113 protein-coding genes and 3 pseudogenes (3 of these 116 running past the window's edge) are annotated in these 112,263 nt (G+C 72.4%); 69 read left to right on the forward strand and 47 right to left on the reverse strand.

What is annotated here, in order from left to right:
• The 4 genes in view from Val02_RS05695 to Val02_RS05710 are tightly spaced (at most 49 nt apart) and all read left to right on the forward strand, a layout consistent with a single transcriptional unit that may run on beyond the window.
• On the forward strand, positions 1–160 hold the final stretch of the coding sequence (locus Val02_RS05695) for an ATP-binding cassette domain-containing protein (protein ID WP_203897817.1). It extends 1,628 nt beyond the left edge of the window; only the last 160 of its 1,788 coding nucleotides appear in the window; its start codon lies off the left edge, out of view; the stop codon is at positions 158–160.
• Positions 161–175: 15 nt separating this feature from the next.
• Positions 176–403 carry an MbtH family protein gene (locus tag Val02_RS05700; protein WP_203897818.1) on the forward strand — a complete coding sequence of 76 codons (228 nt, stop codon included), beginning with the start codon at positions 176–178 and terminating at the stop codon, positions 401–403.
• A 40-nt stretch (positions 404–443) separates the two neighbouring features.
• The gene (locus Val02_RS05705) at positions 444–917 is read left to right on the forward strand and encodes a PaaI family thioesterase (RefSeq protein WP_239152438.1); all 474 of its coding nucleotides are present in this window, start codon (positions 444–446) and stop codon (positions 915–917) included.
• Positions 918–966: 49 nt separating this feature from the next.
• Entirely contained in the window at positions 967–1,953 is a 987-nt protein-coding gene (locus Val02_RS05710) for a TauD/TfdA family dioxygenase (protein WP_203897819.1), read from the forward strand.
• 130 nt (positions 1,954–2,083) lie between these two features.
• On the opposite strand, the gene Val02_RS05715 is transcribed toward Val02_RS05710, so the two are convergent.
• From Val02_RS05715 to Val02_RS05730, 4 genes are read right to left on the reverse strand one after another with little or no spacing between them, the layout of a single operon-like run.
• Complete coding sequence (locus Val02_RS05715) at positions 2,084–2,689, reverse strand: response regulator transcription factor (RefSeq protein ID WP_203897820.1); 606 nt, start codon at positions 2,687–2,689, stop codon at positions 2,084–2,086.
• Positions 2,686–3,837 (reverse strand): sensor histidine kinase, encoded by a 1,152-nt coding sequence (locus Val02_RS05720; RefSeq protein WP_203897821.1) that lies wholly within the window; start codon positions 3,835–3,837, stop codon positions 2,686–2,688. The genes Val02_RS05715 and Val02_RS05720 overlap by 4 nt, the downstream gene beginning before the upstream one ends.
• A 32-nt stretch (positions 3,838–3,869) precedes the next feature.
• The gene (locus Val02_RS05725; RefSeq protein WP_239152440.1) at positions 3,870–4,745 is read right to left on the reverse strand and encodes an ABC transporter permease; all 876 of its coding nucleotides are present in this window, start codon (positions 4,743–4,745) and stop codon (positions 3,870–3,872) included.
• On the reverse strand, positions 4,742–5,656 hold the full coding sequence (locus Val02_RS05730; RefSeq protein WP_203897822.1) for an ABC transporter ATP-binding protein: 915 nt from the start codon (positions 5,654–5,656) through the stop codon (positions 4,742–4,744). Before Val02_RS05730 ends, Val02_RS05725 begins: the two co-directional genes overlap by 4 nt.
• 120 nt (positions 5,657–5,776) lie before the next feature.
• Here Val02_RS05730 and Val02_RS05735 point away from each other — a divergent pair, with 120 nt between their 5' ends.
• Positions 5,777–5,959, forward strand: a complete 183-nt coding sequence (locus Val02_RS05735) for a hypothetical protein (protein ID WP_203898006.1) — start codon at positions 5,777–5,779, stop codon at positions 5,957–5,959.
• Positions 5,956–6,330, forward strand: coding sequence for a hypothetical protein (locus Val02_RS05740; RefSeq protein WP_203897823.1), 375 nt, complete (start codon positions 5,956–5,958; stop codon positions 6,328–6,330). Before Val02_RS05735 ends, Val02_RS05740 begins: the two co-directional genes overlap by 4 nt.
• On the opposite strand, the gene Val02_RS05745 is transcribed toward Val02_RS05740, so the two are convergent.
• The 3 genes from Val02_RS05745 to Val02_RS05755 all read right to left on the reverse strand — a co-directional run bounded on the left by Val02_RS05745 (position 6,317) and on the right by Val02_RS05755 (position 9,898).
• Complete coding sequence (locus Val02_RS05745) at positions 6,317–7,078, reverse strand: class I SAM-dependent methyltransferase (protein ID WP_239152442.1); 762 nt, start codon at positions 7,076–7,078, stop codon at positions 6,317–6,319. The two genes, Val02_RS05740 and Val02_RS05745, sit on opposite strands and share 14 nt — an antisense overlap.
• A gap of 63 nt (positions 7,079–7,141) precedes the next feature.
• Positions 7,142–8,830 (reverse strand): hypothetical protein, encoded by a 1,689-nt coding sequence (locus Val02_RS05750; protein ID WP_203897825.1) that lies wholly within the window; start codon positions 8,828–8,830, stop codon positions 7,142–7,144.
• 69 nt (positions 8,831–8,899) lie between these two features.
• The gene (locus Val02_RS05755) at positions 8,900–9,898 is read right to left on the reverse strand and encodes a S41 family peptidase (RefSeq protein WP_203897826.1); all 999 of its coding nucleotides are present in this window, start codon (positions 9,896–9,898) and stop codon (positions 8,900–8,902) included.
• Between the two features lie 78 nt (positions 9,899–9,976).
• On the opposite strand from Val02_RS05755, the gene Val02_RS05760 reads away from it, so the two are divergent.
• Genes Val02_RS05760 through Val02_RS05775 form a run of 4 tightly spaced genes read left to right on the forward strand, consistent with a single transcriptional unit; the run spans position 9,977 to position 12,282 of the window.
• A complete protein-coding gene (locus Val02_RS05760; protein ID WP_203897827.1) occupies positions 9,977–10,417 on the forward strand; it encodes a DUF2975 domain-containing protein in 441 nt (146 codons plus the stop codon).
• Positions 10,417–10,671, forward strand: a complete 255-nt coding sequence (locus Val02_RS05765; RefSeq protein ID WP_203897828.1) for a helix-turn-helix domain-containing protein — start codon at positions 10,417–10,419, stop codon at positions 10,669–10,671. The genes Val02_RS05760 and Val02_RS05765 overlap by 1 nt, the downstream gene beginning before the upstream one ends.
• Before the next feature lie 13 nt (positions 10,672–10,684).
• The gene (locus tag Val02_RS05770; protein ID WP_203897829.1) at positions 10,685–11,254 is read left to right on the forward strand and encodes a P-loop NTPase family protein; all 570 of its coding nucleotides are present in this window, start codon (positions 10,685–10,687) and stop codon (positions 11,252–11,254) included.
• Positions 11,251–12,282 carry a hypothetical protein gene (locus Val02_RS05775; RefSeq protein WP_203897830.1) on the forward strand — a complete coding sequence of 344 codons (1,032 nt, stop codon included), beginning with the start codon at positions 11,251–11,253 and terminating at the stop codon, positions 12,280–12,282. The genes Val02_RS05770 and Val02_RS05775 overlap by 4 nt, the downstream gene beginning before the upstream one ends.
• Here the strand turns inward: Val02_RS05775 and Val02_RS05780 are convergent.
• Entirely contained in the window at positions 12,275–13,273 is a 999-nt protein-coding gene (locus tag Val02_RS05780) for a glycoside hydrolase family protein (RefSeq protein ID WP_203897831.1), read from the reverse strand. The two genes, Val02_RS05775 and Val02_RS05780, sit on opposite strands and share 8 nt — an antisense overlap.
• A gap of 70 nt (positions 13,274–13,343) precedes the next feature.
• Here Val02_RS05780 and Val02_RS05785 point away from each other — a divergent pair, with 70 nt between their 5' ends.
• Together Val02_RS05785 and Val02_RS05790 are read left to right on the forward strand one after the other, a co-directional pair.
• A complete protein-coding gene (locus Val02_RS05785) occupies positions 13,344–14,198 on the forward strand; it encodes an LLM class flavin-dependent oxidoreductase (RefSeq protein WP_203897832.1) in 855 nt (284 codons plus the stop codon).
• Positions 14,199–14,245: 47 nt separating this feature from the next.
• A complete protein-coding gene (locus tag Val02_RS05790; RefSeq protein ID WP_203897833.1) occupies positions 14,246–14,668 on the forward strand; it encodes a nitroreductase family deazaflavin-dependent oxidoreductase in 423 nt (140 codons plus the stop codon).
• A 3-nt stretch (positions 14,669–14,671) separates the two neighbouring features.
• Here the strand turns inward: Val02_RS05790 and Val02_RS05795 are convergent, their stop codons facing one another.
• A complete protein-coding gene (locus Val02_RS05795; protein WP_203897834.1) occupies positions 14,672–15,202 on the reverse strand; it encodes a GNAT family N-acetyltransferase in 531 nt (176 codons plus the stop codon).
• Complete coding sequence (locus Val02_RS05800) at positions 15,195–15,551, reverse strand: DUF427 domain-containing protein (RefSeq protein WP_203897835.1); 357 nt, start codon at positions 15,549–15,551, stop codon at positions 15,195–15,197. The genes Val02_RS05795 and Val02_RS05800 overlap by 8 nt, the downstream gene beginning before the upstream one ends.
• A gap of 119 nt (positions 15,552–15,670) precedes the next feature.
• Here Val02_RS05800 and Val02_RS05805 point away from each other — a divergent pair, with 119 nt between their 5' ends.
• The 4 genes and pseudogenes from Val02_RS05805 to Val02_RS48640 form a co-directional block, all read left to right on the forward strand.
• Positions 15,671–16,423, forward strand: a complete 753-nt coding sequence (locus Val02_RS05805; protein ID WP_239152444.1) for an ABC transporter permease — start codon at positions 15,671–15,673, stop codon at positions 16,421–16,423.
• Positions 16,424–16,674: 251 nt separating this feature from the next.
• A complete protein-coding gene (locus Val02_RS05810; protein WP_203897836.1) occupies positions 16,675–17,904 on the forward strand; it encodes an MFS transporter in 1,230 nt (409 codons plus the stop codon).
• A gap of 74 nt (positions 17,905–17,978) precedes the next feature.
• On the forward strand, positions 17,979–19,265 hold the full coding sequence (locus Val02_RS05815) for an HNH endonuclease signature motif containing protein (protein WP_203897837.1): 1,287 nt from the start codon (positions 17,979–17,981) through the stop codon (positions 19,263–19,265).
• 96 nt (positions 19,266–19,361) lie between these two features.
• Positions 19,362–19,661: pseudogene (locus Val02_RS48640) on the forward strand (nuclease-related domain-containing protein); the annotation flags it as partial.
• A 57-nt stretch (positions 19,662–19,718) separates the two neighbouring features.
• On the opposite strand, the gene Val02_RS47155 reads toward Val02_RS48640, so the two are convergent.
• The 3 genes from Val02_RS47155 to Val02_RS05830 all read right to left on the reverse strand — a co-directional run bounded on the left by Val02_RS47155 (position 19,719) and on the right by Val02_RS05830 (position 21,939).
• A complete protein-coding gene (locus tag Val02_RS47155) occupies positions 19,719–19,868 on the reverse strand; it encodes a hypothetical protein (protein WP_239152446.1) in 150 nt (49 codons plus the stop codon).
• Positions 19,869–20,179: 311 nt separating this feature from the next.
• Entirely contained in the window at positions 20,180–21,574 is a 1,395-nt protein-coding gene (locus Val02_RS05825; RefSeq protein ID WP_203897838.1) for a permease prefix domain 1-containing protein, read from the reverse strand.
• A complete protein-coding gene (locus tag Val02_RS05830) occupies positions 21,571–21,939 on the reverse strand; it encodes a PadR family transcriptional regulator (RefSeq protein WP_203897839.1) in 369 nt (122 codons plus the stop codon). Before Val02_RS05830 ends, Val02_RS05825 begins: the two co-directional genes overlap by 4 nt.
• A gap of 72 nt (positions 21,940–22,011) precedes the next feature.
• Here Val02_RS05830 and Val02_RS05835 point away from each other — a divergent pair, with 72 nt between their 5' ends.
• Together Val02_RS05835 and Val02_RS05840 are read left to right on the forward strand one after the other, a co-directional pair.
• Positions 22,012–23,256, forward strand: coding sequence for an Hsp70 family protein (locus Val02_RS05835; RefSeq protein WP_239152448.1), 1,245 nt, complete (start codon positions 22,012–22,014; stop codon positions 23,254–23,256).
• 10 nt (positions 23,257–23,266) lie between these two features.
• Entirely contained in the window at positions 23,267–23,779 is a 513-nt protein-coding gene (locus Val02_RS05840; protein ID WP_203897841.1) for a hypothetical protein, read from the forward strand.
• Here Val02_RS05840 and Val02_RS05845 read toward each other — a convergent pair whose 3' ends face one another.
• Both Val02_RS05845 and Val02_RS05850 read right to left on the reverse strand, forming a co-directional pair.
• Positions 23,780–24,433, reverse strand: a complete 654-nt coding sequence (locus tag Val02_RS05845) for a class I SAM-dependent methyltransferase (RefSeq protein WP_203897842.1) — start codon at positions 24,431–24,433, stop codon at positions 23,780–23,782.
• Positions 24,430–24,855: a DUF1801 domain-containing protein gene (locus Val02_RS05850; protein ID WP_239152450.1), complete on the reverse strand. Its 426-nt coding sequence runs from the start codon at positions 24,853–24,855 to the stop codon at positions 24,430–24,432. Before Val02_RS05850 ends, Val02_RS05845 begins: the two co-directional genes overlap by 4 nt.
• A gap of 107 nt (positions 24,856–24,962) precedes the next feature.
• On the opposite strand from Val02_RS05850, the gene Val02_RS05855 reads away from it, so the two are divergent.
• On the forward strand, positions 24,963–25,388 hold the full coding sequence (locus Val02_RS05855; protein WP_203897843.1) for a nuclear transport factor 2 family protein: 426 nt from the start codon (positions 24,963–24,965) through the stop codon (positions 25,386–25,388).
• Here Val02_RS05855 and Val02_RS05860 read toward each other — a convergent pair.
• Together Val02_RS05860 and Val02_RS05865 are read right to left on the reverse strand one after the other, a co-directional pair.
• Positions 25,385–27,286, reverse strand: coding sequence for a penicillin acylase family protein (locus Val02_RS05860; RefSeq protein WP_373317858.1), 1,902 nt, complete (start codon positions 27,284–27,286; stop codon positions 25,385–25,387). The two genes, Val02_RS05855 and Val02_RS05860, sit on opposite strands and share 4 nt — an antisense overlap.
• A 93-nt stretch (positions 27,287–27,379) precedes the next feature.
• Positions 27,380–30,508, reverse strand: a pseudogene (locus Val02_RS05865) (efflux RND transporter permease subunit); the annotation flags it as partial.
• 140 nt (positions 30,509–30,648) lie between these two features.
• Here Val02_RS05865 and Val02_RS05870 point away from each other — a divergent pair.
• From Val02_RS05870 to Val02_RS05880, 3 genes are all read left to right on the forward strand, one after another.
• Positions 30,649–31,116 carry a MarR family winged helix-turn-helix transcriptional regulator gene (locus tag Val02_RS05870; protein ID WP_203897845.1) on the forward strand — a complete coding sequence of 156 codons (468 nt, stop codon included), beginning with the start codon at positions 30,649–30,651 and terminating at the stop codon, positions 31,114–31,116.
• Positions 31,117–31,138: 22 nt separating this feature from the next.
• The gene (locus tag Val02_RS05875; RefSeq protein ID WP_203897846.1) at positions 31,139–31,405 is read left to right on the forward strand and encodes a hypothetical protein; all 267 of its coding nucleotides are present in this window, start codon (positions 31,139–31,141) and stop codon (positions 31,403–31,405) included.
• Between the two features lie 102 nt (positions 31,406–31,507).
• Positions 31,508–31,831 carry a hypothetical protein gene (locus tag Val02_RS05880; RefSeq protein ID WP_203897847.1) on the forward strand — a complete coding sequence of 108 codons (324 nt, stop codon included), beginning with the start codon at positions 31,508–31,510 and terminating at the stop codon, positions 31,829–31,831.
• Here Val02_RS05880 and Val02_RS05885 read toward each other — a convergent pair.
• A complete protein-coding gene (locus Val02_RS05885; RefSeq protein WP_203897848.1) occupies positions 31,801–32,712 on the reverse strand; it encodes an alpha/beta fold hydrolase in 912 nt (303 codons plus the stop codon). The two genes, Val02_RS05880 and Val02_RS05885, sit on opposite strands and share 31 nt — an antisense overlap.
• 20 nt (positions 32,713–32,732) lie before the next feature.
• Positions 32,733–34,133: an MFS transporter gene (locus tag Val02_RS05890; protein ID WP_203897849.1), complete on the reverse strand. Its 1,401-nt coding sequence runs from the start codon at positions 34,131–34,133 to the stop codon at positions 32,733–32,735.
• Positions 34,134–34,218: 85 nt separating this feature from the next.
• Here Val02_RS05890 and Val02_RS05895 point away from each other — a divergent pair, with 85 nt between their 5' ends.
• Positions 34,219–35,199: an Lrp/AsnC family transcriptional regulator gene (locus Val02_RS05895; protein WP_203897850.1), complete on the forward strand. Its 981-nt coding sequence runs from the start codon at positions 34,219–34,221 to the stop codon at positions 35,197–35,199.
• 22 nt (positions 35,200–35,221) lie between these two features.
• Here Val02_RS05895 and Val02_RS05900 read toward each other — a convergent pair whose 3' ends face one another.
• Entirely contained in the window at positions 35,222–35,767 is a 546-nt protein-coding gene (locus Val02_RS05900; protein WP_203897851.1) for a hypothetical protein, read from the reverse strand.
• 57 nt (positions 35,768–35,824) lie between these two features.
• Positions 35,825–37,000 (reverse strand): FAD-dependent monooxygenase, encoded by a 1,176-nt coding sequence (locus Val02_RS05905; RefSeq protein WP_203897852.1) that lies wholly within the window; start codon positions 36,998–37,000, stop codon positions 35,825–35,827.
• Positions 37,001–37,093: 93 nt separating this feature from the next.
• On the opposite strand from Val02_RS05905, the gene Val02_RS05910 reads away from it, so the two are divergent.
• Positions 37,094–37,690 carry a TetR/AcrR family transcriptional regulator gene (locus tag Val02_RS05910; RefSeq protein ID WP_203897853.1) on the forward strand — a complete coding sequence of 199 codons (597 nt, stop codon included), beginning with the start codon at positions 37,094–37,096 and terminating at the stop codon, positions 37,688–37,690.
• Between the two features lie 112 nt (positions 37,691–37,802).
• On the opposite strand, the gene Val02_RS05915 is transcribed toward Val02_RS05910, so the two are convergent.
• On the reverse strand, positions 37,803–38,546 hold the full coding sequence (locus Val02_RS05915) for a sulfite exporter TauE/SafE family protein (RefSeq protein WP_203897854.1): 744 nt from the start codon (positions 38,544–38,546) through the stop codon (positions 37,803–37,805).
• A gap of 50 nt (positions 38,547–38,596) precedes the next feature.
• Between Val02_RS05915 and Val02_RS05920 the strand changes: the two genes are divergently transcribed.
• From Val02_RS05920 to Val02_RS05940, 5 genes are all read left to right on the forward strand, one after another.
• On the forward strand, positions 38,597–39,208 hold the full coding sequence (locus tag Val02_RS05920; RefSeq protein ID WP_203897855.1) for a phosphatase PAP2 family protein: 612 nt from the start codon (positions 38,597–38,599) through the stop codon (positions 39,206–39,208).
• 1,639 nt (positions 39,209–40,847) lie between these two features.
• Positions 40,848–41,228, forward strand: coding sequence for a hypothetical protein (locus Val02_RS05925; RefSeq protein ID WP_203897856.1), 381 nt, complete (start codon positions 40,848–40,850; stop codon positions 41,226–41,228).
• Positions 41,229–41,843: 615 nt separating this feature from the next.
• On the forward strand, positions 41,844–42,899 hold the full coding sequence (locus Val02_RS05930; RefSeq protein ID WP_203897857.1) for an aminotransferase class V-fold PLP-dependent enzyme: 1,056 nt from the start codon (positions 41,844–41,846) through the stop codon (positions 42,897–42,899).
• 256 nt (positions 42,900–43,155) lie between these two features.
• Complete coding sequence (locus Val02_RS05935; RefSeq protein WP_203897858.1) at positions 43,156–43,581, forward strand: exonuclease domain-containing protein; 426 nt, start codon at positions 43,156–43,158, stop codon at positions 43,579–43,581.
• Positions 43,582–44,320: 739 nt separating this feature from the next.
• Positions 44,321–45,178, forward strand: a complete 858-nt coding sequence (locus tag Val02_RS05940; RefSeq protein WP_203897859.1) for a hypothetical protein — start codon at positions 44,321–44,323, stop codon at positions 45,176–45,178.
• A 271-nt stretch (positions 45,179–45,449) separates the two neighbouring features.
• On the opposite strand, the gene Val02_RS05945 is transcribed toward Val02_RS05940, so the two are convergent.
• The 3 genes from Val02_RS05945 to Val02_RS05955 are packed head-to-tail and all read right to left on the reverse strand — an operon-like array spanning position 45,450 to position 47,793.
• Positions 45,450–46,469, reverse strand: coding sequence for an ABC-2 membrane transporter-related protein (locus tag Val02_RS05945; protein WP_203897860.1), 1,020 nt, complete (start codon positions 46,467–46,469; stop codon positions 45,450–45,452).
• Positions 46,466–47,389, reverse strand: a complete 924-nt coding sequence (locus Val02_RS05950; RefSeq protein WP_203897861.1) for an ABC transporter ATP-binding protein — start codon at positions 47,387–47,389, stop codon at positions 46,466–46,468. The genes Val02_RS05945 and Val02_RS05950 overlap by 4 nt, the downstream gene beginning before the upstream one ends.
• On the reverse strand, positions 47,386–47,793 hold the full coding sequence (locus Val02_RS05955; protein WP_203897862.1) for a GntR family transcriptional regulator: 408 nt from the start codon (positions 47,791–47,793) through the stop codon (positions 47,386–47,388). Before Val02_RS05955 ends, Val02_RS05950 begins: the two co-directional genes overlap by 4 nt.
• A 72-nt stretch (positions 47,794–47,865) precedes the next feature.
• On the opposite strand from Val02_RS05955, the gene Val02_RS05960 reads away from it, so the two are divergent.
• The 6 genes from Val02_RS05960 (at position 47,866) to Val02_RS05980 (ending at position 51,987) form a co-directional block, all read left to right on the forward strand.
• Positions 47,866–48,342 carry a macro domain-containing protein gene (locus Val02_RS05960; RefSeq protein WP_203897863.1) on the forward strand — a complete coding sequence of 159 codons (477 nt, stop codon included), beginning with the start codon at positions 47,866–47,868 and terminating at the stop codon, positions 48,340–48,342.
• Positions 48,343–48,366: 24 nt separating this feature from the next.
• Positions 48,367–48,654 carry a DUF2277 domain-containing protein gene (locus Val02_RS05965; protein WP_203897995.1) on the forward strand — a complete coding sequence of 96 codons (288 nt, stop codon included), beginning with the start codon at positions 48,367–48,369 and terminating at the stop codon, positions 48,652–48,654.
• A 140-nt stretch (positions 48,655–48,794) separates the two neighbouring features.
• On the forward strand, positions 48,795–49,610 hold the full coding sequence (locus Val02_RS05970) for a S1 family peptidase (protein ID WP_203897864.1): 816 nt from the start codon (positions 48,795–48,797) through the stop codon (positions 49,608–49,610).
• A gap of 191 nt (positions 49,611–49,801) precedes the next feature.
• Positions 49,802–51,202 (forward strand): OFA family MFS transporter, encoded by a 1,401-nt coding sequence (locus Val02_RS05975; protein WP_203897996.1) that lies wholly within the window; start codon positions 49,802–49,804, stop codon positions 51,200–51,202.
• A complete protein-coding gene (locus tag Val02_RS48135; protein WP_275415549.1) occupies positions 51,199–51,321 on the forward strand; it encodes an MFS transporter small subunit in 123 nt (40 codons plus the stop codon). Before Val02_RS05975 ends, Val02_RS48135 begins: the two co-directional genes overlap by 4 nt.
• Positions 51,322–51,357: 36 nt before the next feature.
• Positions 51,358–51,987: an SMI1/KNR4 family protein gene (locus Val02_RS05980; RefSeq protein WP_203897865.1), complete on the forward strand. Its 630-nt coding sequence runs from the start codon at positions 51,358–51,360 to the stop codon at positions 51,985–51,987.
• On the opposite strand, the gene Val02_RS05985 is transcribed toward Val02_RS05980, so the two are convergent.
• Positions 51,970–53,997 carry a prolyl oligopeptidase family serine peptidase gene (locus Val02_RS05985; protein WP_203897866.1) on the reverse strand — a complete coding sequence of 676 codons (2,028 nt, stop codon included), beginning with the start codon at positions 53,995–53,997 and terminating at the stop codon, positions 51,970–51,972. The two genes, Val02_RS05980 and Val02_RS05985, sit on opposite strands and share 18 nt — an antisense overlap.
• A 103-nt stretch (positions 53,998–54,100) precedes the next feature.
• Here Val02_RS05985 and Val02_RS05990 point away from each other — a divergent pair, with 103 nt between their 5' ends.
• The 5 genes from Val02_RS05990 to Val02_RS06010 all read left to right on the forward strand — a co-directional run bounded on the left by Val02_RS05990 (position 54,101) and on the right by Val02_RS06010 (position 58,381).
• A complete protein-coding gene (locus tag Val02_RS05990) occupies positions 54,101–55,918 on the forward strand; it encodes a fibronectin type III domain-containing protein (RefSeq protein WP_203897867.1) in 1,818 nt (605 codons plus the stop codon).
• 22 nt (positions 55,919–55,940) lie between these two features.
• Positions 55,941–56,726 carry a DUF3626 domain-containing protein gene (locus Val02_RS05995; RefSeq protein ID WP_203897868.1) on the forward strand — a complete coding sequence of 262 codons (786 nt, stop codon included), beginning with the start codon at positions 55,941–55,943 and terminating at the stop codon, positions 56,724–56,726.
• A gap of 76 nt (positions 56,727–56,802) precedes the next feature.
• Complete coding sequence (locus tag Val02_RS06000) at positions 56,803–57,153, forward strand: ArsR/SmtB family transcription factor (RefSeq protein ID WP_203897869.1); 351 nt, start codon at positions 56,803–56,805, stop codon at positions 57,151–57,153.
• Positions 57,153–57,434, forward strand: coding sequence for a hypothetical protein (locus Val02_RS06005; protein WP_203897870.1), 282 nt, complete (start codon positions 57,153–57,155; stop codon positions 57,432–57,434). Before Val02_RS06000 ends, Val02_RS06005 begins: the two co-directional genes overlap by 1 nt.
• Positions 57,434–58,381: an NAD(P)-dependent alcohol dehydrogenase gene (locus tag Val02_RS06010; RefSeq protein WP_203897871.1), complete on the forward strand. Its 948-nt coding sequence runs from the start codon at positions 57,434–57,436 to the stop codon at positions 58,379–58,381. Before Val02_RS06005 ends, Val02_RS06010 begins: the two co-directional genes overlap by 1 nt.
• Here the strand turns inward: Val02_RS06010 and Val02_RS06015 are convergent.
• Entirely contained in the window at positions 58,371–60,173 is a 1,803-nt protein-coding gene (locus tag Val02_RS06015) for a TerD family protein (RefSeq protein ID WP_203897872.1), read from the reverse strand. The two genes, Val02_RS06010 and Val02_RS06015, sit on opposite strands and share 11 nt — an antisense overlap.
• 120 nt (positions 60,174–60,293) lie before the next feature.
• Between Val02_RS06015 and Val02_RS06020 the strand changes: the two are divergent.
• Positions 60,294–60,581, forward strand: a pseudogene (locus tag Val02_RS06020) (helix-turn-helix domain-containing protein); the annotation flags it as partial.
• Between the two features lie 149 nt (positions 60,582–60,730).
• On the opposite strand, the gene Val02_RS06025 reads toward Val02_RS06020, so the two are convergent.
• From Val02_RS06025 to Val02_RS06035, 3 genes are all read right to left on the reverse strand, one after another.
• On the reverse strand, positions 60,731–61,348 hold the full coding sequence (locus Val02_RS06025; protein ID WP_203897874.1) for a ClpP family protease: 618 nt from the start codon (positions 61,346–61,348) through the stop codon (positions 60,731–60,733).
• A gap of 5 nt (positions 61,349–61,353) precedes the next feature.
• Positions 61,354–61,980, reverse strand: a complete 627-nt coding sequence (locus tag Val02_RS06030) for a ClpP family protease (protein ID WP_203897875.1) — start codon at positions 61,978–61,980, stop codon at positions 61,354–61,356.
• Positions 61,981–62,053: 73 nt separating this feature from the next.
• A complete protein-coding gene (locus tag Val02_RS06035; protein WP_203897876.1) occupies positions 62,054–63,130 on the reverse strand; it encodes a bifunctional NAD(P)H-dependent oxidoreductase/GNAT family N-acetyltransferase in 1,077 nt (358 codons plus the stop codon).
• A 31-nt stretch (positions 63,131–63,161) separates the two neighbouring features.
• On the opposite strand from Val02_RS06035, the gene Val02_RS06040 reads away from it, so the two are divergent.
• The 3 genes from Val02_RS06040 to Val02_RS06050 are packed head-to-tail and all read left to right on the forward strand — an operon-like array spanning position 63,162 to position 65,151.
• Positions 63,162–63,647 (forward strand): MarR family winged helix-turn-helix transcriptional regulator, encoded by a 486-nt coding sequence (locus Val02_RS06040; RefSeq protein WP_203897877.1) that lies wholly within the window; start codon positions 63,162–63,164, stop codon positions 63,645–63,647.
• Between the two features lie 9 nt (positions 63,648–63,656).
• The gene (locus Val02_RS06045; protein ID WP_203897878.1) at positions 63,657–64,451 is read left to right on the forward strand and encodes an isocitrate lyase/PEP mutase family protein; all 795 of its coding nucleotides are present in this window, start codon (positions 63,657–63,659) and stop codon (positions 64,449–64,451) included.
• 49 nt (positions 64,452–64,500) lie between these two features.
• The gene (locus Val02_RS06050) at positions 64,501–65,151 is read left to right on the forward strand and encodes a hypothetical protein (protein ID WP_203897879.1); all 651 of its coding nucleotides are present in this window, start codon (positions 64,501–64,503) and stop codon (positions 65,149–65,151) included.
• A gap of 39 nt (positions 65,152–65,190) precedes the next feature.
• Here Val02_RS06050 and Val02_RS06055 read toward each other — a convergent pair whose 3' ends face one another.
• Entirely contained in the window at positions 65,191–65,970 is a 780-nt protein-coding gene (locus tag Val02_RS06055) for a tRNA(His) guanylyltransferase Thg1 family protein (RefSeq protein ID WP_203897880.1), read from the reverse strand.
• Positions 65,971–66,058: 88 nt separating this feature from the next.
• On the opposite strand from Val02_RS06055, the gene Val02_RS06060 reads away from it, so the two are divergent.
• Complete coding sequence (locus tag Val02_RS06060; protein ID WP_203897881.1) at positions 66,059–67,312, forward strand: saccharopine dehydrogenase family protein; 1,254 nt, start codon at positions 66,059–66,061, stop codon at positions 67,310–67,312.
• On the opposite strand, the gene Val02_RS06065 is transcribed toward Val02_RS06060, so the two are convergent.
• Complete coding sequence (locus tag Val02_RS06065) at positions 67,309–68,142, reverse strand: YybH family protein (RefSeq protein WP_203897882.1); 834 nt, start codon at positions 68,140–68,142, stop codon at positions 67,309–67,311. The two genes, Val02_RS06060 and Val02_RS06065, sit on opposite strands and share 4 nt — an antisense overlap.
• A 4-nt stretch (positions 68,143–68,146) precedes the next feature.
• The gene (locus tag Val02_RS06070; RefSeq protein ID WP_203897883.1) at positions 68,147–69,082 is read right to left on the reverse strand and encodes a sigma-70 family RNA polymerase sigma factor; all 936 of its coding nucleotides are present in this window, start codon (positions 69,080–69,082) and stop codon (positions 68,147–68,149) included.
• 91 nt (positions 69,083–69,173) lie between these two features.
• Between Val02_RS06070 and Val02_RS06075 the strand changes: the two genes are divergently transcribed.
• Entirely contained in the window at positions 69,174–69,434 is a 261-nt protein-coding gene (locus tag Val02_RS06075; protein WP_203897884.1) for a hypothetical protein, read from the forward strand.
• Between the two features lie 87 nt (positions 69,435–69,521).
• Here Val02_RS06075 and Val02_RS06080 read toward each other — a convergent pair whose 3' ends face one another.
• The 3 genes from Val02_RS06080 to Val02_RS06090 form a co-directional block, all read right to left on the reverse strand.
• Positions 69,522–70,871 (reverse strand): hypothetical protein, encoded by a 1,350-nt coding sequence (locus Val02_RS06080; protein ID WP_203897885.1) that lies wholly within the window; start codon positions 70,869–70,871, stop codon positions 69,522–69,524.
• A 603-nt stretch (positions 70,872–71,474) separates the two neighbouring features.
• Positions 71,475–72,440, reverse strand: coding sequence for an SDR family NAD(P)-dependent oxidoreductase (locus Val02_RS06085; RefSeq protein WP_203897886.1), 966 nt, complete (start codon positions 72,438–72,440; stop codon positions 71,475–71,477).
• Positions 72,441–72,494: 54 nt separating this feature from the next.
• Complete coding sequence (locus Val02_RS06090; RefSeq protein WP_239152454.1) at positions 72,495–74,960, reverse strand: glycogen/starch/alpha-glucan phosphorylase; 2,466 nt, start codon at positions 74,958–74,960, stop codon at positions 72,495–72,497.
• 104 nt (positions 74,961–75,064) lie between these two features.
• On the opposite strand from Val02_RS06090, the gene Val02_RS06095 reads away from it, so the two are divergent.
• Both Val02_RS06095 and Val02_RS06100 read left to right on the forward strand, forming a co-directional pair.
• Positions 75,065–76,777, forward strand: coding sequence for a sensor histidine kinase (locus tag Val02_RS06095; protein WP_203897887.1), 1,713 nt, complete (start codon positions 75,065–75,067; stop codon positions 76,775–76,777).
• Between the two features lie 57 nt (positions 76,778–76,834).
• A complete protein-coding gene (locus Val02_RS06100) occupies positions 76,835–77,278 on the forward strand; it encodes a hypothetical protein (protein WP_203897888.1) in 444 nt (147 codons plus the stop codon).
• A 5-nt stretch (positions 77,279–77,283) separates the two neighbouring features.
• On the opposite strand, the gene Val02_RS06105 is transcribed toward Val02_RS06100, so the two are convergent.
• Positions 77,284–77,916 carry a response regulator gene (locus tag Val02_RS06105; RefSeq protein WP_203897889.1) on the reverse strand — a complete coding sequence of 211 codons (633 nt, stop codon included), beginning with the start codon at positions 77,914–77,916 and terminating at the stop codon, positions 77,284–77,286.
• A gap of 124 nt (positions 77,917–78,040) precedes the next feature.
• On the opposite strand from Val02_RS06105, the gene Val02_RS06110 reads away from it, so the two are divergent.
• Positions 78,041–80,455, forward strand: coding sequence for a phosphoketolase family protein (locus Val02_RS06110; RefSeq protein WP_203897890.1), 2,415 nt, complete (start codon positions 78,041–78,043; stop codon positions 80,453–80,455).
• A 30-nt stretch (positions 80,456–80,485) separates the two neighbouring features.
• Here Val02_RS06110 and Val02_RS06115 read toward each other — a convergent pair whose 3' ends face one another.
• Positions 80,486–81,217, reverse strand: coding sequence for a hypothetical protein (locus Val02_RS06115; RefSeq protein ID WP_203897891.1), 732 nt, complete (start codon positions 81,215–81,217; stop codon positions 80,486–80,488).
• Positions 81,218–81,457: 240 nt separating this feature from the next.
• Here Val02_RS06115 and Val02_RS06120 point away from each other — a divergent pair, with 240 nt between their 5' ends.
• Both Val02_RS06120 and Val02_RS06125 read left to right on the forward strand, forming a co-directional pair.
• Entirely contained in the window at positions 81,458–82,318 is an 861-nt protein-coding gene (locus Val02_RS06120; RefSeq protein ID WP_203897892.1) for a helix-turn-helix domain-containing protein, read from the forward strand.
• A 37-nt stretch (positions 82,319–82,355) separates the two neighbouring features.
• Positions 82,356–83,351 (forward strand): aldo/keto reductase, encoded by a 996-nt coding sequence (locus Val02_RS06125; protein ID WP_239152456.1) that lies wholly within the window; start codon positions 82,356–82,358, stop codon positions 83,349–83,351.
• A 12-nt stretch (positions 83,352–83,363) separates the two neighbouring features.
• On the opposite strand, the gene Val02_RS48140 is transcribed toward Val02_RS06125, so the two are convergent.
• Both Val02_RS48140 and Val02_RS06130 read right to left on the reverse strand, forming a co-directional pair.
• Entirely contained in the window at positions 83,364–83,495 is a 132-nt protein-coding gene (locus Val02_RS48140) for a hypothetical protein (protein ID WP_275415550.1), read from the reverse strand.
• On the reverse strand, positions 83,492–83,674 hold the full coding sequence (locus Val02_RS06130) for a hypothetical protein (protein WP_203897893.1): 183 nt from the start codon (positions 83,672–83,674) through the stop codon (positions 83,492–83,494). Before Val02_RS06130 ends, Val02_RS48140 begins: the two co-directional genes overlap by 4 nt.
• Positions 83,675–83,747: 73 nt before the next feature.
• Here Val02_RS06130 and Val02_RS06135 point away from each other — a divergent pair, with 73 nt between their 5' ends.
• Together Val02_RS06135 and Val02_RS06140 are read left to right on the forward strand one after the other, a co-directional pair.
• The gene (locus tag Val02_RS06135) at positions 83,748–84,368 is read left to right on the forward strand and encodes a TetR/AcrR family transcriptional regulator (protein WP_203897894.1); all 621 of its coding nucleotides are present in this window, start codon (positions 83,748–83,750) and stop codon (positions 84,366–84,368) included.
• Between the two features lie 45 nt (positions 84,369–84,413).
• Positions 84,414–85,544, forward strand: a complete 1,131-nt coding sequence (locus tag Val02_RS06140; RefSeq protein WP_203897895.1) for a zinc-binding dehydrogenase — start codon at positions 84,414–84,416, stop codon at positions 85,542–85,544.
• On the opposite strand, the gene Val02_RS06145 is transcribed toward Val02_RS06140, so the two are convergent.
• Together Val02_RS06145 and Val02_RS06150 are read right to left on the reverse strand one after the other, a co-directional pair.
• A complete protein-coding gene (locus Val02_RS06145) occupies positions 85,486–87,771 on the reverse strand; it encodes a glycoside hydrolase family 3 C-terminal domain-containing protein (protein ID WP_203897896.1) in 2,286 nt (761 codons plus the stop codon). The genes Val02_RS06140 and Val02_RS06145 overlap by 59 nt on opposite strands.
• A gap of 9 nt (positions 87,772–87,780) precedes the next feature.
• Positions 87,781–90,192: an ATP-binding protein gene (locus Val02_RS06150; RefSeq protein WP_203897897.1), complete on the reverse strand. Its 2,412-nt coding sequence runs from the start codon at positions 90,190–90,192 to the stop codon at positions 87,781–87,783.
• Between the two features lie 221 nt (positions 90,193–90,413).
• Between Val02_RS06150 and Val02_RS06155 the strand changes: the two genes are divergently transcribed.
• Entirely contained in the window at positions 90,414–92,237 is a 1,824-nt protein-coding gene (locus Val02_RS06155; protein ID WP_203897898.1) for an ATP-binding protein, read from the forward strand.
• Between the two features lie 32 nt (positions 92,238–92,269).
• Here Val02_RS06155 and Val02_RS06160 read toward each other — a convergent pair whose 3' ends face one another.
• Entirely contained in the window at positions 92,270–95,266 is a 2,997-nt protein-coding gene (locus Val02_RS06160; RefSeq protein ID WP_239152458.1) for a galactose oxidase family protein, read from the reverse strand.
• A gap of 330 nt (positions 95,267–95,596) precedes the next feature.
• On the opposite strand from Val02_RS06160, the gene Val02_RS06165 reads away from it, so the two are divergent.
• Together Val02_RS06165 and Val02_RS06170 are read left to right on the forward strand one after the other, a co-directional pair.
• Entirely contained in the window at positions 95,597–95,869 is a 273-nt protein-coding gene (locus Val02_RS06165; protein ID WP_203897899.1) for a hypothetical protein, read from the forward strand.
• Between the two features lie 10 nt (positions 95,870–95,879).
• Positions 95,880–96,617, forward strand: coding sequence for a tyrosine-protein phosphatase (locus Val02_RS06170; protein WP_203897900.1), 738 nt, complete (start codon positions 95,880–95,882; stop codon positions 96,615–96,617).
• 4 nt (positions 96,618–96,621) lie between these two features.
• Here the strand turns inward: Val02_RS06170 and Val02_RS06175 are convergent, their stop codons facing one another.
• Positions 96,622–98,337, reverse strand: coding sequence for an IlvD/Edd family dehydratase (locus Val02_RS06175; protein ID WP_203897901.1), 1,716 nt, complete (start codon positions 98,335–98,337; stop codon positions 96,622–96,624).
• 36 nt (positions 98,338–98,373) lie between these two features.
• On the opposite strand from Val02_RS06175, the gene Val02_RS06180 reads away from it, so the two are divergent.
• On the forward strand, positions 98,374–99,222 hold the full coding sequence (locus tag Val02_RS06180) for a fumarylacetoacetate hydrolase family protein (protein ID WP_203897902.1): 849 nt from the start codon (positions 98,374–98,376) through the stop codon (positions 99,220–99,222).
• Positions 99,219–100,253, forward strand: coding sequence for a zinc-dependent alcohol dehydrogenase (locus Val02_RS06185; RefSeq protein WP_203897903.1), 1,035 nt, complete (start codon positions 99,219–99,221; stop codon positions 100,251–100,253). The genes Val02_RS06180 and Val02_RS06185 overlap by 4 nt, the downstream gene beginning before the upstream one ends.
• Here Val02_RS06185 and Val02_RS06190 read toward each other — a convergent pair.
• Positions 100,237–101,364: an aminotransferase class V-fold PLP-dependent enzyme gene (locus Val02_RS06190; protein WP_203897904.1), complete on the reverse strand. Its 1,128-nt coding sequence runs from the start codon at positions 101,362–101,364 to the stop codon at positions 100,237–100,239. The genes Val02_RS06185 and Val02_RS06190 overlap by 17 nt on opposite strands.
• Positions 101,365–101,464: 100 nt before the next feature.
• On the opposite strand from Val02_RS06190, the gene Val02_RS06195 reads away from it, so the two are divergent.
• From Val02_RS06195 to Val02_RS06220, 6 genes are all read left to right on the forward strand, one after another.
• Positions 101,465–102,370 carry an ABC transporter ATP-binding protein gene (locus Val02_RS06195; protein ID WP_203897905.1) on the forward strand — a complete coding sequence of 302 codons (906 nt, stop codon included), beginning with the start codon at positions 101,465–101,467 and terminating at the stop codon, positions 102,368–102,370.
• Complete coding sequence (locus Val02_RS06200) at positions 102,367–103,098, forward strand: ABC transporter permease (protein WP_203897906.1); 732 nt, start codon at positions 102,367–102,369, stop codon at positions 103,096–103,098. The genes Val02_RS06195 and Val02_RS06200 overlap by 4 nt, the downstream gene beginning before the upstream one ends.
• Positions 103,099–103,109: 11 nt before the next feature.
• The gene (locus tag Val02_RS06205) at positions 103,110–104,288 is read left to right on the forward strand and encodes a sensor histidine kinase (protein WP_203897907.1); all 1,179 of its coding nucleotides are present in this window, start codon (positions 103,110–103,112) and stop codon (positions 104,286–104,288) included.
• Positions 104,285–104,905, forward strand: coding sequence for a response regulator (locus Val02_RS06210; RefSeq protein ID WP_203897908.1), 621 nt, complete (start codon positions 104,285–104,287; stop codon positions 104,903–104,905). The genes Val02_RS06205 and Val02_RS06210 overlap by 4 nt, the downstream gene beginning before the upstream one ends.
• A gap of 75 nt (positions 104,906–104,980) precedes the next feature.
• On the forward strand, positions 104,981–105,496 hold the full coding sequence (locus Val02_RS06215; RefSeq protein WP_203897909.1) for a sigma-70 family RNA polymerase sigma factor: 516 nt from the start codon (positions 104,981–104,983) through the stop codon (positions 105,494–105,496).
• A gap of 121 nt (positions 105,497–105,617) precedes the next feature.
• On the forward strand, positions 105,618–105,881 hold the full coding sequence (locus Val02_RS06220) for a PspC domain-containing protein (protein WP_203897910.1): 264 nt from the start codon (positions 105,618–105,620) through the stop codon (positions 105,879–105,881).
• A gap of 25 nt (positions 105,882–105,906) precedes the next feature.
• Here Val02_RS06220 and Val02_RS06225 read toward each other — a convergent pair whose 3' ends face one another.
• Positions 105,907–106,998 carry a sensor histidine kinase gene (locus tag Val02_RS06225; protein ID WP_203897911.1) on the reverse strand — a complete coding sequence of 364 codons (1,092 nt, stop codon included), beginning with the start codon at positions 106,996–106,998 and terminating at the stop codon, positions 105,907–105,909.
• Positions 106,995–107,657 carry a response regulator transcription factor gene (locus Val02_RS06230; RefSeq protein WP_203897912.1) on the reverse strand — a complete coding sequence of 221 codons (663 nt, stop codon included), beginning with the start codon at positions 107,655–107,657 and terminating at the stop codon, positions 106,995–106,997. The genes Val02_RS06225 and Val02_RS06230 overlap by 4 nt, the downstream gene beginning before the upstream one ends.
• 101 nt (positions 107,658–107,758) lie before the next feature.
• Here Val02_RS06230 and Val02_RS06235 point away from each other — a divergent pair, with 101 nt between their 5' ends.
• A complete protein-coding gene (locus Val02_RS06235) occupies positions 107,759–108,445 on the forward strand; it encodes an ABC transporter ATP-binding protein (RefSeq protein ID WP_239152460.1) in 687 nt (228 codons plus the stop codon).
• A complete protein-coding gene (locus tag Val02_RS06240; RefSeq protein ID WP_203897913.1) occupies positions 108,438–109,916 on the forward strand; it encodes a hypothetical protein in 1,479 nt (492 codons plus the stop codon). The genes Val02_RS06235 and Val02_RS06240 overlap by 8 nt, the downstream gene beginning before the upstream one ends.
• On the forward strand, positions 109,840–110,859 hold the full coding sequence (locus tag Val02_RS06245) for a WD40 repeat domain-containing protein (RefSeq protein ID WP_203897914.1): 1,020 nt from the start codon (positions 109,840–109,842) through the stop codon (positions 110,857–110,859). Before Val02_RS06240 ends, Val02_RS06245 begins: the two co-directional genes overlap by 77 nt.
• 59 nt (positions 110,860–110,918) lie before the next feature.
• A protein-coding gene (locus Val02_RS06250; RefSeq protein WP_239152462.1) for a type I glutamate--ammonia ligase crosses the window boundary here: on the forward strand, positions 110,919–112,263 show its 5' portion. 2 nt of this gene lie beyond the right edge of the window; 1,345 of the gene's 1,347 nt are visible here — the first part of the coding sequence; its start codon is at positions 110,919–110,921; only part of the stop codon is in view: it crosses the right edge, with 1 base visible at position 112,263.
• A protein-coding gene (locus Val02_RS06255) for an amidohydrolase family protein (protein WP_239152464.1) crosses the window boundary here: on the forward strand, positions 112,253–112,263 show its 5' portion. It continues 1,069 nt past the right edge of the window; only the first 11 of its 1,080 coding nucleotides appear in the window; it begins with the start codon at positions 112,253–112,255; its stop codon lies beyond the right edge, outside the window. The genes Val02_RS06250 and Val02_RS06255 overlap by 13 nt, the downstream gene beginning before the upstream one ends.

Below are 112,263 nucleotides of genomic sequence, written 5' to 3' on the forward strand. Positions count from 1 at the left end.
GCGGATCGCCTTCGAGCGGGCGAGCCACATCGTCGTCATGCACAACGGATCTGTGGAGGCCACGGGCACCTTCGACCAGTTGCGGCGCAACAGCCCGTCGTTGCAACGGATTCTGCACGGCGACGAGTCCCCGAACGAACAGCAGTCCCGCACGACATGAGGCAGGAGGCAGGAGATGCAGGATCTCGACGAGGACGACACGACCTACAAGGTGGTTGTCAACGCGGAGGAGCAGTACTCCATCTGGCCGAACGGTCGGGAGAACCCGCTGGGATGGTTCGACGTCGGACCGTCCGGGCCCAGGTCGGAGTGCCTGGCGTACATCGAGACCACGTGGACCGACATGCGTCCGTTGAGCGTGCGTCGACACATGGAACGTTCTGTCGCCGGCGAAGGTTCGTGAGGACGTCGTGCGAACGGTAGAGCGTGCGACGGACACCGCGGTGCTCGAGGAGGTGTTCGCGAAGATCGGTACCGACTTCCGGGGCACCCTGCAGGAGCGTATGCGGATCGAATTCTCCGAGGTGACGTCGCAGCGGGTTGTCGCCCGCATGCCCGTGGCGGGTAACGGGCGGTCGTTCGGGATGCTCCACGGCGGAGCGTCATGTGTGTTCGCTGAGACCATGGCGACGGTCGGGGCCGCGCTCCATGCTCCGCCCGGCCATCTGGCGATCGGAATCGAGATCAGCGCGACGCACCACCGCGCGGTGAAAGCCGGTCAGGTGACCGGCGTGGCGACAGCGGTCCACCTCGGCCGGACACTCGCGAGCTACGACGTGGTGATTTCTGACGAGCGGGAACGGCGGATCTGCACGGCGAGAGTCACGTGTCTCGTCCGGCCGGCGAAGAGCCTGCCGGTCGACGCCGTGGAGAAGTCCGACGGAGTGTCGCTCGACGCTCGGTCGGCGGACAGCTGACGTCCGCCCGCCGGGTCTGTTCCTGTCGTATCTACGGAAGGCCTTGACGATGCACACCCTCCCCGCTCCGGTGACCGTGGTGGACGTGCCGGCGGAATGGTCGGCTCGGATCCCGCGTCGGACGGAGTCGCCCTATCGCTCCGACGAGGAGTTCGAACAGTTGTGGCATCAGGCCGAGGCGCTCGGTCAGCGGCTTCCCGACCGGGTCAGGACGGCACTGAAGGAACTGCGTGATCGCCGCCTGCCGGACGGGACGCTGCTGTTGCGCGGCTTCGCCTTCGACGACGGGTCGCTCGGCCCGACACCGGACAACTGGCTGACACCCGTAGAGGAGGAACGCGGGTGGATTCCGGAGACGTGCCTTCTGGCGGTGGCCTCGGTGCTCGGCGAGGTATTCGCCTTCGCGCGACAGCACCGCGGGCGACTGATCCAGAACATGGTGCCGGTGCGCGCCGATGCCACCACGCAGAAGGGCACCGGCAGCCGCGTCTTCCTCGAGTGGCACAACGAGGACGCGTTCGACGAATTTCGGGCGGACTTCGTCGCACTGCTGTGTGTGCGGTCGGACCCCTCGGCGCGAACGGGAGTCGTCTGTGTCGACCACCTGAACCTGTCCGATCGGCACCTCGCCGTTCTCGCGCAGCCGCGCTTCGTGTTGGGCGTCGACGTGGCGAGCGGTGGCTCGGGCGGTGCGGCGGACGGGATCGTCGCGCCCATCATCGAACACGATCCGAACGGGGCCGTGACCATTCGCGTGGACACCGATCAGGTCTGGGCCGTCGACGGCGACGCGGAGGCGGCCGAGGCGTTGCGTGCCCTGATGGACGCGGTCCCCGCCGCCGCCCGCTACGTCGGGCTCCAGGCCGGCGAGGTGTTGATCATGGACAACCGTCGGACGCTGCACGGGCGTACCGCGTACGAACCCCGCTTCGACGGAACCGACAGATGGTTGCAACGCGTGAGCATCACCACCGATCTGCTTCGGTCGAGCGGACGGCGCCGGGGCTCCTCGCGGATCGTCGCGAACGCCGGCTGATCCGCGGCACGGCACACGGCTTCCGCTCTCCCGTCGGAAAGGGGCGGCCCCCGCCTGGGAGCCGCCCCGGTGTGCGAGCAGGCTCTCAGCGGGTGTGCCAGGGGGAACGCCCCAGCAGCCGGAATTCCGGTCAGATCCAGCCCAGGCGGCGGGCGATGCGGACCGCCTCGTGCCGGTTCGCCGCGCCGACCTTGCCCGCCGCCGAGGAGAGGTAGTTGCGGACCGTCCCCGGCGTCAGGGAGGCGCGCCGCGCGATCTCCTCCACCGGCGCGCCGTCGGCGGCCAGTTCGAGGACGTCGGCCTCGCGCGGGGTGAGCGGGCTGTCGCCGGCGCTGATCGCGTCCGCCGCCAGTTGCGGGTCGACGTAGCGGCCTCCACTGTGGACCGTTCGCACGACGTCGGCGAGCACCTGCGCGGAGACGGTCTTCGGCAGGAAACCCCGCACGCCGGCCGCGAGCGCGCGCTTCAGGTGCCCGGGGCGGCCGTGGCTGGTGACGATCATCGTGTGGCAGCCGGGGACGTCGGCGTGGATCGCCGTGGCCACCGCCACGCCGTCGATGTCCGGCAGTTGCAGGTCCAGCACCGCCACGTCGGGCCGCAGCGCCCGGGCCATCGACAGCGCCTCCGCGCCGGTCGCGGCCTGCGCCGTCACGTCGAGGTCCTCCTCGAGGCCGAGCAGCGCCGCCAGCGCGCCCCGGATCAGATGTTCGTCCTCCGCGAGCAGGATCTTGATCATTTGGAACGCCCCAACGGCAGCCGCGCCGTCAACCGGAAACGCTCGGGCGCCGGCCGTTCGGTGTGCACCGTGCCGCCGAGGGTCATGAGGCGTTCGGCCAGGCCGGCCAGGCCCGAGCCGTTCGCGCCGTCCACTGTGGACACGCCGTCGTTCTCCATCGTCAGGGTCACCCGGGCCGCCGCGCGTTCCAGCCGCACGGTGCAGGTCTTCGCCTCGCTGTGGCGCAGGACGTTGGTGCTGCCCTCGCGCACCACCCAGCCGAGCGCGGCCTGCACCGGCTCCGGCAGTCCGGTGCCGTCGTCGCCCTCGATCTCGCACTCCACCCCGGCGGCCGAGAGCACGGCGCGGGCACCCGCCAGTTCGCTGCGCAGGTCGGTCTCCCGGTAGCCGCGCACCACCTCGCGCATCTCCGTCAGCGAACGTTCCGCCAGGCGGCGGATCTCCTGGACCTCGGCCAGCGCGCCGTCGTGGCCGCGGCGGGTCAGCTCCGCGGCCAGTTCGCTCTTGATGGCGATCACGCTCAGGTCGCGGCCCACGACGTCGTGCAGATCCCGCGCGAAGCGAAGCCGCTCCTCCGCGACCGCCAGCCGGGCCTCGGTCCGCTTGGTGGCGTCGAGCCGGCGCACCGTCACCAGCATCCACAGCGACACCCGGAACGTCACCACCGTCAGCGAGAGCAGCAGGACGACCAGGAGCGCCGCGGCCATCGCCTCGTCCGGCCGCGCACCGAGCAGGAGCACGACCGCGCCCGTTCCCACGGAAAGAAGAGCGCCCGAAGCGACCACCGTGCGTAGCGGCAGACAGACCGACAGGGCGGTGACAAAGGCGCCGATCACCGACACCCCGACGAACACGGCGCTGTTCCCGTCCGGCGCGAGTACCACGCCCGCCACGGCGAGTGCGGCGGTGCTGACCGCGCCCGCCGTCAGCCAGCGCGTCGACAGCGGCCGATCCGCCAGGTGGTGCCGCAGGCCGTCGCGGATCAGGAACCCGCAGACCACCGCGTGCAGCGCGCTCGCCGTCACCAGCACGGGCTTCGAGGCGTGCGGATCCGACTCGGTCGCCGACAGCACCAGCATCGGCTCCCACAGACCGACGAAGTACATCGAGACGCGGGTGTACAGGTCGAAGCGCGCCGTCGCGCCCATGCTCCGCCAGCGGTGGAGCAACCGTCGGGGGTTCAACGGCGCGGCTCCCACCGGAAGAACCGGCGCACCGTCCACACCCCCACCCCGATCCACGCGACCAGCACCGCCAGCGGCAGACCCGCGGGGCGCAACGTTCCGACGAAATCTACCGGCGCGCGCTCGCCCGTGGTGCCTACCCAGCCGAGCCGCATCAGCTCCATCACCGGCGTCAACGGCAGGAACCGGGCGATCTCCGGCACCGGATCCGGCCACTGCGTGGCGGGGAAGACGACGCCGGAGGCGAACAGGCAGATCAGCACCAGCGGCATGGTCGTCAACTGTGCCAGTTCGGTGCTGCGGGTGAAGACCGAACTGGCCGCCGCCAGCAGCCAGAACACGACGAGGCCGCCGAGCATCCCGAGGAGCATCAGCGGCGCGTTCACCGGCACCGGCAGGTCCAGCAGCAGCGCGCCCACCGGGACGGCGACGGCCATCTGGATCAGCGCGCCGGCCACCGCCGGGACCGCCGTGCCGGCGAGAATCTCCGCGTCGGTGCACTCGCCGGTGCGCAGCCGCTTGAGCACGAGTTCCTCGCGGCGGGCCACGTAGGCAGTGGCGAGGTTGTAGTAGACGACGTACAGCAGCAGGAATCCGGCGAGGCCGGTCAGCGAGTACGCCCGCGCCGCCATGCCGATGTCGAGGTCCTCCAGGATCGGCGCGAAGAGGAACAGGCTTCCGATCGGGAGGAGCAGTGCCGTGCCGAGGGCGAGGCGGTTGCGCAGCAGGAGGAGGAGTTCGGCGCGGGCGAGCGCGGTGATCCGGCGCCGCACGCCGGCGGTTCGCCCGTTCCGGCCGGTGTCCCGTGCGCCCATGTCGTCACCCGTCCCGCTCACGGTGCTGTCTCGCACCGCGGTGTCTCTTTCGGTCATGCCGGCACCTCTTCCGCGATCGCCATGAACGCCTCGTCCAGGGAGGCCTCCCGGGCGTCCAGCCCGTCCAGGGTGATGCCGAGCCGCTGCGCCCAGGTCAGCAGCGCGGTCAGGGTCTCCTGCAGCGCGTCCGTGCGGATGGTCACCCGGCCGCCGGTGGTGGTGCTGTCGCGCACGCCGGGCAGTTCCGGGAGGGCGGGGACGCCGTCCGCCGCGAAGCCGATCCGCGCCGGGTACCGGCGGACCAGTTCGCCGATGGTGCCGTGCGCGGCGATCCGGCCCCGGTGCATGATCGCCACCCGGTCCGCCAGCTCCTGCGCCTCGGTCAGGTAGTGCGTCGTCAGCAGGATCGTCGTGCCGCCCGCGCGCAGCGCCCGGATCAACTCCCAGGCGTTCTGCCGGCTCTGCGGGTCCAGGCCGGTCGTCGGCTCGTCCAGGAAGAGCACGTCCGGCCGGCCCAGAACGGCGAGGGCCAGGTCGAGGCGACGGCGTTCGCCGCCGGACAGCTGCTGCACCGGGGTGCTCGCGCGGTGCGCCAGGTCCACCAGCTCCAGCGTCGGCGCCACGGAACGCGGCCGGGTCAGCGTGCCCGCCCACATCCGCGCCGTCTCGGCGACCGTGAGCGTCGACGGGAAGCCGCCCTCCTGCAGCATCACGCCGATGCGGGGGCGCACGGCGCGGCGTTCGCGGAACGGGTCGTGCCCCAGCACCCGCACCTGCCCGCCGGTGGCCGGCGCCAGCCCCTCCAGCACCTCCATCGTGGAGGTCTTGCCCGCGCCGTTCGTGCCGAGCAGGGCGAACAGCTCACCCTCGGCGACCGCGAACGACACGTCCCGCACGGCTTCGTAGCCGCCCGACGCCCCGTAGCGGCGGCGCAGGCCGCGCGCCTCGACCACTCCTGTCCCGTTCATGCACACAGTCAACGGGCTGCGCGGGGGCGGCCGTAGTGCGCCGGTACACCGGTTCCGATGACAAATGTCAGCGGTCGCGGGGGACGCGGGGGTGGCCGGGGGCGGGGTAATCTGGCGGGCATGAATTCCGAGCGCGCTTCCGCCGACGAGACCGACGCGATGCTGGCCGCCGCCGGCATCACGGTCACGGCCGAGGGGCGCGAGCGGGCCCGGGCGCGGCTGCGGGCCGCCGACGAGCGGATGACACCAGAGGCGTGGGAGCGACTGCGCGCACGGTTGGGCCGCGCCGCCGACGCGGCGTGAAGTACCCCGTCCGCCTCGTCCTCGACACCACCGCGATGCTGGCCTTCACCGACGGTTCGGTAGCCGTCGGTGAGACCATCCGCGAGGTCGTCGACGAGGACGCCGGCTACGCGCTGCCGCACCTGTGCCTGGCCGAGGCCGTGGCGCTGATCGACGGGGAGCGGCTGCCGCTGCTGCACCTGCTCGCCCAGCACACCCACGCGACGGTCGAGCCGGCCGACGACGACTGGGAGGCACTCGGGCTCGCCACCCGGACCTTCGGCACGTCGGCCCGGGGTTCGGCCGTCGCGGCCACCACCCGCCACCGCGCGTACCTGCTCACCGCGACACCGGCCGACTACGGGGAGATGGACGCCGTCATTCCGGTGTGAGGGCTCCGGGCTTGACGGCCTCGATGAGGAAGCGTTCCGAGTGGGCGACGAACGGCCCCTCGGCCGCGATCCGCCCGTGCAGCCTACGCAGCGGCTCCCGGTACTTCTCGACCGTGAACCCCGGCACGATCCAGATCACCTTGCGCAGGAACGCGATCACGGCCGCCACGTCGAAGAACTGCATCCGCAGCGACTCCGCCTCGAGCCGCCGCACGTCCAGTCCGGCGGCGGTCGCCGCGGCCCGGGCGCGGGCGGGCTCCCGGGCGGGGTCCACCGGCCGCGGGCCCATCATCGCGTCGGCGAGCTCCCGCACCGTCCCGGCGCCCACCTGCTGCGACAGGTAGACGCCGCCGGGCGCCAGCACGCGGGCCACCTCGTCCCACCGGACGGTCACCGGATGGCGGCTGACCACCAGGTCGAACGAGCCGTCCGGGAACGGCAGGTCGGCGTCCTCGCCCACCTCCACCACCGTCGCGCCGAGCGGGGCGAGCCGCTCGCGGGCGAGGGCGGCGTTCGGCGGCCAGCCCTCCGTGGCGAACAGGTGCGGCGGCGGCCGGTCGATGCCGGCGAGCACCTCGCCGCCGCCGGTCTGCAGGTCGAGCGCGCGGCCGGCCGCGGCCATCCGCGCGCCCATCAGAGCGGCGTAGCCCCACGACGGGCGTTCCTCGGTGGCGCGGCCGGCGAACCAGCCGAAGTCCCACCCCTCGACCGGCACGGCCGCGCCCTCGGCGACGAGTTCATCGAACACGTCCCGGAGTGTGCATCCCGGTGTCCGGACCGGCAACGGGGTTTCGGGAACTCGGCCGGGCCCTTACCCCGAGGGGCTGGGTGACGGGGCCGGGGCCGGCGACTCACCGGCCCGGCGCCGGTCCTCCTCCAGCGCCTTGAACGCGCACTCCCGCAGCTGTTCGCGGGTCGCCTTGGTGAAGTCGGCGCAGGGCGAGGCGGCACCGGCGTCGGCGACCGGCTGGCCGTCGGCGACGTTCAGCACGGTGATCCGCTTCGTCTCGTCGACCGGCACCGTGAACACGTACTTCACCGTGCCGTTGACCTCCCCGTACGCCTGCCAGTTGGCCGCGTCCAGCGGCAGGAACTCCACCACCCGGCCGCCCGCCGGATAGAACCCGGGATCCGCCGACAGGTACGTCTTGATGCGGTTCTCCATGCGGGTGAGCGTGACGATGCGCGGGTCGTTGTCGTCGAGCACGTAGATGCGTTGGGTGTTGAGCCGGCCGTCGGCGACCTCGTCGGCCGGCATCACGCTGTACGCCACGAACTGCTGCGAGTCGGAGCCGCGCGACACCAGCGGCGACACCCGGTAGATGCGCCCGTCCGCGCGGCTGCGCAGCAGGAAGTCGGAGGCGTTGCCCAACTGGGTCGTCGCGGTCGTCGGCTCGAACCCGAAACCGCCCCGGTTGTGGAACCGCTCCCCGGCGGCCCACGCGCTCATCTGCCGCTGCTTTGCCACGAGGGTGATCGGGTAGGCGGGCCCCGGCAGTTCCCCTGCGGAGACCCTGGAACGGTGCGACAACCGCACGTGGCCCTCGCGGCCCTGCACGACGAGCACGCCGGCCGGGCGCAGCACGGTCCGCTGGCGGGACGCGACCTGCCGCGTGACCGGGATGACCACCTTCGGTTCTGACCCGTCGCAGTAGCCCCAGATGTCCTCGTCGTCGTAGATCAGGTGCGGGTACTCGCCGGCGATCAGGTCGCGCAGGTTGCGGCTCCACTTGCCGTTGAACGCCTTGTCCAGCGCGTACTGCCCCTCGAACGCGCAGGACGCCGGCGCCCCCCGCCCGTCCCACTCGACGACGCTGTGCAGCGGCTTGTTGTTCTTGCCGTCCCGCACGGCCGAGACCCGCACGTCGCCGGCCCCGCGGTAGAGGTAGGTGACGGTGTCGTCGCGGAGGTCCGTGTTGCCGGCCGAGGGCGAGTTGGTTTTCATCTGGAACGTCGCACCGGCGATCGACACCACCCGCGGCTCCCAGTCGGTCGGCAGGTCGCCACGCGAGACGCACCCGGTGACGTCGTGCCGTCCGACGAGTTCGCACCGGCCCGTGCCGCCGTCGGACTCACGGGTCAGGTCGGCGATGAAGCTCGGCGCGTGGGCCGGGTCGCGCACCATGAACACGGTCGCGTCGGCGTATCCGCGCCCCTCGTCCTTGGCGTTGTCGTTGATGCCCCGCACGACCTGGACGCCGCACGCGAGACACACCACCACGGCGGCGGTGACGACGTACGGGTTGTTGTCCTCGAAGTCGTGGTCGGTCGCGACGGCCGCGCCGAGCATGGCCCACGCGATCAGCAGCAGGTAGCCGGGCGCGGTGGCGTGCAGCAGGTCCGCCCCGCCGGGGAAGAACCACCGCTGGCCGAGCACCAGGAACTCGTGCGTGGCCACCCACTCGCCGCCGGACCAGGCCATCGCGGCGAGGAACCACACCCCCCACAGGATCCCGGCCAGGATGAACGGCGCGGCGAGCCACCACAGAAAGCGTTTCACAATCGTGAATGTAGAAAGCCGCTGCCAGGGCGCCGCGGCGCGCTCGGCGGACGCGCGACATGGGTCTGATCAGCAGCCCGTCCGGCCGTTCAGCCACGCGACGGCGGTGTCCAGCGCGGGGTCGTCGGAGCCGGGAAGGTTCGCCGGGTACTCGTCGGGCGCGATCGGGCCGGCGCCGTAGACGCGGCCGGTGCGGTCGGCGTCGTTCGCCACGGTCAGCGTCAGGATCGCGCCGTCCGACAGGGTGAACGCCATGTTGGCCGTCGCGAGCCCCGCCGTCGGACGGCCGAACACCCGCGTCCGCGGCCGCCCCCGGAAGGCGATCAGGACGGCCTCGCCCGCGCTCGCCGTGCGCGAACCGGTCAGCACGGCCACCGGCGGCGCCGGCCGGCGCAGGGTGTGGCCGTTGCGCCACCGGGTGAATAGCGGCGTGTCGCCGGAGAACGGTGCGCCGTCGCGGGTCCCCCACGGGGTGCGGGTGCCGTCGGCGAAGGCGAACCAGCCGTGCGTGCCGTCGCCGAGCAGCGGCGCCACGGTGGTGAGCATCGGCCACATGTTGCCGCCGGTGTCGGCGCGCAGGTCGACGATCCAGCCGCACGGTCCGGCCGCGTCCAGGGCGGCGACGACGGCCGCGCCCGCGGCGGCGTAGCGGCTGTTGTCGTCGTCGGTGCCGAGCAGGCCGGGCAGGGTGACGTACGCGAGCCTGCCGACGGTCCGGCCGGTCGGCACCGCCACCGCGACAGGCGCCGGTGGTGCCCAGCCCGGGGCGGCCGGCGCCGGCGGGACGAACGACGTGTGCGGGTTGCCGAGCGCGGCGATCGCCCGCTGGATCGCCGGGTAGGTGTCGGCGGTGCTCCGCGCGCCCGCGATCTGCCGGCGCAGCGCGTGGCGCAACGCCCGCCAGTCCACCCGGTGCGTGTCGAGGGCGTTCGTGGCGAGGAGGCGCAGGGCCTCGTCGAGGTAGCGCGCCGCGACCGTCTCCGGCGGTGTCCGGCCGGCGGCCTGCAACAGGGCGAGCACCAGCAGGGAACCGGCGGCCGCGCGGCCCATGGCGCCCGTGATGCCCATGAGCCCCATCATGCCAGCCTTGACATCGAGCCGTGTCTTATCGATCCTCGATATATCGACCAACGATAAGGACCGATCATGCGAAGCGTCGCGCCCGCCCTGCGGGGCCTGCTGGTGCTGATGTCCGCGCGGCAGCTGGTGGTGCTCGGCCTCGCCTGGCAGGACGCCACCCTCGACGGGCCGCCGCTCCCGCGCCTGCTGCGCGACCTGGTGGCGCACGGCGCGGTCACCGCCGTCGTCGCGCTCGCCCTGCTGTGGCAGGCGTGGCGGCTGGTCGACCGGATGACCGTGGCGCAGCCGTTCACCGTGGCCAACGCGCGCGGGCTGCGCCGGCTCGGGATCGCGGTGCTCGCCGGCGGGGCGTTCGCGGAGGCGGTGCGGTTCGCGGCCGAGACGGCGATGCGCGGGGAGGGGCAGCCGGGCTGGTGGTGGCTGCCGCTCGGGAGCGCGTTCGTGGCCTTCGGGCGGGTCGTGGAGCACGGCCGCACCGTGCGCGCCGACCTGGACGGCCTCGTCTGATGCCGCCCGAGGAGGAGCACCGGGTCGCCGTTCACCTCGACGCGCTGCTCGACGCGCGCGGCATGACCCTTACCGAGCTGGCCGACCGGGTCGGGCTCACCCTGGCCAACCTCTCCGTGCTGAAGAACGGCCGGGCGCGCGCGATCCGGTTCAGCACGCTGACCGCGCTCTGCGACGCGCTCGACTGCCAGCCGGGCGAGCTGTTCTCGGTCGCCCGGCCGGTGAAACGCCGCGGGGGAGCCCGTCGCCGGTAGGTAGGGTGAGGCGGTGCCGTTGCTCGGAGCCGCCGACCCGTTGCCGCGCCGGCCGTTGCGGGTGGTGGTCGCGGGCACGTCGGGCGCCGGCAAGACGACGACGGTGCGGCGGATCGCCGAGGTGACCGGTGCGCCGCACGTGGAGATCGACGGGCTGTTCCACGGCCCCGGCTGGGTGCCGCGACCGAGCTTCGTCGCCGACGTGGACGCGTTCACCGCCGGGCCCGCGTGGGTCACCGAGTGGCAGTACTCCGAGGTCCGCGCGCGGCTGGCCGCCCGCGCCGACCTGTTCGTCTGGCTGGACCTCCCGCGTGCGACCGTCATGCGGCAGGTGGTGCGGCGCACCGTTCGCCGCCGGTTGCGTCACGAGATCCTGTGGAACGGCAATGTCGAACCGCCGCTGCACACCGTCCTCACCGATCCGGAGCACGTCGTGCGCTGGGCGTGGAGCACCTACCGGCGCAACCGGGTGCGCGCGGCCGCCCTGTCGCTGCGCCGGCCGGAGCTGACGATCGTGCGCCTGCGCAGTCACCGCCAGGTCGCGCGCTGGATCGACGGCCCGCTGAGCGGCTCCGTCGGGTGAGCCTCGACGCGACCCGCCGGGTGCTCGCCGGCCGCGGCTGGGAGCCGACCCTGCGCGCCCTGTATCCGGCGTACGAGCCGGTGCGCTTCGGCGGCCGGACCTTCCCGGTGACGGTCCGGCCGGTGCCGCCCGGTACGGACCTCGACGCGGTCCTCGGCGACCTCGACCCGACACCGCCACCCGGTTTCGACGCGTCGTTCGATCCGCGCGGCGCCGCGGAGTACCGCGCGTACGCCGCCGCCCCGCCCCGGCAGGGCCTGCACGACGGCCCCACGTACGCGGCCGTGCGGGTGCGCGACACGGCGGACGGCCCGCGCGTCGACGCCCGCCCCGGCTCGTACTTCGCCTCCCTGGCGACGGCCGAGGCGCTCGAACGGGAGTTCGTCGAGGCGCTCGCCGCCGACCCCGACCGCCCGGTGCCGCCGGCCGACCTGCCGCGCCGCGCCTGGCTGCACGAACGGCTCGCCGATCCGGTGCGCGACGGGCGGTTCCGCGCCGGTGCGCTCTCCGTCGCGACGACCGTGCTCCTGCCGCGCCCCGGCGGCCACGCGGCCCTGCTCGTGCGGCGCTCGTGGCGGGTGCGCACCCATCCGGGGTTCCTGCACGTGGCGCCGGCCGGGATCCTCGCGCCGCCGGATCGCTCGCACTGGCGGGAGGGCTTCTCGGTCCGGCAGACCGTCTACCGCGAGTTCGCCGAGGAACTCTTCGGCCTCGACCTGGAGACCACGCCCGAGGCCGGCCTGCTCGACAGCGCACCGGTGCGGGCCCTGCTCGACGGCGGCGCGGCCGAACTCCACCTCTGCGGCGTCTCGGTGCCGCTGCTGCACCTGCGCCCGGAGATCTGCGTGCTGCTGCGCGTGCACGACCCGGCCCTGCTGCGCGGCACCCGCAACTGGGAGGTGGGCCGCGTCCTGGAACTCCCGCTGGACGAGGAGTTCCGGCCGCTGGAGGACGTCACGCCCGACCTGATCCCCGCGGCGGCCGGAGCGCTGAGGCTGGCCCGGTCCCAGGTGACGGCACTCAGTTGACAGCCCGGTAGGCCGCGCCCACCTCGGTCGTGGTGCTGCCGCTGGAGTACAGCCCCGTGCTGTTGGCCTCCTTGGCCGGCAACGAGAACCACGCGTAACGCTCCACATAGGACAGTGACTGCAGCATGGCCGTCGCCCCCTTGACGAACGCCACCTGCTGCGCCTGCGTCGGCACCACGGCCCCGCTGCTCTCGAAGCGCATCAGCGCGAACTCCGTGAGCCAGATCGGCTTGCGGTACCGGTTGTACACGGCCTCGATGTACCCGCGCAGCTGCCCGACGGCCGCCGCGGAGAAGTCCCCGCCGTACCAGTGCAGGGTGATGAAGTCCACCCGGTACCCACGCGCGTTGGCGCCGTTCATGAACGTGTCGAGCCATCCGCCGGCCCGGTCCCCGCCGAACGCCACCGACGGGCTGCCCAGCCGCATCCCGGTGCCCTGCAACTGCGGCCACAGCTCCAGGGCCTTCTCCGGCGACATGTTCGCCTGCTCCTTGAAGTCCGGCTCGTTGAAGCCCAGCAGGTGCGTGCCCTGGCCCTTGACGGCGTTAAGGGTCGAGGCGTTGACGTTGGCCGCGCCCCAGATCATCGGCACGAACTCCACGCCGGGGTTGCTGTTCGTCTTCGTCCGGTTCGGCGACCAGTTGTAGTACCAGGAGACCCGAACATCCTTCAGCGCCTGCTCGTTGCCGCCGAAGTCGTAGGTGCTCACGCCCTTCTTGCTGCCGGCGGGCGGCGGGGGCAGCGGCGCGTTCGGCGACGGCCGGGGGCTGGTCCCCGCGGAGGCGGACGGGGCCGCGCTCGACGGCGCCGCGCTCGCGGACGGATCCGGCGCGCCGCCGGTCACCTCGACGGAGGGGCCGGCCGTGGTGGGCGCGGCGGACCCCGCGGCCGGCTTCGGCGGGCGGCTCGTCCCGCAGGCCGCGACGGCGAGGGCGGTCACCGCGACGACGGCGCCGGCGACCAGGGCGAGACGGGTCCGGGAGAGCTTCATCGCCAGCGACGATAAGGCGAGATCACCGAGCCGTCCCAGAGCCCTAAGTCCCAGTTGATAGGTTTGCCGCGTGCGGATCGGTGTGAACGTCCCCAACTTCGGCCCCGGTACCGATCCCCAGGTGCTCGGTCGTTGGGCGCAGACGGTCGAGGGCTTCGGATACGACGCGCTGTTCGTCTCCGACCACGTGGTGATCACTCCCGACGTGGCGGCCCAGTACCCGGCGCCGTTCTACGAGCCGTTCACCACGCTGTCGTGGCTGGCCGGGCGCACCGGGCGGATCCGGCTCGGCACCACGGTGCTGATCGCGCCGTACCGGCATCCGCTGCTGGTGGCGCGCATGGCGGCCAATCTCGACCGGCTCAGCGGAGGCCGGCTGATCCTGGGTGTGGGCATCGGCTGGGCGCGCGGGGAGTTCGCGGCGCTCGGGGTGCCGTTCGAGCGGCGCGGCGCGCTCACCGACGAGGCCCTGACCGCGATCCGCACGGCCTGGAAGGACACCGACGACTACCGGGTCGGGCAGGTGCCGCTCTGGGTCGGCGGCAACAGCGACGCGGGCATCCGCCGGGCGGTGCGCCTCGGCGACGCGTGGCACCCGCTGCGCACGACGCTGCCGTGGCTGCGCGAGGGCGCGAAGCGGCTGCGGGCCGTCGCCCGGGAGGAGGGCCGCGCGGTGCCGGCGTTCGCGCCCCGGATCGTGCTGCGCCTGACGGACACCCCGGTCACCGGCGACGAGCGGCTCGCGGGGGAGGGGACGATCGACCAGGTCGTCGATGACCTGTGGGAACTTCGTGCGGCCGGCGCGACCGACGTCGTCCTCGACCCGTTCCAGGGAGATCCGGCGGAGACCCTGCGCCCCGAGCCGGCGTGGCGGATGCTGGCGGCCGTGGCCGAGGCCTGGGAGTTGGACGGCACAGAGCCCTGAGGGCGTTCGACCGATTGGGCACTAGGGAAATGGGTAGTGTCCCGTGCATGACGTCTGCGATCGACCTGCACGGAGCCCCGCACGTCGCCCGCTACCTCGAGACGGACGGCGAGGACGGCTACCACTGGCGCAACGGGACCACGATCCTGATCCTCTTCACCAAGGGCCGGCGCACCGGCGAGCAGCGCTCCAACGCCCTGATCTTCCGCGAGTACGGCGACAACGCCTACACCGTCGTGGCCTCGAAGGGCGGCTCGGACACCCCGCCGGCCTGGTTCGTGAACCTGACGGCCGACCCCGACGTCGAGGTGCAGATCAAGGGCGAGCGCTTCCGCGCGCGGGCCCGGGTCGCCACCCCGCAGGAGAAGCCCGCCCTCTGGGCGAACATGGTCGAGGCCTGGCCGGACTACGACGACTACACCACGCGGACCGCACGCGAGATCCCCGTCGTCGTCCTCGAACGGGTCTGAGCCTCACTCGTGGCTGCTGCGCAGCGGATCCGTGCGCAGCAGCCCGTAGAGCACGCCGTCGCGCCACTGCCCGTCGCGGAACTCGGCCGCCCGCACCGTCGCCTCCCGGGTGAACCCGACCTTCTCCAGGGCGCGCTGCTCGGCGATGTTCTCCGGATGGGTGCCGGCCTCGATCTTCCACGCCGGACTGTGCGTGAACAGGTACTCGCAGAGCAGCGACTGGGCCCGCCATCCGACGCCCCGGCCGCGCCACTCCGGCAGCAGCGCGATGCCGATCGTCCAGTGCTGCGGCACGTCGCTGACCGACCCGGCCCGGTACGACACGAACCCGGCCGCCTCGCCCGTGACCTCCACGATCAGCCGACCGTCCTGGGGACCGACATAGCCGTCCTCCGCGAACCGGCGCGCGGGCGCCTCCGGATCGCTGAAGCCCCGCCAGTCCAGCCCGATCAGCCCCGGCTCCACGACGAACCGGCGCATCATCGCCACGTCCTCCTGGGTCAGCGGCCGCAGCCGGACGGCCGGGTCAGGCAACGCCGACCGCCACCTTGTTCGGGTAGAACGCCACGTGCCCCGCGATCTCCTGCACCGCCGGGTACGGCTCCCGGTACTCCCAGACGGCGTCGGTGATCTCGCCCTCCGGCGTGACGACGCTGTAGTACGAGGCGTCGCCCTTGTACGGGCAGTACGTGCTCGTCGCGGTGCGCTTGAGCACGGCCGGATCGACTGCGGTCAGCGGAACGTAGTACACCACCGGATACGTCGACTCCCGCAGCGCGAGCGCCTCGGTGGTGTCGACGATGACCCGCCCGCCGGCGCGCACCGTGACCCGCGTGCCGGCCGGGGCGACCGTGATCGGATGGTCCGGACCGGGAGTCTTCATGCGACCTCTCCTCTTCCTACGGACGGTTCCAACGGACGGCGGCCTTCGCAACTCGGCGGGCCCGCGCTGCGAACCTATCTCGCCCGGCGGAGTAGGTTGCCGGCCCGGGAGGTGACCACATGGCGGGCACGGTGCCGATCGGGGCGACGCTGGCGGTGGTGCTCGTGGCGTTGACGCTGGTCGCGGCGGGGGCGGCCCGGCTCGGCGGCCTGCCGGTGTGGGGCGCGGTCCTGCGCGCCAACACCCGGGCCGTGCTCCAGCTCACGGTCGTCTCGCTGGTGATCGTGGGAGTGTTGCGATCGTGGTGGCTCACGGCGGCGTTCGGCCTGCTCATGTACGGGGTCGCGGCGTTCACCTCGGGGCGGCGGATCGGCGCCGGCGCCGGCCTGAACGCCGCGCTCCTGGCGATCGGTGCCGGGGTGGCGCCGGTGCTGGCCGTTCTTCTCTCGACGGGTCTGGTACCGCTGAAACCGGTCGCGGTGGTGCCGATCGTCGGGATCCTCGTCGGCGGGGCGATGACCGCCACGTCACTGTCCGGCCGCCGCGCGCTCGACGAGCTGGCGACCCGCCACGGGGAGTACGAGGCGGCGCTGGCGCTCGGCTTCACCGAACGGGACGCCGCGCTCGAGGTGTGCCGCCCGCCGGCCGCGCAGGGGCTGGTGCCGGCGTTGGACCAGACCCGGACGGTGGGGCTGGTGACGCTTCCGGGGGCGTTCGTCGGGGCGTTGCTGGGCGGGGCCGGGCCGGTCCAGGCGGGGGCGATCCAGCTGCTCGTTCTGGTCGCCCTGCTCGCCGTCGAGACGACAGCCGTCCTCGTGGTGGTCGAACTGGTCGCCCGGCGCATCCTCCGCCGGGACCCTGCGGGCGGCTGACGCCGGGCGGGCGGCCCGCCACGGCGAGACCGGCCGGTCGTGTGGCGCTTTCGTCGGCCCGACCCGACGCGGTTAACGGACGCGGGCGGGCGCGTCGTCGGCGGTGCGGTTCCGGCGACGCGGCGCGGTGTGCGCGAGGCGCGTTGTCGGCGGTGTGGTTTCGGCAGCGAGGTGAGCGGATGCGCGCGAGGCGCGGTGGTGGCCGGTCGGTGCCGGTGGGCTTGCGGCCGGAGCGGTTAGTGGGGGAGCGGATGAGGGTCGGGGGCAGCGGGTCACCCGGGGCGGCGGCCGAGCCGGACGCGGTGGGCGGCGCGACGGGGGTGCGGGTGCGGCGTGGGGTGGGGGTGCTGGCCGGGGCGGCGATCGTTCTGGCGGCGCTCAACCTGCGGCCCGCCGTGACCAGCATCGGGCCGGTGCTCGCCGAGCTGCGCGCCGACCTGGGCATGAGCGCGGCGGTCGCGGGCCTGCTGACGTCGGTGCCGGTGGCGTGCTTCGCACTCGTGGGCTTCGCGGCGCCACGACTCGCGCGCCGGGTGGGTGCCGTCGTCGCCGTCGCGGCCGGCACCGTGGCGACCGCGGTCGGCGTGGCGGCGCGGCCGTTCGCGCCGGGGACCGCCGCGTTCGTGGCGTGGAGCGTGCTCGCGCTGGCCGGCATCGCCGTCGTGAACGTCCTCCTGCCGGCCGTCGTCAAGGAGTTCTTCCCGGCCCGGGTGGGCCGCCTGACCGGCCTGTACTCGATGGCGCTCAACCTCGGCGCGGCGACGGCGGCGGCCGCCACGGTGCCGATCGCGCACGCGGCGGGCGGCTCGTGGCGTTCCGGCCTCGGCGCCTGGGCCGTCCTGGCGGTGCTGGCCGTGCCGCCCTGGCTGGCGCTGACCCGCACCCGCACCGCCCGCGCCCGCAACACCGAACGCGCGAGCGTGGCGCGCCACCCCGTGGCCTGGGCGCTGGCCGTGTACTTCGGACTCCAGGCGACGGCCGCGTACGTGGTGATCGGCTGGCTGCCGCAGATGTTCCGGGACGCCGGCATCCCGCAGGCGGCCGCCGGCCTGCTCTTCTCGATGACGGCCGTGCTGGGCGTGCCGCTGTCGCTGCTGCTGTCGGCCGTGGTGGACCGCATGCGCGGGCAGAGCGCGCTCGCGGCCGTGCTGTGCGGGTTCGGGCTGTGCGGATACGCCGGGCTGTATGCGGCTCCGGCCGCCGCGCCGTGGCTCTGGGCGGTGCTGCTCGGCGTGGCGAACTGCTCGTTCCCGCTGGCGCTCACGATGATCGGCCTGCGCGGGAGCGACGGGGCGAGGGTGGTGGCGCTGTCGGCGTTCGCACAGGGGACGGGGTATCTGCTGTCGATACCCGGCCCGCTGGTGGTGGGCGCGCTGTACGGATACACCGGTGACTGGCGCTGGCCGCTGGCGTTCCTGGTGGCGCTGATGGTGCCGCAGTGCGTGGCCGGGATCTTCGCCGGCCGCGACCGGCCCGTGTAAGCGGAGGGTTCACTCCGCCTTCAGATGGCGAAAATGGGAAGCGATCACTGCAACACCTGTACGAAAATGAACGGGTGCTGGAGGCGGTAGAACAGACCGAACGCGAGATGGCGTCGTATGTTGACGCCGATCCCGTCTATCTGTCCACAATGGACCTCATCCACAGCGTCAAAACCGTCGCACAGATCCAAACCTGGGCCGCCCTTCTCCTCGCCCGCCTCGTCCACGAGGCCCAAGGCCGCGGCATCCCCCGCCGACTCGGCGCCACCGGCGCCACCGAATGGCTGCGCGACACCACCCTGATGAGCAACCCCGCCGCCGCCCGCACCGTCCGCCTCGGCAAAGCCCTGGACACCCACGCCACCCTTCGCCGGGCCGCCCTCCTGGGCCGCACCACCGACGAGCAGACCGCCACCATCGCCGCCGTCATCGACACCCTGACCACGGTCGAGATCACCCCGACCGTCGACGACCCGTCCACCCGGATCGCGCCCGAGGTCCTGGCCAAGGCGGCGGACAAGCTGATCGACCTGGCCGCCGAGTTGGAGCCGCACACCCTCCAGGCAGCGGGCGAGCGGATCGTCGCCCACGTCGCCCCGGAAGTGCAGGACCGGGCCGACGAAGCCGCGTTGAAACGGCTCGACGCCTCCGCCCACGCCCTACGCCGGCTGCACCTGTCGCCGCGCGACGGCGGACGGGTGCGGATCTCCGGCTGGCTCGACACCGAAGCCGCCGCCCACGTATCCGCCGCCCTGGACCCGCTGTCCAAACCGCTACCCAGCGACGACGGACCCGACCCGCGCACCGCCGGACAACGCCGCGCCGACGCCCTCGTCGAGGTATGTCAACACGCCGCCACCGCCCCGTCCGACAGCCTCGCCGAACGACCCACCGTCGTCGTCACCGTCGCCTACGACACCCTCAAGCGGCAGCTCGGCATCGGCTCCTTCGACCTCGGCGGCCACCTGCACCCCGAAACGGTCCGGCGACTGGCCTGCGACGCGCACATCATCCCCGCCGTCCTCGACGGCGCCGGACAGCCGCTCGACGTCGGACGCTCCAAACGCCTCGTCACCGGCGCCCTGCGCCACGCGGTCATCCTCGGCGACGGCGGATGCGCCTTCCCCGGATGCTCACGACCCGCCAGGTGGACACAGGCACACCACATCGTCCACTGGCAGGACGGCGGCCCGACCTCCCTCGCGAATTCGGTCCTCCTGTGCGGCTACCACCACCGCCTCATCCACCGGCGCACCTGGCACGTCCGCATCGCGGCAGACGGACTACCCGAATTCGTCCCACCCGCCTACATCGACCCGCAACGACAACCACGCCGCAACATCTACCACCGGAGGCCCTGACCGGACGCGACGAAGACCGCCCTGTCCGTCCACTATGGACAGTCTTCCGGACGACCGCCCGGGCCGCGTGAGCCCCGACCGGGACGCCGGCCCCGGCTGCGGTCACGACTTCCCGCCGACGGGCGGTACCGGGCGTGGTCGAACCTCGCTTTCGTCGGGCCGAGCGGCCATCCGCACGAGATCGACCTCCTGGTGGCGACACCCGTCGGGCCGGTCCTGGTCGAGTTCAGCGCGGTCGAGGGACGGGTCGCCGCCGACGGGGACACCTGGCGGGTGCGCTTCGGCAGCCGCGTGGAGGTGGTGGACAGTCCGGCGCTCCTCGCCGGCTTCAAGGCCGCGGAGCTGACGTCCCTGTTGCGTGCGGTCGATCCCGGGCTGCCGCCGGTGCGGCCGGTGGTGTTGCTGACCCGTCCGGAGGCCCGTCCGTGGGCGGGCGACCGTCGGGTCGACCGTCTACTCCTCGGACCCCGGATCCGCCTTTCCCGAGCTGGGCGACGTGCTGCTCGACCCGTCCGCCGCGGACGGGACGGTCTCCGCGCGCACGGCGGACGCGTTCGCCGCGGTGCCGACCGCGCCCACCGACCGGTGGAGCCTCGTGGACACGTGGCGCTTCGCGGGCAGGCCCGTGCGCATCGACCGGGCGTGGCAGGACCGCGAGGCGTGGAGCACCGTCCTGGACAAGAAGCTGCGCCGCGTGCGGCTCTACCCGGTCGCCCCGCACGCGGACGCGGCCACGCCGGAGCGGGGCCCGGCGTGCCGTCGAGGCCGAAGCGGCCGTGCTGCGTCGGATCGCGCATCCCGGGATCGTCAGGCCGGACGAGGTGGCGACCCACGAGTTGGCCCGGCGCTGCTGTTCCACCGCGACACCCGTCCGGGCCCGGTGGGGCGCCGGACGGGTGCGCTCGCCCACCGACCTACTCGAAGCCGAAGAGCGGCGGGAAGAGCAGGACGACCGCCCAGGCCCAGGCCGCGTAGACCGGGACGTAGGACGTCTGCCAGCGTTCCATCCGGGCGAACGGCATGCGCCCCCGCACGAACCCGATCAGCAGCCACGCCGACCACCCCAGGTTCGCCAGCAGGATCAGGTTCTCCCCGAGGGCGGCGGTCTTGTTGGGCGTGAACCCCCACGTGGTGATCCGCCCGGTGATCGCCGCCAGCACCAGCGCGTCGATGACGAGCGCACTCACGACGAGCACGAACTGCATCCGGTCGAAGAGCCCCACCGGCGCGGCCGGGTCCCGGGCCGAGATCGAGTACAGCAGCATCCCGAGCACGACCACCAGCAGCAGGTCGAACAGGATGAGCGCGTCGCGTTCGACGTCGATGCCGCGCGCCGTCCAGACGACGCCGCCGAGGAACGCCAGCAGCACCACCGCGAACAGCGGGGTGAAGACGCGGGTGAGCACCGGCGCCATGTTCTCGATGACGCTCTGTTTGGCCTCGACCAGCCAGGCCGCCACGATGACCGCCGCGGCGGCGCCGCAGGGCAGCAGCCACTGCGAGATGAAGTCCTCGGGATCGATGTCGATCGCGTTGAACACGCCGGCCGTGAACGCCGTCAGCACGCCGCCGCCCATGCCCAGCAGGCTGAAGTAGATGAACCACTCGCCGGTGAACCGGATGAAGTCCATCCGCCGCCGGTCGGAGCGCCACTGCCCGCCGGTGTACGCGATGCCGACCACGAGCCACAGCGCGAGCGGCAGGTGGATGGCGGTCAACACCAGGGACTGCGTCGGTTCGTCCTCGGGGTCGGTGGAGCCGCCGAGCGGGTAGGCGTTGGCGGCCACGGCACCGACCACGAACAGCGCCGCGACGGCCGCGATCGTGCGCCACCCGGCCCGGCGCTGCCAGCAGAAGTACCCGGCGAGCGGCGGAAGCGCGAACAGGCTCAGGTTGCGCAGGTAGAACGACGCGCTGTCGTCATCGTCCATCGACGCGCCGAGCCAGCCCGGCAGCTTGACGGCCAGCGCCGCGAGCGCCGCGCAGAGGATCATGACGGGCAGCTCGCGCCGGGTGCGCGCGGCGGCGGGCGCGTCCGGTTCGGCGGGGAGCACCAGCTGCTTCCAGAGGCGTTCGGAGTGCTCGCGGGCGAACTCCCGGGACAGCTCGTCGAGGCTGCCCATCCGCTTGACGGCGATGAGGAACGCCTCGTCGTCGCTCAGGCCGGCCTCGTGCAGTTCGGTGATCCGGTCGCGGAGGTGGTCCTCCAGCTCCTCGGCGTCGGTCTTGTGCAGCTCGCGCCGGCGTCGCATGTAGGAGCGCCACTCGCCGATCTGGCTCTCCAGCCGTTCGTTGCTGTCCACGGTCATGCCGTCCCGCCTTCGAGGGCGATGGGCGGGAGCACCGCGGTGCGGCTCCACACGCCGTGCAGGGCGTCGACGACGGCGGCCCACTGGCGGCGCTGTTCGGCCAGCTCGGCCCGGCCCTGCGCGGTGATGCGGTAGTACTTGCGCCGCCGGCCGCCCTCGGGGCTCTGCCAGTCGGACTCGACGTGGCCGAGCCGTTCGAGGCGGTGCAGCAGGGGGTAGAGCAGGCCGTCGGTCCACTCCAGGTTGCCGCCGGAGAGCTCGTTGACCTGCTTGAGGATGGCGTATCCGTAACTCTCGCCGTCGGCCAGGATCCCCAGGACGAGCGGGGTCGCCGAGGCCGCGACGAGGTCCTTCGTGATGTACACGTGGGCCTCTCTATACCTAGAACTGCAATACATAGTAGTTCTAGGTATCAGCCCCGTGCAACGATGTCCGGCGTGTATGTCCTGGGGATCGACGTCGGCACGTCGCACACCGTGGCCGTGGCGCGCACCCCGGACGGGCGGGTGCGCCCGCTGCTGTTCGACGGCTCGCCGCTGCTGCCCTCGGCCGTCTACGCCGACGGGACCACGCTCCTCGTCGGCCGCGACGCGGTGGCGAGCGCCAAGCGGGAGCCGGCCCGGTTCGAGCCGCACCCGAAACGGCGGGTCGACGAGGGCAGCGTCCTGCTCGGCGAGCGCGAGGTCTCCGTCGTGGAGCTGCTTGCGGCGGTGCTGCGCCGGGTCGACGACGAGTGGACGCGGGTGATCGGCTCCGCCCGGCCGTCGGTCGTGCTCACCGTTCCGGCGACGTGGGGTGCGCACCGGCGCGACGTGCTGCTCGCCGCCGCGCGGGCCGCCGGGTACGCGCGCGTGCACCTGGTGCCGGAGCCGGTCGCGGCGGCCACGTACTTCGCGGAGATCCTGGGCGAGGCCTTCCCCGTCGGCTCCGTCCTGGCGATCCACGACGTCGGTGCGGGAACGTCCGACGTGAGCCTGGTTGCCCGTTCCCCCGAGAATTTCGAGGTGGTGGGGACGGCCGGTGCGGACGTCGGCGGCATCGACCTCGACGCGGCCGTCGTCGACGACCTCAAACGGCGACACGCCCATCCCGCCTGGGAACGGCTCACCCGGCCGCGCACCGTCGCCGAGCGCCGCGCCGCGCGGCTGCTCTGGGACGACGTCCGCACCGCCAAGGAACGCCTGTCCCGCAACACCTCCGCGGACGTCCACGTCCCGCTCGTCGACGCCGACGCCCACCTGACCCGCGACGAACTGGAAACCCTTGCCACGCCGACGATCGCGGCCTCGATCGCGCTGACCACCCGGCTCGTCGAACGCCTCGACCGGCCGCTCGCCGGCGTCTTCCTGGTCGGCGGCACGAGCCGGCTGCCGCTGCTCGGCACGCTGCTCTTCCAGGCGCTGGGCCGGGCGCCGGTGGTGCTCGAACAGCCGGAGACCGTGGTCGCCGAGGGCAGCATCCGGCACGCGCCGCAGACGGAGGCGCCGGCGAGCGCGCCGATGCCGGAGGTCCGGCGGGGGAGGCGGCCGTGGCTGCGCCTCGCCGGCGTCGCCGCCGCGCTGCCGGTCGCCGCCGGCGCGGTGCTCGCCGTCGCGGGCGCGGTCGTCGGCGTGATCCTGGTCGGCATCGTGCTGTGGAGCGTCCTGACCGGCCAGGGCTGGATCCCCGATCTCGTTTTCTAGGATCTGCGGCGTGCGTGACGACGAGATCCTCGCCGCCGCCCGCGCGGACGCGGGCCTGCGGGAGCTGTTGCGGGAGTTCGACTTCGATCTGGAACGGGTGGCCGACGGCCCGGTCGAACGGGTCCGGTTCCCCGGCGACCCGACCTGGGAGATGATCGCCGGCGACGCGTCCGGCGGGGCGTTCCTGCGGCTGGCGGACGGCGCGATCGTCTACGTCGGCTCGGAGGGCGAGGGCGGGCTCATCGCCCCGAACCTGCGCGCGGCGCTGGCCGCCGTCGTCGGCCTGCCCAGCATCCACGACGCGCTCTCCCAGCCGAACGACGACGAACTGGTGCGCTACCTCGTCGAGGCCGACGACGAGATCCGCGCGGACCGGCCGTCGCTGGACGAGGACCGGATCCGCGTGAAGAACGCGTTCGACCTGCCGCAGGCCGATCTGGCGGCGCTGCACCGCGCGGCGGCCGACGAGCGCTACCGCCCGATCAGCGCGGAGGGCGACGGGTACGGGTCGATGGCGCCCTGATCATCGGGAAAGCTCGCGGTAGTACGAGTGGACGGCCGGCTGGCCCGTGTAGTTGGGTCCGGCGCGGTCGTCCGCTCCCAGGTACCCGTACGGCAGTTGCACCGTCGCCGGGCCGGTGCGGGTGAGCCGGCGCCGCCGCGCGTCGTATGCGAAGCCCGCGGCGCGCAGGGCCGCCGTCAGCGGCCGTCCCGCGGGGCGACCGTCCAACAGGCGCACGGACGACAGATCCAGGTCGGCGACGAACCGCCCGGCCGGCGCGAGCCACGCGGCGACCCGCGCCAGCAGCCCGAGCTTGTCGCCCACGTAGTGCAGCCCGTGCACGCACGTCACCAGGTCGAACGCCCGCTCCGGCGCGAACGCGCGCACGTCCGCCTCGACCAGGCGCACCCCGGCCGGATGCGGCCCCGGCACGAAGGCGTCCACCAGGTCCACGCCGACGATCTCCACACCCGGCCGCGCCGCCTGCACGAGCGCGCGGCCGCTGCCGCAGCACAGGTCCAGCCATGCCGTCCCGGGCACCAGCCCCGCGGTCGGGTCGAACCCCAGCTCCTTGGCGTAGCTGTTGGGGCCGGCGAGCTGACGTTCGCGGTTCATGGCGTTGTTGGCCACCACCGAGGACCGGCTCAGGGTCTCATCGGAAAGCAGATCCGTCATTCCGCGCTGATCGTCCTGCCGTTGAGCGCGGCGAAGCCGTGCGCCACCAGTTCGCGCAGCACCGACTCGTCCACATCGGACAGTCGCTTGACGTACAGGCAGCCCTTGCCGGTGCTGTGCGGCCCGAGCCGGGCGAGCAGGTCGGCGTACCCGTCGAAGCCCGCCGAGACGTACAGCGTCAGCGCCTGCTTGCGCGGGGAGAGTCCCACGGCCATCCAGTCGCCCTCGCGGCCGGTGGCGTAGCGGTAGTGATACGTGCCGAAGCCGACGATGGCGGTGCCCCACATCGCCGGTTCCTCGCCGGTCACCTCGCTGATCAGGGCGCAGGCGGCCTGCGCGTCCGCCCGCCGCCGCGGGTCGGCCACCCCGGCGAGGAACTCGGCCACGCTGGACCCGGTGCGCTGCGTCTTCGGCTCGGCCACGCGTCCACCCTAGGGCCTCGCGCGTTTGCGTACTGACATTCGATGCGTGCCTTCCCGCGGGCGGCGCACGCGGTGGCACCGTTGGGACGGGTGCGGGAGAGGTGGAGATGGTGGGATACGACGTGGTCGCGCGGCTGTACGTCGACCTGACCCGGGGTGATCACGACGCGTTCGTGGGCGCGCTGGCCAGGGACGTCGAGTGGACGGTGCCGCCGGGGCTGCCGTACGCGGGCCTGCACGTCGGCCGCGACGCCGTGCGCGACGTCGTGCTCACGAGCGTGGAGTCGGAGTGGGACGGGTTCGCGGTGGTGCCGCAGGAGATCCACGACGCGGGCGACGTCGTGTTCGCGCTCGGCTACTACAGCGGCGTGCACCTCGCGACCGAACGCTTCATGCGGGCCCGGTTCGCCCACGTGTGGCGGTTCCGGGACGGGGTGCCGAGCCGGTTCGAGGCGGTGGTGGACACGCAGCCGATGGTGCGCGCGGCGGCGGCCGACCCGCAGGGACCACCCCGCCGGTCGCTGTGTGCCTAGGGCCCGTCGACCGGGATGAGCCTGCCGGCGGCCCACAGCGGCGTCTGGTCGCAGAAGTGCGCGTCGCCCGGGCGGCCGGACGCGCCGAACGGCACCACCCACCGGCTCGCCGCGCGGTCGCCGAGGTCCCACACGTAGCGCGCGACCGGCCCGCGCAGGCACCGGTCCGAGACGCCCGGCACCGACCCGGCCGCGCACACGCAGTCGTTGTCCCCGGACAGCGGCGTCACCGGCACGCCCGGAAAGTCGAGCACGTGCGTCTCGCCCCAGGCCCTCGGCCGGGTGGCGGCCACCTCGGCCAGCGCGGCGGCGGCCAGCGCGTCCAGGTCGGCGGCGAGGGCGGGCAGTCCGGCGGCGGCCCCGGCCACGACGGCCTCGAGCGCCACGCCGATCCGGGTCGCCGGGTCGGTCCACTGGTCGAAGTACGGGTCGAACCCGGTCGGGCGCCGCAGCGGCGCGATTGCCGGGTGGTCGGCCAGCCGTCGGGCCAGCGCCGCACGCCAGGCGGCGAAGGCACCCGCGTCGGTGCTGTCGGCCCGCATCGTGCCGTCCCAGGCGAGGATCCGGTCCCGCGGCGGCGACGGCGGCTGCCGGGCGAGCAGGCCGCGCAGCACCGTCGCGCCCAGCCATGCGTCGGCGTGCACCTCCTCCGACGCGGTGCCGGCCGCCAGCAGCGCGCGGATGCGCTCGCCGCGGTGCGGCGGGGCGAAGTCGGTGCCGAGGTCGGCGGTGTCGCCGGCGCGGCGTTCGTTGGCGTTGACGCGGGAGCCCTCGACCGGGCCGCCGGGCATGGGCCGGTAGCCGCGCCACGCGAATCGCGGCTCCCATGCGGGCACCGGACGGGACGTGTCGTCGCGGTCGGGGACGAGGCCCGCGACCCGCCACCGCACGGCGCCGGTGGTGTCGGCGACCAGCACGCTGTTGACCGGTTCGACCCAGTGGTCGAGCGCGGTCAGGACATCGTCGGCCGTCTTCGCGCGCAGGAGGGGGAGCAGGGCCTCGAAGCCGAGGCGTTCCTCGACCCGACAGGGCACGCGCAGGCTGAGGCCGTCGTCGACGAGCGGTCCGCGCGCGGTTTCCACGATCCGCGTGGGAACGTCGTCAGCGCCCCGCACCTCGATCAGTTCACTGTGGACGGTCACCGGCTCCCAGCCGTCGGCGCCCCGGGCGTGTCCGTCCCGCACATCCTCGACGTAGAGATCCTGGTAGTCGGCCGACGCGTTGGTGATGGCCCACGCCACCGAGCCGGCGTGCCCGAAGTGCGGCACCCCGGGCACCCCCGGAAAGGCGAGCCCCACCACGTCGAACTCCGGACAGGCGAGCCCCACCTGCTGGTACACGCCGGGCAGTTCGAGCGTGCGGTGCGGGTCGCCGGCGATGACCGGCGGGTCACCGGCGACCGCCCAGGCGTTGCTCCCCGGCCCGAACGGCTCCTCCCGCACGAACATCGGCAGCGCCGCCGCGCCGAGCGTGGACGCCACGTGCGCGCGCCACAGCTTGTTGGTGAACGTCCCGAAGACCAGGTGCCGCGCGAGGAACACGGCCAGCGGCGTCCACTCCGCCCAGTGCCCGTCGCCGTGCTCGACCGGCGTCTCCGCCAGCCCCGCGTTGACACCGTCCACATAGGACGCCAGCCAGGAACGGGTCGTCGCGTCGAGCCGGGCGTGGCAGCGGCGCGCCGTGTCGGCGATGCGGGCCCGGCGGGCGAACCGGTCCGCGGCCACGTACGCCGGTCCGAGCCGCGCGGCGGCGGTGCCCTCGGCGCTCCACCGCCCGAGCTCCAGCTGCCGGCCCCGGTCGGTGGCGGCGTTGTGCCCCTGGGCGTACGCCAGCTCCTCGACGGTGTCACCCCACAGGTGCGGAACGCCGTAGGAGTCCCGCCGCAGGGTCACGCTCATCCGCCGACTATGTCACACCCGGATCACCTGCTCCGTCGGCGACCGCGCGGCGGCCGCCGACGGAGCGTCCACAGTGGACGGCCGGGCTCAGCCGACGGGTACCTCATCCGGCCGCGGCGCCGGCTCCTCGACCGGGGTCGCGCGGCGGCGTTCCCGGCGGCGGCGCAGGCGCTCCTTGGTGTTCTCCACCATCGTGTAGAGCGTCGGCACCAGCACCAGCGTCAGCAGCGTGGAGCTGAGCAGGCCGCCGATCACCACGATCGCCAGCGGCTGCGAGATGAACCCGCCCCCGCCGGTGAGCCCGAGCGCCATCGGGACCAGCGCGAAGATCGTCGCGATGGCCGTCATCAGGATCGGGCGCAGCCGGCGCCGGCCGCCCTCGACCACGGCCTCCTGGATGCCCATGCCCTGCGCGCGGTACTGGTTGATCAGGTCCATCAGCACGATGGCGTTCGTGACGACGATGCCGACGAGCATCAGCACGCCGATCAGTGCCGGCACGCCGAGCGGCGTTCCGGTCACCAGGAGCAGCCCGATCGCGCCGGTCGCGGCGAACGGCACCGACACCAGCAGGACCAGCGGCTGCACCAGGCTGCGGAACGTGGCCACCATGATCAGGAACACGATCGCGATGGCGGCCAGGACGGCCATGCCCAGGTCGGCGAAGGCCTCCTGCTGATCCGCGCTCACCCCGCCGACGGTGAACGTCGCACCGCCCGGCAGGTCCAGCGCGTCCACGCGCTTCTGCAGTTCGGTGCTCGTGGCGCCCACGTCCGACCCGGTCGCCTTGCCCGTCACGCTCACGCTCGAACTGCCGTCGATGCGCGTCAGCGCCACCGGCCGCGCCACTTCCCTGATGTCGGCGAGGTCGTCCAGCGGCCGCACGCCGAGCGGCGTGGGCACCGGCAGGGCCTTCAGCCCGTCCACGTTCGCCGGCGGGGTGCCCAGGCGCAGCACCACGGCCTGCTGTTCGCCGTCGACGGTCACCTGCCCGAGCGGGCTGCCCCGGAACGCCGTCGCGACGAGCTGGCCGATCGCCTGTTCCGACAGCCCGTAGCGGGCCGCGGCCGCCCGGTCGACGGTCACCTCCACCCGCGGCACGTTGTCCGAACGCGACGTCTTCACGTCGGTCACGTCGGGCGTGCCCGCCATCGCGGCGCGCACCATCTCGGTCGCCTTCTCCAGCGAGTCCTGGTCCGGCGCGCGCACCACGATCTCCAGCTGGTCGGCGTTGAACCCGCTGCCGCCGCCCCCTTCGCCGAAGGTCAGTTCGCCGAGACCGGCCATCCCGTCGAACTTCTTCCGCAGGTCCGCCTCGACCTTCCCGGCGTCGGCGTCCTCGTCGAGCGCGATCGAATACGTGGCCTCGTTTGCGCCCGCGCCCCCGCCGGCGAACGGGTTCCCGCCGCCCCCGCCGACCGTCGCCTGGTACGACTTCACGCCGTCGGTGTCGGCGAGCACGCCCTCGACCTTCTTCGCGGCGGCGTCGGTGCCGGCGAGGCCGGTGCCGATCGGCAGCTTCTGCGTGATGGCCAGGGTGTCCTCGCCGGACTGGTCGATGAAGTTCGTCTCCAGCCGGGACGCGAGCCCGAACGTGCCGACGAGGACCAGCAGCCCGATGGCGAGCGTGGCGACGCGGCGCTTCGTGGCGAAGCGGATCACCGGCAGGTAGGCGCGCTGCAGCGGGCTGCGCAGCTCCTTCTCCTCCGCGATCCGCCGCACCTGCTCGGCGTCCCCCTTCGGCGGCTTGAGGAACCAGTACGCCAGCACCGGGATGATCGTCAGCGACACGAGCAGCGAGGCGAGCAGCGCCACGGCCACCGTCACGGCGAACGGCGCGAACAGCTGCCCCACGAACCCGCCCACCAGCGCGATCGGCGCGAACACGGCCACGGTCGTCAGCGTCGAGGCGACCACCGCGCCGCTGACCTCCCGCACGCCGTCGAGGATCGCGTCGCGCTTGTCCTCGCCGTAGCCGAGGTGCCGCTTGATGTTCTCCAGCACCACGATCGAGTCGTCGACGACCCGGCCGACGGCGATGGTGAGGGCGCCGAGCGTCAGGAGGTTCAACGAGTAGTCGGCGAACCGCAGCGCGATCAGCGCGACCAGGACCGACAGCGGGATGGAGACCGCCGTGACGATCGTCGAGCGCAGCGAGAGCAGGAAGACGAGGATGACCAGCACGGCCATCGCGAGCCCGAGCAGGCCCTCCGTGGTGAGTCCCTCGATGGAACGCTCCACGAACGGCGCCTGGTCGAAGATGACGGTCAGCTTCGCGTCGCCGCCGAGCTTCTTCTCCAGGTCGGCCAGCCGGTCGCGGACCTCCTCGGAGATGGCCACCGCGTTGCCGTCCGGGCTGGCCGTGATGGAGATGCCGAGGCTCGGCGTGCCGTTGGTGCGGGTCAGCGAGGTGGCCGGGGCGAGCTGCCGTTCGACGGTCGCGACGTCGCCGAGGCGCACCGGCGCGGGCAGCGGCGCCCCGGCCGGCACGAGGTAGAGGTCGCGCAGGTCCTCCAGGGTGGCGATGCGCGTGCCCACCTGGACGGCGAGCGTCTTGTCCCCGGAGGCGACCGCGCCGGCCGGGACCGCGACGCCGTTGACCCGCAGGGTGTTGCCGATCGCGCTCGCGTCGGCCTTGGCGGCCGCCAGCTTCGCGACGTCCGGCGTGATCACCACGTTCCGGGTCCGCGCGCCGGTCACGGCCACCTCGCGCACGCCCTCGATCTCTTTCAGCTCGGGAACGGTGGATCGTTCGAGCTGCTCGGCGAAGGCCCGCTCGTCCCCGGGGGAAGCCGCGGCGAGCACGATCGCCGGGAAGTCGTCGGTGCTGCCGGCGAAGACGCTGGGATCGACGCCCTCGGGCAGCTGCGCGTCGACGCGGTTGAGCGCGCTCTGCAGCTTCGACACGGCGTCGTCCAGATCGGTGCCGAACTCGAACTCGACCTGCACCGTCGCGAAGCCCTCGCGCGACGTGGAGGTGACCCCGCTCAGCCCGGGAACGCCCTGGATCGCCGTCTCGATCGGCACGGTGACCTGTTCCTCGACGATGTCCGGAGACGCGCCGGCGTAGGCCGCTGAGATGAACGCCGCCGGGAACTCCAGCGACGGCAGCAGCTGCTGCTTGAGCGCGGGCACGGTGATCAGGCCGAAGACGGCCACGATCAGCGCACCGAGCGCCACGAGTGAACGGTTGGCCAGGCTGAACCTGGCGAAGAACGACATGACCGGCGATCCCCCAGAAGGTTAGTCTTCGCCGAACAGTTTGCCTCATCCGTAGTATTGCCCAGGGACGGGGTCGGCGGTGTACGTTCCCGTAACACGGCTGAGAACGGGCTGAGAATGCTGGGAAAGGGGCGGGCACCTTGACCGTCCGGGCGGACCTGACCGCGCGGATCGTCGCGACGCAGGATCGCCTCCAACGACTGCTCGCCGCCGATCCCGCCAACCCGCTGATGCGTTCGACGCTGACGATGCAGCAGCTCAAGGCGCTGCTCGTGGTCTCCCAGACCGACGGTGCCGCCGGGCAGGACCTGGCCGCCGCGATGGGCGTGGGCCTGGCGACCGTCACCGGCATCGTGGACCGCCTGGTCGCCGCCGGCATGGTCGAACGCCGCGAGGACCCGAAGGACCGCCGGGTGCGCCGGGTGCTGCTCACCGACGCCGGCCGCCGGACGGTCGACGGCATCGTGACCGCCGGCCGCCTGGGCCTGGTGACCCTCCTCGACCGCCTCGCCGAGGACGACCTGGCCGTCGTCGAACACGCGATGCAACTGCTGACCGCGGCCGCGGAGCAGAACGCCTGCGCGCCACCGGCCCCCCACCGCGCTTGACCGGCCGGGCCATCCTGGGCCGGTGCGCTACACCCGCGAGGAACGCGGCGAGATGGCCGTCGCCGGCAGCCTCCTGTACGGAATGGTGCTGATCTTCCCGGCCTCCTACGTCGCGTGGCGCTCCGACGGCGACCTCTGGTGGATGGCGCTGGTGCCGGTGACCCTGGGCGCGCTGCTGGGCTTCGTGTTCCCCGGACCGCTGCTGCGCCTCAGCGGCGACCGGCGATCCCGGGGCGGCGACGACGTGGACGTCGACCTCCCGGACGGCGACAGCGGCAGCGGCGACTGAACGGGCCCGGCCTCAAGTGGTGGGGACATCCGCAGCTCATTCCTCGCGATGACCTGCGTTACGCCCCACCACTCGCTTGACGGGCCGCGCCACCCTGGCCGTGTGCGCTACGACTGGGAGACCCGCGGCGACCTGGTGCTGATCGGCGGATTCCTGTACGGCTTCGTGCTGCTCTGCCCGGTCGGCCTCGTCGCCGCGACGGTGGACGAGCCGCCGTGGTGGTACGTGTTCCTGCCGGTGGCGCTCGGCGCGCTGCTGGCGTTCCTGTTCCCCGGGCCGCTGCTGCGGTTCCTGGACGAGGAGCCGGGGCCGGTGTGGCGCCGCGCCCGCCCCGACGAGGAGTGGGGCGCAGGCCTCCCGGAGCACGGTGGCACCGACTCCGGCGGCGACGGCGGTCACGACTTCGGCGGCGACGGCGGGGACTGAGGCTCCGCCAGGAATTCCTCGATGCGGCGGGCAAGTTCCGCGGGGTTGTCCTCGGCGATGTGGTGGCCCGCCTCGATCGGCCCGCCCCGCAGGTCCGGCGCCCAGTCGCGCCACACGGCGAGCGGATCGCCGTACAGGTCGGCGAGGTCGTCGCGGGTCGCCCACATGACCAGCGTCGGGCAGGAGATCACCCGCCCGGCCGCGCGGTCGGCGTCGTCGTGCGCGCGGTCGACGGTCATGCCGGCGCGGTAGTCCTCCATCATCGCGTGCACCGTGTCGGGGTCGTGGATCGCGCGGCGGTAGTCGGCGTAGTTCTCGGCGCCGAGGTCCTCCTCGCGCGCGAGGTACCAGGCGTCCGGGTCGGCGTTGATGACGCGTTCCGCCGGCTTCCTCGTCTGCGCGAAGAAGAACCAGTGCCACCACTCCCGGGCGAACCGGGCGTCGGCGCGGCGCAGCGCCTCACCGATCGGCACGGCGTCGAGGACGGTGAGGCGTTCGACGCGGTCGGGGTGGTCGAGCGCGGTGCGCAGCGCCACGTAGGCGCCCCGGTCGTGTCCGACGACGGCGAACCGGTCGTGCCCCAGGGCGGTCACCAGCGCCGCGACGTCGGCGGCCATCGCCCGCTTCGAGTGCGGTTCGTGGTCCACAGTGGACGGTGGCTTGTCGGACTGCCCGTAGCCGCGCAGGTCCGGGCAGATGACGGTGTGCCGCCGCGCCAGCAGGGGCGCGACGGCGTACCAGGTCGTGTGCGTGCGGGGATGACCGTGCAGCAGGACGACGGGTGGGCCGTCGCCGGGGTCCTCGGCGGCACGGTGGCGCACCCGCAGGCGCAGCCCGTTGCCGACGTCGATCCGGTCCAGTGCGAAGCCCTCGAAGAACATGCGGGCCGGTTACCCCAAGATCAGTGCGCCGAAGCGGGTGCCCGCACCTCGGCCGGGGCCGTCTCGCGGACCAGCGCCAGGACCAGCAGCCCACCGACGACGCCGAACCCGGCCGCCACCAGATACGCGTGATCGAGCGCGGTCGCGTAGGCCGCCCGCGGCCCACCGGCCGGGTGCCCCTCGACGCCGTCGCGGAAGACCAGGCCCAGCACGGCCACGCCGAGCGCGTACCCCAGCTGCCGGAACGTGTTCAGCGCGCCCGCCGCCATCCCCCCGCGTTCGGCGGGAACGGAGGCCATCACGGCGGAACTGAGCACCGGGATCGACACCCCGACGCCGATCCCGCCGACGACCAGCCCGGGCAGCACCGCCCACGCGTCGGACGACGCGTCCAGGACGGCCTGCGCGGCGGAGCCCGCGGCGACGAGCAGCAGCCCGACGCCGATCGGCAGCCGTGGCGCGACGTTCGCCAGGAACCGCCCGGACAGCCCGGACGACACGAACGCCGCGGCCGCCATGGGCACGAGCGCCGCCCCGGCCCGCACCGGCCCGAGGCCCAGCACCTGCTGCAGCCACACCGACGTGTACGCGAGGATCGCGAACGCCGACGCCATGAGCAGCGCCCCGGCGAGCATCACGGCGACGAACGACGGCCGCCGGAACAGCGCCAGGTCCAGCATCGGCTGCGGCCGTCGGTTCTCCACGACCACGAACGCCACCGACGCACACGCGGCCACCGCGAAGGCGAGCAGTGTCCGCCCGGCGGTGAACCCGCGGTCGCCGGCCTCGATCAGCCCGTACGTGAGCGCACCGGCGGCCGCGGTGAAGAAGAGCATCCCCCACGGATCGGGCCGCGCCCCGTCGGCCCGCCGGGACTCGGCCACCACGGCCAGCGTCAGCACCACGGTGATCACGCTGACCGGCAGGTTGACCAGGAAGATGGCGCGCCAGTCGAGATGTTCGGTCAGCAGCCCGCCGAGGATCGGCCCGGCCGCGGCGGCCGCCCCGTTGACGGCCCCCCACACCCCGAACGCCATCCCGCGGTCCCGGCCCCGGTACGTGCTGTTGAGCAGCGCCATCGTCGTGGCGAACATGGCCGCGCCGCCGAGCCCCTGCGCGGCGCGGGCGGCGATGAGCGTGGCCGCGTTCGGGGCGAGCCCGCACGCCAGCGAGGCCAGCGCGAAGAAGAGCAGCCCGGCGACGTACACCCGCCGTCGCCCGAGCAGGTCGGCGAGCGAACCCGCCCCGAGCAGCAGCGCCGCGAGCGCGAGCGCGTAAACGTCCATCACCCACTGCAGCTCGGAGAAGGACGCCTTGAGATCACCCGCCATGTCGGGCAGGGCGACGGTCACGATCGTGACGTCGACGAGGAGCATGAACGCCCCGAGACAGACCGCCACCAGCGGCCACCATTTGCGCATGGGCCGAACGATGACCGATCTTGCGCGCGAACTCCCAACCAAGAGCCCGAGGCTGGCGGATTTCGACACTGGATACAGTTCTGGGGTGGAACTCGACACGCTCGACCGGCAGATCATCCACGCGCTGCGGATCGACAGCCGGGCGCCGTTCAGCCGGGTGGCGGAGGTGCTCGGGGTCTCCGACCAGACCGTGGCGCGGCGCTACCGCCGGATGCGCACCGCCGGCGTGGTGCGGGTGGTGGCCGGCGTGGACCCGATCCGGTTCGGGCACGGCAACTGGCAGATCCGGCTGCGCACCACCCCGGACGCCGCCGTCGCGGTCGCCGACGCGCTGGCCCGCCGCGACGACACGGCCTGGGTGCACCTGCTGTCGGGCGGCACCGAGATCACCTGCGTGATGCAGGCCTGGTCCGCGGCCCAACGCGACGCGCTGCTGCTGGAGAAGCTGCCCCGCACCGGGCGGGTCCTCGACATCGTCGCCCAGAACGTGCTGCACATCTTCCCGCTCGGCCCCGAGGGCTGGGGCAACTCGGCCGTGCTCGGGCCCGAACAGGTCGAGGCGATGCGGCCGTCGCACGCGCCGGTGGAGGCTCCGGTCGTTCTCGAGGAAGGAGATCTGGAAATGCTCGGGGCGCTCGCGCGCGACGGACGTCTCCCGTACGGCGAGCTCGCCGCGGTCACCGGCCGCTCCGAGTCGACCGTGCGGCGCCGGATGGACCTGCTGCGCGCGAGCCGCGCGATCTACTTCGACCTGGAGATCCACGTCGGCGTCCTCGGCTTCCACACCGAGGTCCGGCTCTGGCTGTCGGTGCCGCCGTCGCGGCTGGTCGAGGTGGGGGAGACCATCGCGACCCACCCGGAGGTGGCGTTCCTCGCGGCCACGACCGGGCGGACCAACCTGACCGTCGCGGCCATCTGCCGGGACACCCGCGACATGTTCCGATATCTGACGGAACGGGTCGGCGCGATCGACGCCATCCAGACGGTGGAGTCGGCACCGGTCATCCGCACGATCAAGCGCGCCGGTGCGCTGCTGCCGCGGGGCGGGCCCCGTACGGGGACCTGAACGGGACCCGCCCCGGGGGTCTCTACCGCCGGCGCGCGGCGGCGTACCGGTTGACGGCCGGCAGGAAGAACAGCACCACCGCCACCAGGCTCAGCACGATCGCCAGCCCGTCGAGCGCGATCGTGGCCGTCGGCGCGACATCGAACATGACGAGCCCGTTCGCGCACCAGCTGCCCACCAGGAACAGCGTGGCCACGATCCGCGCCCACAGCGCGCCGTTGCGGGCGGCGAGGACGAACGCGAGGGTCAGCACCGCCGAGAAGACGCCGGAGTAGCCGCGGATGCTGAGCGTGGTGGCCGCGTCGTCGATCGCCTGCTGGACGATGGCGCCGCCGGCGCTGCTGTCGAGGCCGACTTCCGCCAGCTCCTTGTCGGCGGTCTCCTGGGCGAGGTCCTGCGCGCTGACGATCAGGAGCACCGCACCGATGAGCGTGAACAGCGCCGACGCGACGCCGGCGAAGAAGGCCGCGGTCAGTACCCCCGGCCGGGACGGCGGCGCCGCCGGAGTCGCGTACGCCGGTGGGGAGGTCGAGGGGTAGCCGGGAGTCGGATAGCCGGGAACGGACACGCTTGCTGCACTCCTTGATGAGGGGTTGCCCGGGCGATGGGCGCCGCCCGGTGACACTCATCCCTGCGTTCCAGCCCGTTCCACCGCGTTCCAACTCCCCTTCCCGCGCCGGCGGGCGAGTGTCGAGACGCCGCGGGCGGCGAGGTTGCGCGCCGCGAGCCCGGCCCCGGTGCCCGGCACCAGCAGCCCGCCGATGAGCCCGATCCGCCGCTGCCTCGGCCCGACCAGTTTCCGGTGCGCCGCCTCGTACCTCCCGAACGCCTCCGCCGGCTCGTCCGGGTGGACCGCCAACGCCGCCGCGAGCGTGTGCGCGCCGGCCATCGCAAGGCTCGACCCCTCGCCGAACAGCGACACGCACGAGGCCGCGTCGCCGAGCAACGCCACCCGGCCGCGCGCCCAGGAGTCCAGGTGTACCTCGCTGACCACGTCGAAGTACAGGTCGTCGGCGGCGCGCACCGCGTCGAGCAGTTCGGGGACCCGCCAGCCCAGGCCGGCGTGCGCGTCGAGGACGATCTTCTTCTGCACGGCCGGGTCGCGGTGGTCCACGTCCGTCGGCGGCCTGCCCCGGAAGATGAACGCCGCGCCGCCGGTCCCGCGCGCCGGGTGGATCGCGATCAGCCGCCCGGGCGCGTTGTACAGGACGACCGAGTCGGGATCCGTCACCAGCCCCGGCAGCGCCAGCGTCGCGACGAACATGTCCCGGTGCCGCACGAACGTCGGCTCCGGCCCGAACACCAGCCGCCGCACGTGGGAGTGCAACCCGTCGGCCCCGATCACCAGGTCGAACCGGCGCGGCGCGGCCCGGTCGAACGTCACGTCCACCCCGTCGGCGTCCTGGGTCAGCGTCGTGATCGTCTCGTCGAACAGGAACTCGGCGTCGCCGCGGGCCGCCTCGTACAGCAGGTTGGCGAGGTCGCCCCGCGGCACCTCGAACTCCTTGGCACGGTCGGACTGCATCGGTATCCGCGCGATGGGCCTCCCGTCCGTCGCGAGCACCGTCATGGACCGCGCGTGGGTGGCGGCCGCCTGGAGCGCGGGCACGATCCCCATGCTCTCGGCGACCGGGAACGCCGGCCCGTGCACGTCGACGGGATTGCCGCTGGAGCGCAGCCCCTGCGACCGCTCCACGACGGTCGCCGAGAACCCGTGCCTGGCCAGCCAGAACGCGAGGGTGGGCCCGGCCACGCCGGCACCCGAGATCAGAACGCTTCGCTTTCGGTGAGCACTTCCCATGCCGCGAACCGTACCCGCACTCAGTGCAGAAATGCAATGGATGCAAACTTGCATTCACTGCTGATCCGCATCGGATGCCTTAGGGTGTGATCCATGTCAGTCCGCGACCGCAAACGGGCCCGCACCAGGGAGGCGCTGGTGGCGGCCGCCGCCGACCTGTTCGAGCGCCGCGGCTACGAACGCACCACCGTGGCCGACATCGCCGCCGCGGCCGACATCGGCACCCGCACCTTCTTCAGCTACTTCGCCAGCAAGGAGGAGCTGCTCTTCCCGGAGACCGACGCCCGCCTGCGCGCCGCGCTGAAGGTCATCGACGAGCGCGAGCCCGACGAGGAGCCGGCGACCGTCCTGCTGCGCGCGCTGCGCCGGGTCGGCGACGACAGCGACGACCTGGTGAGCCCGCTCGCGGCGCTGCGGCTGCGGCTGGTGCTGGAGGTGCCGGCCGTGCGGGGGAGGGCGCTGCAGATCCAGGCCGACGCGCAGAAGGAGATCGCGCGTCACCTCGCCGCGGCGTACCCCGACCGGCTGGACGAGGTGACCGCCGCCGCGCTGGTGGGGGCGTTCGTGGGCGCGGTGCAGGGGGCGCTCCAGGCGCTTTTCGACCGCGAGGGCCGTCCCGAGGACGCCGCGATGCTCCAGGACGCGGTCCGCCGCGCCACGGCGGTGGCGCTAGCCCCCTGGACCACCTGACCTCGCTGCATCGGCGGGGACGTCCCGGGCTTTCGGCCTAGCCTCCTAGGATGGATTAGGCGGCGGGACGCCGCTCACGCGGCCGACGGCCGCACCGCAAAGGGGCAGCGATTCAGAGGAGGGCGGCGACCGTCGCCACCGCGCAGGCCACCACCAGCACGCCGAGCGCGAAGCGTTCGTAGCGGGTCACGTCGAGGCGGTCGTGGACGAGCCGTCCCGCGAAGTACCCGGCTACCACCACGCCGACCAGCAGCGGCCAGTGCGCGGGAACCCGCAACGTGCCGGCCGCCCAGAGGGTGGCGACGCTCGGGGGTGTTCGGGCCAGGGAGAGGGCGATCAACGTGTCGCGCGTGCGCCGGGGCGGGTAGCCGCGCCCCAGCAGGTACAGCACGACCGGCGGCCCGCCGAGGGTGGTGGCGGTGCTCAGCGCGCCCGACGAGAGGCCGGCCGACGCCGGGAGCCACCAGCGGTCGGGCAGGTGCACCGGGCGTTCGCGGCGGGACATCCACACGCGGTGCGCCACGGCCACGAGCACGGCCCCGGCGACCAGCAGTTGCAGCGCCGTCGCCGGCAACGTCTTCAGCGCCACCGCGCCGAGCACCAGCCCCGGCAGGCTCCACAGCCCGATGACGAGAACGTCGCGCCAGACCGGTTGCGGCCTACGGCGTTCGGCCACCATGACGAGGATGTCGACGACCGTGCCGGTGGCGACGATCGTGCTCACGGCGGCCTGCGGCCCGATCAGCGCGGCGAGCACCGGTGCGCTCAGCATCGCGAAGCCGAACCCGGTCGACGAGTGCAGCGACGCGCTGAGGAGGAGCGCCGCCGCGACCACGAGCAGTTCCCACAGCGGCAACCCGGACCCCCCGATCCCCTGCGCTGAACGCGGTGCGGCAGCATCGACGGGTGTCCACCGCGATCGATGCTGCGCCGCCCACCCTCGCACAGCGCCTGGCGCGGCTCGTCACGGAGGTGTTCGCGCCGGCGATCTGGGCGGCGGCGATGCCGTTCGTCATGGCGGTGCACGGGGCGTCGAGCGTGCTGGCCGGGGTGGCGTGGGGCGCGTTCGCCGTGGTCTTCACGGCGGCGGTGCCCTACGCGATCATCTGGTTCGGGGTGCGCCGGGGGACGCTGACGGACCATCACATCGGGCAGCGCGAGCAGCGCCGCAAGCCGCTGCTGATGGGACTGGCGGTGGTGCTGCTGGGGATCGCGGCGCTGGTGGTGCTGCGGGCGCCGCGCGAGCTGATCGCCATGGTGGTGGTGATGTTCGTGGTCGGGCTCGGCGCCACCGCCGTCAATCACTACTGGAAGCTCAGCATCCACGCGGCCGTCGCGTCGGGTTCGGTGGCGGCGCTGGTGCTGGCGTTCGGGCCGGTATGGCTGGCCGGGGCGGTGCTGGTGGCGCTGGTCGGATGGTCCCGGGTGGTGCTGCGGGACCACACGACCGCGCAGGTGCTGGTGGGGGCGGTAGCGGGCGCGGTTTCGGCGGGGCCGACGTTCGCGCTGATGGTCTAGGAAACGTCGGTGACGGAGTGTCGCTTGCCGGCGGCTCACCGCTCGATGATCTGTGCTGCCGACGGTTCCAAGAGGCTCAGTTGATCAGTGACTGGGAGTATGGATGCGCCGTTGGAGGCACATGAGCCGCGACGTAGCCCGCACGCTCACCTGTCGGGGTGGCTCTCGACCCGGCGCGCTTAGTCTCCGGTCCGGGGAAGCGATCCGTGATCCAGCCGGCGACGCCCTCATCGGCCACCACTGCTGGCGCGGCGCTGGCTGGTCTCCTCGACGAAACCATCTGGACCGTCTGGGCTCAGCCGCACCTCTGGGACCCCTGGGCCGAGCGGCCCTGGAACGCTCCGTGTCCGCGACACCGCACGACCCCATCTTCGAATGACATGCTGGACGTTCCGCAGCGCCGCCAGCCGTGAATTACATCCCGGATCGCGGCTCGACCCATCCATACTTCCGGTACGGCCTTCGTCTCGCGTAATCTCATCTTTAGGAACGCAAGGAAGTTTCACCTTGTGGCTTCATGGGGATGCAATTAGGTTCGGATCTTTCGCCAGCCTCAAGGTGCCATTAAAATGTGTTCTCCCAACTCGTCCGCAACGGACCCTTCCCTAGGGTTGTGTCGGCGATTGGAGATCTGCAAATGAATGTTAAACGCATTCACAAGTTCCGTGCATGGTTTTCGTCCCTCGAGGACGGTAGTAAGATTGCCGCGTGCGCCGTCGCGGCAACGGTAGTAGCGGCATTGGTTACCGGATCTGCAGTAATAGCGGCCCCCATTTTGAGTTCTATGTTTTCCGCCGCCGGGCATCGTGTGTCTCCGCCCGGGCAGCACTCGCCTTCGGGGGAAGACGTCTCGCCCGGATCGTTACTACCTCCACAGTTTATCGACTCCGGCATGGGCGCCATTGACCTTGACGGTGGCGGGAAGGTGGATTTGGCACTCAAATTTATTGACAAATCTTGGCGACTGACGCGTTCCGGAACCGCATTAGTTGCCGTTACCTCGGCGGCAACTAGGACTGCTTGCATCAACTCATCAAATGATTGGGGATTCACTTTGCCGCCCGAAGTAAAACATGCGTGCATCAGGACGACAGAATGTGCATATATTGCACTGGCGGTCGATCAAAGCGGATTCGATCAAAAGCTATGGACGGTTACGTTTCGACGAAGTCAGACGTGGCAGCAAAGCGAATGCTAAATCGCGGTGCGTTTGTAAGGGGTGATCCATAAAGATTCTCGCAATCAGGCTGCACTTGACCAACGCGCTCTTGGCGCGAGCGGAAGATCAACGGCACCGCCGTCGGCCACGTTCCGTAGCTCCGGGCCGATACGCGAACGTCCGGACGGCGGCATGAGCGCTCACCTGATCTTGGTCGGGATCTGGTAACGGCTGAGTCGGGTGGCATGGGTGCCAGCAGGACCGCAGGGCCAGTCCTTCAGTGATGAGCTGACCGCCGGGTGCAGCGATCGAGTTTCCAAATTCGGCGGCTCGCCACGCCAAGGCAGTTCAGAATGATACGAACGCGGCTGAGGGGGGTGTGAGATGTCGGAAGTTTCGTTTCAGACGGTTCCTGTGCCGGACCGATATGTGCTCCGAGTCTACTCGTGCATTACAGAATGGACTGCCGAAGATCAGGCTGTGGCCGACGGGGAGGTAGGGGCTGCCGGTGACGATGAAGTTTCGCTAGACCCGTACGAGGAATCATGGTCACTTCCGGAGCCAGAAATCTGGTCGGCGAAGGATCTCAAATCCCTGTCCCAGGATTCGGTGAAGACGGCGCGAATAGTTACTAAGATGCTCGATTTTCTCGCTACCAAGCCTGAGACGTTTCTTCGGTCCGATATCATCGGCAGGGAGATCAACGTAAAGGCTGAGAGTGTCACCGCCGCCTTGCGCTGGCTCAACCGGTATTTCGGGTCACGGTACGGACGAACTGACCGACCCTTCACGGAGATGTACGGCGAGTATGGCGTCACGGTCGCACAGGCCAAGGCGTGGACCGACGTGCGCCAGAACTGATTCGGCAGGTCCGTGCACTCGGTGCGAACTGATGGTCGGATCTGGGTATCTCGGGTGCGTGCGTGACTAGATCGAGACCGGAGTCTCGCTCTTGGGGTTCGTCGTTGTTGTCGGCGTCGTACACATCGTCCGGTTGAAGGGCTACCGCCTGTTCGAGCTCAGCCGATTGAGCCCGGACAGGCGATCTCATCTGACCGATCGACGTGATGGGCGCCGGGCTGGCGCTACCGAGCGTCATCGGCCGGCGGACGTCGTTACCGACGGGATGGGCCGCGGTGCGCACACGAGGTTCTCGCCGTCCTGCTTCGCCACGATGCTCAAGGTGCCGGACCCGGCCGCGCAGATTGCGGAGACATCGACATCCACGCGACATTCCCAGCGTGCCGTGTACGCACCAATTTCGGCAGATACGTGTACCCAGGCGCCCGAATGGCGTCGTGATCGCTTGTACACAGCGTGAGGCCCGCTCGTGGCGTCTCCCGCCTTTGCGGACGCCGTCTGAGTGGAGTCACGGTGCCCGAGTCCGCCACGTAACGGTCCTGCCGCTGCTCTGCGGCAAACTGCCTGAGCTCCCCACCGCGATGGCGGCGGCACCGGAACCGGAAGGACGCTCGGATGAGGGTGGATGAGGCACGGACGCTGTGGAACGCGCAGCCGGGCTGGCTGAACACGGCGAGCTATGGGCTACCACCGCAACCGGCGTGGGATGCGCTGCAGGCGGCCCTCGCCGACTGGCGGGTCGGCGCCACGAGTTGGGAGGGCTGGGACGAGGCGACGGCCGCCGCGCGCGCCGGGTTCGCGCGGCTGATCGGGGTGCCGCACGCCGATGTCGCCGTCGGCTCGCAGGTGTCGCAGCTCATCGCGCCGGTCGCCGGCGCCCTCCCGGACGGCAGTCGAGTGGTGGTGCCGGCCGCCGAGTTCACGTCGATCCTGTTTCCGTGGCTGGTGCACAGTGACCGGCTCCAGGTCATGACCGTGCCGACCGGCGAGCTCGTGGAGACGGTGGCGGCCGGCTGCGACGTCGTCGCGTTCTCACTCGTCCAATCGGCGAGCGGGGAGGTCGCCCGCTACGCCGAGGTCGTCGCGGCCGCGCGCTCGGCCGGTGCCATGGTGGTCGTCGACGCCTCGCAGGCGTGTGGATGGCTGCCGTTCGACGGCGGGATGGCAGACGTGGTGGTGGTCGCCGGATACAAGTGGCTGATGAATCCGCGAGGCACCGCGTACGCGTACCTGAGCCCCGCGGTACGTGAACGGCTGCGGCCGATCGCCGCGGGTTGGTACGCCGGAGCCGACGTGCACGCCTCCTTCTACGGCCCGCGCATGCAGTTGGCCGAGGACGCCCGGCGCTTCGACGTGTCGCCGGCGTGGTTCAGCTGGGTCGGCGCGGCACCCGCGATCGCCCTCCTCGAGCGGATCGGGCTGCCGGCGATCCACCGCCACAATGTCGCGCTCGCGAACCGGTTCCTGCGCGGCCTGGGCCACCCGCCCGGCGACAGCGCGATCGTGACGGTCGACGCGCCCGACGCCGCGACCCGGCTCGCCCAGGCCGGGATCCGAGCCGCGGTCCGCGCCGGCCGGGTACGCGCGTCCTTCCACCTCTACACCACCGAAGCGGACGTCGACCTGGCGCTGGACGCGTTGAACGGCCGATCAACGACGGGAACAGCCTGACCGCGCCTGCGGCTGCCGATCACGACCGAGAACCGGTGACACCATCCGCTGGACCGAATCCGACAATCTGCTCCGGGAAGTCGTGGACGTTTCCTGAGACGCTCCCCGCCGCCGTTGTCCTACGTGCGAGCCGCTTGGTTGACGCGCGGCGGCGGTGACCGTGGCAGCGTCAGGCCACTAACCGTGAGATTTGTGAGCACCGCCTTGGCGTGTGTACGACGGTCACCGAACGCGTCATGGGGGAGGGCGCGCCACGGTGGTTGAGGCAGGGCCGTTCCTGCCAGAAGCGGCGCGGCGGTATCCGCACGACTACGCGCTGGTCGATGTGGAGACAACCGGCCTGAATCCGGACCAGGACCGGATCATCCAGATCGCGATCGCCCATGTCGGCTCCCACGGCGTCCTACAGCGAACCTGGTCCACGCTCGTCAATCCGGGATGCGAGCCGGGCCCGGTGCACATCCACGGACTCACTGCACAACATCTGGCGGAAGCCCCGCCGTATGTGTCCGTTGCCGACGACCTGGGCCGGCTCCTCGACGGCCGGGTCCTGGTCGCGCACAACGCAACCTTCGACTGGCGGTTCCTGGCCGCCGAAGCACTCCGGGCCAACCACGAACTTCCGGTGTCCCGCCGGCTGTGCACAATCGCCCTCACCCGACACCTGGACCTACCAGTCTGAAATCCTGCTCCGATTGCTGAACGCCGCCGAGCAGGTTGAGCTCGCGTTGCCGCTGATCTCCTGCGATCCGGCCGACGCCCGACGCGCCTACCCGGGTACGCACCCCGCGCCCCCTCTGCGCGTGGGCGTACCCGGGGAGATGGATTCCGGGAAACCCGCTCGTGCAAGGGATGAAGGTCGCCATCACCGGCGACACCATTCTGGCCCGGGAAGTCCTATCGACCCGAGCCGCAGACCCTCGCCATCTCCTACGGCGTCTCGGTCGACGACTAGCATGCGGGGCCGTACGGGCGCTGCGTCACCGGCGACAACGTTACGTTCCTCTAGGACGCCGGAGACCCTGGGGCTCCGGGATGCTTGCACTCGGCGACGGCGGTGTCGACATGGATGCGCTCACCGAGCCCGGCTTCACGCAGGCCACTGCTCCCGCAGAGTCGCCCCAGGCGTCAACGGTCATCTCGACGGTCGCGCCGGATCCGACCGAGACTCTGGTGGCGACCCGGGATGTGCCGATCCGCCTCGAGGAACGTCCGCCGATGCCACGGTCAACAGCGAAAAGGAGCCGGCGGACCGTGCGTTAACTATCCTCGACCAGCACCTTCTCATCGAACGTGAGGTTGTTCGGAGGCACTGCTCGGGACGCGAGCAACACGCCGCCGCAGACCCCTATCGGCATCTCGCCGGCAACAGGATTCCGTTCACCAGTACCTATCCGAGCTGATAGCCGCAGGAGCATTGAGTGGAATACTCGATCTCGTCCAAGCGGTTTCGGGACGAACTGCCCGACACCGCCGACGAACTTTTCTGGATCTTGTTCTACCTGGAGCCGAGAAAGAATCCTGTAGTGACGATCAGCGCTACTCGGGACGCCGACCGTTTCATCCGGGTCGCCGCCGGAGATGGCGGGCTGCTGAGCGTCACGTACCGGCACGGGACACCCGACGAGGTTCACACCGTCTCGGGCCTGGACGTACTGGCTGTCCACCAGGCGATCGTTGCGTGCGTGCAGCGGGGCATGCAGTGGACAGCGGCTTTCGAGGAGGCGCAACGACGCGGTGACATGCGGTCGGGTGTCGTCGACTACGAGCCGACGGGTCTCACCGTTCAGGCCGCCGTGATGGACCTCGACGTGCGTCGGCGTCGCCTGGGCCTGCCCTTCGCCGGGCCGCCGAGCCTTACCTGGGGTTCTTCGCAGGTCGTCACCGGAGACGTATGGCCACAGGCCAAGTCCACCGTGACGGTTTCGATCGAGGTCACCGCCATGAGGCGCGAGCTTGAACACGGTATCTCGATCGCCTCGCCGGGCGGCAGTGTCCGCACAGAACGATCGCAGCCCGCCGCGGCTGAACTGATGCTGTGGCCGTCGCATGACGGTGAGAAGTTCGAAGTCGTCTGCGACGTGCCGCAAGCAGCTCTCCAGATCACCAACGTCTACATGTTCCGGACACCGACGCACTCGCGTGTGGAGCGCTGGAGTGACAACGCCGGCATCGTGGTCGAGAGTGTGAGCGCGGCCGAGCGCATCTACCGTTGTAATCACGGCTTCACCTCACCGCCGACCTTCAACGATCTCGTCTTTCGCGCGAGAGTGGACTGACGTCTCGTTGATCCGCTCCGCACGGCGTCGGATCGGCCTGATGGGGCCGGTTACGCAAGTGGGACGCGACTCGGCTCACCGCACGACACCGCCGTAGTTCGGCTCCTCGAACGGCAAAAACCGCTGAAGATGCAACTGCGCCGCCACGGTCACGGTGTCCCGAACCCCCGACCGGTTCTTCGCCGGGGACCACACGACCGCGCAGGTGCTCGCCCCCACGCTCGCCGGTGCGGTGCTGGCCGCACCGACGTTCGCGCTGATGGTGTGAGACCTAGGAAAGACGGCGCCGGACGAGGTGGACGGTGCCGGCTACGAGGGCGACCGCGAGCACGAGGAAGATCCCGGCCTCGATCAGTTGGAACGTCGTGAAGCGCCCGGACGGCTGATACGTCCACAGGTTGTATCCGCCCTCGGCGGTACACCCGCCGCCACGACCGCCCTGGGCGGCACCCGGGGGAGGGGAGGCGTCGGCACCGGGCGGCGGCCGCAGGCAGAACGCGGTGCCGTTCGGCTCCTTCACCGAGCCGTCCGCGTTGTGCACGGCGGTGTCGATGACCCAGTCCCGCTTGGCCGGGTTGGGCAGCATCGGCTCGCTGGTGGTGGTCGCCACGCGGTACTCCTTCGGAGCCATCACGTTGGGCCGCACCAGGAACTCGACGACGCCCCGCACCGCGAGGAACGCCACGAACGTCGCGCCCATCGCCGGCAGCACCTTGCGCGTGACGACCCCCGCGAACGCCCCGAGCGCCACCGCGAACAGCGTGTACGCCACCGGTACCACGCCGAGCTGGTCGAAGATGAGGTAGTCCATCGGCACCACGAGCGTGCGGGTGAGCGGCCAGAGCCACCAGTTCGTCAGCAGCGCGTAGCCGGTCGCGAGCAGCAGCACGCCCCCGCCGACGAGCCCGACCTTCACGAGGAACCAGCGGGTGCGGCTGACGTCCTGGGTCCAGACGAGCCGGTGGGTGCCCTGCTCGACCTCGCGGGCCACGACCGGCGCGCCCCAGAACATCCCCGCGAGCAGCGGCAGGAACATCAGCAGCACGCCGCCGTACGCCCAGGTCTCGTACCCGTCCGCGAACCTCTCGACGGTGCTGTTGCACTCCTGCGCGGCGCGGAACGCGACGAGCTGCGCGCCGCCCAACGCGTCGAGGCAGCCCCTGGCGCCCGAGGAGGCGAACACGTCGCGCATCCGGTTGCCCGTCGGGATGAGAACGGCGGCCAGCACGGCCAGTCCGGCGAGGCCGAAGAGGGCCTGCTTGCGGTGCTGTCGCCAGGTCAGCCAGATCATGCCGAGCCTCCCACCCGGTGCAGGTTCCGGGGGCCGGGGAGTGTGCCGGCCCCGGCGTCGGCGAGGTACGCGAGAATGATGTCCTCCAACGACACGTCGCTGACCGTCCACTGTGGATCCGGCCAGCCGGGTGCGGGCGCGCTGTCGTCGGTGCGCACGAGCAGGGTGGTCTGGCGTTCGGTGTGGCTCTGGCGCACCACCGCGGCGACGCCGTTGATGCTGCCGGCGTCCCGGGTCCACAGTGGACCGGTGAGGAGCCGGTGCTGGGCGACGAGTTCGTCCACGCCGCCGAGCACCTGGACCCGCCCGGCCTGCAGCAGGACGAGGTAGTCGCAGACCCGTTCGAGGTCGCCGAGCAGGTGCGAGGAGAGCAGGATGGTGGTCCCCTCGTCGGCGACCCCGCCCATGAGCGCCTGCAGGAACTCCCGGCGCGCCAGTGGGTCCAGGCTCGCGACCGGTTCGTCGAGGAGCAGGAGCCGGGGCCGTTTGGCGAGGGCCAGCGCGAGGGCCACCTGTGCGCGTTGGCCGCCGGAGAGGGCGGGCACGGGGCGGTCGACGGCGACGTTGAGGCCGTTCAGCCGTTCGAGCATCAGCGCCCGGTCGAACCGGCGGTTGAGCTTCGTGCCGAGGGTGGCCAGTTCGGTGGCGGAGAAGTCGGGGTAGAGCGGCGTGTCCTGGGCGACGAACCCGACGTCGCCGCGCACCTTCGGGTCGCCGGGTGTGGCACCGAAGACCGAGACTGTGCCGCTGCTCGGCCCGAGGAGTCCGACCGCCAGGTGCAGCAGGGTGCTCTTGCCGGCGCCGTTGGGTCCGACGAGCGCGGCGATGCGCCCGGCGGGCAGGTGCAGCGTGCAGTCCTTCAGTGCCCAGTGTTTTCCGTAGCGCCGGCCGAGCCCGGTCGCCTCGAGTGCGGCGGTCACGCTATCTCTCCCTTCGCTGCGTCGTCCTGAAATGTGGCGCGCATGGTCGTCTCGACCAGTGCCACCACGTCCTCCCGTTCGAGGCCGGCCTTGCGTGCCTTGCGTAGCCAGGCCTCCAGGTCGCGGCGCAGGGCGGCGTGGTTGGCCAGCGCCGGTCCGGCGAGGGTGCGGCGTACGAACGTGCCGACGCCCGGCCGGCCCTCGACCAGCCCTTCGATCTCCAACTGCCGGTAGGCCTTCAACACCGTGTTGGGGTTGATGGCCAGCGACTCGGAGACCTCGCGCACCTTGGGCAGTTGGTCGCCCGGGGTGAGCAGGCCGGTCCGCAGGGCCTGCCGCACCTGCTGAACGAGCTGGAGATAGGTGGCGCCCTTGGTATGGCCGTCCAGATGGAACTCGATCATCACCCCACCAAACTGCTTAACTATTTATCTACGATAGTAAGACAATAGCAGTGCTGCGCGATCATGGGAAACATGGAGGACCTGACCGTCGTGCGGGGCGACGCGACCAGCCCGCAGGCCAAGGGGCAGAAGATCATCGCCCACGTCTGCAACGACCTCGGCGGCTGGGGCAGGGGCTTCGTCGTGGCGATCTCCAGGCGCTGGCCCGAGCCGGAACGCGACTACCGCGCCTGGCATCGCGAGCGGGCACACAACGACTTCGGGCTCGGCGCCGTGCGGCTGGTCCGGGTGCGGCCCGACGTCCGCGTGGCGAACATGATCGGCCAGCGCGGCATCAGGACCGGCAGCAAGGGCCCGCCGATCCGTTACGAGGCGGTGGAGAAGTGCCTGTGGAGCGTCGGCGACGCGGCCCTGGCCGAGGAGGCGAGCGTGCACATGCCGCGCATCGGCTGCGGGCTGGCCGGCGGCAGGTGGGAGCGCATCGAGCCGCTGGTGCGGGCCGCCCTGTGTGGGCGCGGCGTCCCGGTGACGGTCTACGACCTCGGCTGAGGAGGATCTGGCATGGTGGAGGGCATGTGCCGCAGCATCCACGTTCTCCACAACTTCGAGCCGCCCGCGACCGACGACGAGGTCATGGCGGCCGCGCTCCAGTACGTTCGCAAGATCAGCGGGTCGACCCGGCCGTCGGCGGCCAACCAGGAGGCCTTCGACGAGGCGGTGCGCGCCGTGGCCGAGGCGACCCGGACGCTGCTCGACAGCCTGGTGACCAATGCCGCGCCACGCGACCGCGAGGTGGAGGCCGCGCGCGCGAAGGCCCGCGCCGAGCAGCGCTACGGGCGCAGGCCTGCTGACGCACAGTGACGATGCCCCGGTAGCTGTCCGAAGCGGGAGCTGACGCCGGGTAAACGTTCCGAGGGCGCGATCCTGTTGTCTTCCCTAGTCACTTGGGAGAAGATCCACGCGGTCGTGCATGGATGAGCTTCTCCGTCTAGGCTCCGGGCATGACTACTGACAGCGAACAGCGCCGGCCCCGCCGGAAGCTGTCCAGGCGTGCCAAGGTCATCCTGACGGCGCTGGGCGTGGTGGGGATGAGTGCCGCCGTGATCGGCCCGGTGTACGCGGTGGCCAACGGGGAACCGGTCGTCGAGGGGCAGTACCGGTTCGCGGTGAAGCTCACGATGCCGAAGATCACCAGCCCGAGCACGGGCGCGACCCGCAGCAGCGCGTGCTCCGCCGGCCTCATCGACCGGCAGTGGATCGTCAGCGCGGGGCACTGCTTCCACGACGGCGACCGCAACCGGATCTCGGGTCCGGTGCGCTACCAGGTGATCGCGACCGTCGGCACCTCCAACGTGGCGTCCGGGCGCGGCGTCAACGTCGACGTCGTCGAGGCGTACCAGGCGCCCAACGGTGCCGACCTGGCCATCGGCAAGCTGGCGCGCCCGCTGCGCGGGTTCCCGACGCTGAAGCTGTCGAACACGCCGCCGTCGGTCGACGACACGGTGCGCATCGTCGGGTGGGGCTGGACCGGCTCGCCGGGCACGACGGTCGGCCCTAGCGATCAGGCCTACACCGGTCAGGTCAAGGTGCTCGACGTGAACGCCACCGAGGTCGGCGTCGCCGGTTCGGAGCCGTCGCCGGTGACCGGTTGCCAGCACGACTCCGGTGCGCCGTACTTCGCCGAACGCGACCGCAGGGCCTACCTGGTCTCGGTCGAGTCCAACGGCCCCACCTGCCCGCACTCGCAGCGGGAGACGACGGCACGCGCGGACAACCTGACGACCTGGATCCAGGACAAGATCGCCGGCAACGCGTAGGCCGGAAAAGGCTGGCTGTATACAGTCCGGGGGCAGAGTGTATACATTCTGTCCCCGGATCGGCCGTTCGGCTCGCATTAACGACCGTCGAGCGATTGCGCGGTCAACGATCAGCTGACGTGGGTATCGGGCCGATAGTTTTCGGACATCTCGATCGTGATCTCTGTGGCGAGAGAGGCCCCCTCATGTCCCTGTTGTCCGCCCTCGACCGTCGGCACACCGTCGCCCCACCGGGCTACAGCCGCTGGTTGATCCCACCTGCCGCGCTGTCGGTCCACCTGTGCATCGGCCAGGCGTACGCCACCAGCGTCTACAAGAACTCCCTGATCGCGCACTTCGACGCCAGTCAGACCGCGATCGGCGTCATCTTCAGCATCGCCATCGTCATGCTCGGCCTCTCCGCGGCCGTCGGCGGCACCTGGGTCGAGCACAACGGCCCGCGCAAGGCGATGTTCGTCTCGGCGTGCTTCTGGGCCACCGGGTTCCTCGTCGGCGCGCTCGGCATCGCCACCGAGCAGCTGTGGCTGGTGTACCTCGGCTACGGGGTGCTCGGCGGCATCGGCCTCGGCATCGGGTACATCTCGCCGGTCTCCACGCTGATCAAGTGGTTCCCGGACCGGCCGGGGCTCGCCACCGGGCTGGCCATCATGGGCTTCGGCGGCGGCGCGCTCGTCGCCAGCCCGCTGTCGCGGCAGCTGCTGTCGTTCTACGACTCGTCGTACGACCCCACCAACGCGAAGTCGGTCGCCTCCGGCGGCGCGCTCGTCGCGCTGTTCCTCACGCTCGGCATCGGCTACTTCGTCGTCATGATGTTCGGCGTGTTCAACGTGCGGGTGCCGGCCGAGGGCTGGAAGCCGGCCGGGTGGGACCCGTCGACCGTCGCGGCCAAGCCGCTGGTCACCACCGCCAACGTCTCCGCCGGCAACGCGATCAAGACGCGGTCGTTCTGGTTGCTGTGGGTCGTGCTGTTCTGCAACGTTACCGCCGGTATCGGCATTCTCGAGCAGGCCAGCCCGATGATCCAGGACTTCTTCCGGGAGAACGGCACCTCGACCGTCGCCGTCGCCGCCGCGTCCGGATTCGTCGGGCTGCTGTCGCTGTTCAACATGGCCGGCCGCTTCGCCTGGTCCTCGACGTCGGACCTGATCGGGCGCAAGCCGATCTACATGGTGTACCTCGGCGTCGGCATGGTGCTGTACGCGTTGCTGGCCGTCGCCGGGCACACCGCCACCGCGCTGTTCGTGCTGCTGGCCGGGCTTCTGCTGTCGTTCTACGGCGGCGGGTTCGCCACGGTGCCGGCGTACCTGCGGGACCTGTTCGGCACGTTCGAGGTCGGTGCCATCCACGGCCGGCTGCTCACCGCCTGGTCGGCCGCGGGCGTCGCCGGGCCGCTGATCATCAACGGGTTCCTCGACGCGCAGGGCAAGCCCGGGTCGCTGACGGCCGAGGCGTACCGGCCCGCGCTGTTCACGATGGTGGGCGTGCTGGCGATCGGGTTCGTCGCGAACCTGCTGATCAAGCCCGTTCCCGAGAAATACCACCAGCCGGCGGCGAACGCCGAGCCGACCCCGGAAGAGAGCGTGGCGCGATGAGCGAGACACCCGCGGGCCAGACGGCGCGGCTGTGGATCTCATGGATCCTGGTCGCCATCCTGCTCGGCTACGGCATCGTGCAGACCGCGATCACGGCGGCGAAGCTCTTCACCAGCTGACCGGATGGGCCTGCCGATCGGCTAACCTCTGCCGGCGTGACCCACGACATCGCCGGTTCCCTCGGGATGCTGCGCAAGGCGGCCGCCGACGGCCGGATCGAACTCTTCGAGAGCGACCCGGCCACGGCGGCCGACGTGCTCGCGCGGGAGACCGAAATCCGGCCCTACTTCGACACGATCTTCTGGAGCGCGCCGCCGTCCTACCGGGCGCTGCTGGCCGAGACGAACACCCTGTTCTGCGCGCGCGGCGACGACGCGTTCCGCGTCCTGGACGCCGCGGACATGGCGGAGGTCAACCTCAACCTGGTGCACATGCCCGAGGGGGTCAGCCGGGACGGGGCGCGGATGCTGTCCACCAACCACCTCGTCGGCTTCGCCGCCGGACGGGGCGAGGGCGTGTGGTGCTTCGACGTGTCCAACCCCGACCTGGCCGGCGAGTACCCGGTGTACTACCACCACCAGGACGAGCCGCGCGCCCGCTACCTCGAGGACGCGCTGTCCGAGGACCCGGCCGACGACACGCCGGACCTGCCGTCGTTCGGGGCGTGGCTCGAGGTGATGGCGCGGGCGTTCACGGCGGCGCACCCGCCGGAGTGGCTCGACGCGCTCGGCGCGCCGCGGCTGGTGTCGCTGGCCCGCAGGGGCGTTCTACGCGTCGATTCCTAGCGCGTCGAGGACGAACGCGTACGTGTCGGCGAGTTCGGCGTCGCGCTGCGCCGTCGTGGCGCCGGGGCCGTGGCCGCCGGCCGCGTCGACGCGCAGCAGCACCGGCGCCGCCGTCCCGGTCGCCCGCAGCCGCGCCACGAACTTGCCCGGCTGCCACGGCGGCAGGCGGGAGTCGTTGCGGCCGGCGGTCACCAGCACCGGCGGGTAGGCGACGCCGTCGCGCAGCCGCCGGTAGGTGTCGGAGATCAGCAGTGCGCGCAGGCCATCCGGGGTGCCGACGGTGCCGAGCTCGGGCACGTTGACCGGGCCGTTCTCGCTGAACTCGAAGCGCAGGCTGTCCAGCAGCGGCACGTTGAGCACCACGGCGCCCCACAGGTCGGGCCGGCGCACCAGGGCACCGCCGACCGGGATCCCGCCGGCGCTGCCGCCGCAGGCGACCAGCCGCCCCGGCCGCGTCCAGCCCGCGTCGATCAGGCCGGTGGCGCAGTCGATGAGGTCGGTGACGGTGTTCTCCTTGGTCAGGAGCCGTCCGGCCCGGTGCCAGTCGCGGCCGTGTTCGCCGCCGCCGCGCAGGTGGGCCACCGCCCAGACGCCGCCGCGTTCGAACCAGACGCGCCGGTGCGGCTCGTGGGCGGGGGACAGGACGATGCCGTAGGAGCCGTAGCCGGTGAGCCAGACCGGGCGTTCGCCGTCGGGGACCAGATCCGCGCGGTGGATCAGCGAGACCGGTACCTCCGTGCCGTCCCGGGCGGTCACCACCACCCGGTGGAACGTCAGATCGCCCGGCCCCTCGGCGACCTCCTCCGGCGCGAGGGTGCCCGTCGCCGGGTCGTAGCGGTACCAGGCGGCTGGCGCTGTCCACGTTCCCACGAGAAGGGCCGGACCGCCGTCGGGCAGCGACGCCCACTCCCGCAGCCCGCCCTCGACGGGCATCGGCACCTCCTCGGCGGGTCCACCGTCGAGCGGCACCCGGCGCAGCCGCGACACCCCGCCGTCCAGGTCGCGCACCAGCAACCGGTCGTCGACGACGCGCACCGCCTCGATCACCCGCGGGCCCTGCGGCACCACCTCCGTGACCGGCCCGCCCCCGAACGGCACCCGCAGCACCCGCCGCCGTGGCGCGTCCGCGGCGACCACCAGGTACGCGGCGTCGGGGCCGAGCGCGAACGCCACCGTCTCGTCCTCCCGCGCGGCCACCCGCCGCCACGGGCACGTGGCCGGGTCGTCGAGCGCGGCGACCGGGGCCGCGTACAGCGTGCAGTCGCGCAGCCGCTCGTCGATGCCGCCGCCGCCCAACGCGCCGTGCGCCACCAGGGCCAGCGCCCACGCCCCGCCGGGCGGCACCATGAGCAGCGGCCGGTCGGTAGGCGCGAGCGGGACGCCGGGGTGCGCGTCGGGGCCGAGCACCACCGGGTCCGCGGCCGGGTCGTCGCCGAGCCGGTGCCGCCGGGTGGCGCTGAGGTCCCGCCGGCCCGCCGCCGCGTGCGGGTACCGGTGATACAGCAGCGAACCGTCGCCGAGCCAGCTCACGTACGGATGCCACACGTCGTCGATCCGATCGGGCAGCAGCCGTCCCGTGGCCACCGACAGGATCCGCAGGGCGCTGCGCTCCGAACCACCGCCGGACAGCCCGCAGGCGACGAGCGTCCCGTCGGGCGAGGGCACGTACCAGTCCAGGCTGTCGGCGCCGGGAGCGAACAGCACCGCCCCGTCGACGGCGAGCACCGGCGCACCGCCCGCATCCGCGCGCAGGTCGAACAGCCGCCCGCCGGCGGCGACCAGCCCGTGCCGCGTCGAGCCGGCACCGGCGCTCAGTTCGCGCAGCCGCGCGTGGATGCCGGCCCGGCCGGGCAGCGCCGACAACTCCCGCGCGGCGTGTGCGGCCTCGGCGTCCAGCCACGCGTCGAACTCCGCGTCCTGCGCCTCCATCCAGCGGTACGGGTCCTCGACGGCGACGCCGTGCAGCGTCTCGCGGACCGGTGCGACACGGGCGGCCGGCGGCAGGCTCATGGGGCCATCATGACTCGACGTTGAGGTGCGCGTGAGTACCGCTTGCGCCGGGCGCCGGAGTGTTGTCCGGTCAGCAGCCCCGATCAGATGCGGAACCCTCTCGATGAAAGCGAAGATCGCCGTCGGCGCACTCGCCGTGCTCGCCCTCGGCGGCGGCGGTGTCCTCTGGGCGTCCGCCTCGGCCAGTGCCGCTCCCGCCGCGCCGAGCGACGTCACGTTCACCCGGGACCGCGCCACACCCGGCGACGTGACGGTGAAGTGGTCGGCGGTGCCCGGTGCCACCCGGTACAACGTGAGCGTCTTCGACGGCACCAGGAACACGGTCACCACGCTGCCGGGCGGCACGACGGCGTTCGCGCTCAAGCAGCCGTCGTGCGTGAAGCTGCGGGTCAAGGTCACCTCGCGGGACGCGTTCGGCGCCGGCGGCACCTCGGGCAACACCTACGTCGACACCACCCAGCCGGGGCCGGTGCAGGGGCTCAAGGCGGCGTTCGGGGAGGGGCAGACGACGCTGACGGCCACCTGGTCGCAACCGAAGAACCTCGGCGTGAAGCCGTCGTCGAACGGCACCCCCGACGCCGTGCAGTACCGGGTCGACATCTTCGACCGGAACTCCGGCCGCTACCCGGGCGGCAAGTACACCGAGTTCCCCGCGCAGACGGTGACGACCACCGACCCGACGCACACGTTCACCGGGCTCGACCCCGCGAACGGCCCCTACAAGCTGGCCGTCACCGCGGAGACCGGCGGCTACCCGACCGGGACCGACGGCGCCTCCTGCAAGAACGGCCGCACGGTGCTGACCGTCGACGACACCACCGCGACCGTGACGAGGCTGAAGACGGCCCGCACCGAGCCGACCGCCGAGGCCGTCACGCTCACCTGGGAGAAGCCCGCCTACACCACGACGACGGCCATCACCGGATACGTGGTGCGCTACGGCGAACGGCTCAACGGGGCCGACCCGACGGCGTTCCACGAGGTGCGCGTCGTCGGGCAGTCCGTGCAGCTGCCGGCCACGCCGTTGAAGGCGTGGATGTTCCGGGTGTATCCGGTGACGGCCAAAGGCGAGGGGCTGCCGCAGACGGCGAAGCTCGACGCGATTCCGGGGCTGGAGACCAACAAGCCGGCCGTGACCGTGCGCAACACCACGAACTCCCTGCGGGTGACGCTGTCGACGGCGTCGGGCATGTTCAAGACGTTCCCGACGACGGTGGTGCGCATCAAGGAGACGCTGAACGCCGAGACCGCCTACACCGACGAGGCCACCGTCGCGCACGGGGCGACCGACTTCCAGTTCCTCGACCTGCCGCAGCGGCGCTACCTCGTGCAGGTCGTCGCCGTGAACGGCCCGAACGAGCTGACGCTGTACCGCGAGATCCGCGACCTCAACCCGGCCGGCCTGACCGGCACGGCGCTGGTCGAGGCCGACTTCACCGCGCAGCACTTCGCGGAGCCGTGGGGCACCGACGGCTACGACCTGATGGTGAACCGCCCCTCGGCCGACATGGCGCTCTACGCCACCACGACGGAGGAGATCGGCTACCTGTGGCTGCGCGCCTCGTCGGACGGCGCGGGCCGGGTCACCGGCTACCAGGTGTCGATCTCGCGCGGCAGCGTCCACGTCGGCACCTACCGGGGCGGCGCGAAGTGCGGCGGCGACCTCGCCTCCGTCGAGTACCCCTACGCCTGGCAGGACCGCACGTCGCCGACGCACCGGATCTACGCGGTCGTCACCGGGGACACGCTGACGGTCTACAACGACTTCGACCTCATGCTCACCGTGCCGAACCTGTCGGCGGCGCACTCGACGGTCTGCTCCGACAGCCCGGCCCCGAACGGCACCCAGGCCGGCTTCCACGTGCTGAACACGTACACCTCCTCGAAGCTCGGCCCGAAGACCGACATCCGGGTCACCTGAAGGGTCAACTAGCCTCTGGCCCATGGCGGACGCCGGCGCGCGGGCACTGCGATTCGTCGCGGCCCGCTGCGCCGGCGATCCGCTCGATCCGAGCCTGCGCATCACCCTGAACTTCCACCCGGACCGCACCCTGCCGGCGCTCGTCGCCGACGGGGTGTACGTGTCCCAGTTCGTCACCGGGACCAGCAACGGCGGCCTGACCGCGTACCCCGGTGGGGACCGCTGGCGCTGGGAACGGCGCATGTTCGGCGGCGCCTACGACGACGCGCCCCCGCACGCCCGCCCCGTCTACGGCGCCCTGAACTTCCGCCGCGACCCGTACGGTGCCGCGCCCCGCTTCGGTTCGGCGCACCTGCGCCTGAACGCCGCCGCGCTGCACCGGGCGACGTTCTGCTACCCGGACAGTTACCTGGAGCCGACGGACTTCGGCGTCGCGGCGCGGATGCCGCTGATCGCCCTCGCGCGGGCCGCCGCCGTGGCGGATCCGTTGGACGACTACGTCGAGGCGCACGTGCACGGCCCGGTGCGGCTGGACCGCGACATCGAGGCCGTGGTGCTCGATCCGTCCTATATGGACAGTGAGATCCCGCCGGGGTTGCCCGTCGAGTGGCATCCCGGCTTCCGGCTTCCCGTCGAGGAGTTGGTCCGGCACGCCGACTACCGGGGGCGGCGCCACGTGGACCTCGGTGTCGCGCTGGCCGTCGACGGCGTGCTGACACCAAAGCTGATCGGGGATGCCGCCGGCCGGCACGACCCGCAGGACCTGAAGCGGGTGTGGCATCTCCTGGCGCGCTTCGGCCGTCGCTGATCCGTCATTGCGCGAGCCCACTGCGACACGCTACGGTTTCATGTGTAAGAAAGTTCTGACACGTGAAAGGAGTCGCATGACAGCGGCGCGGCCGACCGGCGACGACCTGGTCGAGATGCTGGCCGCCCTGGCAAACCCGCTGCGGCTGCGCATCGTCGCCCGGCTGGCCCATGGCCGGGACTACGTGAGCCACCTGGCCCGCGAGATCGGGATCAGCCGGCCACTGCTGCACATGCACCTCCAGCGCCTCGAGGCCGCCGGCCTGATCACCGGCACCCTCGAGCTCTCCGAGGACGGCAAGGCCATGAAGTACTACGAGGTCACCGACTTCGACCTGCACCTCACCGCGTCGGCCGTCGCCGAGGCGGCACGCACCCTCGACGGCCCGGAGTCGGATCCGGGCCCCACCCGGAAGGAACGGCACTGATGCCCCTGACCGCCGGCCCGGAGTCGTGGCCGCAGACCACGTTCGCGCTCGGCGCCATGCTGCTCGTCGTGGTGCTGGTGATCGCGATCGCGGCCACCTGGCTCGAATACCGCCGGACCAAGCTCGTCGCCCACCAGGAGGACGACCTGCGCCAGCTCGTCAAGCGCTACGAGCAGCTGTCCGAGCACACCCTCGACGCCCAGCAGCGTTGCGCCACCGACGTCGCGGAGCTGCGCACCCGCACCGCGTCCATCGAGAAGATCCTGCGGACGGTGGAGTGATGAAGGCGATCACGCAGCGGGTCTACGGCGCGCCGGCCGACGTGCTGACGTTCGGCGAGGTGCCGACGCCGGTCGCGAAGCCGGGCCAGGTGCTGATCCGGGTGCGCGCCGCCGGGGTCGACGCGGGCGTGTGGCACGCGGTGCGCGGCGAGGCCTACATCGCGCGGCTCTACTTCGGACTCCCGAGACCCAGGCAGCGCGTGCCGGGGCGGGACATCGCCGGCACCGTGGAGGCCGTGGGGGAGGGGGTCACCCGGTTCGCGGTCGGCGACGCCGTGTGGGCCGAACACGACGGCGCCTACGCCGAGTACGTCGCCGTGCCGCAGCAGTGGGTCGAGCCGAAGCCGGCCGGGGCGACGTTCGAGCAGGCGGCCGCGCTCAGCGTTTCGGGCAAGACCGCGCTGCAGGCGATGCGCGACGCCGCGCAGGTCGGCGCCGGCACGCGGATCCTCATCAACGGCGCGTCCTCGGGCGTCGGCGTCTACGCCGTGCAGGTGGCCAAGGCGTTCGGGGCCGAGGTGACCGGCGTGTGCAGCGGCCGCAACGCCGCGCTGGTGCGCTCCCTCGGCGCCGACCACGTCGTCGACTACACCGTCGAGGACTTCACGACGAAGAAGTACGACGTGATCTTCGACCTGATCGGCAACCGGTCCATTGTGGAGTGTCGCCGGGCGCTGGTGCCCGAGGGGAGGCTGGTACTCGCCTTCGGCGGGGGCGGCAGGTGGTTCGGCCCGGTCGGCAAGCTCCTCGGCGCGGTCGCCACCGGACGGGCGAAGCCGTTCACCGCCGCGCGCAAGCGGGAGGACTTCGTCGCCCTGCGCCGCATGGTCGAGGACGGGACGCTCACGCCGGTCATCGACCGGACGTTCGCGCTCCCCGAGGCCGCCGCCGCCATCGCCTACGTCGAGTCCGGCCGGGCCCGCGGCAAGGTCGTTCTCACCAACTGATTCCGTGGAACGCCATGAGCCCCTCCGCACCGTCGACGAACCCGCGCCCCACGGCCCGGAAGCGCCACAGCGCACCCCGCCGGTCCACGTGCGCGAGCAGCACCCCACGCCCGGGCGGGACGGCGTCCAGCGTCGCCCGGGCGCGCACCGCACCGGCGTCGTCCCGCACCACCACCTCGATCGGGCCGGACTCGCCCTCCGGCCGCACGGCGGCGATCGCCACGCGTGACACGTCCGGCGGCATCCGGCCGGGGCGCAGCTCCACGAGCACCTCGTGCGGGGTGTCCCGGGTCAGTTCGACCGCGCCGTCGGCGGCGGCGGGCGCGTGGCGGTGCACGAAATCCGCGTCGGCGCGCACCTGATCCTCGGTGTCCGCCAGGAACGCCAGCACGTCCACAGTGGACCCGTCCGGACCCCGCACCGAGACCGTCCACTGCGGGCATTCCGGTGTCAGGTCCGCCTCGGCGCCCCGGGTCAGCACCACCGCCTCCCCACCCGGGCGCGCCGCATCGTCCCCGGCCCACGGCGCCGTGGCGTCGTCGGCCACGGGCGCCGGGGTGGCGGGGGCGTGCGGCGGTTGCGTGGGGCCGGTGCGGGCGGGGTCGCGGTGCCGGGGCGCCAGGGTGAGCGGGTCGCACCCGTGCAGGCCCAGGGCTTGCAGGCGCGGCCACCGGGCGTCGTCCTCGGCGCCGGGCAGCGCGACCAGGTGCGTGACCCGCGCGGTGACGTCGACGGCGGCGATCCCGCCCAGCGTTCCGATGCGGGCCCGGACCTCGGCGGCCTCGGCCGCGCTCCCGCCGACGACCAGATAGCAGCGGCCGGCCAGCGGTCCGGGCGGCGCGACGCGCGGCGGCTCCACCGGCGGCGCCTGCCGCGGCACCCCGGCCGCCACGTCACCCAGCAGCGCCGCGAACTCCGCCTCGCTCACGACCGCCGTGCCGAAGCGCGCCGCGGCGCGCCGCTTCACGGTCGCCTCCCCGCCGTCGTCCGGTGCCGCGCCGGTGGCGGTGGGCGCCGGAAGGTCGGTGACGAGCAGGCTGGTGCGGCCGCTGACGGCGTTCATGACGTCGAGGCCGGCCCGTGCGGCGCGGGCCATCAGCAGCTCCCGGGGCTCGGCGCCCGGACCGGTGAACGCCACCTTCATCCCCTGCACCAGCGGCTGCCCCGCGCTCCAGCGGCCGGGGTACGCCCACGGGCACAGCGGGCGCGGCGCGCGGGCCGGGTAGACGACCGGCTCGTCGTGCGGATCGCACGGGGTCAACGGAAGGCGCACCGCCAGCCGTCGCGCCGCGGCCAGGCTGTGCACCAGGATCTCGGCGAGCACGCGGGTGTCGTCCTCCGCGTCGTGCGGGCGGGACTGCGCCACGCCCCAGTGCGCGGCGAGCGAGGCCAACGACAGGCTCGGCACCGGCAGGTCCAGCCGGCGGGTGAGGGCCAGGGTGCAGAGGCGTTCGGTCACCGGCAGCGGGTGCAGTGCGCGCCGCGCCTCGGCCGCGAGGAACCGCCAGTCGAACCTCGCGTTGTGCGCGACGAGAACGCGCCCCTCCAGCAGTTCCGCCAAATGGTGGACGACCGACGGGAAGAGCGGGGCACCGGCGAGCCGCTCGCGCGACAACCCGTGGATGTGCACCGGTCCCGGATCGATGCCCGGGTCGAGCAGCGTCGACCAGGAACGCCCCGGCGAACCGTCGGCCTCCAGCTGGATCACCGCGATCTGCAGCACCCGGTCGGCGGACGGCCGCAACCCGGTCGTCTCCACGTCCACGACCGCATACCGCCTCCGCGCGCCCATGGATCAATTGTGCGGGCGGTCCGCCTCCGGCCGCGCGGGTCCACCGCCCATCGCTCGCCGGGGTTTAGCCCTGAGCGAAAGGCACTGCCGCCGGTTCGGCGGGCGCCTTACGGTGTCTCGATGGCGGACGTTGTTCCCTTCGGCCCTCGCGAGCGGCGCAGGCCGCTGCTGCGCACGCTCGTCGGCGACGTGCTCCGCCGGCACCGGCTGCGGCAGCGGCGCACCCTCGCCGACGTGGCGCGCGACGCCAGGGTCTCCGTGCAGTACCTGTCCGAGGTCGAACGCGGCCGCAAGGAGGCCAGTTCGGAGGTGCTCGCCGCCGTCTGCGCGGCCCTGCGCATCGACCTGAGCGACCTGCTGACCGAGATCAACCAGGACCTGATCCGCGTGGTTCCCGCCGCGCCCGTGCGCCCGATGCGGCCGGCCCGGCCGGGTCCCCGGCGCGGGGACGTGGTGCTGCTCGCGGCGTGACGGGCCGCTCAAGATCAAGGGGTGGTGGGTTGCACTCCTGTCGGCGTGTCGCGCCACTGAGCACCCCTTGATCTCGAGGTCCCCGCTCAGCTCACCTGGGCCAGGCGGACCGGCTTCGCCTTGCGGCTGGCCACGATGCGGTCGACCAACCCGTAGTCGACGGCCTCCCGGGCCGACAGCGTCAGGATCCGGTCCGTGTCCTCGCGGATCTGCGCCGGCGGGCGGCCGGTGTGCAGGCCCAGGATCTCCTCCATCTCCGCCCGCACCTTCGCCACGTCCTTCGCCTGCACCGCCAGGTCCGGCAGCGTTCCGCGGGAACTGCTCGACGGCTGGTGCAGCGTCACCTTCGCGTGCGGCAGCACCGAACGCTTCCCCGGCGCACCCGCCGCCAGCAGCGCCGCGGCCGCCGAGACCGCCTGCCCCACGCACGTCGTCGCCACGTCGGCGCGCACGAACTGCATCGTGTCGTAGATCGCCGTCAACGCGCTGAACGAGCCGCCCGGCGAGTTGATGTACATCTCGATGTCCGTCTCGCCGGCGGAGTCCAGGTGGATCAGCTGGGCGATGATGACGTTCGCGACGCCGTCGTCGATCTCGGTGCCGAGGTAGACGATGCGCTCCGACAGCAGGCGCGAGTAGATGTCGAACGCCCGCTCACCCGTCGGGGTCTTCTCGATGACGGTCGGGATCGTGTACTGGCCCATGGCGTTCAGGCCCCCAGTCCGACGGAGCGGCGCACGATCGCCGGCCGAACGTCGTCGACGCGGTCGAGGATGTGGTCGACGAGCCCGTACTCCCGCGCCTCCTCGGCGTTGAACCAGCGGTCGCGCCGGCTGTCGCGTTCGATCGTCTCGGGGGACTGGCCGGTGTGCTCGGCGGTGAGGCCGATCATCGTGGTGCCGACGCGTTCGAGCTGCTCCGCGTAGATCTCGACGTCGGCGGCCGTCCCCCCGAAGCCCGCCGAGCCCTGGTGCATCAGGATCTGGGCGTGCGGCAGGGTGTAGCGCTTGCCCGGCGCGCCGGCCGTCAGCAGGAACTGGCCCATGCTCGCGGCGAGGCCCATCGCGAGGGTGCTCACGTCGTTCGGGATGAGGCGCATGGTGTCGTAGATCGCGAGGCCGGCGCTGACCGAACCACCCGGCGAGTTGATGTACAGGCTGATGTCGCTGCGCGGGTCCTCGGCCGACAGCAGCAGCAACTGACCGCAGAGCCGGTTGGCGACGGGGTCGTCGACCTCCTCGCCGAGGACGATGATGCGTTGGTGCAGCAGCCGCGCGGCGAGCTGATCGTCGAGCGAACCGCCCTGCAGCACGGCCGTTCCGTTGGCGAGTCTCATCTCGGGCCTCCCTGGTGGTGTCGTGGGTTCCACCATCGGCAGCGCGGGCGCGACACACCAAGCGGATCTGCTGTCAGCAGAGGGCGGGCGACAGCTCCTTCGCCAGCACCACCGTCCCGTCGGGGCGCGGGTCGTCCGTGAGCGCGTAGCCCTCGCTGCGGTACAGCGCGATGTTGCGCGCGCTGCGGGCCCCGGTGAACAGCACGATCCGCCGGCACCCCGGCCCGGCCGCGTGCGCGGCGGTGCGCAGCAGCCAGCGGCCCACGCCGTGACCGCGCAGGTCGGGTACGACGGCGAGCCGCCCGAGGTGCAGTTCGTCGTCGCGAACGTGCGTGCGCACCATGCCCAGCAGCCGACCGTCGCGCCACAGGCCGGTGGTGTCCCAGGTGCCCAGCCACTCGCCCACCTGCGTGGGTGTCTCGTGCAGCGGCGGGATGTCCAGGGTCTCGTTGACGACCGCCTCCTCGACCCAGCAGCAGCGCTGCAGCACGGTCACCTCGGCCGCGTCGTCGGGGGTCAGGCGGCGCGCGTAGCTGCCCGGGAGCGGGCCGGGCCGGGTGTCGGGGCGGGCGCGTTCGCGCATCGGCCGCAGCGCGTGGGCGAGGCGGACCAGTTCCTCCAGGACACCGGCGGCCGACGCGTCGCGGGCCGGGTCCGGGCGCAGCCGGCCCTCGTGCACGGCGTCGCGGAGGCGGATCGCGAGCGTGGCGCCGAGCGGCACGAGCCGCAGCGTGGTCACCACCTGCTTGGCGTGCTGAACGGCGCGGGTGCCGGCCGAGGTGTTGCCGTAGCTGACGAACCCGATCGGCTTCCACGCCCACTCGCGGCCGAGGAAGTCCAGCGCGTTCTTCAGCGTCGCCGGCATCCCGTGGTTGTACTCCGGCGTGACCGCGATGAAGCCGTCGGCGGCGTCGACGAGCGCGCTCCAGCGGCGGGTGTGCTCGCGGTGGTAGACGCCGCCGGACGGGTGTTCCTCCTCGTCGAGGAAGGGCAGGTCCAGGTCGCTGAGGGAGACCGGGACGAGGTCCACGCCGAGGAGGGCGGCCCGCGGGCGCAGCGTCTCGGCGAGCCAGCCCGCCACCGTGGGCCCGAGCGCGCCGGGGCGGGTACTGCAGGTGATCACGAGGACACGCACCGAGTTCGTTGACATGGAAACGAAGCGTAGGTGCTAAGTTGTTTACATGTCAACGAACGGGCGCTGGCTGACGCCGGACGAGGAGCGGGCCTGGCGGGCGTTCCTGCGGATCATGGTCTCCGTGCGGACCGGTACGGCCCACGACCTCGCCGCGGTCGGCCTCTCCGAGCCGGACTACGAGGTGCTCAGCACCCTGTCCGAGCAGCCCGACCACGCCAGCACCCTCGGCGAGCAGGCCGACAAGATGGGCTGGTCGCGCAGCCGCCTCTCGCGGCACGCGACCCGGATGGAGTCGCGCGGCCTGGTCACCCGCGCCGAGGACCCCAGCGACGGCCGGGGCTGCGTGCTCGTGCTCACCGCGCAGGGGCTGGCCGCCCTGGAGGACGCCGCACCGGTGCACGTCGCGTCCGTGCGGCAGCACTTCATCGACCGGCTCACCCCGCACGACCTCGCCGCCGTCGAGCGGATCGACCGGCGGCTGCACGGCACCGCGGCCGACGCTTCGGGCCCCACCGAAGGATCCGCCCCGTAGGGTCGCCGCGTGACCGACAACGCCCGTACGGCATTTCGCGCCCTGCACGAGTCCGGCACGTTCGTCCTGCCCAACCCGTGGGACGCCGGCTCCGCCCGGATCCTCGAGACGCTCGGCTTCCCGGCGGTCGCCACGACCAGTTCCGGGTTCGCCGCCAGCCTCGGCCGCGCCGACCAGCGGGTCTCCCGGGACGAGTTGGTCGCGCACGTCGCGTCCCTCGCCGCCGCCGTGCGCGTTCCGGTCGCCGTCGACGCGGAACGGGGATACGCCGACGACCCCGCCGGAGTTTCCGAGACGGTGGAACTGCTCGCGGGCGCCGGAGCCGCCGGAGTGTCCATCGAGGACTACGATCCCGCGGCCGGCCGCATCGACCCGCTCGACGTCGCCGTGGCCCGCATCGCCGCCGCCGCGCGGGCCTGCGACCGGCACGGCATCGTGCTGACCGGCCGCGCCGAGAACCACCTGTACGGCGCCGGCGACCTCGACGACACGATCCGGCGGCTGTGCGCCTACCGGGACGCCGGTGCCGCGTGCCTCTACGCGCCCGGCCTCACGGACCTGGCCGACATCGCCCGCGTGGTACGGGAGACCGGCGCGGCGGTGAACGTTCTGGCGCTGCGCGACGGGCCGTCGGTGGCGCGGCTCGCCGGCGTCGGGGTCCGGCGGGTGTCGACGGGCGGCGGCCTCGCCTGGGCGGCCTACGGGGCACTCGTGGACGCCGCCGAGGAACTGCGCACCGCCGGCACCAGCACCTACCGGGACCGCGGCATCACGGCCGCCCTGCGGGGGCAGGCGTTCAGCTGAGAGCCGAGAGCCGAGAGGGGTCCCGGGCGGTGCGCCCTACCGTGGCGACATGCGTCGATGCGTGGTGGTGCTCCTGGCGGTGCTGATGACGGCCACCGGATGCGCACCCACCGAGCCGTCCCTGTCCGAGGGCGAGATGTGGCAGGCGTACATCCGTTCCAGCGACGTCAAGAACGACCGCCTCCCCACGCCGGGACGCGCCGCCGAGGACCGGATGGCCCACCTCGCCTCGCTCGGAACCCCGGCGCAGATCCTCGGCGGGCTGCTGCGCACCTTCGAGTGCGAACGGGTCGAGACCTGCGAGCTGACCGCCCCGGTGCGCAGGGCCGCCGGCGGGGAGGCGCCGCTCGGCCGCTCGGTGCTGGTCAAGCACGGCGACGACGGATCGCTGGAACTGGCGACGCTGTTCGTGACGCGCGGGGACGACGGCAACCGGCTGATCGACGCCAACGGCGACACCTACACCGGGCTCCAGGACTTCCGCGAGCACAACGACCTGTTCACCGCCGAGGACACCCTGCTGACGCTGCGGGACATCACGTCCGTGCCGGGCAGCGGCGGCACCGTCGTGGTCACCGGGCACACGCCGTCGCGCACGTGGTGGTGGATCGGCGGCGGTGCCGCGCTGGTGCTCGTGCTGTTCATCGCCGCCGCGATGGTGCAGCCGATCCGCTCCCGCGACCACACAGAGCCATGGTGAGACCGGGCCATGGTGAACCGGGCCGCCAGGACGGCCGCATCACGGACCCGGTGGACGTGGGCTCGTTCCGGCCGGGATGAGCTCCGCGAGCAGTCCCCGGCCGTCCGCGGTGAAGGGCGGCGCCGCCTCCGCCTCCCACCAGGACCGCAGCGCCGTCACGGTCTCCTCCCGGCCGGTCTTGCGATGGGTGAACGTCACCAGCCGCTCACCGGTGCGCCGCACCACCACCCGCCCCCGCTTCGCGGTGTCCGGATAGGCCTCCCAGTCGATGCCCTTCTCGGCCCGCAGCAGCGCGACCTTCTGCGCGCCGCTGACGCCGTGCAGCCGCCGGTGCGGGAACTGCGCCAGCGCCGCCATCGTGATGGAGTTGCGCACGCAGTCCTGCTGGCGCCAGACGAAGTAGTTCGCCACCTCGACCGGATCGTCCACTGTGAACACCCGGGCGTCGAACGTCGGCGCGCCCGCCGGCCGACGGCGCACGAGCGCGGCGGTGGCGGTGGCGGCCGCGACCGACACCATCTTCTGCACCTCGCCGCCGAACCACGGCTGGGTCGTCGGCCCGCCGAAGTCCACGGCGAGCACGCTCACCTCGTCGGACTGGACGAACGCGAACACCGCACCGGAGATCTCGTCGCACAACGCGGCCGCGACGGCGTCCATGTCGGCCATGAACCCGTAGTCGTAGGGCCGCTGCGCCCCACGCAGGTAGGTGTGGAACGCCCGCCCGTCGCAGCGCAGGATCGTGTAGGTGCGGCGCGGCAGAACGGTACGGGTGACCTCCTCGTACCCTTTCATGCGTTCGCCCAGTGGTGTGCTCATGCCGGAGATCGTCGCAGCCGACCGCATCGACGGCACCGGATTTTCGCCCCGGCCAGCGCGGGCGCGGCGACAGGACGACAATCACGGGATGGCCCACCCCGCCCGCACCCGCGATCTGGACGTCGTCGTCTACGGCGCCACCGGGTTCGCCGGCGCGCTCGTCGCCGCCCACCTGGCCACCCACGCCCCGGACGGGGTGCGCATCGGCCTCGCCGGCCGTTCGGTCGAGAAGCTGCACGAGGTGCGTACCCGCCTCGACGTGGACTGGCCGCTGCTCGTCGCCGACGCGGAGGACCCGGCCGCGCTCGACGACCTCGCGACGGCCGCGCACGTCGTGGCCACCACGGTCGGCCCGTTCGCGCGGCACGGCCGGCCGCTCGTGCGCGCCTGCGCCACCAACGGCACCGACTACGTCGACCTCGCCGGCGAGGTGCTGTTCGCGCGGCAGAGCATCGACGACAACCACGAGGCGGCCCGCGAGTCCGGCGCGCGGATCGTGCACTCGTGCGGGTTCGACTCGGTGCCCTCGGACCTCGGCGTGCACGTGCTGTACCAGCAGGTCGCCGCGGACGGGGCGGGGGAGCTGACCGACACGACGCTGGTCGTCACGCGGCTGCGCGGCGGGTTCAGCGGCGGGACGGTCGACACGATCCGGCACCAGTTGGACACCGTGCGGGGCGACCGGGCGTTGCGCCGCATCGCCGCGAGCCCCTATTCGCTCAGCCCGTCCCGCGACGACGAACCCGACCTCGGCCGGCAGGACGACTACGCCACCCTCGACGGGTCCACTGTGGACGGATCGCTGCGGGGCAGGCTGGCGCCGTTCCTGATGGCCCCGTACAACACGCGCGTGGTACGCCGCACGAACGCCCTGCGCGGCTACGCCTACGGGCGCGAGTTCCGCTACCGGGAGGCGATGAGCGTCGGCGCCTCGCCACTGTCCACTGTGTACGCCGGCGGTCTCAAGGCCGGGCTCGGTGCGATGGCGCTGGGCCTGTCGCTGCGGCCGACCCGGTACGTGCTCGACCGGCTGCTGCCCAGGCCCGGCACGGGTCCGGACGAGAAGACCCGCCGCGGCGGGCACTTCACCTGCGACCTGTTCACCACGACGAGCACCGGCGCGCGGTACACCGCCCGGGTGCGCGCCAAGGGCGACCCCGGCTACCAGGCGACCGCCGTCATGCTCGGCGAGGCCGCCCTGGCGCTGGCCCTCGACCGCGACGCGTTGCCGCCGACGCCGGGCGGGGTGCTGACCCCGGCGACCGGCATCGGCGACGCGTACGTCACGCGGCTGCGCGCGGCGGGAATGGAGCTGTCGGCCCGCCGCCTCGACAAGAGCTAGGGCGTCAGCTCCGTCGCGGCCCGACCGGTCGCCGGGTCGAACGGGTACGACACCTGCTGGTGCACCATCTCCCAGCCGTCCGGCCCGCGCTGGAAGACCCGCGTGCCGCGCGACCAGTTGACGGCAACGCCGCCGTCCGGCCGCGGCACGCCCATCCGGTTGAGCCCCCAGCCGACCGCCAGGTCGCCGTCCACCAGCACGGTCAGGTCGGGAACGTCCCACGTGACCGTCTCGTCGGAGGCCGAAAGCCCCTGCCGGCACACCTCCCGCACGGCGTCCGCGCCGACGTACGCCAGCGGCACCTCGTGCTCGTAGGAGACGACGTCGTCGGCGATGCCGGCCATGATGCCGTCGAGGTCCTTCGCGGCCGTCGCCTCGAACCAGCGCCGGTGCAGGTCCCGCACCTCGTTCTCGCCGTCGGCCCGCTCCTCGCCGGAGCGGTCGGCGAACGAGTGGTGCTCGTGGCTGACCACCCAGCGCCCGCCCTCCTTGCGTAGCCCGATCGTCAGGCGCAGCCGCTGCGCCGGATCCCGCGCGAAGTCCGCCGCCGTGCCGCAGCGCAGCAGCGCGTGCGCGAACGCCACGTCCGCACCGGCCGTCACCTCCAGCGACACGATCTCGAACGACGCGCCCCGCCGCTGGTACTCGAAGAACCCCGGCCACGTCTGCCGGTACGCGTCCCGCCCGCGCACCCCGTCGTGCGGCGGCGGCACGTCGAACATCACGATGTCCGCGGCGTGATCGGCGAGCACCCGGTCGAGGTCGCCCTCGTGCACCGCGCGCGCCCAACGTTCGATCAGGTCGCGGATCTGCTTCTCGTCGTCGTTCATACCCTTAGGACCCCGCTGTCGCCGGCAACTCATCGGGCAGGCCGAAGTCGCGGAGATCAGCCTCCAGAAACGCCACCACCTCGACGACCCGGCTGCCGCGCAGCGACAGCACATCCAACCCGCTCTGCACGTAGCGGCCGTCCTCCCACCGGTACGTCGCGAAGGCGAGCTGTCCGTTCGCCCGCGCCGGCAGGAACCGCCACCCCATCGGCACCACCTCCGCCAGGAAACCGCGGATGTCCGCGCGCCCCGCGTACCAGCGCGGCAGCGGCGGCATCGAGTAGCGGGCGTCCTCGGCCAGCATCGCGACGATCGCCTCGATGTCGCCGGCCTGCCACGCCTCCGCGTACCGCCGCGCCACCGCGCGCACCCCGTCGTCGCCGAGCCCGCGCAGCGTCGCCCCCTGCGTCGCGTCCGGCAGCCGCCCGTCGAGCGCGGCGCGGGCCCGTTGCAGCGCGCTGTTGACGCCCGCGACCGTCGTGTCCAGCTGCGCCGCGACCTCCTTCGCGCTGAACCCGAGCACCTCGCGCAGAAGCAACACCGCCCGCTGCCGCGCCGGCAGGTGCTGCACCGCGGCGACGAAAGCCACCTCCACGGATTCGCGCGTCACCGCCTCGGCCTCCGGCCCGAGCCGTTCGTCCGGATAGGGTCCGAGCCACGCCACCTCCGCGACCGGGGTGTCGGCTCCGAGCTCCGTCGGCAGTTCTCTGCGGGAACGGTGGGTGAGCATCGACAGGCACCGGTTGGTGGCGATGCGATAGAGCCACGGTCGAACGGCGTCACGGTCGGCCAGCCCGTCCAGTCCCTTCCACGCGCGCACCATCGTCTCCTGCAGCGCGTCGTCGGCGTCGTGCGTCGAGCCGAGCATCCGGTAACAGTGCGCGTGCAGCTCGGGACGCCAACGCTCCACTATGGACGTGAACTGCTCCGATGTGGACACTCGGCCATCGTCCCAAAATTCGTGCGTTACGGCGTGTGTAGAGCGGGGTACGAATGCATCAACACACCAGCGCCGAACGGGAGGGAACACAATGACTCAGCTGACGACTCCGGAGACCACCACGCCGACGCGCCGCGGCGTATCGGCCGCACGGGTCTGCTCCATCGTCGGGTTCGTGTTCGCCGCGATCGCCGTGCTGTTCTTCCCGATCGTCTTCGGGCTGGTGGCGGTGATTCTCGGCGTGGTGGCCGGTGCGCTCGGCGACCGCCCGATGGGCTGGTACGCGGCGGCGGCCGGGGTGGCCGGCGGCGTGATCGGCGTGCTGCTCACGGCCGCGCTTCTCAACAGCTGACGTTCCTCGTAGCCGAGGGAGACCGGCGGCGCCGTCACCAAGGGGAAGGGTGACGGCGCCGCGGCATGAACGTCCACTGTGGACGTTCTACTTCCAGGTCGGGAACTTGTCCGGCGTGATCTCGTCGATGTTGGAGTACCGGCGCGCGGGATCCGGCATCTGGAACGTCCAGATCGAGCCCTTCGACTCGACCGCCTCCGGATGGTGCCGGAGCTTGCAGTCCTTCAGGAACAGCCCGTTGTCGGCGTCCCAATCGGTGCCGGTGGCGTAGTACAGCGTGTACTTCCGGTCGGGAACGTCCGTCATCCCGGCCTTGCCGCCACCCGAGTGCACGTAGACCGAGCCGAACGCGACGTTGGCGCCCTCCTCGACGACCACCACCAGATAGTCCGCGGTGGTGTTGTTCTCGAACCGCAGGTCCCCGCCGCCGCGTGCCGTCGCGGGCGTCTTGAACAGGAAGCCGTTCGCCGGCCGCTCCACCTTCAGCGTCGGCGGCTGCGGCAGGAACGTGCCCACCTTGTAGCCGGCGCCCGGATCGCTCGCGGCGATCGCCTCCGCCCCGGCGCGCACCGCGCTCCCACCGGTGCCCTGCCCGACGGCCAGCCGCGCCGCGTTGAACGTGCAGTACGGGGCGGTCGTCAACGTCAGAAGATCGTCGGCGACGAGGGTGAGCGAGGTACCCATCTGCGCGTGCGCGCTCTGCACGTTCACCGGCGGCACCTGCTCGATGAACTTCTGCCGCTCGGCCCGCGTCGCCTCGGCCGCGGCCGAGGCCGTCCGTTTGACGTCCTCCACGGTCGTGGCGTCGACGATCTGCTTGTACAGCGGCGCGAGGGTGCTGTCGACGCTCGCGAGCCACTCCTTGTACTTGGCGGGCTTCATCGGCTTCGGCGAACCGGACGCGGTCGGCTCGTCGGCGGAACCGTCGCGGGACAACCACACGATGCCGCCCACCGTGCCGGCGGCGAGCAGCACGAAGACGACGAGCAGGAGCGCGATCAGCGGCCCCCGCCTCCGCGCCGGCGGCGGCGCCCCGAACACGGGTGCCCCGGTCGGATCCGTCCCGAACGGCGCCTGCCCGAACCCCTGCGGCGCCCCGAATCCCGGCGGCCCACCGAACTCCGGCCCACCACCCGTCGGCGGCCCCGACGCGGGCACACCCGACACGGGAGCCCCGAACATCGGCGCCCCGGTCACCGGAGCGCCCGGTCCCGCAAATCCGGGAGCGCCCGGCGCCTGCGGCGGATAGTGCGCGGGGCCGTCGGAGCCCAACGGCCCGACCGGCGGCGCGCTCGGCGTCACCAGCGGGTTCTCGATCGTCGGCGACTTCGGCCACAGCAGGCCCGACTGAGCGGCCCCTTCGGCAGCCTCCGCGCCCGCGGCACCCGATGCGGCGGGCCCGCCCTGCCCGCCCGTTGCGGCCGGCCCGCCGTGCATGGCCTGCCCGCCCAGGGCGGCCGGCGCGTTCGATGGGGCCGAGCCGCCCTGAGTGGTGGGACCGCCCGGCCATGCCGGCCCGGGCGCACCCGGGGTCGAATAGTCGCCCGACGCCGCCGGAGCGCCGCCGGACGGGCCGCCCGGTGCGGTGGGCCATGCGGGTGCCGGCCCGCCACCGGCGGATGCGGTCGGTCCCGCCGGTCCCGTGGTCGGTGATGCAGGTCCGGCGGGCCAGCCGGGTGCTGGCACGCCGCTGGTGGGCGTGGGTGTGGCGGCCGGTCCGCCCGGTGCGGCGTGCTGCGGGGCGCCGCTGCTCTGTGCGGTGGGCCCGGCGGGCCACCCCGGGGCGGGTGTGGCGCCTGAAGTGGGCGCGGCGGGCCCGGCGGCTGCGGTCGGGCCCGCCGGCCGGTCGGTCGCGTCGCTGGTGGGCGGCGCGGCGGGCGGAGCCGCCGCCGCGTCCGGTGCGAGCGGCCCGCCGGCCGCTTCGGGGGACGTTCGTGGCGAGGGTACGCCGTCCGTCCCGGGATCCGTTGCCGCCGAATCATTTCCGCGCTGCTGCGCGGCGCCCCCGTCCGTCACGCCGGACAGTATGGCGCACCCGCGCTACCCGGCGATGTCGACGCCCGTCAACTCCGCCGACCATGCCCAGAGGCGTTCGGCCTGCGCGGGGTCGGTCGCCCAGGAGCGGACCCCGCCGGGCGCGGTGTCGTCGTCGTCCGCGATGGGCTCGGCGACCTCGCAGTCCTCCAGGTACAGCCCGCCGAGGCCGTCGAGCTGCGGCGACGTCGCGGCCCAGACCTCCGTCGCGGCGCCCTGCTGCGGTGTCTTGAACGACGGGTTGAGCCCGTTGCCGTCCTCGTCGATCCAGCCCATCGCGACCATGTCGGCCTTCGGGAGGTGCCGCTGCAACGGCGTCAGGATGCTGCCCGGGTGCACTGCGAAGGCGCGCACCCCGTGTTCGCGGGCGAGCCGGTCGAGGTGCACGGCGAACAGGACGTTGGCCGACTTGGACTGCCCGTAGGCGACCCATTTGTCGTAGCCGGTCCGCAGCCACGGGTCCTCCCAGCGGATCCCGGTGCGGCGGTGCGCGCCCGAGGAGACGGACACGACCCGGCCGCGCCCCGGGGCGATCGCCGGCCACAGGCGGTTCACCAGCGCGAAGTGTCCCAGGTGGTTGGTGGCGAGGTGCGCCTCCCAACCCGGACCGACGAGTGTGCGTTCGGGAAGGGCCATGATTCCGGCGTTCCCGATGAAGATGTCGATCGTGCGACCGGTGGCCAGGAACCTCTCGGCGAACGCCCGCACGCTCTCCTGGTCGCCGAGGTCGAGGGTGTCGACCTCGACGGCGTCGATCCCGGCGAGCGCCTCGGAGGCCGTCTCGGGACGGCGGGCCGGGACCACGACCCGCGCGCCGGCACGCACGAGCGAACGGGTCGCCTCCAGGCCCAGCCCGGAGTAGCCGCCGGTGATGACGGCCAGCTTGCCCGTGAGGTCGATGCCCCGGAGGACCTCGTCGGCCGTCGTGCGCGCGCCGAAGCCGGAACCGATCTTGTGTTGTTCCGTGTTCATGCCCTGACCGTACGAATTGGAGTGCGCTCGAAGTCAAGGTATCGAGGACGACGGCTATCTGTCCGGAGCGGTGACCGGGTGGTGCGGGCCCACCCGCACCGGGTCGACGTGCCAGACCCGTTCGCGGTAGTCGCGGATGGTGCGGTCGGCCGAGAAGAAGCCGCAGCGCGCCGTGTTCATGATCGACATGCGGGTCCACCGGTCGGCGTCGCGCCACGCCCCGTCCACCGCGTCCTGAGTGTCCACATAGGACCGGTAGTCGGCCATCACCAGGTACTCGTCGTGGTACAGGATCGAGTCGACCACCGACGAGAAGGCACCACGGTCGCCGCCGGAGAACGCCCCCGAGGCGATCGCGTCGACGGCGGCGCGCAGTTCGGGGTCGCGTTCGTAGAACGAGCGCGGGTCGTAGTAGCCGCGCCGCGTGCGGGCCGCCTCCGCCGCGTCCTGGCCGAAGAGGAAGAAGTTCTCGTCCCCCACGCGGTCGCGGATCTCGATGTTGGCGCCGTCGAGGGTGCCGACGGTGACGGCCCCGTTGAGCGCGAGCTTCATGTTGCCGGTGCCGCTGGCCTCCTTGCCGGCCATCGAGATCTGCTCGGAGAGGTCGGCCGCCGGGATGATCAGCTCCGCGCGGGTGACGTTGTAGTTCGGCACGAACGCCACGCGCAGCCGCCGCGACGCCACCGGATCGGCGTTGACCGCCGCGCCGACGCCGTTGACCAGCGCGATGATGCGCTTCGCGGCGTGATAGCCCGGGGCCGCCTTGCCGCCGAAGACGAACGTGCGCGGGACCACGTCGGCCGCGGGATCGTCGCGCAGCCGGTGGTACAGGGTGACGATGTGCAGCACCTTCAGCAGCTGCCGCTTGTACTCGTGGAACCGCTTGATCATCACGTCGCACATGGCGTCGGGGTCGATGACGACGCCGGTCGCGTCCTTCACGTGCAGGGCGAGATCCTCGCGGTTGCGCCGCTTGATGTCGCGCCACCGTTCCTGGAGCGCGCGGTCGTCGGCATGGGACTCCAGGTCGGCCAGCAGGTCGAGATCCCTGAGCCACTCCTCGCCGCCGAGCCGCTCGGTGAGCAGTCCGGACAGGCGCGGGTTGGCGATGCGCAGGAACCGCCGCGACGACACCCCGTTGGTCACGTTGTGGAACCGCTCCGGCCACAGCTGCGCGAAGTCCCGCAGCGTCTCGGCACTGAGCAGGTCCGAGTGCAGCTCGGCGACCCCGTTGACGGCGGAACTGCCCACCACCGCCAGGTGCGCCATCCGCACGCGACGTTCGGGCTCCTCCTGGATCAGCGACATGCGGCGCTTACGGTCGTGGTCGCCGGGGAAGTGGCGTTCGACGTCGGCCAGGAAGTGGTGGTTGATCAGGTACACGATCTCCATGTGCCGGGGGAGGAGGCGTTCGACCAGGGAGACCGGCCACGTCTCGAGCGCCTCCGGCAGCAGGGTATGGCAGGTGTAGGCGAAGACCCGGCGGGTGATGCCCCAGGCCCGGTCCCAGTCCAGGGCGTACTCGTCGACGAGCAGGCGCATCAGTTCGGCGATCGCCATGACCGGGTGGGTGTCGTTGAGCTGGATGACGACCTTGTCGGCGAAGTGATCGAAGTCCTCGTTGCGCAGCCGGAAGCGGCGCACGATGTCCCGCAGCGTGCAGGCCACCAGGAAGTACTGCTGCTTGAGGCGCAGTTCGCGGCCCAGTTCGGTGGAGTCGTCGGGGTAGAGCACGCGGGTGATGTTCTCCACGTGGGTGACATTCTCGACGGCGTCGCCGTAGCGGCCGGCGGAGAAGTGCCCCAGGTCGAACGAGTCGCTGCTGGCCACCGCCCGCCACAGCCGGATGATGTTGACGGTCTCGGTGCCCCAGCCGGGGACCAGCATGTGGCTCGGCTCCCCGAGCACGGTCTCGCCCGGCACCCAGCGGCGGCGCGGCCCGCTCCCGTTGTAGGCCTCGGTGTGCCCGTAGAACCCCACCTCGAGCCGGTCGTCCGGCGCGGCGAACTCCCACGGTGTCCCGTAGTGCGACCAGTCGTCCGGTAACTCCCGCTGTGCCCCGTCCCGGAACGACTGCGTGAAAATGCCGAAGTCGTACCTGATCCCGTAGCCGACCGCCGGAATGTCCGCCGTCGCCAGGGAGTCCAGGAGGCAGGCCGCGAGCCGGCCCAGCCCGCCGTTGCCCAGCCCCGGCTCGGCGTCCAGGGCGGCCAGGTCGTCGAGCGGATAGCCGAGCGCGGACGCGGCGACGCGGGCCTGCTCCCGGGTGTCGGTGTACAGCAGGTTCTGCTCGAACTGCCGCCCCAGCAGGTACTCCGCCGAGAGGTAGTAGACGAAGCGCGGGTTTGCGGCGTAGTGCGCGGCGGCGGTGCGGGCGTACCGCTCGATCAGCCGGTCGCGGATCGTGACGGCCAACGTGTGGTAGGCGTCACGGGCGCTGGCCGACTCGACCGTCGTACCGCGGTGGCGGTACAGGTTGGCGACCATGTTGCGCCCGAAGTCATCGGCGTTGTCGGTCACGGTCACGATCCTTCCGCGTGCGGCGACGATCCGTCCGATGATCGTTCATATGCCGCCCGAACGTGAAGTCACACGCCGGAATGCCGTCTCGATACCATCTCGACATGGTCGACGGCGCACCTGACGACAACTGGATGTCCGCACTGCCGCTGCCCTCGTTGTCGCGTGTCGATCTCGATGCCTTGTTGCAGGAGGTGCTGGACCGCGTCGGTGAGGTGATGTCCTCGCGCGAACGCCTCCGCGCCCTGCTCGACGCCGTGGTCGGTATCGGCACCGACCTCGACCTGCACAGCACGCTCGAACGCATCGTCCGTTCGGCCTGCACCCTCGCCGACGCCCGCTACGGCGCGCTGGGTGTCATCGGCCCCGACCGGATGCTGACGGACTTCATCACCGACGGCATCGACCGGGAGACCCACGCGGCGATCGGCGACCTGCCGCGCGGGCACGGCGTCCTGGGGCTGCTGATCGAGGAGCCGCGCGCGATCCGCCTGGAGGACATCACCACGCATCCGCGCGCCTACGGCTTCCCGCCGAACCATCCGCCGATGCACAGCTTCCTCGGCATGCCGATCCGCATCCGGGACCAGGTCTTCGGCAACCTGTACCTGGCGGAGAAGCGCGGCGGCGGCCAGTTCAACGAGGACGACGAGAACCTGGTGGGCGCGCTCGCCGTCGCCGCCGGTGCCGCCATCGAGAACGCCCGCCTCTACGCGCAGATGCGCCGCCGCCAGCGCTGGTTGGAGGCGGCGGCCGAGATCACCGGCCTGTTGCTCGGCGAGGTCCGCCGGACGGAGGCGCTGCAGCTGGTCGCCGACCGCGCCCGGGAGGTCTCCGAGGCGGCGTTGACGATGGTCCTGCTCTTCGACGCCCCGGCGGGCACGCTGCGGATCGAGGTCGTTTCGGGGGAACTGCCCGAGGAGCTCATCGGCGCGACGTTGCCGATCGCGGAGAGCGAGTTCGCGGCAGTCATCACGCAGCGCCATCTGTCGATGGTCGAGGATCTCGGCAAGACGGCCGTGTGGCCGCAGCCGCTGACCACCGGCACGGCGCTGCTGGTGCCGTTGACCGCCGGCGAACACGCGCTGGGCGCACTGGTGGTGGCCTACCAGCACGGCAGCGCGGCGTTCGCGGAGGAGCCGGACACGGCGATCGTGGAGACGTTCGCGGGGCAGGCGGCCCTCGCGCTGGAACGCGCCCGCGCGCAGGACGAGCGGGAGCTGCTCGCCGTGCTGGGTGACCGTGAGCGGATCGCCCGCGACCTGCACGACGTCGTGATCCAACGCCTCTTCGCGGCCGGCCTGCAGCTGCAGATCACCGGTCAGCTGGCGGCCCGCCCCGAGATCCGCGAACGCGTCGAGTCCGTCGTGGAGTCGCTGGACACCACGATCCGGGACATCCGCGGCGCCATCTTCGAGCTGCGCAGCCCGGCGCGCACCAGTCTCCGCGCCCAGGTGCGCGACCTGCTCGACGAGGCCCGCGCCGCGCTGGGTTTCCGGCCCGAACTGCGCCTCGACGGCGCGCTCGACAGCGCCGTTCCCGAGGCGGCGGCCGCGGCCCTGCTGGCGGTGCTGCGCGAGGCGCTGTCCAACGTGGCCCGGCACGCCGCGGCGCACACCGTCGAGGTGGCCATCGACGTGCGGGGCGGTTCGCTGGCGCTCACGGTCACCGACGACGGCCGGGGCGTCGCGGCCGACGCACCCACCGGCCACGGCCTCGGCAACATGCGCGCCCGCGCGGAGGACCTCGGCGGCACGTGCGTCGTAGAACCGGCCGGCGGCCGCGGCACGGTCGTGCGCTGGACGGTCCCGCTGTAGTCGGGTGTGCAACTGTAAGCCTTGTCCCGCAACGGTTCCGGTGATCCGATCGACCCCATGAGAATACGACGGCTCTTCACGGTCCTGGCGGTGGCGGCGATGGGCGCGGTGGCGTCGCTCGGCACCTCCGCGCCCGCGTTGGCCTCCACGGCGAGTTTCGACGTCTCCGTCACGCACTCGTCGGGTGTCCTGGTGAGCCGGATGACGGGTGACTTCCGCTGGCTCAACCAGTCGGTGACCATCACCAACATCCGGCAGTACGTGAAGGGCGGCGAGTGCGCTTACGGCCTGTTCGACGGATGGCACGACAATCCCGACGAGGCCATCTGGCTGGACACCCGCACGACGAGGGAGCGCTGCGGATCGGGCAGCGGCACCTGGTTCGAGCCGGACGACTTCACGCTCGCCGCCGGCGATTTCGAAGGCGGCATCAACTACGTGGACATCTGGCTCAACGACGACGAGCACACGAGGTACGGCCGCACCGAGGGCAGGCGCTGAGGGCGCTAGTTCTTCAGGAGTTTGGACGCGAGGATGGCGGCCTGGGTGCGCCTTTCCAGGCCGAGCTTCGCCAGCAGGCTCGACACGTAGTTCTTCACGGTCTTCTCGGCCAGGAACATCCGCTGCGCGATCTCGCGATTGGTCAGCCCCTCGGCGATGTGCCCGAGGATCTCGCGTTCCCGGTCGGTCAGGTCGCGCAGCTCGTCCGGCTGCTCCGGCCCGCGCCTGATCCGTTCCAACACACGGGTCGTCACGGCCGGGTCGAGCAGCGACTGGCCGGCGGCGACCCGGCGCACGGCGTCGATGAGGTCGGTGCCGCGGATCTGCTTGAGCACGTAGCCCGCGGCGCCGGCCATGATGGCGGCGAAGAGCGCCTCGTCGTCCTCGTAGGAGGTGAGGATGAGCGCCTTGATGCTGGGGTCGACGGAGCGGATGTCGCGGCACACGTCGATGCCGCTGCCGTCGGGCAGCCGCCCGTCGAGAACGGCGACGTCGGGGCGCAGTGCCGGGATGCGCGCGGTCGCCTCGACCACGGAACCCGACTCGCCGACCACCTCGATGTCGCCGTCGCGGGTGAGCAGCTCGCGAAGCCCGTGCCGGACCACCTCGTGGTCGTCGAGCAGAAATACCCGGATCACATCAACGTTTCTACCCGGTGCGTCCGACGCCCACCAGCGCGCCGCGCGGACTCGGGACCGTTGGCGGGCCGAAAGGGCCCAATGACCCTGCGCCGTGGCGGTCACTCCCGGAGAATGGAATGACATGAGCATTGCGACTTCCGTCGACGAGGACCTCCGGCACGCGCTCGCCCACCCCGACGATTCCGAGGTCGCCGGGCTCGACGCCTGGTGGCGCGCCAACAATTACCTGACCATCGGCCAGATCTACCTGCGGGCCAACCCGCTGCTGCGCGAACCGCTCGCGCCCGGGCACATCAAGCCGCGGCTGCTCGGCCACTGGGGCACCAGCCCCGGGCTGTCGTTCGTCTACGCGCACGTGTCGCGGCTGATCCGCCGCACCGGCCAGCAGGCGATCTACCTGGCGGGGCCGGGCCACGGCGGGCCGGCGCTGGTCGCCGCCGGGTACCTGGAGGGCACGTACAGCGCGACCTATCCGGCCGTCCCACAAGACGAGAACGGCATGCTGCGCCTGTTCCGCCAGTTCTCCAGCCCGGGCGGGATCCCGTCCCACGTGTCGGTCACCACGCCCGGCTCGATCCACGAGGGCGGCGAACTCGGCTACGTGCTGGTGCACGCGTTCGGGGCGGTGATGGACAACCCGGACCTGCTGGCGATCGCCGTCGTCGGCGACGGGGAGGCCGAGACCGGGCCGCTCGAGGGCTCGTGGAAGGGCGTGTCGTTCCTGAACCCCGCGCGGGACGGGGCCGTCCTGCCGATCCTGCACCTCAACGGGGCGAAGATCGCCGGGCCGACCGTGCTGGCCCGCAAGGACCCCGACGAGGTGCGCGCCCTGCTGCACGGCCACGGCTACGACGTCATCGAGGTCGCCGGGGACGACCTGCCGGGGATGCACCACCGGTTCGCGGCGGCGCTGGCGCAGGCGTGGGGGCGCATCCGCGACATCCAGCGGGCCGCGCGCTCCGGTTCCTGGGACGGGAGCCGGCCGCGCTGGCCGCTGATCGTGCTGCGCACGCCCAAGGGGTGGACCGGCCCGGAGTCGGTCGACGGGGTGACCGTGACCGGCACGTGGCGTTCCCATCAGGTGCCGCTGTCGGGAGTGCGGGACAACCCGGCACACCTCGAGCTGCTGGAGAAGTGGCTGCGCTCGTACCGCCCCGAGGAACTGTTCGACTCCGCGGGCGCGCCGGTGCCGCTGGTGACCTCCGTCAATCCCGAGGGCGACCTGCGGATGAGCGCCTCGCCGCACGCCAACGGGGGCGTGCTCACCCGGGATCTCGACCTGCCGGACTTCCGCGACTACGCCGTCGACGTCGACGCGCCGGCACGCGTGCGCGCCGAGTCGACCCGCAAGCTCGGCGAACTGATGCGCGACGTGTACACCCGCAATCCCGACCGGTTCCGGCTGTTCTGCCCCGACGAGACCAACAGCAACCGGCTGGGCGCCGTCTTCGAGGTCTCCGACCGGGCGTTCATGGAACGGACCACGGCCGACGACGTGGCCGTCTCGCGGGACGGGCGGGTCATGGAGGTGCTCTCCGAGCACAACTGCCACGGCTGGCTGGAGGGGTATACGCTCACCGGGCGGCACGGGATGTTCGCCACGTACGAGGCGTTCGCGATGGTGAGCGCGTCGCAGACGGTGCAGCACGGCAAGTGGCTGCAGGAGGCGACCCGGCTGCCGTGGCGGGCCCGCGTCCCCAGCCTCAACGTGCTGCTGACCTCGACCGCGTGGCGCAACGACCACAACGGGTTCTCGCACCAGGGGCCGGGGCTGATCCAGGTCGTGCTGACCCAGCGCGGCGACGTCGCCCGCGTGTACCTGCCGCCGGACGCCAACTGCCTGCTCTCCGTCGCCGACCACTGCCTGCGGTCGCGTTCGTACATCAACCTCATCGTCATCGACAAGCAGCCGCAGCTGCAGTGGCTCACGATGGACGAGGCGATCGCGCACACCGCCCGGGGCGCCGGTGTCTGGGAGTGGGCCGGCACCGACGACGGTTCGACCGACCCGGACATCGTGCTCGCCTGCGCCGGCGACGTCGTCACGATGGAGACGGTGGCGGCGGCCCAGATCCTCAGGGAGCGGCTGCCCGCGTTGAAGGTGCGGGTCGTCAACGTGGTGGACCTGATGACGCTGGTGCGCCCCAAGGACCATCCGCACGGGATGAGCCCCACCCTGTTCACCGAGCTGTTCACGGACAGCGTCGACGTGGTGTTCGCGTTCCACGGGTACCCGGGTGCGATCCACCAGCTCGTGCACGGGCGGCCCGACGCGGACCGGTTCCGGGTGCGCGGGTTCATCGAGGAGGGCACGACGACGACGCCGTTCGACATGACGGTGCGCAACAGGGCGTCGCGGTACCACCTGGTCATGGACGCCATCAACAACGCCCGGCGGCTGCCGCGCGGGGCGGCGGACCTCAAGGCCTGGTGCGAGGCGCAGCTGGCCCGGCATGAGCAGTACGTGGTGGAACATCTGGAGGACCTGCCGGAGGTCCGGGACTGGGCCCTCGGCGACTGGGCCACCAGGGGCTGAACGCCCACCGGGCGGGCCGGGACGGTGGCGTCATGCCGCCGCCCGGCCGCACTGCCGGCACGGCTCGCCGGTGCCCTGTCGCAGCTGCCACGCGAACTGCCGGAACTCCTTGACGGCGATCGTGACCGGGTCGAAGCTCGACGGCCCGACAAAGCCCTGTCCGGGCAGCACCACCGTCTGGAAGAGCACGTCGGAGAGGATCACCGCGAAGTCGAGCCGGTCGTCGGCGTCGAGCGCGGCGCGCACCGGATCGGCGTCGACCAGCCGGCTGGCCCGCACGAGCGGCTCCCCGGACCAGCCGTTGTGGTGCCGCTCCACCACTCCGAGGTCCAACGCCACCCGCAGCCGCACGCGGGCCACCTCGTTGACGTGCCGGCGGTGCTCCCGCAGCCGGGCGGCGAGCCCGACGACGAAGGCGTCGATGACGTGCATGGGCTCGACGATCCGAACCGGCATGAGCAGTCGGATGCCGTCGCCGGTGTCGGTCAGGGCCAGCGCGTCCAGGTCGAGACCCAGGTAGCGCACCAGGTCGTGCATCATCGCGTACAACTCCGAACGCATCCGGCGTTGACTCTGGTTGTCGCGTCGCGCGGATGCCGCCATGTCGGTCAGCACGATGGTGTGCAGGCCGCGGCCGTCGACGGGGTGCGCGGCGTAGGTCTCGTGCTCGCTCCGGTCGGCCGGGATCGTCCGGTCGGGCTGAGCGAAGCCGACGGCCTGGTTGAGCGGCCGTCGCGAAGCGGGAGGGTGTCCGGTGCCCATTGAAGACTCCCTTGTGAGGCGGTCAGCGCCGCGGCCCGCGCCGATGCGTCGCGGCGGCTGACGAGTCGACCGGTCAGGATCGACCAACTCCTATTGGGTCTGTCCAGAATGAACGAGAGCAGGCTTTGCGTGTAGCTGTACTGCAACATTGCAGGCAGAATTTTTTGCACAGTTCGCTGTACGATTTCGTTCAGGTTGTCCCGCCGTATCGCAAGCGATGCTGCTGCGTTGGAAGGTGCGATGGACCGATACTCACCGTCCAGCCGAGAGCGGCGCCTGGCCGATGAGCTGCGGACTCTGCGCGAGGCCGCGGGCCTCACCGGCAAGGACGCCGCCGACCGGCTGGGCTGGTCCCCGTCCAAGGTGTCGCGCATCGAGAGCGCGAGGGTCGGCATCTCGGCCGAAGATCTGGCACGTTCGCTGGAGCTGTACGACGCGTCCCCGGCGCAGGCCGAGCGGCTGAGCAGGACGGCCGAGTCCGCCCGTTCCAAGGGCTGGTGGGAGCCGTTCGCGGACCTGCTGACGGCCGACTACACCAACCTGATCAGGCTGGAGGCCGGTTCGCGGGCCGTCGATGCCTACTGCGCGGTGGTGCCGCACGCGTTGCTGCAGACCCCGGGCTACGCGGAGACCGTCATCTGTTCCTCCCGGGCGAAGCCGTCCGACCTGGAGTTCCAGCGCCGGGTCGACATGCACCGCCGGCGGCAGAATCTCCTGCGCGAGGACGGGCAGGTCCGGTTCTCGGCGGTGATCGACGAGTCGGTGTTCCACCGGCTGCTGCCCGACCCGGCGGTCCTGCGGGCGCAGTTCACCCGCCTGGCGGAGCTCGCCGAGTGGCCCAACGTCCGGATCCAGGTGCTGCCGTTCGGCGCCGGGCTGCCGCCGGTGACGGCGGGCTCGTTCTGCATCCTGGAGTCCGAGGCGACGGGCCTGGCCGACGTCGTCTACCTGGAGAACAAGACCCGCGCCTTCTTCGTGGACGCGGAAAGGGAGGTCTACCTCTACACGCAGGACTACACGATGCTGCAGGAAATGGCGCTGCCGCCGGACGAGTCGTTGGACTACATGCGGCGGGCCGCCGCCTCCGTGGGTAGTGCGTGAGCCCGCCGGACTCCGGCACGTGAACGAAGAAGGAATCGTGCAACGTCGCACACTACGGCTGGGCGGTCCTGAGGTCTCCGCCATCGGCCTCGGCTGCATGCCCATGTCCGAGTTCTACGGACCCGCCGACGAGGCGTCCTGCATCAGGGCCGTCCGGCGGGCGGTCGACCTCGGTGTCACCCTGATCGACACCGCGCCCTCGTACGGCGCGAGCCGGTACGGCCCCGCGGCCAACGAGGAGATAGTCGCCCGGGCCCTGAAGGGCCGGCGCGATCGGGTGCTGCTGGCGACCAAGGTCGGCTTCGTGAAGGCCCGCGGCGGGTGGACCGTCCGCAACACCCCGGCCTTCATCCGGCGTTCGATCGACGAGTCGCTCACCCGGCTGAAGGTCGACCACGTCGACATCTACTACCTCCACCGCCGCGACCCGAGGGTGCCGCTGGAGGACGTCATCGACGCGATGGCCGGGCTCGTGGCGGCGGGGAAGGTGCGCCGCCTGGGCCTGTCCGAGGTCGGTGCCGAGACCCTCCGGCAGGCCGAGAAGATCCACCCGATCGCCGTGCTCCAGACGGAGTACTCCCTGCTCAGCCGGCACATCGAGGACTCGGTGCTCCCCGTCGCGCGGGAGCTGGGCATCGGCGTCGTGGCGTACGCGCCGCTCGGCCGCGCCCTGCTCGCCGACGGGCTGACCTCGCTGGACGGGCTGGCGCCGACCGACCTGCGGCGTTCCCAGCCGCGCTTCCAGGGCGGCAACCTGTCGCACAACCTCGCCCTGGTCGGCCGGCTGCGTGCGCTCGCCGCCGAGTGGGGCCGCACCCCGGCCCAACTCGCCCTCGCCTGGCTGCTGAGCAAGGGCGCGGACATCGTGCCCATCCCGAGCACCCGGCGGGTGCGGCACGTCGAGGAGAACGTCGCGGCGACCCGCATCGCGCTGACCGCCGAACAGGTGGCGTCGCTGGAGGCGGCGTGCGACCCGAGCCAGGTGCTCGGGGCGCGCAACAGTTCGGCCGGAATGGCCCTCATGGAGTGCTGACGGGCCGCCCGCTCACCGGTCCGAGGGCGGGCCGGTGCGGCGCCAGATGATCGCCATCCCGATCGCGAGCACGGTCAGGGCGGCGACCGCGATGCCCATCTTGATGAGCCGGTCGATCAGCAGGTGGTGCAGGAGGTCGTTCATCGGCGGCGCTCCAGCCAGCGGGCGAGGAGCGCCTCGGCGACCGGCGCCACCTGATCGATGAGGGAGATGCCCCGCCGGCGCATCGCCAGGGCGACGCCGAAGGCGACGAGGGCGAGCACCACCAGTCCGGCCGCGATCAGCGCGAACCGCAGGAGCAACAGGTCCAGGACGGTTTCCACCGCGATACCCCCTTTATTTATCACGGGTGTGATACTTCCCGGACGGTATCACAGGTGTGATAAAACGTGGGGCGTGCCCAAGCAGGTCGACCCCGACGCCCGGCGTGCCGACGTCGTCGACGCGCTCTTCCGCGTGGCCCTGCGCGAGGGGCTCCCGCGCGTCTCGCTGCGCACCGTCGCCGCCGAGGCGGAGCTGAACATCGGCTCGCTGCGGCACTACTTCGCGAGCCAGCCCGAGCTGATGCGCTTCGCCATGAGCGCGATGCTCGACCGGGTCGCCGCCCGGCTGATGCGCCGCGTCGCGGCGGCGGCCGAGGCGGGGGACGACCCGGAGGCGTTGCGCGCCCGGGCCGTGGAGATGTTCGGGGAGTTGCTGCCGCTGGACGACGCGCGGCGCGCCGAGCTGATGATCTTCCTGGACTTCAGCGCCGCCGCCCGTACCGATCCCGACCTCGCCGACCTGGCCCGCACCGCCGCGCGCGGCGCCCGGGCGCTCGTGCGGCGGGTCCTCGGGCGGCTCGCGCGCGCCGGGGCGATCCGGTCGGACGTCGACCTCGACCTGGAGACCGAACGCCTCACCGCCCTGCTCGACGGCCTCGGCGTCAACGCCGCACTGCACCCGGATCTCGTCGACGCCGACACCTGTCTCGCCGTCGTGCGCACCCACCTGCGCCACCTCGCCCCGCCGCCCTGAGCGCGGTCGCGGTCCCGATGAGGTGCCCCGGTTAGGCTGAGGCGCATGATCAATGCCGTCGTGATGCCGAATCCGGGCGCCCCGCTGGAGACGCGCGCGTTCGACCGTCCCGCGCTCGAGCCGGGTGCGATCCTGCTGCGCACGCTCGGCAGCGAGGTCTGCGGCACCGACGGCCACCTGTGGAAGGGCCAGCTCGCCGGCGTGCCCTACCCGATCATTCCGGGGCACGTGAGCGTCGGCGAGATCGCGGCGTTCGGGCCGGGGGAGCCGCCGCGCGACGTCGACGGCGCGCCGCTGCGGGTCGGGCAGACGGTGACGTTCCTCGACGTGTACGGCACCTGCGGGCGGTGCTGGTACTGCACGGTGGGCAAGGCGAGCACGCGCTGCCCGTACCGGAAGGTGTACGGGGTCACCATGTCGGCCGACGACGGGCTGTACGGCGGCTGGGCCGAGTACATCCATCTCCGGCCGGGTGTGCACGTGGTGCCGCTGCCGGACGGGTTCGCGTGGCGGGCGTTCCTCGCCGGCGGGTGCGGGATGCCGACGGCGCTGCACGCGGTGTCGCTGGGGGAGATCGCGTTCGGCGACACCGTGCTCGTGCAGGGCGCCGGGCCGGTCGGGCTGTGCGCGGCGGTCCTCGCCCAGTTGCGCGGCGCGGGGCAGGTCATCGTCGTCGGCGGGCCGGACGTGCGGCTCGCCGCGGCGCGCCGGTTCGGGGCCGACCTGGTGCTCGACATCGCGACGCTCGCCGAGAGCGAACGCCTACAGGCCGTCCGGGAGGTCACCGGCGGGCGGGGCGCGGACGTGACCATCGAGGCGACCGGGGTGCCGTCGGCGGTTCCCGAGGGGATGCGGCTCACCCGCGACGCCGGCCGGTACGTGGTCGTGGGTCAGTACACCGACGCGGGCACGGCGACGTTCAACCCGCACCTGGACCTCAACAAGAAGCACCTCGACGTGCGCGGCTGCTGGGGCAGCGACGCCGGGCACGTGTACCGGTCGGTCCGGGTGATGGCACGCTACGCCGCGCAGTTCCCGTGGACGGAGCTGATCAGCCGTGAGTACGGGCTCGACGAGGCGCAGCGGGCGTTGGCGGACGTCGCGGCGCAGCGCGTGGTCAAGGCCTTGATCGTGCCCGCACGAGACGGAACAGCGCCCGCGCCATCCGCGGCGTGATCCGGCCGTCGCTGACCAGCGGGAGGATGCGCGGGTTGGCGTCCTTGCGGGTCTGGCTGATCAGCAGGCGGGTCACCGGGTCGTCGACGGTCCGGTTGACGACCGTCTCCGCGGTGCGCAGCACGCCCCGCAAGAGCGCCGCCGCCGCCCCCGGCATGTCCTCGAACGCGGTGTCCATCGTGTACTCCGGTGCGTCCTCCGGCACCGGACCGCCGTGCAGCGCGAGGAACTCGTCCCGGGGGAAGCCGCCCCGCGGGTCGCGATACTCCACAGTGGACGGAAGCGTGGCGCCGTCGAGCGTGATGGTCGCGGTGGCGCGGATGTCGCGGCTGGAGGCCCCGGCGCGGATCTCGAAGGTGCCGGCCTCCACGGTCCAGCCCGTCCCCGGGACCCAATAGGCGAAGGCCCGCCGGTCGAGACGTAGCCGCACCGTTTCGGTCCGACCGGGGTCCAGCGTGACTTTACGGAACGCCTTCAGCTCCTGCGCGGGCCGGAATCGCGCCGCCTCCTCGTCCCGCACGTAGATCTGCACGACCTCGCTACCCGCACGGTCGCCGGTGTTGGTGATGTCGACGGCCACCTCGCCCTCGTCGGAGACGGTGAGCGGGCCCCAGGAGAAGGTGGTGTACGACAGGCCGTGGCCGAAGGGGAACAGCGGCCGCACGCCGGCGCTGTCGAAGTAGCGGTAGCCGACGTAGAGGCTCTCCCGGTACTCCACCCGGCGCGGCCCCACCGGCATGGCCGACACCGGATGATCGCCCCACCGCACCGGGAACGTCTCCGCCAGCCGGCCGCCCGGCTCCACCCGACCGGTGAGCACGTCGGCGAGCGCGCTGCCGCCGGCCTGCCCGCCGAGATACGCCTCCACCACGGCCGGAACGCCGTCCAGCCACGGCATCTCCACGGGTGCGCCGTTCTGCAGGATGACGACCGTTCGGGTACCGGCGCCCGACACGGCCGTCACGAGCGCGTCATGGGCCGCCGGCAGCCGCAGGTGCGCCCGGTCCACGCCCTCGGTCTCCGCCGTCTCCGGCAGCCCGACGAAGACGAGCGCCACGTCGCAGTCCCGGGCGGCCGCGCGCGCCTTCGCCAGCAGCCGCGGGTCGGGGGCGGTGTCGGTGTGCCGTTCGTAGCCTTCGGCGTACACCACGTCGAACTCCTCCCGCAGGGCCGACAGCGCGTCGTCGACCCGGGGCGGGTTCATGCGTGAGCTGCCGGCGCCCTGGTAACGCGGCTCCCGCGCGAACGCCCCGATGACGGCGAGCTTCGTGCCGGGCGGCAGGGGAAGAAGACCGTCGTCGTTGCGCAGCAGCACCGTGCCGGCCGCCGCCGCTCTCCTGGCAAGTGCGTGGTGACGGTCGAGGTCGGCAGTCGGTGCCGGTTCCGTCGAAGAACGCCGGACCAGACAGACCACCCGGCGGGCGGCCGCGGTCAGGTCCACATCGGACAGTCGCCCGTCCCGGACGGCGGCGACCACGTCCTCGTCGGTGCCCGGGAAGCCCGGCATCTGCAGGTCGCACCCGGCCGCGATCGCCGGCACCCGGTCGAACGTCGCCCCCCAGTCCGACACGACCAACCCTTCGAAGCCCCACTCGCCGCGCAGCAGGTCGGTCAGCAGCCAGCGGTGCTCGGTGCAGTGCGTGCCGTGCAGCCGGTTGTACGCGGCCATCACCGTCGCCGGCCGGCCCTCGACCACCGCCGCCTCGAAGCTCGCCAGGTAGATCTCGCGCAGCGCCCGCTCGTCGACGTAGGTGTCGATGCCGTAGCGGCGGAACTCGCAGTTGTTGACGGCGAAGTGCTTCAGCGACGCGCCGACACCGGCGCCCTGCACGCCGGCGATCCACGCGGTGGCGAGCGTCGCCGACAGGAACGGGTCCTCGGAGAAGTACTCGAAGTTGCGCCCGCAGAGCGGGGTGCGCTTGATGTTGGCGCCCGGGCCGAGCAGGACGGCGACGCCGAGCGCGCGGGCCTCGGCGCCGAGCGCGGCACCGACCTCGTGCACCAGGTCCGGGTCCCACGTGGCGGCGAGCGCGGAACCGGTCGGGAAGCAGGTGGCGGGCTCGGCGTCGTTCATCATCAGGGCGGCGGCGTCACGCGGGCGGCGCACGCCGTGCGGACCGTCCGACAGCACGATCGACGGGACGCCGCGCGCCGGCAGCGCCCGGGTCGGCCACTGGCCGTCACCGCACGTCAGCGCGACCTTCTCGGAGACAGACCAGTCGTCCATCCCCGCACATTAGCTGTAGTCCGGGTTCTTGCCGGTCTGCACGAGGCTGCGCAGCCGGCGGCCGACGTCGCCCTCGGTGCCGGCGGCGAGCGCGTGCACCTGCTCCCGGGCGGCGGCCGCCCGCTCCGATTCGCCGGTCCGCTCGTACAGCGCCGCGGCGGCCAGCAGCGCCTGCGCCTCCTGCTGCCGGTCGCCGAGCCGCCCGAACGTCTCCACCGCCCGGCCCAGCCGCTCCAGCGCGCTGTCCAGCTTCCCCAGGTGGGCCTCGGCCTCGGCGGCGCACACCAGCGCCCGGGCGCACCACCCGGCCCGGCCGAGCAGCATGAACCGCGCCGTCACCTCGTCCGCGATCCGGATCACGTCGTGCCACGCGCCCATCGCGAGCAGGTTGGTGGAACGCCACATGAGCGTGTAGCCGAGCGTGGCCGCCATGGTCCCCTCGGGGTCCGGCGAGACGCGCAGGTACTCCCGGCAGTACAGCTCCGCCTGCATGAAGTACAGCTCCGACTGCAGGTGGTGCCCGAGGCCGAACAGCACCCGGCCCAGGTAGTAGCGGGCCTGCGCGACACCCGTCCCGTCGCCGGTCGTCATCATCAGATCCAGCGCGGCGCGGCACTCCTCGACGGCCCGCGCCTCCCCGGCCCGCACGTGCAGGCTGCCCAGGTACATCAGCGACCACGCCTGCTCGCGGATGTCCCGCACCTCGCGGGCGATGCGCAGGGCGGTCTCGTGCTCGGTGAGCGCGTCGGCGACGCGGCCCTCGCAGATGTTCAGGGCCCAGCCGAGGTAGTTGCGCTGGGTGGCCTCCTCGGCACGCAGCCCGGCCGCCTGCGCCGCACGCGTCGTCAGCCCGAACACCGTCGGCCAGATCTCCGGCAGGTAGTGCAGGTCGGAGTACCAGTGCATGGCCTCGCCGACGTCGACCACCAGCCGGTGCCGCCCGGACTGCGCGGCCCGCCGCAGCGCGTCGAACCAGTGCGGCGACTCCGCGGTCAGCCAGCGCACCGCCTCGGCCCGGTTGCGCAGCGGCCGGCCCTGCGGCCACCGGCGCAGCCGCTCGGCGATGCCGCGGTCGACCTCGAAGAACGCCCCCGCGTGGATCGCCGTCGTCAGCAGGTGCGTGACGAGCCGCTCGTCGGCGCGGCGGCGTTCCTCCGGCGGGTCGTCGTCCTCGAGCTTGCGCGCGGCGAAGAGCTCCACCAGGTCGTGCACCCGGAACCGGTCGGTGCCGGCGGGCTCCAGGAGGCTCGCCTCGACCAGCTCGTCCAGCACCTCCTCGGCGGTGTCCAGGTCGGTGTCGAGCAGCGGGGCGGCCAGGTCGGCGCCGAAGTCGGGGCCGTCCACGAGCGGCAGCCGCCGGAACAGGGTGGCCGCCGGGGGACGCAGCTGCCGGTACGACACCTCGAACGCGCTGCGGATGGTCAGGTCGCCGGCCTTCAGCTCGTCCAGCCGCCGATGCTCGTCGCCGAGCCGGTCGACCAGCCGGGCGAGTGTCCAATGTGGACGGCTGGCGAGGCGGTTGGCGGCGATCCGCAGCGCCAGCGGCAGCCGGCCGCAGCCGTCGGCGAGCGCGCCGGTCGCCTCGGGCTCGGCCGCGCACCGGTCCGGCCCGACGATGCGCGACAGCAGCGCGGCGGCCTGGTCCTCGGCGAGAACGTCCAGGAAGATCCGCTCGTTGGCGGGCAGCCCGGCGAGGCGGTGCCGGCTGGTGACCAGCCCGAGGCAGCCGCCGACCGGCAGCAGCGGCCGCACCTGCGCCTCGCTGACCGCGTCGTCGAAGATCACCAACACGCGCCGGGTGTGTAACAGAGCGTGATAGAGGGACATCCGGTCGTCCAGATGTGTGGGGAGGCTCGACCCGCCGACACCGAGCGCCGTCAGCAGCCGCGCCAGTGCCTCGGCGGGCGGCAGGGGCCGCGCGTCGGTCCCCTGCAACGACACGAACAGCTGCCCGTCCGGGAAGCGGTCGCTGACGTCGTACCCCGCGGCGACGGCCAGGGTCGTCTTTCCGACGCCGGGCTGGCCACTCACCACCAAAAGCCCCGGAACGCCACCCTCCGCTGTCGAATCTGCGACATGTCGCACCGCCGCCAAGTCGGCTTCCCGACCCACGAACTCGGTCACGGCAGGAGGCAACGTGCACAAACTGCCGACCGGAAGGCCGTCGCCGGCCTCGTCGAGCGCACCCGCCGCCCGCAGGAACAGCTCCAACGCGGGACCGCTCAGGCCGAGCGCGGTGCCGAGCAGCTCGGCCGAGCGCCGACGTGGCCGCGCGCGATCTCTTTCCAGGTCACCGATGGCGCGGACACTCATCCCGGACCGGTCGGCGAGTGCCGTCTGGGAGAGACCCGCGTCGGTACGGGCCCGTACCAGGGCCCGTGCGAAGCTTGACGGCGTCTCCGTCGACGGTTGCGGATGCATGCGTCAATCATGCCGAACGACTCATGCATGTCGACCTTCGCCGTCGGAATTCGGCACTTTGATCGGCAGTTCGGCGGCCTCAAAACTGCCGTACCGGCGGTCACCGTGCGTTGTTAGCGTGGGCCGCGTCCCGTTCGAGTCTAGGAGGTGCCGTGTACGTAGACCTGCGGTCGCGGTCCCTTTTGGGGGAACGGCTAAGAACCGCGCGCAGTCGCACCTTTGTGGGACGCCAGGCCGAGGTCGACCTGTTCAGGGCCGCGCTCGCCGGTGGCCCGCACGCCGTCCTGCACCTGCACGGGCCGGCCGGCGTCGGCAAGTCCGCGCTGCTGCAGCGCTTCGCCGACGAGGCGACCGACAGCGGGCGCACCGTCGTGCACGTGGACGGGCGCGCCGCGGCGACGCCGGGGGAGTTCCAGGCGCAGGCACAGGCGGCGACCGTGGACGAACGGGCGGTGCTGCTCGTCGACTCGTTCGAGCGGTGCCGGTCGCTGGAGCAGTGGCTGGCCCGGCAGTTCCTGCCGCGGGTGCCGGTCGGGGTCGTCGTCGTGCTGGCCGGGCGGGAGCCGCTCGACCCGCGCTGCTGGTCCGACCTGGGTTGGACGGAGACGCTGCGCGTGGTGCCGGTGGGCAACCTGTCGACCGGCGACGCCCGGGCGCTGCTGCGGGCGTGGCGGGTGCCGGGAGCCGCGCACGAGGCGATCCTGTCGTTCACCCGGGGGCATCCGCTGGCGCTGCGGCTGTCGGCACACGCCGCCCCTGATGAGACCGCTTCCATCTGGCAGCCGCCGCGCGACGTGGTGCGCGCGCTGCTCGCCCAGCTCGTGGGGCCGCTGCCGTCCCTGGCGCACCGCGCCGCGCTGGAGGCGTGCGCGCACGCCCTGGTCACCACAGAGGACCTGCTGCGGGCGATGTGCGCGCGGGACGCCGCCGACCTGTTCGACTGGCTGCGGCGGTTGCCGTTCGTGACGGCGGGGTCGCACGGCCTCGTCGCCGACCCGCTGGTGCGCGAGATCGTCTCCGCCGACCTGCGCTGGCGCGACCCGCGCGGCCACGCGGATCTGCGCCGCCGGCTGCGCGAGCTCACCGCCGCGCGGGTGCTCGAGGTGCCCGACGAGGACGTCCTTCCGGCCGTAGCCGCGCTGTACCACCTGGACGACGGCATGCCCACCGGCGCCGCCCTGGAACGGGTCGTGGAGTCCGCGTTCCGGCCGACCGACGACCTCACGCCGCTGGGCGGGACGACCGCGTCGCGGGTCTACCGGTCGCAGGGCCGGCTGGTGGCCTACCTTTCCCAGCAAAGCCTGGCTTCTCAGCCGGAGTCGGACCCCTTGCTCACGACCGCCTGGGAGCACAGCCGGCGCAACCGGCCGCTGCGCCCCGGCGAACACCTGACCGTCAGCCGCTTCGCCGTGCACCCCGACGCCGATCGGGCCGTGACCGATCTCGTGCTGCTGCGGATCACGGCCGACTGGGTGCGTTCCGAGGGGCTCGCGTGGTCCTACACGGCCCTGCCGGACACCGACGCCTGGGCGCCGCTGATGGCCCGCCTCGACCAGCACCCGATCCGGGACATCGTCACGATCGCCGGCCGCCGCTACCGGATGTACGCGCACGACTGGCGGGCCGTGCCGCACCACGTGTGGTTCGACCCGGCGCAGCGCCCCGGCCCGCAGGCCGCACTCGCCGTGCTGTCGCAGGAGGAGTTCGACGCGGCCGTGCGGGCCGCCCTGCGCCGCTGGCACAGCCCGACCGAGTTGGCCGCCAACCCGCTGGCCGGCAGCCGGCTCGTGGCCGCCCGCCCGGAACGGGAACCGGCCGCCGCGGTCAAGGCCGTCGTCGCCGACGCGTTGGCCGCGCTGCGGGCCGATCCGCGCCACGCCCGGCTGTACGAGGTGCTCGCGGTGACGTTCCTGCACGGGGTGCCGCCGACCCAGGAGTTGGCGGCCCGCCGCCTGAACGTCTCGTTCAGCACGTACCGCCGGCATCTGGCGGCCGGGACGGCGGCGGTCGTGGAGACGCTGTGGCAGGCGGAGCTGAGCGGCTGAGCCCATGGCGGCAGCCGCTCAGCTCCGTGTGATCAGCCGATGCGGATCGTCCGGGCCACGCTGGGCACCCCGTTGGCGTCCATCGCGAACAGCATGTACGTCCCCGGCAGCGCCACCCCCGGATCGGCCGGGATCGTCACGTTGTACCCGTTCGGCCCCTCGGTGGCCGTGAGCGAGATGCGCCGCTGATCCGTGTTGACGCTGTGCGTCGCCGATCCGTACCGCACCAGCGCGAACTTCGACACCGGCCGGTCCGTCGCCACCAGGATGCCGGCGCCGTGGGGCGCACTCGTCGGCGCGCCCGTGATCGTCGGCCGCGGCCGCGGCGAACCGTCGGCGTTCAGCAGGTACGGCGGCGTGAAGATCTCCCCGTCCCAGTGGTTGTTGGCGCACCCGGGCCCGCACAGCCCGCCGCCGCCGGTGAACACCCGCGCGTCCGGCAGCAGCACCGCGACGCTGTGGTACGTGCGCGGCGCCGACGACGGGGCGAGCGGCGTGAACGTCTCCGTGGCCGGGTCCCAGATCTCGGCGTCGTAGACGGCCGTGTTGTCGGAGAACGGCACCGGCCAGGTCTGCCCACCGAAGACGGCGACCTTGCCGTCCGGCAGCACGACGCTGTTGGCGAACGACCGCGCGTTGGCCATCGGCGCCACCTCGCGCACGTTCACCGCGCCGCCGCCGCTCGCGATGGTCAGCACGTGCGCCCGGGCCGACGCCGCGCTCTCCTGGTACGCCGGCGAGCCGCCGAGCGTCAGGATCTTGCCGGTGTCGTACATGACGGCGTTGCCGTTCATCGCGTCGTTGTCGGTGCCGCGCTGACCGGCCGGCCACGTGCTGCCGGTGCCGGTGGTGCCGTACCAGTTCATCGCCTTGCTCGGGCCGGCCTGCAGCACGGTGCCGTTGGACCAGCCGAAGAGCCACGCGTGGTTGTCCGAGCGGTACACGCCCTGCGGGTCGGCCGTCAGCATCGGCCCGACGGCCGCTCCGGGCAGGTCCGTCCAGCCGGTGCTCGGCGACCAGACCTCGCCGTTCTTGCCGCCGATCGGGCCGCTCCACGAACCGCCGATGTTGAACACGCGCCCGTCCGACAGCGTGGTCGTGGACTGGTAGCCGCGCTCCTTCACCATCAGCGGGCCGGTGGTCCAGGCGTTGCTGGCCGGGTCGTAGATGGTGGTCTTGCGCGTGTCGTCGCCACCGGTGATGACCACCCGGCCGTCCGGGATGATCGAGATGCCGGGGCAGAACATGTCGTGCCCGGTCTGGTTGACGATCTGCGGCGTCACGACGCGGGTGTTCGGGTCGACGATCGCCGTGTAGGTCTTGCCCAGGCTCGGGAACGTGTCCGGCGTGCCGGAGGACCAGGCGAGCACCTTGCCGTTGGGCAGCGGCACGACGGCCACCGGGATCACCGGCAGCCCGATGGGCGCACCCCACGCACCCGTCTTCGACGGGTCGGCCGGCGCCAGCGGCGCGATGAGGCCCACCTCGGCCGCGGAGGACCACTGGCCGCGGTTGCCCGCCTCGGTCAGCGCGGTCAGCCGCACGTAGCGGGCCGTGGTGTTCGGGAAGACGACGCTCTTCTGCCCGGCGGTGTCGGTGAACGTGCCGGTGGCCACCTGGGTCCACGTGGCGTTGTCGCCGCTGACGTCGATCCGGTACTGGCCGATGCGCCCGTTGGGCGAGCCGGTGCCGGGCCGGGTGAGCAGCGTCAGGCCGCCCATCGCCGTGTTGCCCTTGGTGTCCAGCGTGAAGGAGTGCGGCAGCGCCGGCGTCGCGCTGACGAACTGGGTGTGCCAGTAGGTCGCCGCGCTGCTGTCGAGCATCCGCCACGCCTCGTTGAAGTCGACGGGTTCCTCGCTGTCCGCGGTGACGGTCCAGCCGTCGCGGGACAGGGCCGAGGCCGCGCGCCCGTGCAGGTTCAGCTCGGCGGCACTGGACCACGGTCCGCGGTTGGCGGCCTCACCGGTGGCCACCAGCCGCACGTAGCGGGCCAGCTGCTGGTCGAACGTCACGGTCTGGGCCAGCGGGCTGTCCGGGAAGGCGCCGTTCGCGACGACTGTCCACACCGCACCGTCCACACTGGACTCGATGCGGTACGCGCCGATGCGCCCGTTCGCCGAACCGGGATCGGCGGTGGTAGGCCGGGGCAGGTAGCTGAGTCCGGAGATCAGGTACGTGCCGTGCGTGTCGATGGTGATCTGGTGCGGCAGCCCGTCCGTGCCGTTGACGAACTTGCTGTGCCAGTACGTCGCCGTGTTGCCGTCGAGCGCCTTGGACGCGGGGTTGTCGGCGCCGGGCGCGGTCTCCTGGCTGTCCGCGCTCGCCGTCCAGCCCTGCCGGTGGAGCAGCGGGTCGGTGCCGTCGAGCACGTTGAACTCCGCGACCGAACTCCACTGGCCGCGGTCGGCCGCCTCGGTCAGCGCGGTCAGCCGCACGTAGCGCGCGGTCGTCGTCGCGAACGTGACCGTCTTGAGCGTCGGGTCGTCGACGAACGTGCCGCTGGCCACCAGCGTGAAGTTGGCCCCGTCGGTGCTGACCAGCACCTTGTACTGCCCGATGCGCCCGTTGACCGAACCGGCGTCGGCGGTCTTCGGCCGGGGCAGCACGGTCACGCCGGAGATGCGCTTGGCGGCCTTCATGTCGAGCGTGAACTCGTGCGGCAGCGGCGGCGTCCCGTTGACGAACTGGGTGTGCCAGAACGTGTTGGCGTCGCCGTCGAGCATCTTCGACGCCTGGTTGTTGGTCGTCGGCTCCTGACTGTCCGCGCTCACCGTCCAGCCGCCGCGCGGCAGCGGCGCCGCCTGCTTGACGGCCGCCGGCACGAGCTGCGGCGTGTGACGATCGTGATCGTCCGGTTTTCCGGTCTGCCCAAGATCCGCTGTACCACTTGCGAAAGCCGCGATTCCCAGGACGGCGCACAGCCCCGTCACCATCGCTCCCGCGATCGGGCCCGGCCAGCCCTTCGCGCGCTTCTTCTGCTCCGGCAGCGCAGGTGTCCCGACCTGCTGCAGCGCGGGAGTTTCCGCCATGCCCGCCCCCCGCGGATCGACCCTGTTGTTAACCCTGCGGCGGCAGAGTAGCAACGCGGCTCGATGGGCAGATCCCCTTGTCCGGCCGTTGACAGTGCCTCGGCGGGTGTTGACAGCATGTGAAAATTTCAATGCCTCCGCAATGTCAACCAAGCGGGCTCATGAAGCGTCTAGGGCAGAGCGATCTTGGTGGCGGTGCGCAGTCCGGAACGTCACGCGCCGTGTAGATTTCGGCCTTCCGAGCGCCGGCGCGCCACCGCGGGACGCGATCGTGTGTCGTTACTCTCATCCGCCGTTTACGGCCGCCGCACTAAGGGAATCCGGCACGCCATGGCTGAACCCCACGTGACCGTCGCCGACCTCGACACCGTTCCGGAGAACCTCCGCGAACCGCTCACCGAGCAGCTCGACTCCGCCCTCCGGCGCGCCGTGCGGGTGGTCGACGGCGACACCCGCGGCGAACCCGTCGACGACGTCGCCGACCGGCTGCTCGACGAGACGAAGTCGGCCCTGCACCCCGACATCGCCGACGGATTCAGCCCGGACAAGGAAGACCTGCGGCGTGTGGCCGAGGAAATAGTGGCCCGGGAGGCCGCCGCGTAGGGTCGACGGGGTGACTGAACGCGCGATCACGTTCGAGAACATCTTCAATTTCCGCGACCTCGGCGGCTACAAGGGACTCGACGGGCGCACCGTCCGGTCCGGTCTGCTGTACCGCGCCGACGAACTGTGCCGGCTGAGCGGCGACGACCTCGCCACCTTCGCCGACCTCGGCATCCGCACCGTCATCGACCTGCGCCGCCCGGATGAGATCGCCAGCCGCGGGCGGGTCTTCGAGGGGCCGCACCGCTACCAGCACGCGCACCTGGTGCACCCGGACTGGCCGGACTTCGAGGGCGACACGCAGGCCCGGATCGACTTCCTCCGCGCGCGCTACGTGGAGATGTGCGAGCACGGCGGCGAGGCGATCGGCGCGTCCCTGCGCACCGTCGCCGACCCGGAGGCGCTGCCGCTGGTCTTCCACTGCCAGGCCGGAAAGGACCGCACCGGGCTGGTGGCGGCGTTCACGCTGTATCTGCTGGGCGTCTCCGAGGACGACATCGCCGACGACTACGCGCTCAGCGAGTTGGCCGAGGAGCCGACGTTCGAGTACCACGCCGCGCGCGGCGCGACCTTCGGCGACCGCCGCTGGGAACGGTTCACCGTGGCGCCCCGCGAGGTGATCCCGGCGCTGTTCGCCGCACTGCGGGAGCGCCACGGTTCGATCGAGGGCTATCTGGCCTCGATCGGCGTCAGCGACGCGCACGTCGCCGTGCTGCGCCGCGAGCTGCTGACCGGCAGGTCCGGCTAGCGGGTCAGTGGGACTCGCGTGCCACCTGATCGCCGCTGGAGCCCAGCAGGAAGTCGCAGTCCGCGCCGGTGTCCGCGCCGAGGACGGTCCGGACATACAGCTGTTCCCAGCCGCGACGCGGTTTCGCCACGGCCTCGGTCATCGCGACGGACGGTTCACGCGCGTCCAGTTCCTCCTGGGGAACGTCCACGTCGATGCGCCGCGCGGCGACGTCGAGCACGATCGGGTCGCCGGTGCGCACCTTGCCCAGCGGCCCTCCGTCGGCGGCCTCCGGGGCGACGTGCAGCACCACCGTCCCGTACGCGGTGCCGCTCATCCGCCCGTCGCACACGCGCACCATGTCGCGCACCCCGGCGCGCAGCAGCTTCTGCGGCAGCGGCATGTTGGAGACCTCCGGCATGCCGGGGTAGCCCTTCGGGCCGCAGCCGCGCAGCACCAGCACCGAGTCGGCGTCCACGTCGAGCTCCGGGTCGTCGATGCGGGCGTGGAAGTCCTCCACCGAGTCGAAGACGACGGCCTTGCCGCGATGGCGCAGCAGGTGCGGGGAGGCCGCCGCCGGCTTGATGATCGCGCCGGCCGGCGCCAGGTTGCCCCGCAGCACCGCGATCCCGGCGTCGTCCAGCAGCGGCTCGGCGCGGGTGCGGATCACTTCCCGGTCCCAGATCCGCGCCTCGCCGAGATGCTCGACCAGGGGGCGCCCGGTCACCGTGATCGCCGTCTTGTCCAGCAGGTCCTCCACCTCCCGCAGAACGGCGTGCAGCCCGCCCGCCCGGTACATGTCCTCCATCAGGAAGCGCCCCGCCGGTTGCAGGTCGACGAGGAGCGGCACACCCGAGCCGATCCGGTCGAAGTCGTCGAGCGTCAGCGGCACGCCCAGCCGGCCGGCGATCGCCAGCAGGTGCACGACCGCGTTCGTCGAACCGCCGATCGCGGCCAGCGCGACAATGGCGTTCCGGAAAGATCCCGCGGTGAGCACGCTCGACGGACGGCGGTCCGCCGCGATCAGCTCGACCGCGAGTCGGCCGGTGTCGTGGGCCTGGCGCAGCAGGCGGCTGTCCGGCGCCGGCAGCCCGGCCGTCCCGGGGAACGTCATCCCCAGCGCCTCGGTGACCAGCCCCATGGTGGAGGCGGTCCCCATGGTGTTGCAGTGCCCCCGGCTGCGGATCATCGACGACTCGGAGTCCAGGAACTGCTCCGCCGACAGCGTGCCCGCGCGCACCTCCTCGGAGAGCTTCCACACGTCGGTCCCACAGCCCAGCGGCACCCCCCGGAACGTCCCGGTGAGCATCGGCCCGCCCGGCACCACGACGGCCGGCAGGTCCACCGAGGCGGCCGCCATGAGCAGGGCCGGGATGGTCTTGTCGCAGCCGCCGAGGAGCACCACGCCGTCGATCGGGTTGGCGCGCAGCATCTCCTCGATGGCCATCGCGGCCATGTTGCGCCAGAGCATCGCCGTCGGCCGGACCTGTGTCTCACCCAATGAGACGACCGGCAGGTTGAGCGGAACGCCACCCGCCTCCCACACGCCCTGCTTGACGGCCGTCGCCACCTCGTCCAGGTGGGCGTTGCACGGCGTCAGGTCGGAGGCGGTGTTGGCGATGGCCACCTGTGGGCGCCCCTCGAACGCCGAATTGGGCGCGCCGCGGCGCATCCAGGCCCGGTGGAGGTAGGCATGGCGATCGGATCCGGCGTACCACTGGGCGCTGCGCAACGTGGTCATGTGAAATGTTCTACATCACGATCAGGGGAGAACACGATGCAACTGATGCGACTCGGCCGGCCCGGAGCCGAACGACCCGTCGTCCGGCTCGACGAAAACCGGTACGCCGACGTCTCGGGTGTGGTGCGCGACTTCGACGGCGCCTTCTTCGACGACGGCGGCCTCGACTCGCTGCCGGACATCGTGACCGCCGCCCCGGTGCACGAGTTCGGGGACGAACGGGTCGGGCCGCCGATCGCCCGGCCGCACCAGATCCTCTGCATCGGGCTGAACTACTCCGACCACGCCGCCGAGACGGGGGCGGCGGTGCCGGCCGAGCCGATCCTGTTCACCAAGTCGCCGAACACGCTGGTCGGGCCGCGCGACGGCATCCGGCAGCCGCGCGGCTCCACGAAGCTCGACTGGGAGGTGGAACTCGGCATCGTCATCGGTAAGCGCGCGAGCTACCTCGACGACCACGCCGCCGCCCGGGACGCCATCGCCGGCTGGGTGCTGGTCAACGACGTGAGCGAGCGGGAGTTCCAGATCGAGCGCTCGGGGCAGTGGTCGAAGGGCAAGTCGGCGGAGACGTTCAACCCGGCGGGGCCGGTGCTCGTGACGGCCGACGAGCTCTCCGACGTCTCCGCGCTCGACATGTGGCTCGACGTCAACGGCGAACGCCGCCAGACCGGCACGACGGCCACGATGGTCTTCGACCCGTACGAGATCGTGCGGTACCTCAGCCAGTTCATGGTGCTGGAGCCGGGGGACCTGATCAACACGGGGACCCCGCCCGGCGTGGGCATGGGCATGAAGCCGCCGGTCTACCTCAAGCCGGGCGACGTGGTCACGCTCGGGATCGCCGGGCTGGGCGAGCAGCGGTCGGAAGTCCTGCCGCCCCGATGAGAGCCTTCGTCGTCACGGGCCCGGGACGGGCGGAGGTGCGCGACATCGCGCCGCCCGTTCCGGGGCCGGGCGAGGTGGTGGTGGACGTCGAGCGGTGCGGCGTCTGCGGCACCGACGTGGAGTTCTTCACCGGCGAGATGGCGTACCTGCACAGCGGCGAGGCGGCCTATCCGATCCGGCTGGGCCACGAGTGGGCGGGCCGGGTCGCGTCGGTGGGGGACGGCGTCGACCCGTCCTGGATCGGCCGCCGGGTCACCGGTGACACGATGCTCGGCTGCGGCAGGTGCCGCCGGTGCGTCTCCGGCCGGCAGCACCTGTGCGCGGACCGCCACGAGATCGGCATCCGCAACGGCTGGCCGGGCGCCCTCGCCGAGCAGCTGCCGGTGCCGGTGGGCGCGTTGGTGCCGCTGGGCGACCCGGACCCCACGCGCGGCGCGGCGGGCGAGCTGGATCCCACGCGCGGCGCGCTGGTGGAGCCGGGCGGTAACGCGCTGCGGGCCGTGCGCGGCGCGGCCCTCTCCCCGGGGCAGCGGCTGCTCGTCCTGGGCCCCGGCACCATCGGCCTGCTCGTGGGCCTCATCGCCGCGTCCCAGCGGATCGAGGTGCACCTGCTCGGGAAGGCGGCGCCCACGGTGAATTTCGCCCGCGACGTCGGCTTCACGCACGTCTGGGACCGGCCGCCGGAGGGGACCTTCGACGCGGTCGTGGACGCCACCAACGACCGGGCGATGCCCGGGTTCGCGCTCGACGCGGTGGAGCCGGGCGGCCGGGTCGTCTACATAGGACTGTCCGGGGAGCCGAGCCTGGTGGACTCGCGGCGGCTGGTGTTGACGGACGTGACGGCCGTCGGGGTCCTCAGCGCCTCCGGCGCCCTGGCCGACACGGCGGCCCGTTACGCCGACGGCGGCGTCGATCCGGCCCCGTTGGTGGCGGCGACCGTGGGCCTCGACGAGGTGGCGGACGTGCTCGCCGGGCAGCGCCGGCCGGAGTGGGGCGCGGCGCCGAAGGTGCACGTCAATCCGCGCGGCTGACGGCGTCGAGCAGCCGGTCGACGTCCACTGTGGAGTTGTAGAGGTGCGGCGAGGCGCGCAGGCTCCCGGCCCGCAACGCCACGTCGATCCCCTCGGCGGCGAGCCGTTCGTGCAGGGCCTTGTTGCGGCCGGGGTCCGGGTGCGAGAAGTACAGCAGGGTCGAGTCCGTCGGGGAGACCCGCATCCCCTTGGCGCGCAGGCCTTCGGTGAGGCGTTCGACAAGGGCGGCGTCGTGGGCGCGGATCCGGTCGACGCCGAGGTCGAGCACGTGCTCCACGGACCGGGTCCACGGCACGTAGTTGTGGAAGTTGGCGGTGCCGAAGATGTCGAGGTCGTGGCGGTCGCCGGGGGTCAGTTCCGGTTCGAGGTCGTCGCGGGCCAGGTCGCGCTGGGACAGGTAGGCGAGCCAATAGGCCTTCGGGGGAACGAGCACCGCGCGCAGGGCCGGGGACAGCCACGCGAAGCCGGTGCCGTAGGGGCCGCACAGCCACTTGAAGCCCACGCTGACCAGGGCGTCGACCGGTGCGCGGGACACGTCGAGCGGCCGGGCGCCGACGGCCTGGGAGCCGTTGACGACGAAGTGCACGCCGCGTTCCCGGCACACGGCGCCGAGGGCGTCGAGGTCGGCGACCTTGCCGGAGAACGAGTGCACCCAGGTGACGCAGAAGAGTCTCGTGCGCGGCGTGACGGCGGCGGCCAGTTCGTCGGCGGTCACCATCCGGTCCGCGGGCCGCACCCGCCGGGTCGTCACGCCGCGCCGCTCGAGCGTGAGCCACGGGAAGATGTCGGACGGGAAGTCGCCGGCCATCACGAGCACCTCGTCGCCGGGCGCCCACGGGTAGGCGTTCGCGATGAGGTGCAGCCCGTAGGAGGCGCTGTTGGCGAGCACGATCTGCCCGGGTGGCGCCCCGACGAGGCGGCCCAGGGCGGTGCGCAGCCGGCGTGGGACCTCCTCGAAGCGTTCGGTGGTCAGCTCGTGCGGCGCCGTCTTCCAGCGGATCGCCTCGTGCGCCGCCTCGGCGGCCGGCAGCGGCAGCGCCCCCTGGTGGGCGGTGTTGAGCCAGCTGCGGCCGGCGAAGTCGCCGAACGCGTCGGACAGGCGCGCGATCACCGCCCGAGCCTATCCACCGACCGGTTGATGCCGGCGCTCCACCGCACGATCCGCTCGACGGGCGATCCGCCGCGGCGGGCGGGGCGCCACGCTGGACGCCATGCCGAGTGCTATCACCGTGAACGGGCTGCGCAAGACGTACGGCTCGCACGTGGCCGTGGACGGGTTGTCGTTCGCCGTCGAGGAGGGCGAGATCTTCGGCATCCTCGGCCCGAACGGCGCCGGCAAGACCACCACCGTGGAGTGCGTCGCCGGCCTGCGGGTGCCGGACGGCGGCACGATCGACGTGCTGGGCCTCGACCCGCGCACCGATCGCAAGGAACTGCGCCACGTGCTCGGCATGCAGCTGCAGGAGAGCGCGCTGCCCGAACGCATCACGGTCGCCGAGGCGCTGCGCCTCTACGCGGCGTTCTACCGAAATCCGGCCGACTGGCGGCAACTCCTCACGGACCTCGACCTCGACGCGAAGCGGAACACCCGCTTCGGCAAGCTCTCCGGCGGCCAGCGGCAGCGGGTGTCCATCGCGCTCGCGCTCGTCGGCAACCCGCGCGTGGCCGTCCTGGACGAACTGACCACCGGCCTCGACCCGCAGGCCCGGCGCGACACGTGGGACCTGGTGGAGACGTTCCGCGACCGGGGCGTGACGGTCGTGCTCGTCACGCATTTCATGGCCGAGGCCGAACGCCTCTGCGACCGCGTCGCCCTCATCGACGCCGGCCGGATCGTCGCCACCGGCACCCCGGCCGCGCTGGTGTCCACTGTGGACGCCGAGCAGCGGATGCGCTTCCGCCCCACCACCCCGCTGCCGGACGGGCTGCTGGACGGGCTGCCGGAGGTGACGAACGTGGCGCACCACGGCGGTCAGGTCGTCGTGACGGGCACCGGCAATCTCGTGCACGAGGTGACGGCGGTCCTGGCGCGGCACCGCATCATCGCCGCCGAGCTGCGGGTGGAACAGGCCAGCCTGGACGACGCGTTCGTGGCGCTGACGAGGCGGAACCGGTGACCCGCCGACTCGTCGCCGTCGAGCTGAAGCTGTTCCTGCGCGAGCCGAACGGCTACCTGTGGAGCGTGCTCACCCCGATCGTGATCCTGGTCGCCATGGGCTCGGTGCCGGTGTTCCGCAGGGCCGATCCGGGCCTCGGGGGACTGCGCGTCATCGACCTGTACGTGCCGATCCTGATCGCGATGGGGATCGCCGCGATGGCGCTGTGGGGCACGCCGCTCTTCCTCGCGCAGTACCGCGAACGGGGTGTGCTGCGGCGGCTGTCGACCACACCGATCGGGCCGGCGCGGGTGCTCGTCGCGCAACTGGTGGTGCAGTTGGGGGCGCTGGTCGTGACGATCGCGGCGCTGGTGGCCGTGGCGGCGGTCGGCTTCGACGTGGCGCCGCCGCGGCGGCCGCTCGGGTTCGCGGTGGCGGCGTTGCTCGCGGCGGGTGCGATGTTCGGCGTCGGGCTGCTGGTGGCGGCGGTCGTGCCGAGCAGCAAGGCGGCGAGCGGGATCGGCGCGCTGCTCTTCTTCCCGTTCATGTTCTTCGCCGGGGTGTGGGCGCCGCGCGAGGTGATGGACGACGGGCTGCGCCGGCTCGGGGACCTGACGCCGCTGGGCGTGGCGGTGCAGGCGTTGCGGGACACCACCGACGGGGACTGGCCGTCCGGGCAGGGCGTGCTGGTGCTGCTGGCGTACACGGGCGTCACCGTCGCGCTGGGCATCAGGCTGTTCCGCTGGTAGATCTGGGTGCCATGACGGACCCGCGGCGCCTGCACCGGCGGATCCTGGAGCCGCTGCCCTACGTCCTGCTCGGCGTGGGTGCCGCCCTCGCCCTCCTCACCGCCGGACAGACTCCGGGGGAACGTCTCACGACCGCCGCGCTCGTCGCCGGGACGGCCGGGTGGATCTTCGGCATGTACACGCGGGCCCCACGCGACCGGGTCCTCTGGATGGCCGGCTACGTGACCGTCCAATTGGGACTGATGGCCGTGCTCGTGATGCGGCAGCCCATCTTCTTCGTCTTCGCGATCCTCGGCTTCGTGCAGGCCTACGAACTCCTGCCGCCGATACCCGGGTTCGTCAGTATCTTCGCGCACTCCGCGGTGATGAACCTGCTGCCGTTCGGCTTTCCGGACACGGTCGAGTGGCTGGTGTTCGCGCTGACGATCGTGGTGCTGCAGACGGCGGTCATCGGCTGGTTCGGCTACCTGAGCCGCCGCTTCGACGTGCAGGGCGAGGAACGCCGGCAGACCGTCGCGCGCCTCGAGGCGGCCCTCGCCGAGAACGCCGGCCTGCACGCGCAACTGCTCGCCCAGGCCCGGGAGGCCGGCGTCACCGACGAACGCCAACGCATGGCGCGGGAGATCCACGACACCCTCGCCCAGGGACTCACCGGCATCATCACGCACATGCAGGCGGCCGAACGCACCACCGACGAGAAGCGCCGGCGGCACCACACCGGGCAGGTGATCGCGCTGGCGCGGGAGAGCCTCGCGGCGGCGCGCCGTTCCGTGGCCGCGCTCGGCCCGCCCGAACTAGACGACGCGCGGCTGCCGGAGGCGCTCGGGGCCCTCGCCGCGCGCTGGTCCGCGGGGTGCGGGGTCCCCGCGCGGGCGCGAACCACCGGCGACCCGCGCACGCTGCCGACGGAGGTCGAGATCACCCTGTTCCGGGTGGCGCAGGAGGCCCTGGCGAACGTCGCCCGCCACGCCGCCGCCACCCGCACGGCCGTCACACTGTCCTACATGGACGATGCGGTGATGCTCGACGTGCGCGACGACGGGGTCGGCTTCGACCCGCACGCGGTCGACGCGTCGAGCTTCGGCCTGCGCACCGTGCGCCAACGCCTGGAACGGGTCGCCGGCACGCTGGTCGTGGAGAGCGCGCCCGGCGAGGGCACCGCCCTGAACGCCACGGTGCCGGCCCCGTGATCCGGCTGCTGATCGTCGACGACCATCCCATCGTGCGGGACGGGCTGCGGGGCGCGTTCGCCGGGGCGGACGGGTTCGACGTCGTGGGGGAGGCGGCACACGGCGGCGAGGCCGTCGAACGCGCGCTCGCCCTGCGGCCCGACGTGGTGCTGATGGACCTGCGGATGCCCGGCGTCGACGGCGTGTCGGCGATCCGCACGCTCTCCACCGAGGCGCCCGACGTGCGGGTGCTGGTGCTGACGACGTTCGACACGGACGCGGACGTGCTGCCGGCGATCGAGGCCGGCGCGACGGGCTACCTGCTCAAGGACGCCCCGGTCGAGGAGCTCCTGCGCGCCGTGCGGGCCGCCGCGCGCGGCGAGTCGGTGCTGGCGCCGGCCGTCCTCGGGCGGCTCATGGGCCGGGTGCGCAAGCCGACCGCGGGGCCGCTCAGCAAGCGGGAACTGGAGGTGCTGCGCCTCGTCGCCGACGGTTCCTCCAACCGGGAGGCCGCGGCGGCGCTGTTCATCAGCGAGGCGAGCATCAAGACGCACCTGCTGCACATCTACGACAAGCTCGGTGTGCGCGACCGGGCGGGCGCCGTCGCGGAGGCGTTCCGCCGGGGGCTGGTTACCTAGGCAAACACTTAGAACTGGCCGGTACGGCCGCGCGCGGCGGCGGGCCGGACACCCACGCTCGGTACGGTCCCGCCGATGACTACGGCCGGTGAATTCAGCATGCGCGCGGTCCATACCGCGAACGCCGCACCGCTGCACCGGTTCCTGCTGCGCCTCGTGGACGGCCGGCAGGAGGCCGCCGAGGACCTGTTCCAGGAGACGATGCTGCGCGCCTGGCGCAACCTGGACGAGCTGCCGCCGGACGGGGACGCGCAGCGGCGGTGGCTGTTCCGGGTGGCCCGCAATCTGGCCATCGACGCGCTGCGGGCCCGCCAGGCCCGGCCGCCGGAGGTCGGCGACCTGGACCCGGGGCGGGTGCCGGTGGCCGCGGACGTGCTCGAGTGCGTGCTGGACCGGCAGCTGCTCGACGACGCGCTGCGGCGGCTGAGCCCGGAGCACCGCACCGTCCTGGTGCGCCTCTACTACGAGGACGCGTCGGTGGCCGACGTCGCGGCGAGCACCGGTGTGCCCGAGGGGACCGTCCGGTCCCGTTCGTACTACGCCCTGCGGACCGTGCGCGAGTTCCTGGAACGGGCCGGCGGGCGACCCTGAGACGGCTCGGGGAGAACGGCTCCGGTGCCGATCCGGGGTTTGCCTGGAGGCGTCCGACACCCCCGACGGCGCAGACTTTTCCCAACGGAACATCCGCATCCCGAAGGGAAAAGAGCAGACCATGAAACCCATCCACGACGAATTCCGTCGCCTCGGACTCACCCGTCCCGCCGAGGGCGGGGTGCTCGGCGGCGTCTTCGCCGGACTCGGCCGGCGCGTCGGTCTCGACCCCTGGCCGGCCCGCATCGCCGGCACCGCGCTGCTGTGGGTGCTCCCGGGCTCGCAGGTCCTGCTCTACCCCGCGCTGTGGGTGCTGATGCCCTCCGACGCGCCCGAGCACGCGCCCACGACCCCGGTCGAGGACCCCGCCGTCAAGGCCGCCTAGTCCGGGCCTCCGCCCGATCTGCTGGCTAGTCCGGGCCTCCGTCCGGGAGGTGGACCTCGATCCGCAGCCCGCCGGTGTCCGGCGCGGACGCCGAGACGGTCCCACCGTGGGCCCGCACGATCGAGCGCACGATCGCGAGCCCCAGCCCGGCGCCGCCGCTGTGGTCGATCCGGTCCCCGCCCAGCCGCTTGAACGGCTCGAACAGCTCGTCGACCGCGTCCGGCGGCACCGGCTCGCCGGTGTTGACCACGACCAGCGCCGGCGCGCGGCCCACGGCCACGTGCACCTCGCCGCCCTTGTAGTTGTACTTGATGGCGTTCTGCACCAGGTTGGTGAGGAGGCGTTCGAGGAGGACGTCCTCGCCCTGCACCACGCGGGGCCGCAGGCTGGCGGTCAGCTCGATCTGTGCGTCCTCGGCGCGGCCGCGGTGCGTGGACATCACGCGGGCGGCGATCTCGTCGAGGCGCACCGGCAGCCGCACGGCCAGCCCCTGGTCGGCCTCGCTGAGCACCAGCAGGCCCTCGACGAGGCGTTCGTTGCGCTCGTTGGTGCGCAGCAGCTGAGAGGTCAGCAGGGCGCGCTGCTCCTCGGTGAGATGTTCGGTCATGCCGACCTCGACGAGGGTGCGCTGCACGGCGAGCGGCGTGCGCAGTTCGTGGGAGGCGTTCGCGGCGAACCGGCGCTGCCCCTCGTAGCCGGCCTGCAGGCGGTCCAGCATCTCGTCGACCGCCCGGCACAGCTCGGCGAACTCGTCGTCGTCGCCACCGAGGATCTGCAGGCGGTGGCCCAGGTTCTGCGGGCCGAGCTGGTCGACCATCGGCACCAGGTCGTGCACGGGGCGCAACGCCCACGCCACCAGCCACGGCAGCACCGCGAACATCAGCACCGCGCCGCCGAGCAGTGCGGCGAGGAACGGGACGACCCAGAACCCCTCATCCTGCACCCGCTCGCAGAGCGGCCCCACGACGGAGGCGTCCCGCGGGCAGATCCCGTCGAGCAGGCGAACCGTCGTCGGCGTCTGCGGGATGCTGTAGGCGAACATCCGCAGCAGGTAACCGAGCCCGAGCGTGATCATGCAGACGGCCAGCATCCGCCGGCGCGGTGTCCCGAGGTTCATGATGCGCCTAACCGGTAACCGGCACGGGGCACCGTGTGGATCAGCGGCGGGTCGCCGAGCTTACGGCGCAGCGTCATCACCGTGGTACGCACGACGTGGCTGAACGGGTCGGTGTGCTCGTCCCACGCCTTCTCCAGCAGGTCCTCGGCGCTGACCACCTGCCCGGCGGCGCGCAGCAGCACGTGCAGCACCGCGAACTCCTTCGGCGTCAGCACCAGCACCTGCCCGTCCCGGGTGGCCGTGTGCCGGCCCACGTCGAGCACGAGGCCGTCGTGTTCGAGCACCGGGGGCAGCGCCGGGGCCGAGCGCCGGCCCAACGCCTGGATCCGGGCGACCAGTTCGGCGAAGGCGAACGGCTTCGTCAGGTAGTCGTCGGCGCCCAGGCCCAGCCCTTCGACGCGGTCCCTGATCCCGCCGGCCGCGGTCAGCATCAGCACCCGCGTCGCGCCGCCCTGGGCGAGCAGCCACCGGCACACCTCGTCGCCGGTGCGCCCCGGCATGTCCCGGTCGAGCACGGCCACGTCGTACCGGTTGACGCTGAGGCGTTCCAGCGCGGCGTCGCCGTCGTAGCAGACGTCCACGGCCATCGCCTGGCGCCGCAGCCCCTGCGCGATCGTGTCGGCCATGAGCCGTTCGTCCTCGGCCACCAGCACCCGCATTGCACATCCCTCCCGGGGTGAGCTTGCCATCCCGGTGATAAGGATTCCGTCAGGAGAACGCTGACCGTGGCCGCACGGACGGATCTGTTGACTGCCGCACCATGGAAGATCCACTGGTCGAGCTGAAGGACGTCGTCCGGGAGTATCCGGGCGGTGTACGGGCAGTCGCCGGCATCTCGTTGACCGTCGGTCGCGGCGAGGCCGTGGCGGTGGTGGGGCGCTCCGGGTCGGGGAAGTCGTCGCTGCTGAACCTCGTGGGCACGCTCGACCGGCCGACCTCCGGCACCGTGCGGATCGACGGTCACGACGTGGGGACGCTGCGCGACCGCGCGCTCTCCGCGCTGCGCGCCCGGACGATCGGGTTCGTCTTTCAGCAGTTCCACCTGACGCCGGGGGTGGTCGTCGCCGACGCGGTCGCGGACGGTCTCCTCTACTCCGGCGTTTCCTCGCGGGAACGGCACAAGCGCGCGGCCGCCGCGCTGGAGCGGGTCGGGCTGGGCCACCGGACGCACCACCGGCCGCACGAACTGTCCGGCGGCGAACAGCAGCGGGTCGCGATCGCCCGCGCGGTCGTCGGTGACCCGCCGCTGCTGCTCGCCGACGAGCCCACCGGCAATCTCGACTCCGCGTCCGGCGCCGCCGTCATGGAACTTCTCACAGGGCTCAACGGCGCCGGCACGACCGTCGTCCTGATTACTCATGATCGCGACGTCGCCGCCGCCCTGCCCCGCCGCGTGGAGATCGCCGACGGGATCGTCGTGTCGGACGGAGCGGTCGCCGATGACTGAGCGTCGCGTTCTCACCGGCATCACCGTGCTCGCCGGCATCGTCTTCTTCGTGGCCGTGCGGCTGCGGCTGCCGGCCCTGCCGATGGGCGACGAGCCGCACTATCTGGCGCTGGCGCAGGCGCTGGTGAAGTACCACTCGTTCGACCCGACGCCGGTGTATCTGCACAGGGACTACTGGGAGTACTACGCCACCGAGATCGATCCGCACGTGGGCGTGGTCGACGGCCGGGCGGTGCCGTTCCACAACGTGGGACTGCCGCTGCTGATCGCGCTGCCGTTCGCCGTGGCGGGGCGGGCCGGCGCGCACCTGGTGACGTGGCTGTGTGCCGTGGCGACGGTGTGGCACATGTTCCGGCTGCTGCGGGACCTGCGGATGCCGGTGTGGACGGCGGGCGTCGTGACGGTCGCGATGACGTTCGGGACGACGGTGTACGTGTACGCGTCGATGCTGTTCGTCGAGCCGGTCGGCACGCTCGTCGTGCTCTACGCCGTGCGGGTGGCGCTCAAGGGGTGGGACGCCGGGCCGTGGCGGTTCGCGCTCGCGTCGGCCGGCGTGGGGTACCTGCCCTGGGTGCACGGCCGCTACGCGATCTTCCCGGTGACGTTCGCCGTGCTGTTCTCGTGGCGCATCTGGACGGCTGTCGGGCGGCGGCGGGCCCCGTACCTGTGGGCGCTGGTGCCGATGACGGCGCTGGTGGGCGCGCAGGAGACGTTCAATATGATCATGTACCGGTCGCTGAGCCCGGCGCCCGGCAACACGGGTGCGCTCGACGACGGCCTGTTTCGTCTCTCTCCGGACCGGGGGCTGCTCTTCCTCGCCTTCGACGGCCGCTTCGGCATGCTGTCGAACTTCCCCGTCGTCGTGCTCGCCGTCGCCGGCATCCTGCTCTGCCTGAACCGCGCGCACCGCGACACCAACGCGATCCTGCTCGCCACGACCGTGCCCTACACGATCCTGATCTCGACGTTCCCGAGCTGGCACGCCGGTTTCAGCCCGCCCGGGCGGCTACTGTCCACTGTGGTCCCACCGCTGGCCTACTACGTCGCCGTGGTGCTGCGGCGCCTGCCCGGCACGCTCTACGCGATCGAGGCGGCAGTCGCGTACGCCTTCACGATGTCCGCCCTGTCCGACGTGCATCCGCTGGAGCGCTTCCGGTGGAACTCGCACGGCGGAAACGCGCCCCTGCAACGGATGGCGGACCTGCTCGGCACCTCGTTGCCGCAGTTCGTGCCGATGGCGCGGGCCGACAACCGGATCGACCCGCCGGGCGAGGTGCGCTTCACCGCCTGGCTGGTGGCGACGGCGGCGGTCGTCGCGTTCGTCTGGTGGCGCGGCCGCATCCGCGCCGGGCGGAAAGGTGACGGGCGCCCGATGGAACAGGATGTAACGCCGAATGGGAGTGGACCTGTGGGGACGACCGCTGCGGACGGAGCTGGGCGGCGACGTGACCGCGCTGGCGTTCGCTCCTGACGGTGCGACGCTGGCCGTCGCGGACACCACGCACGACGTGCAGCTGTGGGACGTCGCCGCGGGACGGCGCGCGGGACGGCCGCTGACCGGGCTCGACGCCGGCGTGGGGCGGCTGGCGTGGAGCGGCGACGGGCGGCTGCTGGCGGCATCCGTCTGGTGGGACGGCGAGATCGAGGTGTGGGACGTGGCGGCCGGCGTCAGCACCGGTCGGCGGCCGGCGGCGCCGCTGCGCGAACGGTGGCCGGCCGGCGGGGAGCTGATGTGCCCGGTCGAGGCGATGGCGTTCGACGCGGGCGGTGCGCTGCGGGTGGCGCTGCAGCCGACCCCGGACTACGGCACGCTCGAGGACGAGGACGACCCGTTCACCCGCCCGCCCGAGGACGAACTGTGGCTCGGCGACTGGTACGGCGGCGACGCGTTCGAGGTGCTGCGCCCGGCCGGGGAGGTGGCGGCGTTCGGCACCGGCGGCCGGCTGCTCGCGGCGCGCGATCCGGAGGGCGGCATGCGCCTGTGGGACACCGCCGCGCGGCAGACCCTCGCGCGCTGGGCCGACGAACCGCTGCGCAACCTGACGGCGGTGGCGCTCGCCCCGGACGGGCGGGTGGCGGCGTGCCGTTCCTCGGGCGGCGGCGTGCTGCTGTGGGAGCCGCTGCGCTTCGAGACCCCCGGGCCGGCGCACGCGGCGGCGTTCAGCCCCGACGGCGCGCTGCTCGCGCTGGGCTGTCCGGGCGGCGTGGTCGGCCTGCTCGACACCGCCACCGGGCGGGCCGTCGGTGCGCCGCTGGCCGTGCCGACGCGGGGCGCGCCGTGCGTGGCGTTCAGCCCCGACGGGCGGTTCCTCGCCGCCGGCGGCAGCGCCGTGGTGCCGCTGTACCCGGACGAACCGCCGGCCGGCGGGGACGCCGTGGTGCTGTGGACGCTCCCGCCGGCCGGCGACCGGTAGGTGTTTTTCCAGGGGCGGTTCGGCCGCGGGACGACCCCGTTCCCGGGACACTGTCTGTTGTGGACCGACGACAGCGTGCCGAGCGCGCCGAACACATCGCCGCCGACCTGAGCGCCCGTGGCGTTCGACAGGTCGCGCTCACCTGGGTCGACAACGCCGGCATCACCAGGGTGAAGGCGGTGCCGGTCAAACGGCTGTCGCACGCCGCCGCCTGGGGCGTGGGCATGTCTCCCGTCTTCGACGCGTTCCTGGTCGACGACTCCGTCGCGGGCGGTACGCGCGCCGGCGGTCCCGTCGGCGACCTGCGGCTGATGCCCGACCTCGACCGGCTCAGCGTGCTGGCCGCCCAGCCGGGGTGGGCGTGGGCGCCGGTGTACCGGCTCACCCAGGAGGGCGCGGTGTACCCGGGCTGCCAGCGGGCCGTCGCGCACGCGGCCCTCGCCGACGCCGCCCGGCACGGGCTCGAGTTCCGGATGGCGTTCGAGGTCGAGTGGTTCCTCGGCACCGCAGACGGGTTCCCGGTCGGGGAGGGGCCGGCCTACGGGATGTCCCGCGTCGTCGAACTCTCCGCCTACCTGGACGACCTGCACGCGGCGCTCGACGCGCAGGACGTTCCGGTCGACCAGTTCCATCCGGAGTATTCGCCCGGACAGCTCGAACTGTCGGTGGGCGCGACCGACCCGGTGAGCGCCGCCGACCGCGCCGTCCTGGTGCGCCAGACGATCCGCGCCGTGTCCAAGGCGCACGGCTACCGGGTGTCGTTCGCGCCGGTGGTGGTCGCCGGGCAGGTCGGCAACGGGCAGCACCTGCACTTCTCGGTGCGGGCCGGCGGGCGGGCGCTGTTCAGCGGCGGGGAGGGGCCGCACGGGCTCACCGCCGACGGCGAATCGGTGCTCGCGGGCGTGCTGCGGCGGCTGCCGGCGTTCACCGCCGTCGGGGCCCCGAACGTCGCGAGCTACCTCCGGCTGCAGCCGCAGCGGTGGGCCGCGCCGTGGCAGTGCTGGGGCCGGGAGAACCGGGAAGCGGCGCTGCGCCTCGTCACCGGTTCCACCGGGGAAGGAGAGGTGGCCGCGAACGCCGAACTCAAGTGCGTGGACGGCGCCGCGAATCCCTATCTGGTGGTCGCCGCCGTGACCGCGATCGCCGCGGCCTCCCACGGGCGCGGCGAGACCCTGCCGCCCGAGGTGACCGTCGACCCCGCGACGCTGCCCGAGGGCCGGCGCCCGCAACGCCTCCCGCAGAGCCTGCCCGAGGCGGTGGCCGCGCTGCGCGCCGACGACGTCCTGCCCACCCTCTTCGGCCCCGAACTGCTCGACGCGTACTGCGCGGTGCGTACCGCCGAGGCCGCCGCGCTCGCCGGCCTGAAGCCGCAGGGCATCGTGGAGGCGACCCGATGGCGGCACT

The organism is Virgisporangium aliadipatigenens (assembly GCF_016863615.1).
GTDB classification, from domain to species: Bacteria; Actinomycetota; Actinomycetes; order Mycobacteriales; family Micromonosporaceae; genus Virgisporangium; species Virgisporangium aliadipatigenens.

Coding starts and splice junctions, on each gene's coding strand:
- Val02_RS06230 (WP_203897912.1), bottom strand. CDS start 107,657: ATGCGGGTGCTGGTGGCCGAGGACGAACGGCTCATGGCCGACACGATC.
- Val02_RS06030 (WP_203897875.1), bottom strand. CDS start 61,980: ATGAGACTCGCCAACGGAACGGCCGTGCTGCAGGGCGGTTCGCTCGAC.
- Val02_RS05755 (WP_203897826.1), bottom strand. CDS start 9,898: ATGGGCATCACGGGCGCCATGGGCCGCGCGGCCGCCGGTTCCCTGCTG.
- Val02_RS48140 (WP_275415550.1), bottom strand. CDS start 83,495: ATGAACGACCTCCTGCACCACCTGCTGATCGACCGGCTCATCAAGATG.
- Val02_RS05995 (WP_203897868.1), top strand. CDS start 55,941: ATGGCGGACGCCGGCGCGCGGGCACTGCGATTCGTCGCGGCCCGCTGC.
- Val02_RS06005 (WP_203897870.1), top strand. CDS start 57,153: ATGCCCCTGACCGCCGGCCCGGAGTCGTGGCCGCAGACCACGTTCGCG.
- Val02_RS05790 (WP_203897833.1), top strand. CDS start 14,246: ATGACGTCTGCGATCGACCTGCACGGAGCCCCGCACGTCGCCCGCTAC.
- Val02_RS06245 (WP_203897914.1), top strand. CDS start 109,840: ATGGGAGTGGACCTGTGGGGACGACCGCTGCGGACGGAGCTGGGCGGC.
- Val02_RS06010 (WP_203897871.1), top strand. CDS start 57,434: ATGAAGGCGATCACGCAGCGGGTCTACGGCGCGCCGGCCGACGTGCTG.
- Val02_RS05945 (WP_203897860.1), bottom strand. CDS start 46,469: ATGATCTGGCTGACCTGGCGACAGCACCGCAAGCAGGCCCTCTTCGGC.
- Val02_RS05855 (WP_203897843.1), top strand. CDS start 24,963: ATGGTGGGATACGACGTGGTCGCGCGGCTGTACGTCGACCTGACCCGG.
- Val02_RS06120 (WP_203897892.1), top strand. CDS start 81,458: ATGGACCGATACTCACCGTCCAGCCGAGAGCGGCGCCTGGCCGATGAG.
- Val02_RS05700 (WP_203897818.1), top strand. CDS start 176: ATGCAGGATCTCGACGAGGACGACACGACCTACAAGGTGGTTGTCAAC.
- Val02_RS06100 (WP_203897888.1), top strand. CDS start 76,835: ATGAGAATACGACGGCTCTTCACGGTCCTGGCGGTGGCGGCGATGGGC.
- Val02_RS06225 (WP_203897911.1), bottom strand. CDS start 106,998: ATGAACCTCGGGACACCGCGCCGGCGGATGCTGGCCGTCTGCATGATC.
- Val02_RS05930 (WP_203897857.1), top strand. CDS start 41,844: ATGAGGGTGGATGAGGCACGGACGCTGTGGAACGCGCAGCCGGGCTGG.
- Val02_RS06085 (WP_203897886.1), bottom strand. CDS start 72,440: ATGAACACGGAACAACACAAGATCGGTTCCGGCTTCGGCGCGCGCACG.
- Val02_RS05965 (WP_203897995.1), top strand. CDS start 48,367: ATGTGCCGCAGCATCCACGTTCTCCACAACTTCGAGCCGCCCGCGACC.
- Val02_RS05970 (WP_203897864.1), top strand. CDS start 48,795: ATGACTACTGACAGCGAACAGCGCCGGCCCCGCCGGAAGCTGTCCAGG.
- Val02_RS06050 (WP_203897879.1), top strand. CDS start 64,501: ATGCGTCGATGCGTGGTGGTGCTCCTGGCGGTGCTGATGACGGCCACC.
- Val02_RS06015 (WP_203897872.1), bottom strand. CDS start 60,173: ATGGGCGCGCGGAGGCGGTATGCGGTCGTGGACGTGGAGACGACCGGG.
- Val02_RS06220 (WP_203897910.1), top strand. CDS start 105,618: ATGAAACCCATCCACGACGAATTCCGTCGCCTCGGACTCACCCGTCCC.
- Val02_RS48135 (WP_275415549.1), top strand. CDS start 51,199: ATGAGCGAGACACCCGCGGGCCAGACGGCGCGGCTGTGGATCTCATGG.
- Val02_RS06110 (WP_203897890.1), top strand. CDS start 78,041: ATGAGCATTGCGACTTCCGTCGACGAGGACCTCCGGCACGCGCTCGCC.
- Val02_RS05800 (WP_203897835.1), bottom strand. CDS start 15,551: ATGAAGACTCCCGGTCCGGACCATCCGATCACGGTCGCCCCGGCCGGC.
- Val02_RS05990 (WP_203897867.1), top strand. CDS start 54,101: ATGAAAGCGAAGATCGCCGTCGGCGCACTCGCCGTGCTCGCCCTCGGC.
- Val02_RS05720 (WP_203897821.1), bottom strand. CDS start 3,837: ATGGGCGCGACGGCGCGCTTCGACCTGTACACCCGCGTCTCGATGTAC.
- Val02_RS06080 (WP_203897885.1), bottom strand. CDS start 70,871: ATGCACGGCGGGCCGGCCGCAACGGGCGGGCAGGGCGGGCCCGCCGCA.
- Val02_RS06165 (WP_203897899.1), top strand. CDS start 95,597: ATGGCTGAACCCCACGTGACCGTCGCCGACCTCGACACCGTTCCGGAG.
- Val02_RS06175 (WP_203897901.1), bottom strand. CDS start 98,337: ATGACCACGTTGCGCAGCGCCCAGTGGTACGCCGGATCCGATCGCCAT.
- Val02_RS06145 (WP_203897896.1), bottom strand. CDS start 87,771: ATGGACGACTGGTCTGTCTCCGAGAAGGTCGCGCTGACGTGCGGTGAC.
- Val02_RS06215 (WP_203897909.1), top strand. CDS start 104,981: ATGACTACGGCCGGTGAATTCAGCATGCGCGCGGTCCATACCGCGAAC.
- Val02_RS05885 (WP_203897848.1), bottom strand. CDS start 32,712: ATGTTCTTCGAGGGCTTCGCACTGGACCGGATCGACGTCGGCAACGGG.
- Val02_RS06075 (WP_203897884.1), top strand. CDS start 69,174: ATGACTCAGCTGACGACTCCGGAGACCACCACGCCGACGCGCCGCGGC.
- Val02_RS05710 (WP_203897819.1), top strand. CDS start 967: ATGCACACCCTCCCCGCTCCGGTGACCGTGGTGGACGTGCCGGCGGAA.
- Val02_RS06060 (WP_203897881.1), top strand. CDS start 66,059: ATGGCCCACCCCGCCCGCACCCGCGATCTGGACGTCGTCGTCTACGGC.
- Val02_RS05735 (WP_203898006.1), top strand. CDS start 5,777: ATGAATTCCGAGCGCGCTTCCGCCGACGAGACCGACGCGATGCTGGCC.
- Val02_RS06185 (WP_203897903.1), top strand. CDS start 99,219: ATGAGAGCCTTCGTCGTCACGGGCCCGGGACGGGCGGAGGTGCGCGAC.
- Val02_RS05715 (WP_203897820.1), bottom strand. CDS start 2,689: ATGATCAAGATCCTGCTCGCGGAGGACGAACATCTGATCCGGGGCGCG.
- Val02_RS06195 (WP_203897905.1), top strand. CDS start 101,465: ATGCCGAGTGCTATCACCGTGAACGGGCTGCGCAAGACGTACGGCTCG.
- Val02_RS05760 (WP_203897827.1), top strand. CDS start 9,977: ATGCGAAGCGTCGCGCCCGCCCTGCGGGGCCTGCTGGTGCTGATGTCC.
- Val02_RS05910 (WP_203897853.1), top strand. CDS start 37,094: ATGTCAGTCCGCGACCGCAAACGGGCCCGCACCAGGGAGGCGCTGGTG.
- Val02_RS06235 (WP_239152460.1), top strand. CDS start 107,759: ATGGAAGATCCACTGGTCGAGCTGAAGGACGTCGTCCGGGAGTATCCG.
- Val02_RS06180 (WP_203897902.1), top strand. CDS start 98,374: ATGCAACTGATGCGACTCGGCCGGCCCGGAGCCGAACGACCCGTCGTC.
- Val02_RS06065 (WP_203897882.1), bottom strand. CDS start 68,142: ATGAACGACGACGAGAAGCAGATCCGCGACCTGATCGAACGTTGGGCG.
- Val02_RS06040 (WP_203897877.1), top strand. CDS start 63,162: ATGTCAACGAACGGGCGCTGGCTGACGCCGGACGAGGAGCGGGCCTGG.
- Val02_RS06035 (WP_203897876.1), bottom strand. CDS start 63,130: ATGTCAACGAACTCGGTGCGTGTCCTCGTGATCACCTGCAGTACCCGC.
- Val02_RS06160 (WP_239152458.1), bottom strand. CDS start 95,266: ATGGCGGAAACTCCCGCGCTGCAGCAGGTCGGGACACCTGCGCTGCCG.
- Val02_RS05955 (WP_203897862.1), bottom strand. CDS start 47,793: ATGATCGAGTTCCATCTGGACGGCCATACCAAGGGCGCCACCTATCTC.
- Val02_RS05825 (WP_203897838.1), bottom strand. CDS start 21,574: ATGACCGTGGACAGCAACGAACGGCTGGAGAGCCAGATCGGCGAGTGG.
- Val02_RS06140 (WP_203897895.1), top strand. CDS start 84,414: ATGATCAATGCCGTCGTGATGCCGAATCCGGGCGCCCCGCTGGAGACG.
- Val02_RS06205 (WP_203897907.1), top strand. CDS start 103,110: ATGACGGACCCGCGGCGCCTGCACCGGCGGATCCTGGAGCCGCTGCCC.
- Val02_RS05890 (WP_203897849.1), bottom strand. CDS start 34,133: ATGCGCAAATGGTGGCCGCTGGTGGCGGTCTGTCTCGGGGCGTTCATG.
- Val02_RS05810 (WP_203897836.1), top strand. CDS start 16,675: ATGAGGGTCGGGGGCAGCGGGTCACCCGGGGCGGCGGCCGAGCCGGAC.
- Val02_RS06115 (WP_203897891.1), bottom strand. CDS start 81,217: ATGGGCACCGGACACCCTCCCGCTTCGCGACGGCCGCTCAACCAGGCC.
- Val02_RS05845 (WP_203897842.1), bottom strand. CDS start 24,433: ATGACGGATCTGCTTTCCGATGAGACCCTGAGCCGGTCCTCGGTGGTG.
- Val02_RS05960 (WP_203897863.1), top strand. CDS start 47,866: ATGGAGGACCTGACCGTCGTGCGGGGCGACGCGACCAGCCCGCAGGCC.
- Val02_RS06240 (WP_203897913.1), top strand. CDS start 108,438: ATGACTGAGCGTCGCGTTCTCACCGGCATCACCGTGCTCGCCGGCATC.
- Val02_RS05805 (WP_239152444.1), top strand. CDS start 15,671: ATGGCGGGCACGGTGCCGATCGGGGCGACGCTGGCGGTGGTGCTCGTG.
- Val02_RS05730 (WP_203897822.1), bottom strand. CDS start 5,656: ATGAACGGGACAGGAGTGGTCGAGGCGCGCGGCCTGCGCCGCCGCTAC.
- Val02_RS06025 (WP_203897874.1), bottom strand. CDS start 61,348: ATGGGCCAGTACACGATCCCGACCGTCATCGAGAAGACCCCGACGGGT.
- Val02_RS05985 (WP_203897866.1), bottom strand. CDS start 53,997: ATGAGCCTGCCGCCGGCCGCCCGTGTCGCACCGGTCCGCGAGACGCTG.
- Val02_RS06055 (WP_203897880.1), bottom strand. CDS start 65,970: ATGAGCACACCACTGGGCGAACGCATGAAAGGGTACGAGGAGGTCACC.
- Val02_RS06095 (WP_203897887.1), top strand. CDS start 75,065: ATGGTCGACGGCGCACCTGACGACAACTGGATGTCCGCACTGCCGCTG.
- Val02_RS06000 (WP_203897869.1), top strand. CDS start 56,803: ATGACAGCGGCGCGGCCGACCGGCGACGACCTGGTCGAGATGCTGGCC.
- Val02_RS05860 (WP_373317858.1), bottom strand. CDS start 27,286: ATGAGCGTGACCCTGCGGCGGGACTCCTACGGCGTTCCGCACCTGTGG.
- Val02_RS05905 (WP_203897852.1), bottom strand. CDS start 37,000: ATGGGAAGTGCTCACCGAAAGCGAAGCGTTCTGATCTCGGGTGCCGGC.
- Val02_RS05725 (WP_239152440.1), bottom strand. CDS start 4,745: ATGACCGAAAGAGACACCGCGGTGCGAGACAGCACCGTGAGCGGGACG.
- Val02_RS06150 (WP_203897897.1), bottom strand. CDS start 90,192: ATGCATCCGCAACCGTCGACGGAGACGCCGTCAAGCTTCGCACGGGCC.
- Val02_RS05780 (WP_203897831.1), bottom strand. CDS start 13,273: ATGAAGCTCTCCCGGACCCGTCTCGCCCTGGTCGCCGGCGCCGTCGTC.
- Val02_RS05765 (WP_203897828.1), top strand. CDS start 10,417: ATGCCGCCCGAGGAGGAGCACCGGGTCGCCGTTCACCTCGACGCGCTG.